Raw genomic sequence first — 110,840 nt, forward strand, 5'->3', positions numbered from 1 at the left:
TTTTTTTTTATTAAACCCTGCGTTTTTTTCTGCCCGGGGGGGGGGGGGGCGCCCCCCCCACGCTCCATACATCATATAGTACAAGTATAGCTTGCTTTGGCAAGCGAATAAAGAAAGATGTATCTAAATGAGGCCGGGGTTATACCGTGTTGGTTAAAACTTAAGCGCGCTCGCCCAGCAGCTGTTCGTTCTGTGCGATCAGCTTGGCGCGCTGGGCCGCATTATCCAGCGAACGGAACTCATCCCCCGGCGTGTTGAACGTGTAGTCGACCAGCCGGTCTACCGTCGTCGTGGCCACGTGGATGCGGGTATCGCTTGAAGCATAATAAATAAAGACCTCATTCTTCTCGTTGACGACGGCTCCGTTGCAGAAAATCACGTTCGAGACGTCCCCGACGCGTTCGTCATCGTACGGTGCGATGAAGTGGCCGCCTGGCTTAGCAATAACCTTGGCAGGATCGTCTAAGCTGGTCGCAAAGGTATACAGCACATAGCGGAGACCCGCCGCCGTGTTGCGGACGCCGTGGGCGATATGGATCCAGCCGCGGTCGGTTTTGATGGGAGCGGGCCCTTGGCCGTTCTTCACTTCGTACACCGTATGATACCGGCGCTCGTCGATCACCGTCTCCTGGTCAATGACCGGATTCAGGATGTTATCGCATAACCCGAAAGCAATGCCGCCGCCCGAACCGGTGGAGATGAAGCCGTCCTGTGGACGTGTGTAGAACGCATACTTGCCGTCCACGAATTCCGGATGAAGGACCACATTCCGCTGCTGCGGTGAACCGGTCTGAATGTTCGGCAGACGCTCCCAGGTTTTGAGGTCCCGGGTGCGGACAAGTCCCGCCTGCGCTACAGCGCTCGACGTATCGTAAGCCGGTGCATCCGGGTCCTTCTGCTCGGAGCAGTAGATCCCGTAAATCCAGCCGTCCTCATGCTTGACGAGGCGCATGTCGTACATATTCGTTTCGTTCGGGTCGATATCGTCCCAGACCAGCGGTTGATCCACGAAGCGGAAGTTATCGATTCCAGTCTCGCTCTCAGCCAGGGTGAATATCGATTTGCGGTCCAGGCCCTCGGTCCGTACGACCAGAATATATTTACCATCGTGATAAATAGCTCCCGGGTTCAGCGTGGCGTTAATGCCCAGCCGTTCCATAAAGAACGGATTGCGCTCGGCATCCAGGTCAAATCTCCAATGGATCGGCACGTGGTGGCGAGTGATCACAGGGTACTTGTATCGGTCATAGACTCCGTTGTAAAACTCCGTATTCCGCTCATTGGGCCGGGACAACAGTTCCTCCTGGCGGGAAGCCAGCTCGGCATATTTTTCATGGATCATGCTTCATTCATCCTTTCAATCATTTCGATACAAAATCGGCTGTTATGATAAGGGCACTTCCAAGGTCCGGCTATTTCGCGGCGGTCCGGCTGCCCGTCCGCCTGAACCGACCAATACCATTCGCCGCCGCCTCTAGGGTCAATGATATGGGTCTTCGTATACGTCCACATCCGGTCGATCAGATCCAGAAAACGGGTATCGCCCGTCCGCTGATAGGCGTTGTAGAAGCCGACCATGGACTCGGCCTGCACCCACCAAATGCGGGTATCGTCGATGCGGTCGCCGTGCTGCTCGTTCATCAGGGAGCCGTCTTCCGAGACTGCGGTATCGGCGATCTGATAAGCGATGTCTACCACCATCTTCGCGTAATCGGCATGGTCGGAACCGATGGCTTTCATCGCATCGTCAATGAGCCAGCTGGCCTCAATGTCATGGCCAAACGAGGTCAGGTCCAGCAGGGAGTTCCAGCTCCGGTCAAAAAACACATTCAGGCGCTTTTTCTCTGGATCGTAAATCCGGTTGTAGAGCATGGACAGCAAATTCTCCAGTGCGGAGCGGACCCGGGGATCCGGCCATACGCGATACAGCGTCGTATACGCCTCAAGCACATGAATGGTGGTGTTCATTGTGATGTCCGCGTTCAGCCCATTTTCGCTGAGCATTTCGTTCGGCTGCTCATGCCACTCGCGGTCAAACTCTTCCTTATAAGCCTGAATGCCGGTATCGTAGCCCTTCTCTTCAATCAGCCCGAAAAGCTCGCGTGCCAGCTCAAGCGCCTCCGCATCGCTGGTGGCCCGGCTGTATTCGCTAAGCGAGTAGACGGCGAAAGACTGGGCATACACATGCTTGCGCGTGTCCAGCGGCTGTCCCTCATGATCGACCATCCAGTACATGCCGCCGTACTCCCGGTCAATGAGCCGGTCCCTCAAAAACGAATAGGCATGCTTTGCATGGGATGCCCACACTTCTTCGCCCGTTACCCGGTAGGCTGCGGAAAAAGACCATAGCTGGCGAGCGGTGGCGATCCCTCCCTTGGGAGCCAGAGTGTCCGTTTGCAGGTTTACGCTCACTTCGCCGTAATATCCCCCATGCCGGTCATCCCGCAATCCCGCCCAAAAGGGGAGGATATGCTCGGTCCATTCCCTGCGGATTTCCTGTTCAATGGATTTCAACGCCCAACACACTTCCTTTTATTAAGTTATCGTTAACTTTACAAATTAATATTAATAATCCGGTAACGATATTGTCAATGAGAAAAGAGGAATAACGAAGTTATACAAGAAACCGCAGCAGATAGAGTGGGGATGCTCTCTTTTTTTGAATATAAGGTGATACAGAAAAAGGTGCCTGATATTTCGCTAAATAACTTAAACGTTTAGGTAATGTAAGACGGATTAAGTCGCACGGGAAAAGGTAAAAATTTCATGACGGCAAACGGGAAGAGAACCTGTTTAAAATTTTTTCATGCGGTTAAATACATGTCGTGAAAGAAATTCCCAAAAATTCAGAGGAGTGATTGATCATGGCAAATAACCAAAATGGCAAAATGAGTCCGGAAGAACGAGGCCGTATGGGTGGAGAAGCCACGGCGAAAAATCATGACAAAGAATTTTATCAGGAAATCGGCCGCAAAGGCGGAGAGGCTACAGCCGAGTCGCATGACAAGGACTTTTACCGTAAAATCGGTGAAAAAGGCGGCGAAGCCCGTGCGCGTCAGCGTGACAACGATTAATACGATGACCCCCTAAATTGGAATATGACATTAGGGTACGCGGCGCTTAAAGTCGGCTTTTCGAAAGAAAACTGGACCCGGCGATCCGTAGAACCCAAGCCTAAGAATAAAGCCCGAGAAATCTCGGGCCTTATTCTTTTTGTTTTGCAAAAAAACGATTGAACTTTGGAATCAGACTTGATACTATTGCCCTTAAATACATAAAGGGTGGATATATATGGAAAATATTGACGGAGATTTGGTGATCAGCACCGACAAGTCGAAACTGGACGTGGAAAAGGTTTGCGATTTTCTGTCGCGGAGCTATTGGGCGAATAAACGGCCCAGGGAAAGAATCCTGAAGTCGATCGAAAACTCGATTTGCTACGGGGCTTACATCGGAGACAGGCTGGTCGGTTTTGCGCGGGTCGTGACCGACGGGGCCACGATGTATTGGTTGTGCGACGTGTTTGTGGATGAGGAATACAGGGGGCACGGCATCGGGAAAAAGCTGGTCGGCACGATTACCAATGCCGATGAGTTCAAAGATTTGAACGGGCTGCTTGGCACCAAAGATGCGCACGGTTTATACGAACAATACCATTTTACAAGAATGGAAATGATGCGGCGTATGGCGGATTACATCAGAAATATGGATAAGGGCGGCTCCGTATAAAACGGTCCGTATCGATCAGAGAGGGTGAGGGGAATGGGGGAAAACGTCTATCAAGACCTCCCCGTGCTGGAAACCGCTAGAACCGTGCTTCGTAAAATATCAATCCGGGACGATCGTGATATATTTGCGTATTGTTCGGATGAAGAGGTGGCCAAATACACGACGTGGTACACGCATGCATCGCTCGAAGATTCCCTGGGGTATATTGTAAGGATTCTCCAGAGGTACAGCCAGCAGCAGGTGGCCCCATGGGGAATTCAGGACAAAGCATCGGGAAGGCTCGTTGGAACTTGCGGGTTTGTAGGCTGGGATGTGCATCATGCGAAGGCCGAGCTGGGGTATGCCATATCGAGGGACTTTTGGGGTCAAGGATACATGACCGAAGTCGTGAAACGCATCATTGATCTGGGGTTGAACCAGATGGATCTGGTGCGGATCGAAGCTCGCTGCCACCCGGACAATGTGGGCTCCTCGCGCGTCATGGAAAAGTCGGGCATGCAGTTCGAAGGCCTGTTAAGAAAAAGCATTTATACGAAAGGCGTCCATCAGGATTTGAAGATGTATGCCCTAGTTAGATAGAATAGAGAACCATCGCTAGAAGATTCAGGCGGAAAGGAGAACGAAGCGTGGAACGAAACTATCAATCTACCGTGATCGAATTAACCCAAGGAGACATTACTCGCGCTGAAGTGGATGGCATCGTGAATGCCGCGAATTCGAGCCTGCTGGGCGGAGGCGGCGTCGACGGGGCCATTCATCGTGCCGGCGGGAGCGAAATTCTTGAGGAATGCAAGAAAATCCGGGCTAGACAGGGAGGCTGCCCCGTAGGCGAAGCCGTGATCACGACGGCTGGCCGGCTGCCGGCCAAATATGTGATTCATACTGTGGGGCCCGTGTGGAACGGCGGACAGCATGAGGAAGAGGCCAAGCTGCACAGCTGCTATATCCAATCGCTTGCGCTGGCTGATCAGTACGAGCTGGAAAGCGTAGCTTTTCCAAACATTAGCACGGGAATCTATGGTTTTCCCAAGACGTTGGCGGCGCCGACCGCTATCCGTGCGGTGAAAGAGTTTCTATCGGCTCATCCGCAGACCTCTATCAAGAAGGTGCAGTTCGTTTGCTTTGACAAGGAAAATGAAGAGATTTACCGGAAACTGTTAGAACAGGATGCCGAACTGCTCATTCGCCATTATATCGAAGCTTATAACACATTTGACATCGAGGGGATGTTAAGTGTGCTTCATCCGGATGTCATTTTCAGAAATATCGTCGGTAACGAGGTTTCGGTGGAAACGAATGGACTGCAGTCATTTCGGGCTTTGGCGGAAAAGGCGACAGCCCTGTTTTCGACCCGGCATCAAACTATCTTGGAGCTTCGGGAGATAAACGGCCGGATTGAGGCGGACATTGATTACACAGGTGTGCTGGCGTCGGATCTTCCTGACGGTGTAAAGGCTGGAGATACCATTCGGTTACAAGGAAGGTCGGTCTTTACGGTCAAGGATGGAAAGCTGTCTCTTATCGAGGACTACAGCTAATCATAAAAGCAGAGCTCTAACGATTTACTATAGAAAGAGATGGCAAACATGAATTTTCAAACATCCAGAAAGGCACTGGTCATCATACTCCATGAAATCTATGGGCTTAACGAGCATATTCTTGCTTTTGGCGATAAGGTCTCCCAGGCGGGTTACAAGGTGCTGACCCCGAACCTGCTGAAACGGGAGCCTTTTCCGTATGAACAAGAGGAAGAAGCCTACTCCTATTTCGTGAGCCAGATCGGCTTTGACCGGGCCGTTGATGAAGTGAGGCAAATTGTACGAGATCACCGGGATCAATACGACTGCATCATGATCGTCGGCTTCAGCATTGGAGCAACCATTGCCTGGCTGTGCAGTGCATCCGAAATCGACGGGATCGTCGGATTTTACGGATCAAGAATTCGCAATTACGCCGAAACGGAGCCGAAGTGCCCGGCTTTATTGTTTTTTGCAAGGAACGAAAAATCCTTTAACGTATCAGAGCTCGTTGTAAAATTGGAGCATCGTCAGAACACGCACGTCCACGTCATCGAAGGGGAGCATGGGTTCATGAACCCTTACTCCAAAAGCTACCTTCCCCAAGCCTATCAGGCATGTCTGGAGAGGAGCTTTGACTTTTTGCAGTGGATAGCGAAGGGGGAAATGTAGTCGAGGCTTCGGCAGATGACAGCGATCCGAGTATGGGTCGGGACCACAGATTGATATCTAATATTTTCGCTTTACATGCGAACATACATTCTTGTAAAATGTATTTGGGTATAAATTCCAAATGGGGTTTCTGATATGGAATCTGGGCGAATTCTAGGGATTGCTTATAATGTTATGCCGGTGAAAGACGTGGAGAAATCGGCGGAATGGTTTGTGAAGCATTTCGGATTTAACATTCGCAATAAGCGCGACGGTTATCTGAGTTTGTTCAGAGAGAACCGGCCGATTCTTGATCTGATCCAAAGTGAGCACGATTCGAGAGCGGTGTTCGAAGTGAACGGTAGAAAGCGCTGGGTCATCACCTTTTTTTCGGACGATATCGTGTCGCTGCACAGCCGGTTACAGGCCGGGGACGTCAAGGTCGGCAGCCTAAGCGACGAAGGGAAGTACGGGAAGTTTTTCGTACTCGAGGATTTGGACGGCAACCTGTTTGACGTATGGGAGCATCGGGATTGCGAGCTGGTTTACTAGAGCCGGTCATGCGGCCATCTTAGAACGGGTCATAACGAAAACAAGCACGACCCCATAGTTAAGGAATCATGCTGCTAGAACACTGTCCATAATCTGTTCGTTATTTTTCACACGCGATGAAATCTTTGTCCCGGTCTTTGCTTTTGTTGGCGTCATAGAGCTCCTTAGAAACATAAGGCTTATATTTGGTCTTGCCGCCTTTGTTTTTGACTGAAGCCGAGCGGGCGACACCCCCCTTGTAATCTTTGTTTAATTCAGCGCAGTTCTGGTACTTCTTCACTTGACCTGCCGCTTGAGCATGACTGATGGTGCCCAGACTGATCCCGGTACATAGAATCACACTTAGAGAAAGTAAAATGCTTTTTTTCATTCTCCAAATCACCCCTGTTCGTCTATTATGGTTCATAGGACCATCGCTATCATAGCATGCGGTAACGGGAATTTGGAGGGGAAAATGAACATAAACGGAGAGATGGAATGAACTCAGAAGAAAACATCATTGTCGCCAGCGTTTCCGTTCTGCGGATCGGAGAGGTGTTCATGATCCAGGAGAAGAAGGCCTCCGCGTATGGTCTGTGGAACTTTCCTTCAGGGCGGCGGGAGACGGGGGAAGATTTGGCCGAGACCGCTGTTCGGGAAGTTAAGGAGGAGACTGGACTGGACGTACGGCTGAAGGCTGTTACTGGTGTGTACCCGTTTCGAAGCGCCAGTGGTCAGCAGGTGATCCTGTTTCATTTTGTCGGCGAAGCAGCGGGTGACGCTTTAAGAGTACGGAATGATGAAATTATGGATGGCCGGTGGGTTGCCATCGATACGCTGCTCCATCAGCCGGATGAACAGCTGCGGGAAGCGAAAGTCATCAAGCAGATCACCAGGCGGTTGTTACGGAAAAAATTCTACCCGCTTGACGTATTTCATGAAATGATTCGGTGAGTATTATGGAAATAGAGTAGCATAGTAGTAAAGAACGAAAGAGGCTGTCTTTTGGCAGAACCATCTTGTAACCGTTAGGAGAGCAGCATGAAGCTAATGCCTGAATACGCCCACAATATTATCGTTGGGGTAGTTTTTCGAAACCAGTGGAGCTGGTACATAACGGAGAGGGAATACTGGTTTTTGAATGTGGAAATGGAAGACCGCTTCGGTATTGAAGTTCTGGATGAAACCACGGCAGCTGAATTTTTTCGTCTTATCGCGGACTTTCGAGTGTCTTCAACGGAGCTCTCTCAAATGCTCGTGGATTTGCAGGACTCTTTTCAGCATCAAGACGAGGTTCTCGAGTTTGTTCCGGCCCTTTACGTCCATTTCGATGATCGCTTGCTGTATTCGCTGTTCCCGGAACCGATGTCCTTCGAGCATTATGTCCCCGAGGGATGGGTTGGGGAATATCGTGATTTTTTGGAACTGGTGCCGGAAGCGGAACGGTATTGGATGATCCAGGGGAAGAACTTTTTCAATACGATGCCGCAATGGTAAGCAGGGGAGGGAGCTTTTGATATACATTTTAGAGGAACCCCGCAGCAGAACTTATGAGGGTTTGATCTCGATGGCATTCCGTGTGTGCGATGAATTTATTCTAGTCAAAAAGGATCAACTAACGCTAACGCCTGCAACGGAGGCGCTGGCCGAACGATTAAAGCCTTACATCAAAACAGTCAAGAAGCAGGACGCTTGGCCGGGAACCCAACTGTTTGGTCATTATGCTGATGTATATTATTTTGATTGCCAGCCGCCATTGGAGAAGCTGATCTTGGAGTCCGCTGATGGCCTGTATGAATGGGTGTGGCCGAATTTGTTGGAGGATTTATGTTTTTTTAAAGGCGGTCAGCCTTGGCTTGTTAATATCGCCCATGAGCATGAAGCGTGGATCAAGACGGATGACCGGGAGGAAATTTTGCAATTTAGAGGGATCGAAGGATTGATAGTGTACTAGCTTTTAGGAATTCAGTTCAGTACACTACTTTAAACCATCATGACAGGATGAACGGTATGTCGACGATACGAGAAGAAATGATGATATATGCCCCGATCGACGTCTGCTTTGACGTCTCCCGAAATGTGGATGACCACTCCCGAACGGTCTGGCCGCACACCAACGAGCGGGTTGTTGCCGGAAGGATGAGTGGTTTACTTGAAGCCGGGGATATAGTGGTGTTCGAAGCAAGGCACTTTGGGATTCGGCAGCGGCTGACCTCGAAGGTGTCCGAGATGGATAAGCCCTATTCTTTTACCGACGAGATGCAAAAGGGGGCCTTTCGCCATCTGACTCACCGCCATGAATTTGAGGAGGTTGCCGTAGGAACGCTGGTCAGGGACATTCTCGATTTCAGCGCTCCGTTCGGATGGGTTGGGCGGATGTTTGATGCGCTCGTGTTGGAAAAATACATGAGGGCCTTTATCCGCTACCGTCAACGGACGCTCAAGGCACTCATTGAAAACGAAAACAGCCCCAAGTCGTCGACTTGAGGCTGCTTCTGTTTTGCCGTCCGTACATACGAGCGGCCGTTATGCACATGATTTATGGCAAAATGTTACCGGCTGCGCGGTAAATTTCGTACCATTCTTCGCGGGTCAAGGTCACATCGCTTGCTTTGATGCAGTCCTGAAGACGCTCAAGGTTCATCGTGCCGATGACCGGCTGCATGTTGGCCGGATGGCGGAGGAGCCACGCAATAGCGATGGTCGTATTGGTTACGCCGTATTTACCGGCAATTTCGTCGATCTTTTGGTTCAATTCCGGGAATTTGTCGTTTCCAAGGAACACGCCTTCGAAGAAGCCGTATTGGAAAGGCGACCAAGGCTGAACCGTAATGTCGTTCAGTCTGCAGAAATCCAGCACGCTGCCGTCACGATTCACGGCCGATTCATTTTCCATGTTCACGTTAATGCCGGCGGAAATCATGGTGGCGTTCGTGATGCTGAGCTGCAGCTGGTTGGCTACAATCGGCTGCTTCACGAATTTTTTCAGCAGTTGGATTTGCATCGGGTTCTGGTTGGATACGCCGAAATGGCGCACTTTGCCGGAGGATTCCAGCTGCTCGAACGCTTCAGCAACCTCTTCAGGTTCAACCAATGCATCCGGACGGTGCAGCAGCAGAACATCCAGGTAGTCGGTTTTCAGTCTTTTCAGAATCCCGTCTACCGAATTCAGGATATGCTCCTTGGAAAAGTCGAACATGCCCTGACGGATACCGCATTTGGATTGAAGAATGATTTGCTCACGGACGTCGCTGTTCATATGGATGGCGTCTGCGAAAATTTCCTCGCATGTACCGCCGCCATAGATATCGGCATGGTCAAAGAAATTGGCTCCTTGCTCCAGTGCCGTTTGTACGAAACGCTCCGCTTCGTTTTTGTCCAGGGAGTTGATGCGCATGCAGCCTACTGCAACTACAGGTACTTCCAAGCTGCTGCTGCCAAGCTTAATCGTTTTCATGAATCCTGTCCTCCGTATTCATATGGGTTTGGATGTTTCGACTCCAACACGAAAGTTCCGGCTTCCTGCTGAAGTTTCCTCTAGTAAGCGTGATCTAGTGATGAATAGTTTTGCAGACAGTCCCCTGTTTATAATGACACCGCGTGTGGCAGGATTCAAGTCTTTTTATGAGGATAATAGCAGATTATGAGTTTATGGCGGGAAACTGGAGGAAATAAAGAGATAAGAAACCCTTTCCAGTGACTAAAAAGCTGGGATCCGAAGTGTATTCATAGGCTAGAGAACAGATCGTCACTTAAACACGGTATCGTCATTAAGCTAACGGGCAGCATAAATCAGCAATCCATAATAAACAGCCTGGACTGAAATGTTGTAGAGTGAAGTTAATGGTAAGCATGCCACTTGAACAAAGGAGAATTGAAGATGAGAAAACTTGTTTTATTTTTGCATTCATCGCTTGACGGTTTTGTAGAAGGGCCAAACGGCGAAATGGACATTGGCTGGGTTTCCTACGATGCAGATTTGGAGAAACACGCGAAAGAAATTCTGAGTACTGCCGACACGGTCATTTGGGGACGTGGGACTTATCAGATGATGTACAACTACTGGCCAACTGTGCCTTCGAATCCAACAAGTACACAGCATGAACTGGATCATGCCGAGTGGATCGAAAAGACAGCCAAAGTCGTCTTTTCCACGACGCTGGAGAATGTCGAATGGAACAATTCCAGACTGGTGAAAGAAGATGTCGAGGAAGAGATCAAGAACCTCAAACAGCAGCCAGGCAGAGATATGGTCATCCTTGGTAGTCCTAGGTTCGCGCACTACCTTATGGGGCTTGATTTAATTGATGAGTATAAGATCACGGTTTCTCCTGTCCTGGTCGGCAGCGGGCTGCCGTTATTCCAAGGCATCAAAGAGAAGACCAACCTTAAACTTATCGAGAACAAAACTTTTGATTCTGGGGCGATTGGTCTCGTTTACCAGACGGTTAGATAACCTTGTTTCGTAGATTAGCATGCTTTTTTTAACAACCCCCTTCCATTTGGAAGGGGGTTGTTGTATTTAGGCTTGGGCTTCCTGCAATTCCACTGTATGCGCCGTTGGACAGGGCTGCTCGGCCCACTCCCGCATGGCGGCAAAGATCGGCTGAAGGCGCCGGCCTTTATCCGTAAGCTCATATTCCACATGCAGCGGCACTTCTGAAAAAATGGTCCGCGTGACGATGTGATTCTCCTCCAGGAGGCGCAGCCGGTCGGTCAGCGTTTTCGGGCTGATGGGATGCAGGGACCGTCGCAGCTCCCCGAAACGATTTAACCCGTTGAACAGGTCGCGCAGAATCAGGAGCGTCCATTTTCCCTCCAGCAATTCGATGACCGGGGTAATCGTATCCGGACATTTGGGATCGATCATGATGAAACCCTCCTAGTTCATTTTTTGAAACTAGTGCACTTAAATGTAACTACTTTTCAAATGTACCACAGTCGACTAATCTTAGGAAAGGGAACGGATTCCAGAAAATTCCGGTCCCGACCCATAATCGATTATCGGGCTTGCTGGATCCAAGTCTTGGAATATACCAATTGAGAAGATAGGAGAAATATCATGCAAAGACCCTTTGAGGTAGACGCTTCGGAATATCCGTTTCAGGATCATTGGCTGCCTTACCGGGACGGTGCGATTCATTATATCGATGAAGGCGAGGGGCCGGTTGTCGTGCTCCTGCATGGCAACCCCACATGGTCTTATTTGTACCGGAATGTGATCAAAGAGCTGAGCGGCCAGTGCCGGCTGATCGCGCCGGATTATCCCGGCTTCGGGATGTCGAAGGCTCCTATGGGCTATGGCTATACACCCCAGGAGCATGCGGAAGCAGTGACGGCACTGATCAAACAGCTGGATCTGCAAAATGTAGTCCTCGTCGTTCAGGATTGGGGCGGACCGGTTGGGCTCCATTATGCGGTGCATCACCCTGACAACGTATGCGGCATCGTCCTCATGAATACATGGGCGTGGCCGGCCAAGATCTTGCCGATGAAGCTGTTTTCGATGGCCATGGGAGGCTGGCCGCTCGGATACTGGCTTCAGACCCGGCGGAACTTTTTTGCCCATACGATTGTGCCCGGCGGCATTCACCATAAGGAGAAGGTCACGGCAGCCTTGAGGAAGGCGTATACCGATCCTTTTCCTACCCCGGCGCTTCGCAAACCGACCTGGGTGTTTCCCAGAAGCATTCGCAAAGCCGGGCCTTGGCTGGCTGAAATTGAATCCAGACTGCCTCTGCTGGCGGAGATTCCTGCGCAAATTTTGTGGGGACTGAAGGACAGTGCCGGTTTTCCGGTAGAGGAAATGCAGCGCTGGCAGGGCATTTTGCGAATGCACGAAACGGAAGCTTTGAGCGATGCATCCCATTATGTGCAGGAGGACCGCCCGGACCGGGTGGCGGCGTCCATCCGCAGAGTGCTGGAAAGAACAAATGGCGCAGGGAAGCGGCCGAATACGATTAAATATACAGAAACGAAATCGAGGAGGATATCCATATGAAAACGATTCTTTGGGCGGCGCTGTCCGCCAACGGAAACTATGCGCAGTCGGGGCCTGACAACCCGCCGAAGCCGGAAGCTCTGGCCGATTTTGCGGCCCATGCCGGACGATCGGGGAACTTTATCGTGGGGCGCAGAACCTTCGAGGGGATGCAGGCCGGCGGCGGTGGAGCAGCGTTTGAAGGGCTTGATATCGTGGTTGTGACCAAGCGTGTCAAGGAGATCGCAGGCGTGAAGGTCGTGAGCTCTCCTGAAGAAGCACTGCAGTATCTCGCGAGCCGGGGGCATTCCACCGCGCTTTTGGCGGGAGGGGCCGATTTGCATAATGCTTTTCTGGGAAGCGGGCTTGTCGACGAGCTGGTGTTCAATGTAGCTCCTGTGCTGGAAGGAAAAGGGCTGAACCTGGTCACGGACCAACATGAGTATCAATTTAAAGATGTGGAGCTGCTGGATTGCAAACCGCTGGGATCCGGTGTGGTGCAGCTGCATTATGCGGTCACGGGTTCGTTATAGATGCAGTGTAAGTGTAAAAATAAGCGGACGATAAGGAAAGCTTCTTCCTGATCCATCGGGAGGAAGCTTTCTTTTTTTGTAGTGACGATAGTGAGGTAGGGACATTTTACGTACTTGCCCCCATCATCCATTTCAATTATTCAACTTATACAAGCAGTTTTTGTTTAAAAATGGTGAGTCTGCGGCCTAAAATCCATGCTAAAATAGATCCACATCACAACGGACAGCGGAGAACGAAATATAAGTGTAAGCTCATATCCTTTTTTTAGAATCGGGGGAATCAGAGTGGAAGTCGTATTTGTCCGTCATGGGCACGGGGAGCATTTGCTGGATTATCCTAACCAACTGAACATGCTGCATCCCGGGTTAACGCTGTATGGAGAGTCACAGGTGAAAGAGCTGCGGGGGCGTTTATTGCTGAACGGTAATGAGCAGGTTGTCGTCAGCCCGACTAAACGTACCATCGAAACGGCGAGGATCTTACTGTCAGACGGTCCTTTTGTGATCTCTCCGCTGGCAGGGCCGCGCATGTTCCCGCAAGATCCTTCGTATTCGCCCTTCGTCTGCGATCAAATCTATTCGAAGGAGGAGATTCGCGAGACGGTTCCAGATGCCGTGATCGTGGATTTTGGCTTGGACCTTTGGGAAGAAGGGATCAACCGCATCGGACAGGAAGCATTCGAGACCTATGGGAGGCAGCTGCTGGATTGGTGCAAGGCACAGGCGGAACGTGTTATCATCGTTTCCCATGACGGGACGATTACGAATTATCGCATGCTCCTTGGCGAACAGGGGCTGACCCGGGAGGACTTTCTGGGAGAAGCGGGCGTATACCAGGCGAGGTATGAATAAGACATCGATCGTTTACAAATCAGGGCTCGTCGGAATCTGAACCGAAAAAATATATGGACGGACCAAGCGAGCTTTGACGCATGGGACTTCGAATACATCGGTTTGTAAAAGCCGTAGGGGGAGTTTTTAATGTACAACCTGAGCCAATTCGTTCTGCCGAACGGAACGCTGAGCGGAGAGGGGCTGTGGAAGCGAGAGACCTTGTACCAAGGCATGAACGGCAAATTCGTGGAACGGTTCTACCCGGATCGGCAGCACAGCTACATTTTCAAGCCGCTGACCAACGGGGAGAGCGTGGACCGGGAAGCCTGGATTTACCGGCATATGCTGTCCGGCTTTCCGGACATTTACCCGGCGCTGCTCGCCTCTTCGGAGGAAGGAGCCGGGGAGGAGGGATGGTCGATTTTTGAAGACCTTGGCCCCCTTCGCCATGAGTACGATGTAGAAACCGCCATGAAAGTGGTACAGCAGATCGCCTGGTGGCATGCGCTGCCGGAGGAGTGCCGGGAAGGTTTGAGCGGGTCGGGGCCTAAGCCGCAGATCGAGCAGATCGCCGCCGATCTCATGAACAGACGGGATGAGGCTGTGGCGGTTATGAACGAAATCGGCGAGCCCTGGGAGCTGGACGGCATGATACTCAGCTTTGCGGAGGGCCGGGCACTCCCGAAAATAAAGGTGGTATCCCACGGGGACTTGCATTTGGGCAATTATGCCGTTGCGGCTGACGGCCGCTTGTATATCATGGATTGGGAGCATGCCCACCTGAATACCCCGTTCTGGGACCTGTATCATCTCATCGACATGTCGCATCCCTTGTTTCCGAAACAGGTGACCGCTGAAGATCGGGAAAAACTCCTGACCTATTACGTAGCTCAGTCGGCGCTGTATGGCGCGGAGTGGGACCTTGGCGATTTTATCCGCGATTACTGCCGCTTCGCGACCGTGTTTTCCATTTGGATGCTGCTCCTGATTTCAGGTGACTTGAAACGGGGAGACAGCGTCTGGCCGCAGGAACGGCTGCTGGCACAAAAGGAAGAAGCGATCGCCGGCTTAAAAGGATGCCTGACGAGCCTGTCGCTCGAGCGGGACTCGGCTTAATCTGCTGCTCCAAGGCTTTCCTCCTGAGCACAACACAACTGCCGGTTCCGTTCATGCATCTTATTGAATCAACGTGAGAATGACCTCAACCGAATGATCGACAAAGGAACGCTCCGGGCGGGCTTTCATCATCACCGTCAGACCGATCAAGGAGACGACCAAGGTCTGTGCCAGGGACTTGGCGTCCACACCGGTGTGCAGTTCGCCTGAACGGAGCCCCCGTTCGATCGCCTCCTGAAAAATCGCCGCCAAATACATCTCATGCTCCCGTGTCAAAATCTCAAATTTTTCATCATGCGGAGCCATCTCCACCATCGTATTAATGCAGAAGCATCCGCGGTTCTGCGGATCGGCATACGACTCCTCGACAATCCCCTCAAAATAACGTTTGAACGCTTCCTTAACGGATTCGCCGTGCAGAAGAACGGATCTGGCCTGCGCCGCATGCGCGGCGGTATATTTCCGCAGAGCCGCTTCAAACAGCTCCTTCTTATCCCCGAACGCGGAGTAAATGCTTGGACGCTGAATGCCCATTCCCGCCGTCAGATCGCTTAAGGACGTTGCCTCATAGCCTTTACTCCAAAATATATGCATGGCGTCTTCTAGCGCCTGATCCACATCGAATTCACGCTGCCTAACCATTTTCGGCACCTCATTTCATATCGATCGGTATGTTTAGATTGTAGGATAATCCTCCCCTCCTGTCAATTCGGTCAGCCAAGATCCGTGATCGGACTAGCCTATAAATATTTTGCGTAATCCGTTAAATTCAGGCCCAATAACAAATTCGATCCATAAACCTCTTGACAGCACTTTGCTCGGGAAGGTAAGGTAAGCACAAATCATTATGTACCAATTGGTATGTTATGATAATTGAAGGATCGGGAGGGGTTCGTTGTGAACAACCTGCAGGAAACCGAATCGATGGTAACTGGAGAAAGGGCGGGTTCTGAAAAGGAAGAAGAGACGGTCTCAGCTCCAGTTGCACTGGCTGCAACCGTGCAGCCGATAACCCGCTGGACTGCGCTGCTGTTTGCCGCGGCGTGCGGTTTGGCGGTCGCCAACGTCTATTACGCCCAGCCGCTGCTGGATTCATTGGCGGCACAGTTCGGGATTTCGCATTCGTCGGTCGGGATGGTCATTACCGTTACGCAGATTTGCTATGCCATAGGTTTGATGCTGCTCGTTCCGCTGGGAGATTTGTTGAACCGCCGCAGGTTAATTCCGGGCATGATGCTGATATCCGTGGCTGCACTGGTCGTCGTAGGTACGGCGACTAACCGGGGCATTCTGCTTGGAGGGATGGCGATCGTCGGGCTTTTGGCCGTGGTCACGCAGGTGCTGGTTGCTTATGCCGCGACGCTGGCGGCCCCCGAAGCACGAGGGCGGATCGTCGGCGTGGTCACGAGTGGGGTGGTGATCGGGATTCTATTGGCCCGAACATTCGCCGGCCTGCTAACGGATGCCGCCGGCTGGCGCTCCGTCTACCTGGCGTCTGCGGGTCTGATGCTGATCGTGGCCTGCATTCTGCTTAAGGTGCTGCCGGGAAGGGACCCGGAAAAGGCTTCGCTGAACTATCCTCAGCTGCTTCGGTCGGTGCTGGGTCTGTACGTGCAGGAGCGGATCCTGCGTGTTCGCGCCGTGTTGGCGCTGCTTATTTTTATGGCGTTCAGCATATTGTGGACCTCGCTGGTGCTGCCGCTCAGCAGTCCGCCGCTCTCCCTGTCGCACACCGCGATTGGGGCGTTCGGACTTGCCGGGGCCGCCGGGGCCCTCGCGGCGGCAAGAGCCGGACGGCTGGCCGACCGGGGTCTGGGACAGTGTACCACAGGTGTCGCCTTGGTGCTGCTGCTCTTCTCATGGCTTCCGATCCGATATACGGAGCACTCGCTGCTGTCCTTGATCCTGGGCATCCTTTTGCTCGATATGGCGGTACAGGCCGTCCATGTGACGAACCAGAGCATGATTCTGAGCGTACGCCCGGAAGCCCGCAGCCGATTGACTGCGGCTTACATGACGTTTTACTCGATCGGCAGCGCCACGGGTTCCATCGCCTCGACGAGCATTTATGCCCGATTCGGCTGGGACGGGGTGTGCATGCTCGGGGCAGGCGTCAGTGCGTTTGCGCTTTTATTCTGGGCCTGGACCCGGCGAAGCGGGGAAAAGGAAGGGTGAGGTCCTACTAAAGTCCAAGCGGTCAGGCACAAACGACATTGCCGCAGTACTCGCATTCTTTTTCCCGCTCCGCGCCCAGAAATACCCTTGCTCCGCAGCCTGGGCATTCGACGGATTTCGGAGAGGAGGACTGACCGGAAACGGGGGACTGAAACCCCGAAGGCCGTCCATGTCCTTTTTCATCAGAGGCAGAGTCCTCTTCATCATACTCGTCATCGTACTCATCGTCGTACTCTTCATCATTTTCTTCATCATACTCATCATCGTATTCTTCTTCATACTCTCCGCTAAGGTAATCCTCAAGGGCCTGTTGTTGAATGTAGACGGTTCCGTTGATGATTCTGCCTTCCGGGAGGAGCCCTTCCTCAAACATAAACGTCAAATCCCGGGTGACATCGGCGGGGGATGTCTGTGAAAGGTTGCGAATCTGCTCAACAGAGGTCAGGCGCATGCTTACAACGGCTTCCTGATAGACCTGAAGCAGGGAGCCGAATTTTTTATCGAGCCTATGGCCGACCAGGAAAAAGATCAGGGTAGGAAGAAACCAATATATCGCCAGAACAATCCCTGAAGTCAAATAATCAATCTGTTCCTCTTCTCCAAACGTATCGTAGGTCAAATAGAGAATGATCATGATGGAGATATAGGAAAAGACCATAGCCCATCCCAATAGCCGTAAGTTTCTGCCTTTGGCTTTGTTATGATGGTGGGTCGATGCCAAGCGGATGAAGGCGAGCAGCCCGCCGACGGGAAATACGAGCAGGGTGAGGATTATAATCCACGTGTCAAATGTCGAAAATCTAACTTTATATGGAACCGGGATCTCCATATGATGGTCTCCTTTATGCATGATGTTATTTATGTATATAGAATGAACTAAAGAAATGGTTAAACTTTAGTTCATTCTATGTGGAACCGGCTTTTGCTTGAAGTAACTGTGAATTTCTTTCTAATGCTGTACGCTCGATGTCATGGATCAGGAGTAAAGCTTCATTGGCTAATTGTTCACGCTGGTCCGGCACAGCGGTAGCGATCAGGCTCACCTGATCCTCCAGCAGCGATATTTTCTGCAGAAGCAGCTGCTCCACTTCGTATAAGGCCGGAACCGAATTGGGGTCGCTGTACCGGAGCGTATCCTCCAGGCCGCGGATTTGCTCTTGAACACGATCGAGCCGGGTCTGCTCCGGCAGCGATTGAAGCTTCTGACGGATGGTTTCCAGCCGATTCGCAGTATCCCTCCCCTTGCTCCAGTTGCGGTGATCCCGCCGCTCCTGCTTGTTAGCATAGGCTCCGGATAGCTCCACCGTCCCCGTGAGGATGATGAATCCGAGCAGGGTGAGAATCAGGCTCCATACATAAGAGGTGACGGAGAGCGTGGTCCAAAGACTGAACAACAACATCTCCAGCAGCACCGCCCCGGCGTACAGTCCAGCTGCGATACCGGAGCCAATGTAAAAGGGAGCAGGCATGCCTGGACCCTGACGGCGGTTAAGCATGCGATATACAAACCGAAGAACAGCCGCTGCCGCGCATCCCGCGCCGGCACCGGATATCCAGGACCTGCTCTCGGCCCAGCCGCCGCTCCACCCAAACCCAAAGAAAACAATCAAGGGAATAAGGATGACAGCGGTAAAAAACCAGCTTTTATACATCAGTGTGGTTCCCCTTCCTTTCGCACCGTTTCAGGTTTGGGCATGGCCGCATTCCATGCAGAATTTCTGTCCTTGCTGTACCTCCGCCTGACAGTTCGAGCATTTCAGGATGCTGCTGGTTCCGCAGCCCGGGCAAAAGCGGGCCTTCGGGTCCATCCATTCCCCGCACTCGCGGCACAGCTTCGGCAGCAGGGTTCCGCAGCTGCTGCAGTTCACCGATCCGATCTTGAAGTCATAGCCGCACGCAGGGCAGGCGTTGTACGGATCGCCGCAGTTCAGACAAAACTTGGCGTTCGGCGGAAGCGGTTGTCCGCAATCGCTGCACACGATTTTTTTCGCGGGGATGCCGGCTGCTCCTAACGTCAAACTCTGGCCGCAGGCAGAGCAAAATTTCGAATCGGCGGCGTTCAGCTGCCCGCATGTCACACAGGCTTTTTGCTTAACGTCCATATCGCTAGTGGTTTGAACCTTCACATTTCCGGCCATTTGCTGGACGGCGTCGTACATCGATCCTGCCATGCCCAACCCCATGCCGAGTCCGCTGCCGACGATACCGGCGGTGCTGCCCGGATTTTTGGCGGCGCTTTCGAGCGTATCGTAGGAACGTTCTTGTTGATAGGTGAAGCCGATAATGTCCATTTCCGCTTTTTTGGCCAGTGCTTCCTTAATGCGCTGCGTAGACGGATCATTTTCCGGTAAATTAATCGAATCGATAAAGAAATTCACAAGGGATATGCCCATTTCCTCAAAAGACGGTGCGATCGTGTCCCGGACATGCTTGGAAATTTCGGCGGCGTAAGCGTTAATTTCAACCACGCTGATTTTTTTATGGATAATGTAAGAGGAAATCATTTCGTTAATGTTCGAGGTCAGAACCCCGCGGTAGTATTTAACGAGTGTATCTTGATCGAACGATGGAAGCGTGCCGACCAATTTCAGCAGAAACTTGCGTGCATCTTCAATCTCCACCCCAAATTGGCCGAAGGCTCTGAGCGATACAATAATGTTAAACTTCGGATCCTGCAGTTGGATGGGAGATGCGGTTCCCCACTTCACATCCAGGGACCGGAGCTTATTCACAAACCATACCTCTGCGGTAAACGGCGATTTGCCGCCGAACGGCAGATTAATGAGGTTGGAGAGGATCGGAATATTCGCCGTGCTCAAGGTGTGGCGTCCTGCCACAAAGGAATCGAGAGCCCTGCCGCCTTTAAATAATATGGCTTCCTGCGTTTCATGAACGATCAACTGGGTCCAGGTCCCGAGCTCCTGGTTCGGGTAGCGCCAGGCGAACACCCCTGGTGGTCCTTCGTATTCCACTACTTCAATGATAGCCATTTGCTGCACTCCTTTACTGACACGGTTCGCCTTCATCCCATAACATTCCATGGAAAAAGGTACTAATTGACTACTATTGTATACGATATTAGCCCTATTTGGGGGTCAAAATTTGGAAAAAACATGTTCGAACAAGGAAATTTTGCATAGAAACTCGAATTGTATTTTATATGAGGTAAACAAGTTGAGGAGGAATCCATTTGAAACTGGGTCTGCTGGTCATCGATATGCAGAAGCATCTGCTGAACGGGCACGTGGATCAACAAACGATTGACGGGGCCTGCGAGTATATCAATTATACCGCCGGTCTGCTGCGCTCGAAGGGCCACCCGGTCATCCATATAAAAGATGTGGAGGGCGCGGAGGACGTGAATGACGACGGAATCGGATTTATCCCGGGGATTCAGATTGAGCCTGGCGATACGGTGGTTCATAAAACCTTCTCCAATGCGTTCTGGAAAACGGAACTGGAATCTATCCTTGCGGAAAAGGGCGTCGATCTGCTGGTGGTGTCCGGTTTTGCCGCGGAATACTGCGTCCTGTTCACCTATAACGGTGCGCTGGAACGAGGGTTCAAGGCAGCCATCCTGCAAAGGGGGATTGTGAGCACGAAGCAGGGGGCGGTGCAGGACATTTACCGTGACCGGCATCTCATTTCGTATCCTGTCATCGAGGCACTGGTGGAACTGGGCTAGGTCGGAAAAAATAAAACGAAGACCCGCATAGAGGGAGGCGATCCCCGCTGCGGGTCTTTTGGTTTCCATTCAGGCTGTTTCCTATTCCGATAGATCCACCCTCTTTGCGGGAGGCGCTGCCTTGGAAGCGGCCCTTTTCTGTGCTTGAAAAGGAGCCACGAACCATTGAACGACGATGAGCGCCACCGTTACTCCCATCAAGCCGTAAATGGCAAACGAAAATGGACCTGCGGCATCATGGATGAGGCCGATGAGAAAAGGTCCGGCGGCCCCGATCAAATAACCGGCGGATTGCGTCATGGCGGCCCATGATGCGGCTTCATGGCTGGTTGCGGCTGCGTCCATCGGGAGGAGCAGGCCCAGCGCAAATAAAGTTCCGCTGGCCAGGCCGATCACGGCCGCGGCCAGCCAGGGCAGGGGCGAGAACAGCAGGATCAGACCGGCCAGCTGCGTAATCGATGATACCCATAGCCACAGCAGGCGGGAAGGGTAGCGCCTCAGCAGCCGCTGCAGGATCGTACCGGCCGGAATCTGCGCGATAGCAAAGATGGTGAGCATGACGGCTGCTTCCGACGAAGTGTACCCCAGGCTTTGCATCACGGGCGGCAGCCAGGCGAGGAGGGAATAGAAGCAGGCTGCCATAAGGCCGAAGTGCAGGGTGAGCAGCCATGCTTTGGGATTCCGCCAAGGCAGGCTGGCGGATGGGACTTCGCTAACCTTTCGCGGACCGGAACGGCTCCCCCGGTGCAGGGTCCACCAGACGGCAGCTCCGGCCGCCCCGAGTGCCGACCATACGGCTAAGGCGGCTTGCCACGATTGCGAGTCCGCCTGCAAGGGGAGGGACAAGCTCGAAGCGAGCGCAGCCCCGAGAGACAAGCCGGCTGAGTAGACGGCGATCATCGCAGGGACGCTGCTCGGAAAATGCTGCTTAATAAACCCGGACAGCAGGGGACCCATGGCTGCAATGCCAAGCCCGGCAATCAGGGCGGTCAGCAGCAATACGCCGGCCGAGTGTACGAACAGCCGCAGGATCGTTCCGAATCCGATAAGCACGAGTGACCAGCGAATCACGCGTTCAGTCCCCACCCGTCCGGCCAGCTTGGCCGAGACGGGGGATAACAATCCCATGCACAGCACAGGGATGGATGTCAGCAGGCTTGCCGCTGCGGACGACATGCCCAGGTCGTCCCGGATGAAGGCGAGCAGCGGGGATACCGAGCTGATGGCTGGACGCAAATTTAGGGCTGCCAGAAAGAGAGCGGCGGTCATGAGGCCGCCATGGGTTGGTTTTGGAGACCGATACATAGGCGTCACCTTCCTTCATTTCATTGCAAAATCCATCCTACCATGCTAGATTGGCTGTAATAAGCACCACTCTGGAGCGATTTTGAACATACCAATTTGCGAAGGAAGGGAGTGAGCCGTATTGGCACAGGACCCTACAGGCGTGCAGGCAGCAGACACCAAAACGAGACAAATCTACTCCTTGCTCAGGGAGCGGATCTTCCAGGGACAATATTTCGCGGGTATGCGCCTGCCGTCGAGCCGGGAGCTGGCGCAGGAACTCGGTGTGTCACGCACGCTGGTCGTCAGCGTATATGAGCAGCTGGTAGCGGAGGGGTATTTGGAAGGGCGGCTCGGATCGGGGACGTATGTGGTCGATTTGGAAAACAGGAAGCCTGCAAGATTCGAGAAGTCGGATCAGAGCTTTCATTTCTCCCGGAAACAGCCTGATGACGGTTATGGTTTCGACGGGGTCGATTTCCGGCCGAGCTTTCCGTCGATGGAGCATGTTCCGCGCAAAAAGTGGCGCGAGGTCGCCTATAAGGTATACGACCAGCTGGACGACCGGGAATACGGATATGCCGGTCCTGCGGGGCACTGGGGGCTGCGCCTGCAAATATGCGAAATGCTGCTGAATATGAAGGGCATTCTATGCGATCCCGAGCAGGTCGTCGTTACGGCCGGTGCGACGCAGGCGATCACGCTGGTGTGCAAGCTGCTGCTTCCGCCGGGAGAGACGGTCATCTCGGAGGACCCGACGTCCACGTTTATCCATGGGATTTTTCAGACGGCCGGCGCGGACATCGTACCGGTTCCGGTGGATGCCCATGGGCTGCGGGTTCAGGATATTCCCGGCCAGGCCCGCCCCCATCTTGTTTTTGTCACGCCGTCGCATCAGTTTCCATTCGGCAGTATCTTATCCATCGGGCGGCGGATGGAACTGCTGGAGTATGCGCGTAATACCGGTTGCTACATTATTGAGGATGATTATGACAGCGAGTTTCGTTATGCAGGCATGCCGGTCCATGCGTTAAGGGAGCTGGATGCAGAGCGGGTGATCTACATCGGCACCTTTAGCAAAAATCTGTTCCCGGCGCTTCGCATCGGCTATATGGTTCTGCCTCAGGACTTGGTTGCGCCCATGGAAGGGATCAAGCGGCTTATGGATATGCATACGCCTACGCTGGATCAGGCCATCCTGGCGCGGTTTATCGCGGATCACCATTTGCAGCGCCATGTCACTCGAATGAAGCGGGTATACAGCCGGAGAAGAAAGCTGCTGATCCGCAGTCTGAGCGAAACGTTCGGGAACCGGATTCAGGTGAGCGGCGACGCCGCGGGACTGCATTTGATTGCCGGTTTTCCGGGGCGTATTTTTGACGAGGAACGGGTCCAAACATTGGCGGAAAAGGGCGTCCGGATTTATCCGGCCGAAAAGTATGCCATCGTGAAGGGGAGGTTCGAGGACAAGCTGATTATGGGATTCGGCGACGTAGCCGAGCCGCAGATTCCAGAGGGAGTCCGGCGGATAGCAGAGGTGCTGAGGGAACTGGGAGAACAATGAAAAAGCCCGAGAATGACCCTATAGGTCATTCCGGGCTGTTTTTTGTACAGCGTGAGCGTCTCTAATCTCGCCGGAAAGGCTTCCGTTAGATGCTTTCCGCGAACTGCACCACTTCCTCCGGCTCAGCCCGCGTCCGGTAATCCGGGTCTACGCTGGCATAACGGATCACGCCCTGCGAATCGATGACGTAAGTGGCGGGCACGGGAAGCTCCCACGAATCGTCACCGTTGAATTGGTCCAGGGGAAAACCGAGGGAACGGTACACCTGCTGCACGTCTTCCGCCAGCCGGAAGGTCAGCCGGTATTTCTCCGCCACCTTGTTGTGCAGGTCGCTTAGAACATGATAACCGAGTCCGTTTTTTTCCTGCATGGACAAGGAGTGATCCGGTGTTTGGGGACTAATGGCCAGCAGCCGGGCTCCAGCCTCATGAATACGGTCCAGAAGCCGCTGGTAGGCCCTTAATTCCAAATTGCAAAACGGGCACCATGCTCCGCGGTAAAAGGTCAGAATGACCGGACCGTGCGCGAATTCTTCAGATAACGTAACGGGGTCACCTGTCTGATTGCTTAACGTAAAATCGGGTGCGTCATCTCCAACCATCAGGCCGCGTGCGGCACCGGATGTGCGTAAGTCCTCCACGGAGCGCTCGAACGCTTCGGTAACGGCTGCGGGCAGCACTTCCAGGCCGTGCCGGGTTGTGGTCGCCAGTTCGTCATTCAGCTTCAATTGGGGTGAATCAGACATATCTTCACTCTCCCTTGTCGGATATGCGCTCATCATATCGTGACCGGGGAATGAAGCACTACCAGTAGAAGGAGCCGGATGCTGGTTGGCGGGATTTTTTTGTGAGGCGTTACGGTTTCCTGATCAGCGTACCCGGGTTCATGCCGTACTTCCCGCGGAACGCCTCGGCAAAATAACTGGGATTGGAATAACCGACCGACACGGATACGTCGATGACGCTGGCATCAGGCTCCTGAAGCAGGCGGTATGCTGTTTCCAGCCGAGCCTCCCTCAAATAGCCGAACACGGTGCTGCCGTACCGGACCTTAAAGCCGGTCTTCAGCTTGAATTCGTTCAGGCCGATGAGGCGGGAGAGCTCCGATAAGGATGGCGGGTGGCTCATTCTATCCAGTATGATTTCTCTCGCCCGTTCCAGCTTGGACAGATCCGTTCTGGACAGGCCGGAGGGCCTCTGTTCCTTGCCCAAAAGCATCGAACGGAACGCATGGGACAGCAGCTCCAAAATTCGGCACTCCATTTCTATGCCCAGCGAGTCCGGCCGGACAGAGGCTTCCATCATCTGCTGCAGGAGGTAAGCCGAAGCAGGATCATAGGCTTCCTGGAATACCCGATATGGCAGCGTTCCGATAATCTGATGAAAATCCAAGGCCCGGGTGCCCTCGCCATTTTCCATGAAATGATGGAAGGCAGTGACGGGAATGGCGATGCTCACCATTTGAAACGGCTGATTTTTGGAAAAAGGCATGCGGGCTTCCGCCGGGTTGGCAAACTGGAGGCTCCAGCTGCCCGGCTTCATCTCGAACTCCCTGCCGGACACCTCAACTCTCCGGTAGCCTTGAACACAGCAGCTTAGCTCGACCATCGGCACCTGGGTATGCAGGGCTACAGTATAGTCATCGTTCAAACGAAAATCGACTGCCGCCATCCCTAAATCCTGCCGGGGAGCCAGGCGCTGCACCGTTCCTTCTCCCATCCATGAATGAAGGTTCATGCGTTCGTACCGGCGCCCTGATGAACCATGCATCTGCAATCCGTCAAAGAACTGCCTAAAATTGTGGTGAACGTCAGGCAATGCCATTTCCTTTGCACCCATTTCCTGTATATTTGTGATACCATTATACGGCTATAGCGTTGGGATCTCTATATGGTGGATGGTGCGGAGAAGAGGAGAACAACGTGATAACGGATGGACGGAGGGGGAGAGGGATGGAACCGATCGAGGAGCGGATTCGGAAGTTACTCGCCGAAATCAGGGAGCAAGTTGGGTATGACCGGGCTGAGCCGCTTGAGAAGGGATTTTCGGACGCGCGGAAATTTGTGTTGTATCAGGCGGATACCCCGGTGTACCTGCTGCGGATACATGAAGGAAGCACGTATGCCAGACAGCGGATGGAGTTCAAGCTGCTCCGAAAGCACGAAGCGAATCAGGTCCGCTGCTCCAAGCCACTGGTGGCGGGCCTGGCTGGGCATCTTGACCTCTGCTATTTGCTGCTGTCCTACATCCCTGGCGTTAGCGGGGATGTAGTTTTGCCCGGATTAGCGCCGGAAGCTCAACTTCAGCAGGGGGCGGCAGCCGGAAGAGAATTAAGAAAGATCCATCAGGTCATCCCAGATGTCCCCATAGACTGGGCGGCGCGGCGTGCAGAAAAATACAGGAAGAAAAAGGGGATTCTGCGGGAAATGGGCCTTCGCTTTCATCGGCAGAACGATTTGGAGAGCTACATCGACGATCACCTGGAGCTGCTTGAAAAGAGTCCGGTAACCTTCCAGCATGACGATTTTCACCCGTCCAACCTGATCTTTCAACATGGATGCCTTGCCGGTGTGATCGACTTTGGCCGGTTTGACTGGGGAGACCCGTGGGAGGAATTTTTCAAACTGCCGAAGTATACCTGCCAGGTCAGCCCGTATTTTGCCAAGGGCCAGGTCCACGGATATTTCCAAGATGGCATTCCGGATGACTTTTGGCCGAAATACAACCTGTTCGTGGCGCTGAACCAGCACGCGACCTTGATCGGGGGCATCCAACATGATAGAGTTCAGGAAACGCTGAAAAAGATCGAGCGGACGATCGACACGCATGACTTTCAAAACGGGGGACCGCCAGCGTGGTACCGCCTGCAATAAGGAGGAGGGGGCGGGCCTCTACGTCAAGGAAGTATTTAAACATATGATGTTCTGATGGAAAGGAGCAGATCGATTCATGCTGGATGCACGTTCTTTATATTTGCGGAGCGTGATGCTGAGGAGAGAGGAGGTGCCGTCCTTTCGTGCGTATCCCTTTAGCCTTCCGGCTGTCCATGACTTTCACAGCTTGTCGTTTCAGCAGCCGGTGACGTTTATCGTCGGCGAAAACGGATCGGGCAAGTCCACCCTGCTGGAAGGGATGGCGGTCGCCTGGGGATTTAATCCCGAAGGAGGCACGATTAATTTTTCCTTTGAGACGATGTCCTCCCACTCGGATTTGCACCGGTACATGCGGCTCGTGCGCGGCGTTGTCCGGCCGAAGGACGGCTTTTTCTTCCGGGCAGAAAGCTATTATAACGTGGCGACGAATATCGACCAGTTGGATGCGGAGATGAGCTATGGTCCTCCGATCCGGGATTCCTATGGAGGCAAGTCGCTGCATGAGCAGTCCCATGGGGAGAGCTTTTTTGCGACGTTTATGCATCGGTTTGGGGGAAGGGGCTTGTACCTGATGGACGAGCCGGAGGCCGCACTCTCCCCGTTGAAGCAGCTGTCCATGCTGTCGCGGATCCACCAGTTGGTGAAAAAGCGGTCGCAATTCATTATTGCCACGCATTCCCCCATCCTGATGTCGTATCCCCATGCTGAAATTTGGCTGCTGGACGATCAAGGCATGCGCCTGGTGAAGCTGGAGGACACGGACCATTACGTGATCACCCGAAAAATGATGGAGAGCCCGGGGCAGATGCTGGACATTTTGCTGGAGGAAGATCCGGAATAGAAGACAACAGAAGCAGCCGCCCCCGATTACCGGAAGCGGCTTTTCATATGACAAACCCAATCTTAGGCCCGCTTAACCCGCACAGGCAGGCTTACCAGCCCTTGGCCGGCGGCGGAAGGCGTCAAATTCTCTTCCAGCTGGAAGCCGGGAACCGGCTCGATCATCTCAAAGTAATCCATAAACAGCTCCAGCCCGATATTCGCCTCGAGGCGTGCCAGCGGCGCGCCCATGCAGAAATGCGGACCATTCCCGAAGGTCAGATGCCTTTTGGCGTTCGGACGGTGGATGTTCACGGTGAAGGGGTCTTCAAACACCTGTTCATCCATGTTGGCGGCGCTCATCCAGGCGACGACGACATCACCCTCTTTCAAATCGACGCCGAGCACGTTGTTATCCTGCTTGACGGTACGGTCCATTTTGGAAATATTGAAGCGGTAACGCAGCATTTCCTCTACGGTGTTTGGAACCAGCTCCCGGTTCGCCCGGACTTCCCCGTAGATCTGATCGTTATCGTACAGGAACGAATAGAACGAGTTGGCGAGCAGATGACTTGTCGTTTCTACGCCAGCGCCCAGCAGGAACATCGTGGTGCGGACGATCTCGTCATCCGTGAACCGTTCTCCTTCCACATCGGCCTGGATCAGATCGGAAATAATGTCATCGCCGAGCTGGGATCTTTTCTGAACAATATAAGGAAAAAGGTAAGTATAGTACTCAGTGGCAGCCTGGCGCTTCAATTCGCCGATTTCGGCTGCCTTGTCTTTGTTATACGGAAGAAACAAGGTGTCTACCCACTCTTTGAACAGCAGGTGGTCTTTGGAGGGCACCCCGAGCAGATCTGCCATCACAATGACGGGCAATGCGCCGGTAAAATCCTTGACCACGTCGATGACCGGTGCATCTCCCATCTCATCTAGCAGCTGGCGGACGACTTCGTGAATCCGCGGCTCCCACAGCTTCAGGCTTCGCGGCGTAAAAGCGGCGGACAGCAGGGAACGGCGTTTCCGGTGCTCCGGCGGATCGGCATTGATCGTGTTGATTTTGTCGTTTCCCCGGCCTTCGTCATTGTCGGCGCCGACGCTGATCGTCGTCCGCGTTCTCACACTGGAGAAATACTCATAATCGCTGAGCACCCGTTTAACATCGTCGTAGCGGAATACGTTCCAGGTATTCGTGGCTTCGTTGTAACTGATCGGCTCGTTCTGCAGCTTGTCCCGGTACCAATCGTACGGGTTGAATTCTTCGGATCGTGATCGGAACTGGGTGATATCGGCCAAAGCAATGATTTCTTGCATTCCATTCCCTCCCGTGTTGAAGAATAGTAGGTGACTTCATGCTTAAAATATCATATGTTAATTTAACATATTGGCCGAAGGGGAGCCACTGCCCAACGCCCCATGACTTTGGGTGCAGTAGGAAATGCGGAGTTTGTCGGAATTCGTTGAAGTACCATAACCGAATTGGTATGCTATTAAATACATAAACCCGGACAGCGGTCAAATCAGACGAGAGGGCAGGATCTATGTATATCGACTTACTCATTTTAATCCAGATTGAAAAATCCCCCAAACACGGGTACGAAATCAAAAAAGAGATCCAAAAAGACCTCGGCTATTTGATGGATGTGAATCATAACCTGCTGTACCCGGCGCTGCGCCGATTTACGTCGGAAGGGGCCATTATCCGAAAGCGTCATGAGCAGGAGGGTCGGCCCAGCCAGTACGTGTACGAAATCACCGATGTGGGCAGGGCAAAAATCGCCGAGCTGATCAACGCTTTTACCGAAAAGGACGCCAAGCATGAAATTGAGTTCATGATCCGGGTATCCCTGTTTGACCGTATTTCCCGTGAGAATCGGCTGAGGATTCTGGATATGCGCAAAAAGGACCTCGAGTCCCTCTTGGCCGGCATTCAGCAGCGTCAGGAAGGAAGCATGGCTCATGACATGTTCCTGAATGAGGTTCTTCAGCAAACGATATCGCGGGTTGTAGGGGAGATCCGCTGGATCGACGAGCTGATTCGTAAGACGATGAGTGATGAATGAAGAAATTATAGGACATACCTTCGGGAGGATCGGAGATCCCAATTAGGGATGGGCAGATATCCTGATATTTAGATTATTCGGTGAAAAAGGTGGCAGAACATGTGGATACCGAAACAATAGATGACATTCTCGGGTTGATTGCCTATATCTCGCCACAAGCAAGGGATTATGTGGAGCTGGCTGTTCGGAATGAAAAACTTGATGTTATCTATCATAAAGCAACAGAGCAGGAACATGGTGTTTTTTGTATCGTCGAGGATGATCAATGTGTTATTGCATATTTTTCATTCATACAGGAAACGGATTCTAATGCCCTCCTTGATCTCATTGCGAAAACCATGACTCCTTACCTTCAGCAGACTGGCACCAAGGAGCTGTGCTTCAATTTATACGGAGAGAACGTCCGGGCGATTCATTTCGTCCGCCAATTGGGCTTTCGAACGGATATGGAGGGCTATCATTTGTATTATGACGGGCCCCATGAACCCGATCTATCTAATACGGATCTCATCGTAAATACATATGAAGCGAGTATGCTGACTGCTTTGGCCGACTTATTTGACAGGGCATACGCCGCATTGAATGTAGAAAACGGCTGGCCACTGGACGAACACCGCATGAATATAAGTTTGTTTCATGAGAGGCTGGAGGATAAGGTCCGAAATGATGAGTTTCGTTCGTTTTGGAAAGAGGGAACTCTGATTTGAGCTTATATTATTTCTGGTGAGTATATCCAGGACATCGTTGTAGCACCGGATCAGCAAAACCGCGGATATGGCAGTGCCATCCTTACTCACTGCATCCGGCATATGATGGGTAAACAGATCCCTAAAATCTATTTGCGTATTGCGAAATCCAATCAGGGTGCCAAAAGGCTGTACGAGAGGCATCAATTTAAAGTAGTGTCTAGCTTTGCGGAACATACCTGGAGAGTAACAAAAAAGGATAGCGTATAAAAAACCAAAGGCAGCCCGGATTCACCGGCTGCCTTTTTTTAGAGATCAGAAAGTATAAGTTTCCGAGGCAAAACATCCTGATCTCGCAAGAAAAACTTCCCCTTAACGCGGTGAAGGTACGTCGATAGACGTTTTTCTTATAATATCAGAAAGTATAAACTCCAGAGCCATAGCTTCCTGATATTGCAAGAAAAATTACCTTTAAACGCGGTCTGTCTTCTTTGAAGGTACGTCGATAGACGTTTTTCTTACCTTACGTTTAAAAGGGATACGTCCGGATTCGTGTCCTTGCTGTAGTCGATGCCGTCCGTCTCAAATCCGAACAGCTGGAAAAACTCGCCGCGGTACTCTTTCAGATCCGTCAGCTCATATACATTATTCGTTGTGACCTGATCCCAGATCCGGGCCACTTCCTGCTGGACATCCGGACGCAGTTCCCAATCGTCGATGCGGATTCGGCCTGCCTCGTCTACAGGCGTTCCGCCCTCGTGGTACAGCTTGTCGGCAAACAGGCGGTACGACTGCTGGATCGTATTTTCGTGAATGCCCTTTTCCTTCATTACTTTGTAAAGTGCGGCAATGTACAGAGGGAAGACCGGAACGGCAGTAGCGGACTGGGTGACCAGGGCTTTGCTGACGACGACGAAAGCTTTTCCGCCTAAAGCGGACAGCTCACGGGTCAGCCGCTGCGCGGTTGCCTCCAGATCCTCCTTGGCTTTGCCGATGGTGCCTTCCCGGTAGATGGCCCGGGTAAGCTCCGAGCCGATATAGGAGTAGGCGATGGTCACCGCTCCGTCGGCCAGGAGGTTCGCCTGCCGAAGCTGGTCGATCCAGCGCTGCCAATCGGCTCCACCCATGACGGCGATCGTTTGGTCGATGTCATCGCCTTCCGCCGGTTCGGTCGTGACTTGGTCTGTCACTTCGCCGGTATGAAAGTTCACGGCCTTGCCGGTGAAGGGAGCCCTGATCGGCTTCAGTACCGAGTTGTACGTCTTGCCGCTGTCTGGGTCGGTACGCCGGGACGAAGCTACGCTGTACACGACGAGGTCCACTTGGCCGAACTGCTTGGCAATCGTGTCCATGACGCGGTCTTTCGTCTCATCCGCAAAGGCATCGCCTGTAATGCTGACGGATGTCAAGCCGGCTTCGGCGGCCCGCCGCTCAAAAGCCGCCGAATTGTACCAGCCCGCCGATGCGGTCCGTTTGTCCCGCACTGAGCTGGGCCGGAAGACGCCGATGGTGGCGGCGCCCGCTCCAAAAGCGGCGGTGATCCGGGCCGACAGGCCGTACCCTGTGGAGGCTCCGATAACCAAGACCCGTTTCGGGCCGTTCAATTTAGGCTGCTGCTGTATGTAATCGATCTGCTCCTGCACCTGCTTGGCACAGCCCTCCGGATGCGCCGTCGTGCAGATGAAACCGCGTGTTCTGGGTGTAATGATCATAGGGAGTGCGTCCTTTCTTTGCGAAGATAAGTCTAGAAATATTGTACCTCTCTTGTTTTGAAAAGAAAAACGGGTGTCATCCGGTAAGCATGGAAGCGTATGAACAGTCATCGTAGACGTGTAGGCTCGAGCCAGGGATTGCAAAGGGAATGTCCAAAAGCAATTTCCCACGCCTAGGGAGGTAATTGGCTGGAGAGAGCGAAGCAATATACGAAGAAACATGGATAAGTTCGTCCGAATTCTATACTTTTTAAAACGCAGATTTGGAGGTTGAATAACCATGATGGATGAAATGACGCAGCGAATGAAGGTATTGACCGAGTGCGACGGGGTGCCCGGACACGAAGGCGCCGTCCGCGCCCAAATGAAAAGCTATCTTGAACCGCTCAGCGAGGAGCTCGTTATGGACCGGCTCGGCAGCGTGTTTGGGGTGAAAACCGGCCTTGCCGGGGGACCTAGAGTCATGCTTGCCGGCCATCTGGATGAGATCGGGTTTATGGTCACCCAGATTACGCCGAAGGGATTTCTGCGTTTTAACCAGCTGGGCGGCTGGTGGGCGCATAACGTTCTGTCCCACCGGGTGAAAGTAAAGACGCGCAAAGGCGAATACATCGGCATCATCGGATCCAAGCCGCCCCATGTGTTGGAGGCCGAGGAGCGGACCAAAGTCATGAAGCTGAAGGATTTGTACATCGATATCGGGGCCAGAGATGAAGCGGACGCCAAAGAAATGGGGGTTCGTCCGGGCGACTGGGTCGTACCGGTGAGCGATTTCTTTACGATGCGCGATGGCGAGCTGTGGGCGGGCAAAGCGCTCGACAACCGCTCCGGCTGCTCGCTGGCGGTCGAAATCCTGTCCCGTCTGCAGAACGAACAGCATCCGAACGTCATTTATGCAGGAGCGACGGTGCAGGAGGAAGTAGGTCTCCGCGGTGCGGGAACGGCCGCCAACCTCATCCAGCCGGACGTGGCCTTTGCGCTGGACGTCGGTATCGCGCATGACACACCGGGCAGCGAGTCGAACCCGATGAAATGCAATATGGGCGACGGACCGCTGGTGCTCATTTTTGACGCTTCGATGATTCCGAATGCCGCCCTGCGGGACCTTGTAATCGACACGGCGGAGGAGCTGGGCATTTCCGTGCAATTTGACGCCATCACCGGCGGCACGACCGACGGCGGCCGGATTCATACGAGCGGCATCGGCTGCCCGACGCTGTCCGTGGGATTTGCCACGCGTTACATCCACAGCCATAACTCCGTGATGTCCAAATCCGATTTCAGCCAGGCAGCCGACCTGCTGACGGCGGTGATCAAGAAGCTGGATCGCGAAACGGTGGATAAGCTGATCGGGTAGGGCGGTGGAACGCGTTATATACTATTATTTTCATGGGTGGCTGAAAAGAGCCCTTTTAATGAGCACAGAAAGAAAACGGACAATAGTGATCATTGCGGTGATCATCGTCATTGTGGGCGGCTACCGGATCTATTCATTGAACTATTCGGATGAAGGCATTATGGATCATGTCATCGCCCATAAGGGGTATGACGTGAATCTCGTAAAGGAGCAGGTACCCGTCAAAATTTTTGTCAAACCGGAATGGATCGCATTCGGGCAGGACGAACGGAAAGATTTAAAAGTCGAAGTCCTTGAGATGAATCATACGCGTATCCTGCTTAACGATGTGTTGAACCGGGGAAATGACATTTATTTCAGTTTCGAGGCATTTCCCGGATGGGAACATCGATCGGGTGAGTTTGTGTATAACGGTAAGCTTAATCCGGACGGTTCCGTCATGACCCAGGGCCCGAATCTTCGGTTAACGGACAAGAGCGGACAAGAAATTCCCTTCGGGCAGTCGGGCCAAGGTCCGCGGATATCCTTTTCCTTTGGGATAAATCCGGAATACCACCATTTGATCCGTGATGGATTTTATGTGCAGTACAGCGATTTTAATGTGTATCGTTATGCGATGAAAATCAACGAGGAGTGGCTGGGCTATGATTCAATTTTCCAATGACCGGATCACCGTGTTTCAAAGCGCCTTGTTTCAGACCACCTCTACCGTCATTCAGTTGAACGAGGCCGTTCTGATCGTGGATCCGAATTGGCTTCCCGTCGAGATCGAGGAAATCAAGGAACACGTCGGCAAGGTCCGTGGGGATCGGCCTTGCTATCTGCTGTTCACCCATGGCGACTTCGACCACATTATCGGTTATCGCGCTTTTCCAGGGGCGATCACGATCGGAAGCGAGGGCCTGAAACATCATCCGAAGAAGGAGCATAAGCTGCGTCTGATTCGCGATTTTGACGCGACTTACTATGTTACCAGGGACTACCCAGTGGAGTTTCCTGAGCTGGATATCGTGATTACCAGGGATGGCCAGCAGGTGCCGATCGGCAGTGATACGTTGACTTTCTATTTAGCGCCCGGACACACGGCGGACGGTCTGTTTACTGTTATCGATCCGCTCGGTGTATTTGTGGCCGGAGACTATTTATCCGATTTCGAACTGCCTTTTATTGAAGATAGTGCACGATCCTATGAGCAGACCCTGCATAAGGCCGGCCGGATTCTGAAGGAGCATGCGGTGCAGTGGCTGATTCCCGGTCACGGCCAATACACGGCTGATCGTCCGGAGATGGAGCGCAGAGTGAGCGTGGCGCTTGATCATATCGAGCGGCTGAAACAGGCGGTGCTTGCGGATGATCGGGAAGCGCTGGAACGGCTGCAGCGGGAGCACGGATTTGTGTCCGAATCGACCATCGCGAGTCATGAGGAGAATGTCAGAATCATTCGACGTGAATATGCGGGGGCAGAGTCCGAAGGATAAGATATAAGTTTTGGAACGGTGCAAAATGCAGGGGATTCGCAAAAGGGGCATAGGAAATGTGCCCCAAGGCCGTGTAGAGGAATGATGAAAACTACAGTTTTCATTGAGAAGGCCGTTCCTTTTGACTAAAATGGAATAAAACGTAAAGCGTTAGACATCATCGGTATGTTCTGACGCTTTATTTTTTGAGTGGGGCTAAGTGTAACCAAGCTGCCGAAAGGGGCGATGGCCATGACGCTGGTGTTGTATCACTACTATGAAGCAGGACGGGGTCCTTTTCGAAACCTGTCGTGTCTGCCGCAGGAAGAAGCCCGTGTGATTTTAGGGCAGATCGTGCAGGAAGGGAAGACGTTTGCCAGTAAAAGGGCAGGCGATTATATGGATATCAGGCTCAAACTGGAGGGCCGGGCCAGAGAGGCGTTTATAGCCAAAGGCGGCCAGCCCGCAAATCCGTATCCGCATTATATGACCCTCGGACCTTGCGATTGGCTGTGTTCCTGGTATACGGAACCAAACGTGGTTCAAATCGATTGGGACGAATTCGATGATCGTTCGATCAGTTTTACGTACGGCGATTTGTTTCCGACAATGCGCTACGAAGATGGCAAGCCCTATCGCAAGCAGGTATATACGAAGGATGAAATCCGGGAAGTCATTGCCAGGTACGGGCTCCCGCAGGAATGGAACAAGCTCGGGGACCAGGGGCCAGAGCGATACATTGAGGCACAGATTTGGGATGAAAACGTGATTGGAAGGTATTACCCATCTATTTATGGAGGTTTATAAGCCATGCCAAAGGATAAGCAGGATCTGACGGAAAGCGGTTTGCCCAAGCTGGCCCAGCCGGCGGTAAGCGCGCTCCGGAATGCGGGTATTACCCGGCTAGAAGAGGTCGCGAGACTCACCAAACCGGAGCTGAAGCAGCTTCACGGCATCGGCCCCACAGCGGTAGAACAGCTTCGGCAGGCACTGGCCGACAAGGGACTGGATTTTTCCAAATAAGGAGCCTGTCCAAAAAAGGAGCAATGATCGGATCGGAGGAACTGATGGGTATTGATGAAATCATTGAGCTGTCATCTTATCAGGATGAATGGAAGGACATCTACGATCAAGAGAAGAAGAAGCTGGAGCCTGTGTTCGCGAAACAAGCGGTGGAGTTTGCCCATATCGGTAGCACGTCTGTCGAGGGGATGACAGCCAAACCGATTGTCGATATCCTGATCGGTCTCAAGGAGCTTCATATTGACGAGCAGACAGACCGGCAGCTGGTTGCTTTACAGTATGAGAGCATGGGTGAGGCGGGAGTGCCGGGGCGGATTCATTATCGCAAACGCATCGGGCAGAAGATCAATCTGCAAATTACCGTGTGGGACTCCGCCATTTGGCGGGATAACCTGCTGTTCAGGGATTATTTGCGTACCCATCCGGAACAAGCGAATGCCTATGCACAGGCCAAACGGAACACGTTGGCCAGCGGCATCAACACGCTGCTGAAATACTCGGATGAAAAGTCCGGAACGATTGCTGAGCTGTTAAAGCAAGCGCGGGAGTGGGCAAAGCTCTGATTTCGCAACAGGAGGTAGGAAGCAGCATGCGAATTATCGTGACAGGCGGCGCTGTCATTCAGGATCAAGAGGGCCGCATCCTTATGCAGCGCAGGTCTGACTATGGGGATTGGGGATTGCCTGGCGGTGCGATGGAGCCCGGAGAAACGATTGAGGAGACGATGCGGCGGGAAGTGCTGGAAGAGACCGGACTGGTCGTCCTGAAACATGAACTGATGGGTGTCTATAGCGGGCCGAGAATGCAGTACACCTATCCTGACGGGAACGAGGTTGTGTTTGTCATGTTCATCTTCAAGGCGGAAGCAAACTTGCAGGGAAGCCTTTCCGATAACGGAAGGGCACTTCTTTTTCAGGACCTTCATCAGGAGTCGCTTCAGCTTGAATTCAAGTCCATGGATGAAATCGAACAGCTGCCGATCAGTTCCGTTCAGCGGCCTGTGTTTGAGGATTTAATGCAAATGAAGATTTCCATATTAAGGAGCTAATATTATGAGTCCAATCACTGTACGGACGTACCAAGAGAAAAATATCCCCTCCGCTCAATTGAAACAGCTGTATGATCACCTGGGCTGGTGGCCGGAAAGAACGTTGGCCGATATCGAATCCATGCTCGGCTCATCCATTGCTGTCGGCGCCTGGGACGAGGACAGGCTGGTCGGGTTTGCGAGAGCGGTCTCGGACGGCTTGTTCCGTGCCTATATTGAGGATATGGGCGTGCAGGAGGATTACAGAAAACGCGGCTTGGGGCGGGAGATCGTCGACCGCATCACTGCCGAACTGGAAAATATCCACGTGGTCAGCTTATTTTGCGAGAGCGGCCTGGTAGATTTTTATCAACAGACCGGCTACAAGCCGACCCGGCAGGTCGTCATGCACAAGAGTCACGAGGCAGAAGGTGACAGAAGGGGAAAAGAACGATGACCACGCCTGATACGCTGCGTTTTCCGATAGGTTCTTTTGAGCCCGTGATCGCCCCCTCCTCTCAGCAGCGCGAAGATTGGATTGGGCAAATTCCGGAATTGAGCGGCAAGCTGCAAAGCGTTCTAAACCATTTTCAGCAGGAGCAGCTCGATGTTCCTTACCGCCCTGAAGGCTGGACGGTCCGGCAGATTGTTCATCATTTGGCGGATAATGATATGAATGCGTATATTCGTTTTAAAAGAGCCCTGACCGAACAGGAGCCTCTGGCAAGTTCATACCGGGAAGACCTGTGGGCCGAGCTGCCGGATTATATGGATCTGACCATCGGAAATTCAGTGTCGCTGATTGAGCTTTTGCATCAACGCTTTTATAGACTGCTGCTAAACCTGACTCCGATGGACTTTCGCAGAACGATGCGAACCGAAGTGCTCGGAACGATCACACTGGACACGGCCCTGCAAAGGTTCATCTGGCATCATCGTCATCATACCTCCCAGGTTGCCGCTTTTGCCGCGAGAATAAATAGGGATCAATCAACGACGATCAAGCCCGAAAGGACGTCATAATATGTACATAAGCAAAGAACTGGCCGATCTGATGGAGCAATCCGAAATCGATTACATGATCGACCGAATGAAGGCGATTCAGGAGCGGCCCGGCAATCCGATGGGGATCGACATTCAAACTTTTGGCGGTGCTGCCGCGTTCTATAGTCAAGCGATGCCATGGCCGCAGTTTAATACGGTGAAGGGAATTGGAGAGCAAGAGGCTGAGCGTCTGGATGAAATTCTGGAATTTTATCGGAAGCGGCAGGGCCGATGCCAATTTGAGGTGGTCCCTTCCAAATCTCATCCCAAGCTGATGAAGGCTCTTTTTGATCAGGGCTATTACCAGACCGGGTATCATGCGACTTTATACGGCGAACCTCGCTCTTGTGAGACAGTAAGAGAGCATATTACGATCCGGGAACTCGCCGCAGACGAAATGGACTTGTATGCCGAAATTCACTGCTTGGGCACCGGTCTGCCGATATCCGGCAAACACCACATCGCCGACAACAACATCGTTCTTTATGACAGGGATGGATGGAAGTTCTATGCGGGATGGGTCAACGGCAGACCGGCTGGCGTAGGCGTGATGTATATCCAGGATGACACGGCTTCGCTGACGTTTGCCACTACACTTGCGGAATACCGTAACCAAGGGGTTCAGCAGGCGCTGTTGGAAAAAAGGATCACCGAAGCGCATCAAAGCGGCTGCCAGATCGTGGTCGGCCAGGCGGCCTACGCCTCGACCAGCCACCGCAACATGGAGCGGGCAGGTCTGAAGCTGGGCTATACCCGGGGGACATGGGTTCAGGCATAAGCTGGCGGCTGACGGGTGTTGTGTAAAAAGTTACGGATTAGCGTTTTTGCTGATGGCTATTTTTTTCGGAGGAGGAATGTCATTTGAAAAGAGTGCTGCCTCTATTCCTTAGTTTCATCCTTCTTTTTCCGCTATCTATTGCCTCGGCAAGCTGGGCTTATCCATTTGTCGTATACTCCGGCCATATCTACCAGGTCACGGAACAAGCAGTTCAGCCCGAGGACGTCGGCCAAAAAATTGGCATAGTCACGAAGTACTCGGACTGGGAAGGGACGTACAGGGGGAATTTCTCCAATATGTATCCCAAAGGAACAGGTTACTACGCCATTGAGGGGCGGAGCCGCCAAGAGGCTATCGCAGTTCGAACAGGCGAAGATACGTACATTTTGGCGATTCAGCAGGGAGCTTATTCTGGAGGGCCGGAGATGCGAACGATTTGGTGGTTGTACGCGGGGATCGGCATCGTCTCAGTCGCTTGCTTAACGGCGGCGGTCAGAGTTATGCAGAAGCGTAGAGCTCGGGAGGGGAGTAAGTGAAGCGAAAATATGCCGACCGGCAGGATTGGCGGCGGGTGCTGGAAAGAGATTTTGCCTGCAGGCGGCTCCGATCCGACGAATTTAATGGGCATGTGACACTCATCTCGATTCATCAAATCAGCGAGCCTCTTGTGGTACAGATGCAGAACCGGGACTTGTGCCTGGCTGATCAGGGATACGTTTGGATGCAGCACTTTCCGGAAGGGGAGCACTACGCGGTCACCACCATGTTTAATGCGGAGCGAGAGATCATCCAGTGGTACGTAGATATGACGAAACGGAACGGCCTGAGCGGGGAGGGCATTCCTTACTGGGATGACTTGTATCTGGACTTGGTTGTCTTTCCTGACGGCAGCTATGTGATCAAAGATGAAGACGATTTGAGCGAAGCGCTTCGCAGTTCGGCTATTACGGAGGAGGACTTCGTGCTCGCGCACCGAACCCTGAATGGGCTGCTGCACCAGATCGAGACGGGGGCCCATTGGATATGGAACCATAGTAAGAAACACCTGGATTGGATGCTGGAAAGGAATTAGTGAAGCGGAGCAGATTCCGAGGGAGGTGATTAAGCGTGAAAAAGGGCATACCCTATTTCCTGATGATTCTGGCCGCGCTGATCTTTTTGGTGCAAAATCATCAGGATGTATCCGTGGGGGACATGATTTTTTCAAGCTTAGGTTTGGATCCGTGGACAGGGGGTTCAACCGGGTATCATCTGCCGGTCATCGCCGGTTTGGCATTGCTCGTGGCGGGCATATTTGGTACCGTGAGACTGTACCGTGCCAAGTATCCGCGGATTCTCAGCTGGATTTTGCTGGCCTGCATGGTGGTCATTTATGCGTTTCCTCTGGTCACCCGGCTAATCGGCTCGTTATGAAGATCGTACCAGTTATAAATAGATAAGGCAGGGGATGTTATTGACGGAGTTACAGAAGCAAATGGAAAAATATGCGGAGCTGCTCGTCCAAGTGGGCGTGAATGTGCAGCCGGATCAAGTGCTTTATGTGGAGTCACCAATAGAGTCTGCTGATTTTGCGCGGCTGGTTACGGCCAAAGCCTATCAGGCAGGGGCCAAATATGTTCAGTTGAACTGGCGTGACGAGACCGTGGTGCGCATGCGCTATGACCTGGCGGGGCCGGAGTCGTTTGCGTTCTATCCCCCTTGGACGGCGCACATGATGGAGAGCATCGCGGAGTCCGGGGGAGCGGTTCTCCTGCTGGACGGGGAGAATCCGAATTTGTATGAGGGCGTGAATCCGGCGAAAATATCGGCTTCCCGGAAAGCCGCCGCCGCCGCCCGCCGGAACTATCTCGGATACGTGCGCACCAATCGGATCAGCTGGTGCATCGTCAACGTGCCGAGCCAGGCGTGGGCGGATCAAGTGTTTGCCGACCGCCCGCAGGAAGAGCGGGTGAACGCATTATGGGAATCGATTTTCCGTATGAACCATATCGATGAAGAGGATCCGGTGGCTGCCTGGCAGAGGCATACGCAGCATTTACGAGCCGTCACCGATAAGCTGAACGCGAAGCAGTACCGCAGGCTGCATTACAAGGCACCCGGCACTGATCTGACGGTCGAACTCGCTCCAGGCCACATCTGGCTTGGCGGCGGCCAGGTTAATCAGAGCGGGATTCCGTTCGTGGCGAATATGCCGACCGAGGAAGTGTATACGATGCCGCACCGAGCCGGGACAAACGGAACGGTGTCGAGCACCCGGCCGTTTGTGCTGAACGGGCAGCTGGTGGACCGCTTCACTCTGACGTTTCGTGAGGGACGTGTGGTGGATTTTACGGCGGAGACCGGATATGAGGCGTTGAAGCAGTTTTTGGATGCCGATGAGGGGACGCGATATTTGGGGGAGATTGCGATCGTACCGCATGATTCGCCGATCTCCCGTCTGAACCGGATCTACTATAACGTGGGCATTGATGAGAACGCGTCCTGCCATTTTGCGCTCGGGAACGCATATCCGACCAATTTGCAGGGCGGGGCGGGACTCAGCGATGAGGAGCTGCTTGCCCGCGGAGCCAACGTCAGCATGCAGCATGAAGATTTTATGGTCGGGTCGGCGGAACTGGGCATCGATGCGGAGCATGAGGACGGTACGATCGAGCCGCTGCTGCGGAACGGAAGCTGGGTGATCCGGTGATTACCTTTACAGAAGGGCAGAACAAATTTAACTTTCGGGTTGCGGGAATCGCCGTTCACCGCGACCGGATATTGCTGCACACGACGCTGCAGGATGATTTCTGGAACCTGCCTGGCGGGCGGGTGGAGTTTCAGGAATCGACGGACCAGGCTCTCATCCGGGAGATCCGGGAGGAGCTGGGTATCGATATACAGATAGACAAGCTGTTGTATGTCAACGAGGATTTTTTCGAATACGACCGAATGAAATACCATGAAATCGGATTTTATTTTACATTTTCTTTTCCCGAAGGCCATGAAATTCTGGATCGGGAGGGCGAGTTCCCAGGCATTGAGGATGGCGGCAGACTTATCTTCAAATGGTTTACAATTGAGGAATTACAGGGCTTGTCGGTATATCCGGTTGAGCTGAAAACAGACATCTTGTCAGTGATTGACGGCAACGCAATCTTGAAGCATCGGATTCATCATCCGTAGGGGGTTACATACAGACAGCGGGCAGGGACTCATCCCTGCCCGCTGTTTTGCTAATTACTTAACTGATCTCGACTCGCTCTGCTGGATGTCTGCGGTATGCTGGATGATCGCATCCAGAATGGCATCCCAATCGTCCTCATGCAGCTCATGGCCGGTTCCTTCCAGGGTCAGCAGCCGGGCTTCTGGAATTTCCCGTGCCAATGCTTCACCATGGACATAAGGGATGATCGGATCCTCCGTGCCATGGATGACAAGGGCCGGCACCCGGATTCCCGGTACCCGGGCAATCAATTCCTCTCCGCCGGTCAGCAGGCCATGATTAAACATGCTCGCCGTCCAATTTCGGGTCCGCTGCAGCTCCCGTGCGGCCAGCCGGCGGACTTTATCCTCGTCCGGAGCGTGCTTTGACCCGCGGAGCAGGTTCCATTTTTGAACGCTAAAGTCCAGGATCGCCTGTTCATTCTCCCAATTGACCTGATCGGCGGAAGCAAAAAAGGCAGCTACCTTTTCTTCCATTTCCGGCAGACTCGGGTCACGGAACGAAGAGGTCATGATCAGCGTATCGCTCAGCACCCGCTCGGGATACTTGACCGTAGCCATCAGCGTCAGCAGGCCGCCGAGCGACATGCCTGCCACATGGGCCAGGCTAATTCCGTAGGCGTCCAGAACGCGGATGGCGTCATCGGCCATGTCCTCTAAGCCGTACTGCGGGTTGCCGGGCTCATCATTCATCGATTGGCCGACGTCGCGGTTATCGTAACGGATGACAAACCGTCCCGCGTCAGCAAGGCGCTGGCAAAATTCGTCCTCCCACCAGATCATCGAGGCGGTGGCGCCCATAATGAGCAGGAGTGCCGGATCTTCCTTTCGTCCAAAGCTCTCGCTGCACAGTTCAATACCATCCACTTTAATGAGTTGTTCTGTCATTTATGTTTCCTCCTTAGATTTCAATTCACGCCTACCTGGCGCTCTTTTTCTTCGTTGGTGCTTTCGGCCATCGATAAGAGGGAACCTTTTCCCGCATCGTATCAAATACGGCTGCCCAATCCCGCTCGCGCACCAAGCATACCGGCGTATTCCGTTCTATCCGGATTTGCTGCAGCAGGTGCCTGATTTGCACTGGTGTAAAAATCCCCGCGAGTGCCTCGCACACCGGCAGTGCCGGATCGTTCAGCGCGTATTCGGCCAATCCGCCGAACGCATGATGATGCTGCGTCTGCAGCCAAGGTGTTTTCCGTCTCCGAATGCGGAGTACGGCTGCGTCCACCTGAGGTGGGGGTGAAAAATGCCGCCGGGGCACGACCTTCACCAGCTCGAAGTCAAACCACATCCGCCACTTGAGCAGACGCGGGCTGCGAATCTGCCTTGCCGTAAATCCCTTGGCCGCTCCGTGCTGCACAATCAGCACCGCCCCCTGGAACGCAGAACCCGGCGGGTCGAGCAGCTTCTCGAGAATGAATGTCGTCATGAAAAATGGAATGTTGGCTACAACATGAAACGGCTCCTTCGGAAGATAAGCCTCGCGAATGTCCCTTTCAATAACGGCTACATTAGAGCCGGGAACCGCCTTTTGCCGAAGGGCGGCGGCGAATGCGGCATCGTTCTCAATGGCCAGCACTCTGCCAGCCTTCTTCGCAAGCGGGAACGTGATGGCTCCCCGCCCGGCGCCCAGATCGAGCACCGTGTCGGCGGTTGTGACGCCGGCCATTCCGATCATGTCGTGAATGACCGGCTCGTGGTGCAGCAGGTGCTGTCCTTTGGCTGCGGGTTTCTCTATGTTCAAGTGCGTCTTAATATGACGTTGTCGATGTTTATGCATCCATGAATCCCTCCGTTATCCAGCGATGGTTTCTTGCCCATCGGCTGTGCTGTGAAGTGGAGAGACTCAGGATAACGCCGCGGGATCCGGCGGATCTCACCGAATGAAAGGCACCCGCGCGGGCCGGACGCACTGCATGAAAGAGCAGTTCATCGGCATATAAGCCAGGCATTGAAGCGGCGGGTGGCGGCACATGATGCATCGACCAAGCGATATTTTTTCCTGAGTAAAAAGGAGGTTACCTGGCAAAAAGGGCAGACCTATCCTGAGTTTCTCTGTACACAGCAAAGCCAACGGCTTTTTTTCTTAGCAGCTGTACACCATGCGAACCCGGATAAACTGATCTACCACACGTAACCCTCCTTGCCAGAATTATCGTTAATCTAAAAATAAGCACAAAAAAACACAGGCTGTCTGCCTGTGTCAGCGTTTCGCGATAGGACCGCCCGGTCCAAGGAACAACCGTTCCTTCGGCCGCAGGATATAAGGTCTTACATGAACACCAGAAAAGGCGCGAAGGGCAGGGAGATACTATCCTTCCTATCCATTGAGGGTACGATCCCGCAATGCGTTCATGTGAGATGAATTTTTAAAGGCAGGCTGGACATGATCATGCGTGTTCCTGCAGACGATGCTTCAGCCATAGTCGTTATAAAACCTGGGTTACCTTTAAAAAAGGGCAGACCAATCCTGAGTCCTCCGCGTACAAGCAGAGAATTTTGCAATATGTTAGTTGCAAAACGTGCGAACCCGGATAAACTGATCTACCACACGTAACCCTCCGTTCTTCGTAAATTACTAACAGGCTACCATATCGATCCATTTTTAGCAAGTACCCGGCGAAGAAAGGGTATGGCGTTTTCCCGTCGAATAGGTAAATTAACATCGCTTGCGGCAGTTTTACTTGGAATTTATGACACGTTACGGAAAGGAGGGCGTCAGCATCAAACAAATTATCGCTATGGGTGGCGGAGGGAATCCCGAATACCGATAAGGAGGATGCCGCTTGGGCACGAAAGCCGTTTTGTTCGATTTGTTCGAGACCTTGATCACCGAATATGCGGATGGTCGGCGGATATCGGGGCGTCGCTACGATTACCCGGGTCTGCTTGGTCTGAGCCAGGAAGCGTTCAAGCTGGAATGGAGAAGCCGGGTGGAGCGGCGGATGCGCGGGGAGCTGGCAAGTTTTCCGGATGTCATCCGGGATATTTGCCGAAGCAGGGGCCTGGATGCGGACGAACAGTCCGTTCAGACGCTCTACCAGGCAAGGATCCAGGAGAAGCGGATTCCTTTTGAAGCCGTTCGCCCTGACATTTTGGAAATGCTCGAAAATCTCCGTACCCATGGCTGGAAGCTGGGACTGATCAGCAACTGTTCGGAGGAGGAAGTCCGGGGCTGGGAAGATTCCCCGCTGGCCGGGTATTTTGACAATGTTATTTTTTCATACGAGGTACAATGCTGTAAGCCCGACCCTGCTATCTATGAACTCGCATGCCGGCGGCTGCAAATACTCCCGGAGGATTGCGTGTTTGTAGGTGACGGAGGCTCCGGAGAGCTGGATGGGGCGCATCAGGCAGGGATGAAGGTCATCCATGCGGTCTGGTTCAATTTCTATGTGGAGAGCCGGTACGCTCAACTGTCGGCACCTATGCAGCTTGCCGCCGCATTGCCTATACGATAGCCGGGCCGGGCATAAGTTTGGATTAACTTTTAGAGGAGGATAAGTGATGAAGAAGATAACACCGATCTTTCGGATTTTCGATGAGGATAAGGCCAAGGAGTTTTACGTGGATTTCCTGGAATTCCGGATTGACTGGGAGCATCGCTATGAAGACGATCTTCCCTTATACATGCAGGTGTCCAGCGGGGACTGCGAGATCCATTTGAGCGGGCATCACGGCGACTGTACCCCCGGCTCGGCGATCCGTGTGGAAGTCGAAGACATCCAGAGCCTTCATGCCAAACTGATAGCGAAGAAGTACAAGCATGCGCGTCCTGGGCTTGAGGATATGGAGGTGAGCGTGATCGATCCTTTCGGTAACAGGATCACGTTTTTTGAGAGGAAGGATGCATGAACCCGGCGAACAAGCTGACGCTGGCCAGAATCATGCTGATCCCCGTGTTTATCGTTTTTTTCGCAGAGTACCCCGTACGGCTGGCGGATTCCAACGCGTTCATTCAATTTCTGAATCAGTACGGAACCTATATGGCGGTGGGCGTATTCATTCTTGCTTCCGCTACGGACAAGCTGGACGGGTATATTGCCCGCAAATACCACCTGGTTACCAATCTGGGTAAGCTATTGGACCCGCTTGCGGATAAGCTGCTTGTTTCGGTGGCGTTGATCATGATGGTCGAAGCCGGGATGATTCCGGCCTGGATGGCCTTCGTGATGATTGGTCGTGAATTCATTATTACCGCTCTGCGAATGGCGGCGTCGGCCCAGGGGATCGCTCTGGCGGCAGACCGGTACGGCAAGTGGAAAATGGTGTCCCAGGTCGTCGCCATTACGGCCGTGCTGCTGAATAACTATCCTTTTCAATGGTTGACTAGCCTTCGCGTCGATTCCTTCTTGATGGTGATCGCTGTGATGATGACCGTCATGTCAGGGTACCACTACGTGGTCAAAAACGTTAAGCTTTTTATATAAAAAGGCTCAAACGCTTCGTGCTTGAGTTATGAGGGAGGAGGCGTAATTTTGATTCTTTGGAGCAAGCAGGGGGTCAGCGTAAGGAAATTGGAGGCGGGCGATGCGGACCATTTGGTCCGTTGGCTCAGCGATCCACGCGTCCTCGAATATTATGAAGGCCGGGACCGTCCGCATGATATGGCCATGGTGCAGGAGCACTTTTACCGAGATGATCAAATCGAAGCCTGCATCATTCAACTGGACGACCGCGATATCGGATATATTCAATATTATCCGGTCGATCCGGAGGAACGCGAGGTATATGGCTATGGCGAAGGGGACGGACGAATTTTCGGCATGGATCAGTTTATAGGGGAGCCCGACTGCTGGAACCGGGGAATCGGCACAAGGCTGATTCAAGGCATGGTTTCTTATCTAACCAACACGCTTCAAGCCGATAAAATTGTCATGGACCCGCAAACCTGGAACGCCAGGGCCCTGCGTGTATACGAAAAATGCGGCTTCCGCAAGATCAAACTGCTGGAAAAACGCGAATGGCATGAAGGAGAGTACCGCGATTGCTGGCTGATCGAATACAGTGCAGCCAATGGAGAGGAGAAGCGGGATGAATCATAGTTATAGTCAAACCTTGAACCGTTTAGTCGGTTATTTTGAGAGCGAACTGAAAGCTGTGCCCGAAGAGGTGTTCAGACACAAGCCAGGACCCGCCAAGTGGTCGAAGCAGGAGATCGTAGGCCACTTATGCGATTCGGCGGCGAACAACCATCTTCGTTTTGTCCAAATAAAACTGTCGGCGCATCCGGTATCCCTTGAGGGATACGATCAGGACACGTGGGTGGACCTGCACGGGTATCAGGAGCAATACAACCAGACGGATATCATTACGCTGTGGGTTATGCTGAACAGGCAAATTGTCCATGTTATCGAGAGTTTGACCGCGGAGGATTACGGCAAAACCTGCATTCTTCCCGGCGGCGGTGAAGCGACGCTGGATTGGCTGGTGAACGATTACCTGGAGCATATGCGGCACCACTTTAGGCAGATTCTCGGTCCGGAGTCGGTAGAGCGGGCGAGGCCGGGACATAGACAGACTGGAGGAAACTAACATCATGGAAACACTGCGAGAGCTGTTGATTGAGGATTACGAACAATGCATGGAGCTGTGGGGCAATACGGAAGGGATGGCGCTGAGCGACGCCGATTCGAAAGAATCGATACACCGGTACCTGCTTCGGAACCCGGGCATGAGCTTTGTCGCCACCGAGGGTGATCGGGTGATCGGCACCATTCTGTGCGGCCATGACGGCCGAAGGGGGTATATCTACCACGTTGCGGTCGATCCGGCCTGCAGGGGCCGCGCCATCGGGCAAAAACTGGCGAAAGCCGGGCTGGATAAGCTCCGGGAAGAGGGCATCGCCAAGTGCCATATCATGGTGATCGAGGAGAATGAGATCGGCAATTATTTTTGGGCCAAATCGGGCTGGAGCCGGAGGGACGGCATTCTGCTGTATTCCACCAATACATAGGAGCATAACGCGGGAGTACCGTCCTTTTTTTGGTCCCAGGATGTGAAACTTACAATTATCGGCTGATCACCGGATCAGGCTTGTTATGATGAGGCTGCCTCCGGCTCGGAAATAACGGGGAGCGTCACGGTAAACGTAGTGCCCTCCTGGAGAGCGCTCTGGACCGATATGTTCCCGCCGTGATTATGGATGATGTTGTGTGTGATCATAAACCCAAGACCGGTGCCTGATTCCTTGGTCGTGAAAAAGGGCTTGCCCAGCGCCTGGATCTGCTCCGCTGTCATGCCGCAGCCTTCGTCCTGAACGCTGATGAAGGCCTCGTTGTTCCGGGAGAGAGCGTGGATCCGGATGATGCCGCCTTCCGGCATGGCTTCCATCGCATTTTTGAGCAGGTTGATGAAGACCTGTTTCAGCTGGTTGGCCTCGCCGGCAATCCAGATGGAAGGTTCGGAGAAGGCGGAAACGATCTCGATATTTTTTAATGCGGCCTGGCCGTTCATCAGTGTAACCACCTGGTCCAGCAGCGGCAGAATGTCCATTGGCTTGCTCGCATGCGAAACTTGGGGTTTGGACAGCACCAGCAGCTCATTGACGATAAATTCGATCCGCTTCAGCTCGGATTCCATGATCGCAAAGTACTGGTCGTTGTTTTGGCTTGAGGTGCGGAGGAGCTTCAAAAAGCCGAAAATGGCGGTCAGCGGATTACGGATTTCGTGAGCGATGCCTGCGGCAAGCTGCCCTGCCGTCGATAGCTTCTCGGACTGCATGAGCCGGTCTTCCTCAAGCTTCTGGTCGGAGATATCTTTAAAGATCCCGATGACGCACCGCTTTTTTTGATAGGTAATCTTCAGTGAGAATCCTTCCACATGCCTCAGCTGTCCATTGAGACAGCGGATGCGGTAGCGTACTGAGCCGATGGGCCTGTTGTTGTAGTGCCGCTGCTTGCGCTCGGCCAGAATTTCGTGGTCGGCGGTGTCGACCAAATCGTCCGTTGACATGCCGATTACGGCTTCAAGGCTGTCTGCATGAATGAGCCTGAGTCCAGCAGGATTGGCATACTGAATCTGGCCGTGGTTCGTAATCAGCACGGACAGGGGGAGGCCATCCAGCAGCTGCATGAAGGAATCCTCCCGCTCGTGCAGATGGGTTTCGGTATAATGCAGCCGGGTTTCCATTTGCATCATCTGGGTCCTGTTTTCGAATTGGGTGAAGTAAATCTCAGGTTTCCCGGCCTCATTTCGAATCAAGGAGATGCGGATATCAAGGGATAACCGTTGTCCTGAAGGATGATAGTAATGCTGGTCGATCCGGTGCTGATCCCGTTTCATGGATTGCAGCCACTCCCCGCACTTAACGATGTCGCGGGACAGTTCCTGAATCGCAGGAAGAAGATCCGGCAAAGTGAAATGGTTAGGTGTATAACCGAGGAGGGTGCATAAAGCGGGGTTGACCTTTAGGAAGGCTCCGTCAGGCGCGATAAGGGCCATGCCGATCGCGGCCTGCCTAAAGGCAAAGTCGTAATTATGGACTTCAGCGGATCGCATGGCAGTTCCCCTCTCTACTATCAAGCCGTGGTATATTTATACATATTATAATCGCGAATCTCTTTAATCATCAATGCTAAAGTAAGTGAACATTAACTTTTAAAAGAGAGCCGCCGAACGTGGGAACAAAAATATAATCGATATGGAGGTGCTGTAAATGAAAATCACGCTGACTTTGCTCACTTCAGAGGAATTAAAGCAGCAGTGGAAGCAGGCTTTTACCGAACAGGACATCTTCCGCCCCGATGAGTACTACGACAAATGTCTCGCTGAAAACGCAGCGGGTGTCCGTGAAACGATCATCGCCTATGCAGATGACCAGGTCGCCGGGGTATGTCACCTGAAATACGAATCGGACTACCCCCCTTTCCAAGAGCAGGGCATTCCGGAAGTGAACGATCTAAACGTATTCCCCGTCTTCCAGCGCCAAGGAATCGGCAACCGGATCCTGGAGGAGTTTGAATCGATCGTAAGCCGTAAGGGCAAACGGATCGGCATCGGTGTGGGCTTATTCAAGGACTACGGCAAGGCACAGCGCATTTACTGCCGCAGAGGTTACATTCCCGATGGCAACGGCATCGTGTATAAGAACCAGCCGGTCGTGCCGGGCGAGATGGTCCGGGTGGACGATGATCTGAATCTCTTTTTTATTAAGGAACTTCAATAAAAGGGAATGTTGGAGGTGTTCGATTGGGAGTGGAACTGGAAACCGCACAGCCGGAAAGCCACGGCCTATCGTCCGGCGATGTACTTCGGTTCTTGGAACGGATCGAGGAACTGGAGCTTCAGGTCAACCGTTTGATGCTGCTTCAGAATGGAAAAGTTACGGCCCGTTTCAACCGTCAGCCGTATCGGGAAGAGGCACCCACGTTATTATTTTCGCTCAGCAAGAGCTTCACTTCCATTGCGGCGGGAATTGCCAGGGACGAAGGATATATTCGGCTGACGGATCCGGTCGTTTCGTATTTTCCCGATAAGCTGGCTGGTAACGTTCCCCCCTACTTATCACAGATGACCATTCACCATCTGCTCTCGATGAATACAGGACATCATGACAACATTTACGGCCGGGTGATGGAATCCGGGCCCGACTGGGCCCAAACGTTCTTATCCTTGGTGCCGGAGCATCCGCCGGGAAGCCATTACGTCTACAACACCCATGCGACTTATATGGTTGCCGCCATTCTGGAAAGGGCGACCGGCATGAGCCTCGTCGAATATGTAAAACCGAGATTGTTCGAGCCGCTTGGAATTGGCTTGGTGGATTGGGAAACCTGCCCGATGGGAGTGACCGCAGGCGGCATGGGGCTGAGCATTCCCATCGACGGCGTGGCGAAGTTCGGTCAGATGCTGCTGAACGAGGGCGTGTATGGCGGCCGGCGAATCATATCTGCGGAGTACATCCGGTTAGCCACCGCGGAGCAGAGCGATAACCGCCGCAATGAGACGAGAGCCGATTTTTCGGAAGGGTATGGCTACCAATTTTTCCTGTGCCGGCAGGGGTGTTATATGGGAAACGGCGGGTTCGGGCAGCTCTGCTTTGTTGCTCCGAAGCACGGCATTGTCATTGCGGCCGCTTCCGGCATGAGCCGTATGAAAAAGCAGCTGCCGCAGCTGCTGGACCTCATCTATGAGCATATCGTGGACCGGGTAGACCGATCGCAACAAGTCAGCTCCGAAGCGTACCCGCTGCTTCTGCGGCGGATCGCGCGAATGCAGGAAGACGCTGAGCACCTGGTACCTTCTGCTTCGTCCGCCATACCGGATGATTGGGCAGGGCAATACCGTGTTCAGGCTCCAGAGACAGGCTGCGTTGCTGAGATTACGGTGTGCAGCCTGGATGAGCGGTCCGAGCTTCGGCTCCGTTATGCCGATGGCAGCCGGCGCGAACTTCCCTTTGATTTGACGAAGAGGGTAAGCACCAAAGACATCTTCCGGAAGGATCTGGCCATACATCGGCAGGAAGCCGTCATTTCGGCCCGATTGACCGAGGATCTGCAGCTCGAGCTAACCGTGGTGTACATCGAGACACCCTATAGGGTCACGCTCACCCTAACGTTTGCAGACGGGCAGGTCGAGCTTGTGGAGGAGGTCAACGTCTCTTTTGACAAGAAGACGACCCGGGTCACGGCTGTAAAGCAGGAACAGCTGGCGGAAAGGAGCGGGGCATGATCAAGGGCGTGCTGTTTGACCTGGACGGCACACTGCTGGACCGGGATACCTCGCTGCTGCGCTTTACGGAGGATCAATATGAACGGTTTCCGGAGCTTCAACGCGTGGACCGGGATCAATATATCCGCCGTTTTGTAGAGCTGGACGCGCGGGGGTACGTCTGGAAGGACAAAGTTTATGAACAGCTTGTGCGGGAAATGGACTTGGAGTTATCCTGGGAGCGCCTTTTGGAGGACTATATCGCCGGTTTTCGCCTTCACTGCATAGGTTATCCGCATCTTCGGAAAATGCTGACTGCTCTCAAGCGCCAAAGAATGAAACTAGGGATCATATCCAACGGCTTCGGCGAGTTTCAATGGGGCAGCATTCAAGGGCTCGGCATTGCTGATGATTTTGACGCCATTCTCATTTCCGAGCTGGAAGGGCTCCGCAAGCCGGACCCGGTTATTTTCCGTAGGGCTTTGGACAGGCTGGAGCTCCAGCCGGAGGAGGCTGTGTTTGTCGGGGATCATCCCGTTAACGATGTCGAGGCCAGCCGGAAGGTCGGGATGAAGGCGGTATGGATGAAGGCGGCTGCCGAAAACACGAGCTGTGAGACGGATTATTCGATCACCGACTTAATGGAACTGAAGGACATTTTGAGTAATTAAGCCATATGCAATATTTGGACAATGGGACCATGTGTTCCATTGTCCTTTTTTCGTGAGATAAGACGGAGAAAAGGGAAAAAACTCTTTACAATGAAATTGAGAATCATTATCATAATAAGTGTGTATACATACACATAAATTGCACTTTTCCACGCATAATGTGTCAACAAAGGCAATCATGCGTTAGACGATACGGCATTTCGACAACGTTGAACATAGCATAAGGCACCCTGCATGCGGAGCGGCGAGCCCGCCACGAAATACAATCCCTAAAAAAGGATGATACGGTATGGTACAAAACACATTGGCTTGGCCGGAGCAAGAGATCGCCACGGAGGATAAACCGCAGCTCCAGTCGAGGCTCGGCACCGAGCAGCTGAACATCGGATACGCCGATACGCTCATTGTCAACAATTTGAACCTGAGCATTCCGGCGGGTAAAATTACGGCTTTGGTCGGCTCCAACGGCTCCGGCAAATCGACGATTCTCAAAACGATGGCCCGCTTGATGAAGCCATCCTCCGGAGCGGTGCTGCTCGACGGCAAATCGATCCACAGCCAGCCGACCAAGGATGTGGCGAAGCAGCTCGCGATCCTGCCGCAAACCCCCACGGCCCCGGATGGGCTGACCGTAACCGAGCTGATCGGCTTCGGCCGTTCGCCGCATCAGCGGGGATTTGGCAGCATCAGCGCGCAGGACCGTGAGGTTATCGAGTGGGCCATTAACGTTACGGGGCTTGGGGACTTTAGGGACCGGGCGATCGACCAGCTGTCCGGCGGCCAGCGTCAGCGTGCATGGATCGCCATGGCGCTGGCTCAGCAGACGGATATTCTGTTCCTCGACGAGCCTACGACCTTCCTGGATATGGCGCATCAGCTGGAAGTGCTGCAGCTGCTGCAGAAGCTGAATGAGGAAGAGGGCCGCACGATCGTCATGGTCGTTCACGACCTGAACCATGCCACACGGTATGCACAGCATATGGTGGCGATCAAATCAGGCACGGTCGTGGCAGAAGGAACACCCGGCGAAGTCATGACCCGGGAAGTGCTGCGGGAGGTCTTCGCTATTGAAGCCGACATCCTCGTCGACCCCCGGACCGGAGTCCCGCTGTGTCTGCCTTACGAGCTGGCGAGAAGAGCTTAAACTGTTATTATCTTCATATAAGCACCCGTGAAACTTTCAGATATGTCAGCAGCAGAATCGCTGGTATGATGAAGTTGAAGCGGGTGCTTTTCTTTTTTAACCCAATAAAATGGAAAGGTTGCTGGTTCATGACTGCAAATTCAGTACACCACCTGAAGCGGAGCACGATTCTTTATTTTGTCCGGCATGCCGAATCGCCTTATGAGGAAGGCAGGGAACGAACACGGGGACTGTCCCGTCAGGGGCTGGCAGACGCGCTTGCGGTCAAGGATAGACTGCTAGGTGAAGGCATTGACCTGTACATTTCCAGTCCCTATGAGCGAGCCGTGCGAACGATTCGGGATGCGGCCGACTCCGCGGGCAAGGAAATCATCATAGAAGAGGATTTGAGGGAACGGGAAATCGGGCAGATCGGGCACTTATCGTTTCAAGAAGCGAAGCAAAAGGTATACGGCGATGCCGCTTTTGCTTTTCCGGGGGGAGAGTCGAGCCTGGAGGCGCGGCATAGAGCAGCCCAGGTGATCCGGAGACTTCTGGATGAGCATGCCGGAAAGCGGATTGTCATTGGGACTCACGGCGATATTATGACGTTGATGCTGGGCGAATTTGACCCGCGGTTCGATTACGCCTTCTGGGAATCCACTTCCATGCCGGATATTTACAAGACGGAGTGGGAGGGAGAGACCCTGCGCCAGGTGACGAGGATGTGGAAAGAGTAGGAAATCATATGTATCATTGTTAAAATTTGTGATAGACTGAAAGCGCTGTATCTGCCAGTTTCATAGGGCAACCCTTCGAGCTCATCCATTGGCCTTGCAGCCAATCCAGGAAGAGGTTGAGCGCACGAAGGAGAATCGACCATTCGGAGGATGATGTTCATTTGAGTAAAGTTCACTTTTCGGTTCAGGTTCGATTGGTTTCGGATTTAGAGAGGTCCAAGCGCTATTATGCGGATGTGCTCGGCTGTGACGTGTCGGATGTTTGGGCGGTAAGGGATGATTTTGCCCTCGGCTTCAAATTGATTCAGGCGGCAAAGGCAGAAGATGTCCGTCCCAACCCCTCCGGGGACAACAAGATGGTTCCATGGGACACTTACGCATATGTCGAAACGCATGAAGAACTGGATCAATTGTATGAGCATTTCAAAGCCAGGGGAGCGCAATTCATTCAGGAGCCTGTGCTGGAACATCAGGGATGGGGGGACTGGAAAGACTTCGTGCTGGTCGATCCGGATCGGTATGCGATTGCTTTCGGATCAGGAAAAAAGGGGTCATAGTGCCGAAATGACAGCTGTTCCCGGCAAGGGGACAGCCATTTTTCTATATTGGAGGAAAGTTATGAATACGCAGCAGGTGCTGGACCGTTTGACACAGCTTTTTATTACCGAGCTCGGAGCACCGTTGACCGGGTTATATCTGCACGGCTCGCTGGCGATGGGGTGTTACCGTGAAGACCGGAGCGATATCGATCTCCTGGCGGTCATTGAAGAGAAGCTCGACCCCGAGGTTTGGACTCGGCTCGCCCGAGGCCTTCTTGAGCTTTACAGGCTGATGCCGGGGCACCGCGGGATGGAAGTCAGCGTCATCCTCAGGCAGTACGCCGGGGAGCCGCTGCACCCAACACCGTTTGAATTCCATTATTCGGAGGCGCACCGGGAGCGGTATGAATCTGATGCGCAATATGTATGCGGCGGTTATGAAGACCCTGATCTTGCGGCCCATATGATGGTCATTTACCACCGTGGGATAACGCTGTATGGGGAGCCCGCACAGTCCGTGTTCAGGCCGGAGAAAGAGATGTACATCCGGTCGATCTGGTCCGATGTGGAGCATGCCGTGGAGCAGATCGCCGAGGCGCCGGTATATTACACGCTTAATCTGTGCAGAATTTTGCGATTTTTGCGGGAAGGCGAAGTTTCCTCCAAAAAGGAAGGCGGCGAATGGGGGCTCGCGGCCCTTCCGCCTGCGTATGAGCTGCTCCTGCGCCAGTGTCTTCTTCATTATGGAGGACAGACGGATGAAGTGAGCTTGGAACCTCGGATGTTTCAGGCTTTTGCTCGGGATATGCTGAACGAGATTAAGCAGCGGATGACGGAGGAGGGGATTCGTCCCTGATTATCCGATCGTGGGCACATGTTGCGCACTTGCTCCCATCATCCATTTCAATTCGTTATTGATAGATTCATAGGCTTTCTTGCAGGCCGGGTTCAATGAATACTGGACGGAACGTGGAAGTAATGGTTAAATTTTCATATGAATAGTTCACACCCCGCTGCCGGAGGAATGACGATGAAGCGATTTTTGATCGGGCAATACGGCTCGTTTGACGAGCAAAAGATGGAGCGCGATTACAGAGACAGCTTTTACGGAATCGAGGCCTGTCTGTTTGAAAATGAAGCGGACACGCAGAAACTCTTGAGCGCCTCCAGAGTGCGGGACTTCCGGATCGGCGTACATTTTCCCCTTCGTGCGGGGAAGTCGCTGTTTCGGGACGCCCTGTTTCTGGATGCGGACAAACATGTCCGTGATGAAGCGCTCCGGCTGATCCGGAACGAGCTCGACTATTTAAGGAACGTACGGCCGGATTACGTGTTGTTCCATTATCCTAAGCCCGTCATCCTGGATGACCGGGTGAACTGGGACAAATGGCATTTTTCCGACAGAACGGAGTATGTCTATGATAGCGATTATTCGCTTGAAATGTTTGCAGAGCGCAGCGATCAGCTTTTTGACTGGCTTAGCGCCGCTTCCCGAGATTACGGCTTCACGCCGGTTTTGGAATTCGATGCGCTGAATTCTTATATTTATGAGCATGATGTGCTGGAAACACTGCTGAAGAAGTACCCGGACATCCGGCTGTGCCTGGATACGGGAAGGCTGTTTTTGCAGCAGAACGTAGACCCTTCCTTTCAGGCCCTGCCGGTCATCCGCAAATATGCGAAGTATGCGGAGGTTATCCACCTGTGGAATCTTCAGTACACGAAATCGTCCGTCAAGCTGCGCTACCCGGTGCTGCCGGAACAGCGTCCGGAGGACGGATGGGCCCCGATAGGAGATTATTTAACCGTTATCCGCGAGGAAAACCCGCAGGTCAAAATTCAGTTCGAGCACCGCTCCGACCTGGTCAGCCGTGAGGATCTGCAGCGCTGTTATGAATGGGTAGACGAATGTTTGCGCAGCACCCATCCCAGCTGATGATGACTGGAAACTTGGAAGGGGAGGAGCCGATGAACAGACCCCAGCTTATTTTGGATGTCGCCGGTGTCATTGCAACGAACCTCTCGCCTGGATTTTGGGAAGAGGCTGCTGCCATGGCCGGAAGCACGACCTATCGTCAGTTAAAAGACAGCTTCAGCCGGGAAATTCGCGAGTCGTTCTGGACAGGCGGCATCACCATTGAGCAGTTTAGGGACTGGCTCGCCGGGCATGGACCAGATCTGAGCATGGAACGGCTTAGCGCGCTGGCGATGAGGTATTTGCAACCCCTCCCCGCTTTGGGGCGTATTGCCACATGGAGCAGGGACGCGGATATCCACCTGCTGAGCAACCACCGGGAGGAATGGCTGAGCGGGCTGCTGGCACCCGTCAAGGAGCAGGTGAAGAGCCTTACCATATCCAGCAGAGCAGGGTATTGCAAGCCGGATCCCCGCATTTATCAGCTCGTATGCGAGCAGCTCGGCGATGGGGGAGGACCCTGCATTTATGTGGACGATCAGGAGAAAAATTTGATCCCTGCCAGGGCATTGGGCTGGCATACGGTTATTGCGGATCCCGAAGGCCGCTGGATGGAGGAAGTTTCGCAGCTGCTGAAGCAGCAGCGATAAGGAAAGGGTGAGGGGCGTGTCGAACGATTTTTATTGCGACGAGGTGCTAAACGGCAAAACGCAGGTCAACCGCGTGTATGAGACGGATCGGGTGCTCGCTTATCATCATACGCGCCCTTATTATGAGCATCATGTTGTGGTGATCCCGAAGCTCCATGTAGGATCGCTGATATCCGGAGAAGAGGAGAATACCGAACAGCTGCTGCTCGAGGTTTTAAGGGTAATTAAGAAGGTCGCCTCGGACATGGTGCGGCAGACGGGAGCAGCCAAGGTCGTCACTAACTTAGGAGACTACCAGGAATCCAAACATATGCATTGGCATGTCGTGAGCGGCCAAACGATACGATGAAAGGAAGCGTAAAATGATGGAACAATGGTCTTACAAGACGGTGAAGTATAAAACAGGAGGCTTTTTGGGCGGCAAGGTGGACGAGGAGGAATTTGAGGATTTGCTGAACAGCTACGGCTACGAGGGCTGGGAGCTGGTATCGTGCTTTGACACGAGCGTATCCCAGGGACAGTCGCGGGACGTCATCGCCATTTTCAAACGGAAAGTATAATGATTGACATTAAACCCTGACGCGCAGGGTTTTTTCTTTCTTGAAGGAGCGAAGGCGGGCGCAGCAATAGGAACACTAGGCAAAAGGAGTGGATAGTACATATGGATCAACGGATCATTGAAGAGGCGAAGCAGCTGGCAATAGCCGCAGCCAAGGAAGCGGGATCCATCGCGAAGGCGTATTTTGACAAGCTGGAAAAGGTTGACCAAAAAGGGGATAACGGCGATCTCGTCACGGTGGTGGACCATTTGGCCGAGGAGCGGATCCTTGAGCATATCCGCAGCAAATTTCCAGATCACCGGATCCGGGCCGAGGAATCGGGAGATCATGGTCAGCGCAGCGACTGGCTGTGGCTGGTGGACCCTTTGGACGGAACGAACAACTATGCGATCGGCCTGCCTGCGTTCTCCTGCTCGATTACGCTGATATACCAAGGGCAGCCGGTCGTGGCGGTGGTTTACGAACCGATGATTGACCGGCTGTTCGTGTCCACCCGTAACGGTGGAACAACCTGCAATGGGCAGCCCGTAACGAACGGGCCTGCACCGGCGTTCAATAAAGCAACGGTCGCCTGGATACAGGGGCATGTGGTAGGCAGCGATGACCGCGCCACCCGGCTTAGAAACCATATCGACCTGCATACGAAGCGAATGATGCGGCTGTGGGCGCCGACCTTGCAGTGGTGCATGCTGGCGAGAGGGAATATCGATGCCATCATTCTGTATAACTCCGAAGGGGAGGACCTCTATTCCGGCGTTCTGATCGCGAAGGAAGCGGGGATGCTGGTCATGGACTTTGAAGGCAAACCATTTGACGCCATGACGGAAGAGCCTTACCTGATCGCTTGTCATCCGGAGAACCGGGATTACTTTTTGAATATGGTATTGGAAGGATTTGGCGCCCGATAGAGGCTTGCCGCAGCGGCAGTTAGCAGCCCCAAGGTGACGCATACTGAACCGGCGGCAGAAGGGAAGTGGGCAATGGTTTATTTTATCATGGGAATCGTCGTGTTTCTTGCCGGGGGGCTGATCGCAACCTGGGTGTTTGGCACCTGGGGGACCGTTCTGGCCCTTCTGGTTATGGTCGGCCTGCTGAGCTACTTGTACGGCATGGTGGAAGACTTGAGGGCAAGGGTGAGCTCTTTGGAAAGGAAGCTGGGCGTGTCGGAAGAGGATGATTACCAGATGAGCGACGAGGACATTGAAGCGGAGCTCGAACGGGAGCTGGATGCGGAACCCGGCAGTGCGGAAGAAGCGGAAAAGGGGCGCAATCCTACCCAGAGGGAGGAATAACGGGCATGCGATTGATGGGAATAATGCTTCTCGGAGCAGGATTGCTGCTTGTCGGACTCGGCGGTTTTGAAAAAGTATTGATTTATGCAGCGCGGACCCAAAATATTAACGATGTGTATACACTAAAGGATTTAACGCCGGATTATATTTGGAATATCACCAATATTACGCTGGTTGGCGGTATCGTGATTGCCGTCCTGGGCTTATTCCTGTTTTTGTATAAACGAATTGCCTCAGACATTCAGCAGCAAAATCGGGAATTTGAAGATAGAATAAGCCGAGACCAACCATAAAAAGGAGTTGAACGGATGGATCAACCGGTTACAATCAACATCGACGACGTAACATTTCAATTGAAAAAGCCGCATTCGCTGGAGTGGCTGTCCGCCTGGGGCAAGGCGTTTGCGGTGTTTGACAAGCAGGACTCCGGCAACCTTTCGTTTGGTGTGGAAAAGGACGGGGTCAGACGGTTCATCAAGTACGCCGGAGCGGCTACCACGGAGTTTGAGGGCGAACCGGCGGAGGCCATCGCGCGTCTGAAGCAGGCTGTTCAAGTTTACGAAGATTTAGATCATCCCAGCTTGGTGCGGCTGCTGAGCCATTTTGAAGCCGGACCCGGCTACGCCGCCGTATTCGAATGGTTTGACGGGGAGTCGCTGCATCCCCATTGGGCATTTCCGCCTCCGGCCAAATATGAAGACCCGAGGTCTCCTTTTTATCGTTACCGCAGGCTGCCGCTGGAGAAGCGGCTGGCGTCCTACAGGGCTATTCTTGATTTTCATGTCCACGTCGAGGAAAAAGGGTACATAGCAGTTGATTTCTATGACGGAAGCGTTCTTTACGATTTTGCCACTGACACGACGAAAATCTGCGATATCGACCTGTATCAGAAAGACCCTTTTGAGAACCGGATGGGCAGGCTGTGGGGATCGTCCCGCTTTATGTCCCCCGAGGAGTTTGAATACGGCGCTGCGATTGACGGCGTGACTAATGTGTATAATATGGGGGCGACAGCCTTTTTCATCTTTGGCGGGGAGTTGGACCGCTCCTATGACCAATGGGATGACGGCAGGTCCCTGTATGACATTGCGCTGAAGGCGGTACATGCCGATCGGGCCGGGCGGTACGCCTCTGTGGCCGACTTCGCGTCTGCCTGGGGGAAGGCTCTCCAAGAGCCAGATGGCAGATGAGTCCCGGGGCGAATCACCCATTCGTTTTGGTTTGGGCCACGGACACGGACGCAAGCAGGCGTTTTTGGCGGCATGGTACAATAGAAACGCACAAACCATCCGGATGATGCCTTTGCATGACTTTGATTGAGGCACGCTGACGCCGTTTATATCACTTTACTGAAAGAAGGGTACATCTTGTCGTACGAATGGATTTTGTTTGATGCGGATGAAACGCTGTTCGATTTTAAAATGTCGGAGAGCCACGCGCTGAACCAGCTGCTTACCAGCTGCAGCCTGGACGTGAATGACACGGAAATAACGGGCTGCTATAAAAGGATCAATGAGGAGCTCTGGCGCGAATTTGAGCAGGGTCTGATCAGCTCGGCGGAGCTGCGGGTCGAGCGCTTTCGCCGATTCGGCCGCGAGCAGGGGCTGAACGACGACGCCGAGGAATTGAGCAGACGTTACCTGGGATCGCTCGCCGAAGGCGCGTTTATTTTGGCGGGTGCGCTGGATATCTGTCTCTATCTTAAGGAGCACGGTTACAAAATGGCCATCATCACGAACGGCATTAAAGAGGTGCAGTTCGGACGGATCGGCCGCTCCGACCTGAAGGACTTTTTCGAGGCGGTCATCGTCTCCGAGGATACGGGATTCCAGAAGCCGCAGGCGGGCATTTTCGAGCATGCCTTCCGGGTGATTCAGGAGGACCGCAAGGATAAAATGCTGATGGTCGGCGATTCCCTCACCTCGGACATTCAGGGCGGCAACAATATCGGCATCGACACGTGCTGGTACAACCCGAACCGCCTGCCCAACGAAACCGCCATCGTCCCGACTTATGAGATCCACGATCTGGCGGAGATCAAGGACATTTTGGAGAAGAAGGGCTGACCGGGCTTGTCGGCTCCTTCATTCACGAAAGCGCTTGAAGAATTTACAACAATTTGACTCGGCTGTAACGAATTTGTGACGATTTGGGTCCCGGCTGTGGCTTACAATAAAGTTACATCACAGAGCCCTCTCGCAGCGTTTGAAAACAATCCCGCAGGGTAATGGTTGATATGGATAGAAATCATGATTCCATAAAGGAGATATTTTCAAATGAAAAAAAAGATGACCGTATTCGCTTCCCTGATGATCGTTTTTCTGCTGGGGCTGGTTGTGACGTCAACGAGTGCAGTCGGGTCTGACAACGAATATAAGCCGGTTCCGCAAACCGAGGACACGGTGACGGCGATGCTGTCGACCATCGGGGACAAGAACGGCCACCTCTACGTGACGGTGGATCCGATCGAATGGTACGAGGGCGCGGCGGCAGACAAGAAGTTCCTTGAACGGGAGCCGGATGCCGAAGAGCTGGGCGGCGCTCCTGACGGTTATTACATCGTCAACGACGATGAGACGCTGGAGACTTACGAAATCGCTCCGGATGCTGAAGTGCTGATGCAGCTGTATGATCATGACGGAACCTATGAAGGAATGAACATTCAGTGGAACGAACCGGTCAGCTTGAACAAATTTTTGGCGATTTACCATAACGACAAGCTGCTGGACATCCGCTCTTTTCCGTTTCATTTGACGGTGAAGGACGGCAAAGTCGTCAAAGTGGTGCAGCAGTATATTCCATAAATCTCGGGTGAAAGAAAATCCAGTGCCGCCGAGGGCACTGGATTTTCTGCTTGTAATGGCAGTCTGCATGGCAGCCGGGCGCGAGGCGCGGCAAGCCCCGTTACAGATGCGTTCCGCCGCTGGCGTCCAATAGCTGGCCCGTGATCCAGCGGCTGTCGTCCGAAGCCAGAAAGGCGGCGATATCGGCGACATCTTCCGGCTGTCCCCACCGCTTGAAGATCGAGAAGTTCGCGCCAAACTCGCGGCCTTCCGGCGTCTGCAGCGTCTCGGCATTCATCTCGGTCTCCACGAATCCCGGCATGATCGCGTTGATCGTAATGCCGCGGGAGCCAAGCTGAGTCGAGAGGTTCAGCGTCAGCGTATTGATGGCCCCTTTGGACATGCTGTAGGCGGGAATCACCGGCAGGGAGATCCGGGTCGTCGCGGAGGAGATGTTGATGATCCGCCCGCCGTCCCGCAGCCGCGGCAGTGCTTGCTGAATGACGAAAAACGGTGCTTTGACGTTCACGTTCATCACCTCATCGAAGGATTCCTCCGTCGTTGCTTCGATGGGGAGAGAAAGGCCGATGCCCGCATTGTTCACAAGAATGTCCAGGCCGGGGCCGCCTGTTCGATTCTGCAGAAGGCCATCCAGGGCTTCATACATCTCCGGGATGCCGCGAACGGATCTGAAGTCCGCCCCGAGGAGCAGCGCCGTTCCGCCCTGCTGCTCGATCTCGCGGGCGACCGCCTCGGCGGCGGAGCGGTTTTGTCCATAATGGAGAACCACCAGCGCCCCTTCGGCGGCCAGGCGCAGCGCGATGGCCCGGCCGATGCCGCGGCTCGCTCCGGTAATCAGTGCTGTTTTTCCAGTCAATCTATTCATGTATTGTCAACTCCTCATCGGTTTAACAGGCAGTGGCCTGCTTGAGTCATTTATAGCATGAGAGGGATTTTGAGATGTTGCTCTCCCATTCGGGCATATGCCCGTCTCAACCGATGAACACAAAAAAGGCATCAGCCGGGTATACAAACCGGTTGATGCCATTCGATGATTTGCGCACGACTAAAAAATACCCATGCTCAGATACCGTTCTCCGGTATCCGGCGCAATGCACAGTACCCGTTTGCCGGGTCCCAGACGCCGGGCTATCTGCAGCGCGGTCCAGACGGAAGCGCCTGAGGAGGGGCCGACCAGGATGCCTTCTTCGGCGGCAAGCCTGCGCGTCGTTCCGATGGCGTCTTCGTCGCTGACCTGAAAAATTTCGTCGTAGACGTCCGTGTTCAGGATCGGCGGGATGAAACCGGGGCTGGTGCCCACCAGCTTATGCGCTCCCGGCTGGCCGCCGGATAGCACGGGCGAGCCTTTCGGCTCGGCGACATAGATGCCGATGCCGGGGAGTCTCTCCCTCAGCACTTCGCCCGTGCCGGTAATGGTCCCGCCGGTGCCAGCAGTAGCGACGAAGGCATCCAGCCGCCCTTCCATCTGCTCTATAATTTCCAGCGCCGTCGTGCGGCGGTGGATATCCGGGTTGGCCCGGTTCTCGAACTGCTGTGGAATGAAGCTGCCTTCAATTTCCCGGTGCAGCTCCTGCGCCTTGCGAATGGCACCTGGCATCCGCTCCGCTGCCGGCGTCAGCACCACTCCGACTCCATACGCCTTCAGCAGATTGATCCGCTCCTTGGTCATGTTGTCGGGCATCACCATAATAGCGCGGTATCCTTTGGCCGCCGCGTTCATCGCCAGCCCGATGCCGGTGTTGCCGCTCGTCGGCTCGATAATAGTTGAGCCCGGCTTCAGCAGGCCGTCCTGCTCCGCCTGCGCGATCAAATTATAAGCGGCCCGGTCCTTGACGCTTCCGCTAGGGTTGAAGTATTCGAGCTTCACGTACACGTCGGCATCCTGTTCTCCCGCCAAACGGCGGAGCTTGACCGCCGGGGTATCGCCGATGAGCTCGGTAATATTTTGCACAACTTTCGGTCCAGTCATGGGGTCCATCTCCTTGTTAGTTCATCAGCCGGTTCACAGCTTCTAAGCTTTCCGTTCATTATAGAACTTCGGCAGGGAGATCACAACGTAGAGGCAGAGGAAGGAGATACCGGCGAGGGCAGCGTGAAAGGCTTTATGGCCGGCTTAAAGAACGCTTTTGTCCCTGGCTTTGGCTGCCGCTGACGCTTTGGATATTTTCGCGGGCAGGACAAAGAACAGCAGCTGCATCAATGCGAAAATCAGCAGGGCGATTCCTTCCTCCGCCAGCAAATATAAGGGGTGCGGACCGAGAAGGTCCAGAATCGAAGCGGTCGGCGGCTTGTGCATCAGAAACATGTAGTTGGACCCCAGCATCCAGTTGATGACGCCAACTCCAAGTGCAAGAACGTTCAGAAAGATCATTGTCCAGCCGATAGATCTCCAGGTGGGCTGAAGCTTTTCGACCCAGGTCATGTACAGGGATGCCAGAATGATAAGCATATGGGCCGCGAAGAATTGAAAGAACCGGAAATGAGGGTAGGCAAAATCCAGGCTTGGGGTGATGAGGGCCTGAAGGGCGCCGCCGATCCCGGCGAAGAACAGGATTTGATAGAGGAAGCGGCTGCGGACGGCCAGCATGACGACCGAGAGCAGCAGCGTAATGCTGCACAGCTCGAGCGGCAGCGTGGACTTGATGTTCCAGTAGCCTTCTGTTATGTTCCATATGTCGAGTGCGATTTCGGAGGCGATCAGACAGGCGATGATCAAGTAACGGACCGTCTGCCTGGCCGGCATGCTGTCCTGCAGGCGGATTCTGCCCAGGAACAGCAGGATGCAGGCGAGCACGAAGACCGTCAGCGCAGCAAGGTGCGGGCCGGAAAACATGACGAACGAATGGCTCATACATTCATGCTCCTTTGCTACTAAAGATCGTAAAGCTGACGCATATCTCTTATCATATCCACTTTCTGGAATATCGCAAGATCTGAAGGACACCTCGTTCAATCGGGTATAGGTATGGTAAGCGGATTTATACTTGGAAAATTATTGTTGGTCAATACTATGGATGGAGTCGATGGCTATGGATGAGACGATAACCCCCGCCGAGCGGGTTCGAATCGGACTTTCCGGCTGGGGGGATCATGACGACATTTACGAAAAGGGAACCAAGGCGGGAGATAAGCTGGGGATGTACGGGAACGTGTTCCCCATCGTGGAGATGGACAACTCCTTTTATGCGACTCCCTCGCCGGAACGTATGGAGAAATGGGCTGCCCAAACGCCGGATTCCTTCGGTTTTGTGGTGAAAGCCTATCAGGGAATGACCGGACACGCCCGTGGTAAAAGCCCTTATCCTGATTCCAAGACGATGTTTCAAGCGTTTCGGGAGTCTGCAGAGGTGCTGCGCCAGGCCGGCAAACTGAGCGCCGTGCTGTTTCAGTATCCGCCGTGGTTTGACTGTGAGCGCAAGCATGTGGACATTCTGCGCCGGACCCGCGAGTGGATGGACGGATTTCCGCTGGCGTTGGAATTCCGTCATCAGAGCTGGTTTGCCGGGGAGATGAGGGAGAAGACGCTGGCCTTTATGAAAGAAGAAGGATGGATTCATACCGTCTGCGACGAGCCTCAGGCCGGAGAGGGATCGGTGCCGCTCATTCTGGAAGCGACCCGTGAAGACGTGTCGCTTGTACGGCTGCATGGCCGCAATGCATCGGGATGGCATTCCAGCGGTCAGCCCAATTGGCGGGAGGTCCGGTATTTGTACAGGTACAGCGACGAGGAGCTTGAGGAATGGAAGGAGCATATCGGGAAGCTGCTGGAGAAAACCCGGGAATGCTGGGTTATTTTTAACAACAATTCGGGCGGGGATGCGGCGGACAATGCAATTCAGCTGATGGACAAGCTCGGCATGAAGACCCCGGAGAAGCCTCCGGGACAGCTGTCGCTTTTTGGCGAAGGGGAGCTGTAAATATTGTCATATACGAGAATGGGTGACAAACTTAATCCATCTGTTTTTTAGATGATAACTATATTAAATGGTTATTTCAGGTCTGGCTCCGATTTGTTTATAATAGAAATTGAGCCGCTTACATTATCGTGAAATGGCTTACATTGCATTGATTGTTCAGATTTCCGTCCAAATATAGATTGAACAATGAAGCGGTTTATTCATTCTATATGACTATTAAAAAATCAAGGCGGAGGTATCACGTTAACGATGATAACCAATAAGAGAGACGAGCAAGCGCAGGGGGCTTGGGAATCGTATTACGGGCCCAATCTGGGGTACGTCCAGGAACAGTACGAACGTTATGTAAATGATCCGGAATCGGTGGACGAAACGTACCGTAAAGTGTTCCAGCTGTGGGGAGCGCCGCCGATGGCGTCTGCCGAGCTGGAGCCGGCTGCGGCACCGAAATCCGTCGCTTTGGATGGCAACCTGCTGAAGAAGGGCGTTGACGCAGGCAAGCTGGTGTGGAACATCCGCACTTATGGACACCTGGCGGCAGACATTGATCCGCTGGGCATTCTCACCAAAGCCGACACACGGGTGCTTGAGCCAGAGCAGTACGGGCTGAGCCAATCCGACCTGGAAGCATTTCCGGCTTCATTGATCTGGGACGGAGCTCCCGATAACGTGAGAACTGGCTGGGAAGCCATCCAGAAACTGCGTCAAACATATACAGGCACGATTGCTTATGAATTCAGCCACGTCCATGAAGTGGAGGAGCGCGTATGGCTTAACCGCCAGGTCGAGAACCAGTCTGTGGTTCCTTTGAACGCAGAGCAGAAAAAGGCTCTGCTCGAAAGACTGGTGGAAGTAGATCAATTCGAGGAGTTCCTTCACAAAACTTTTGTCGGGCAGAAGCGCTTCTCCATCGAAGGAACCGACACGATGGTTCCGATGTTGGATGAGCTTGTCCGCCACATGGTGGACGAAGGCGCGGAGCATATTTTGATGGGCATGGCCCACAGGGGCCGTCTGAACGTGCTGGCCCACGTGCTCGGCAAGCCTTACGATAAAATTTTCGCGGAATTCCATCACTCCCCGAACAAGAAGATGTTCCCTTCAGAAGGATCGATGGGCATCAATTTCGGCTGGACCGGAGACGTGAAATACCATCTGGGTGCGAACCGCACCGTTGAAGGCGGCGACGTCAAAGCCAAGATCACGCTCGCGAACAACCCGAGCCATCTGGAGTACGTTAATCCGGTGGTCGAGGGCTTTGCCCGCGCCGCCCAGGAGGACCGCACCGAGCCAGGATATCCGCAGCAGGACGTAAACAAAGCCGCGACGGTGCTGATTCACGGGGATTCCGCATTCCCGGGCGAAGGCATCGTGGCCGAGACCTTGAACTTCAACAAGCTGCCGGGCTTCCAGAACGGCGGAACGATTCATATTATTGCGAACAACAACATCGGCTTTACGACGGAGAGTAAAGACTCCCGTTCGACGCATTACGCAAGTGACCTGGCGAAAGGTTATGAAATTCCGATCGTTCACGTGAACGCCGACGATCCCGAAGCGTGCATCAACGCGATGCGCCTGGCCAGCGAATACCGCAACAAGTTCAAGAAGGACTTCCTGATTGACTTGGTCGGCTACCGCCGCTACGGCCACAACGAAACGGACGATCCGGATACGACCCAGCCGCTCGTATACCAGAAAGTGAAGACTCATCCGCGGGTTGCCGCCATTTATGCGGATATCCTGATCAAGGAAGGCGTGATCAGCAAGGAAGAATCCGCGCAGATCATCCAGCAGGTTCAGGAGCGTCTGAAGGCGGCATACGACCGGATTAAGGACAAGGAACAGGATCCGGCCAACTCGTATCACCAGACGCCAGCCGAAGAGCGGATCGCCAAGATCAAGACGGCCGTGCCGATTGGCAAGCTGCGCAAGATCAATAAGGATCTGCTGAGCCGTCCGGGTGACTTCAACGTCTATCCTAAGCTGCAGCGTATTCTGGAGCGCCGGGAAACCGCGCTGAACGAAGGGGAAAAGGTGGATTGGGGTCTTGCAGAGACGCTGGCTTTCGCCTCGATCGTTGCGGACGGCAAGCCGATCCGGCTGACCGGTCAGGACGCCGAGCGGGCCACTTTTGCGCACCGCAACTTGGTGCTGCATGATACGAAGAACGGCTCGACTTACTGCCCGATTCATCATCTGCCGGACGCCAAGGCATCCTTTGCAATTTACAACAGCCCGCTGTCCGAAGCAGCGGTGCTCGGATTCGAATACGGCTACAACGTATACTCGCCGGAGACCTTGGTCATTTGGGAAGCCCAGTACGGTGACTTCTCCAACGTGGCTCAGGTGATCACCGACCAGTTCATTTCGGCCGGCCGCTCTAAATGGGGACAGAAATCGAGCCTCGTGATGCTCCTGCCTCACGGCTACGAAGGCGCCGGACCAGAGCACTCCAGTGCCCGTCTGGAACGGTTCCTGCAGCTCGGCGGGGAAGAGAACTTTACGGTAGCGAACGTTACGACGGCAGCCCAGTACTTCCACTTGCTGCGCCGTCAAGCGGCACTGACCGAAAGCGAAGATGCGCGTCCGCTGATCTTGATGTCGCCGAAGAGCCTGATCCGGAATGCCCGCGTGGCTTCCAGCCCGGCCGAATTCGCCGAAGGCTCCTTCAAGCCTGTGCTGGAACAGCCGGGTCTGGGCGGACGTCCGGAGCGCGTTGAGCGCATCGTCCTGTGCAGCGGCAAGATTGCCGTTGAGCTGGAGGAGGCGCTGGAGAAGAGCGGCGAGGCGAACGAATGGCTGCACATCCTCCGTGTGGAGCAGCTGTATCCGTTCCCTGAGAAGGAAGTCGCCGGCATTCTGGCCCGCTTTACGAACGTGAAGGAAATTTTGTGGGTACAGGAAGAGCCTGAGAACATGGGAGCATGGCGCTACATCGAGTCCAAGCTCCGCAAGGTGGCGCCGAAGGATACGCCGGTGAACTACAACGGCCGTCCGGAACGCTCCAGTACGGCGAGCGGCTTCCAACAAGTACACGCCTTCGAGCAGCAGCAAATCGTTGCGGCAGCATTGAATCAAAAATCCATTAAGCATAACATCACTCTGGGGAGGTAGCGGCAGTGAGCGATATTACAGTACCGGCAATGGGAGAATCCATCACGGAAGGAACGATTTTTAAATGGCATGTGGAGGAAGGCCAGGCAGTCAGCCAGGGCGACGTCCTCCTCGAACTTGAAACGGATAAGGTCAATTTGGAAATCAGTGCCGAAGAAGACGGCGTGGTGGAGAAGATTCTGAGAAAAGACGGGGATACGGTTCAAATCGGTGAAGTGATCGGACGCATGGGCACCGGCGGCGACGCCAAACCGGCATCCGCACCGGCAGCGAAGGAAGAGGCGCCGCAGGCTCAGCAGCCTTCTGCACCGGCAACGGCACCAGCCCAACCGGCAGCGCCGGCAGCAGCCGAGCCTGCACGTTCCGGCGAGGGCGAAGGTTACCTCGCCGCGTCGCCGGCGGCACGCAAGCTGGCCCGCGAACAGGGCATCGACCTGGATCAGGTATCGAGCCGGGATCCGAAAGGTCGCATTTATCCGGACAACGTGAAGAACCATGCGGAAGCTCCGGTAGCGCCACAGGCTGCTGCACCGGCGCCGCAGGCAGCCGCTCCAGCAGCGGTTTCCCAGCCGGGCAAACCGGCGGAACGCACACGCATGTCCCGCCGCCGCGCGACGATCGCCAAACGCCTGGTGGAAGCGCAAAGAACGGCCGCCATGCTGACGACCTTCAACGAGGTGGACATGACGGCGATCATGGACATTCGCAAGCGCCGCAAAGATGCTTTCAAAGAGAAGCATGACATCGGCCTCGGCTTCATGTCCTTCTTCACCAAAGCGGTAGTGGGTGCGCTGAAGAAGTTCCCTCACCTGAACGCGGAGATCGACGGGGAAGACATTATCGTGAAGAAATACTACGATATCGGTATCGCCGTATCGGCTAAAGAAGGCCTCGTCGTACCTGTCGTACGTGATGCCGACCGCCTCAGCTTTGCCGACATCGAAAGAGAGATCGCCACGCTGGCCGGCAAGGCGCGCAGCAATACGCTGGCGCTGTCCGAACTCCAAGGCGGAACGTTCACGATCACGAACGGCGGAACCTTCGGTTCCCTGCTGTCCACGCCGATCCTGAACGCACCGCAGGTTGGTATCCTGGGCATGCACAACATCCAGCTTCGCCCTGTGGCCATCGACGCCGAGCGGATGGAGAACCGTCCAATGATGTATATCGCCCTGTCCTATGACCACCGGATCGTCGACGGCGCTGATGCCGTACGCTTCCTGGTGACGATCAAAGAGATGCTGGAAGATCCGGAATCTCTGCTGCTCGAAGGTTAATATCATATTTTACCAGAACGTATACAACGAAACGGACTGCCTGCAGGCAGTCCGTTTTTTCGTGCGTGTGAGGAGAGGCACGCCTGTCCATGACCCGCCGGTGGGAAAATTGGCTGAAGACGCAGCGTGACCAACACAAATAAAGCAGAAGCACCCTCTGGGGCACCCCTGCTGTAATATCAAATACGCTCAAGGTATACTTTTGGAAAATATGTTCAGATTCCCCCAAAGGCATGGTACTATCAAAATACGCGCCCCGCGGTCTTCTATGTTAACAGGACAATGGATGGATCGATGTATTGTTGAGGCGTTCGAGCTTGCGGATAATTTCCTTCTGCCACCGGGTGTCTTGCAGCTGCTTCGCCAGGTTTAAAAGGTCAAGATAATCGTCAACCCGCAAGGAAGCGTATTTTTGATCAGGGGCTTTCACCATGGTCGTCGACTCCTTATGATATGTTAATGAATGATAACTTGAGATCATTGTATCACACATTCATTCTCAATGATAATCTTTCTCACTAATTTTTGTGAAAAAAATGTTGAATTCGATTCAGAGGAGGAGACCTGCCGATGAACAAACCGTTGAAATGGCTGGAGTGGGCTAAACAGATTCAAGCCGTTGCCCAGACAGGATTGGCATACTCGAGGGACGTATATGACCTGGGACGCTTTGAACAGCTTCGGGCACTGAGCGTAGAGATTATGCGCGAGTACACCAATGTTGAGACCGAACTGTTGACGGCACTTTTTGCCGGGGAAGACGGATACGCCACACCGAAGGTGGATGTGCGAGGGGTGATTTTTCAAGAAAATCAAATTTTGCTTGTCCGCGAAAAGGCCGAAGGGGAATGGTCGCTCCCAGGCGGTTGGGCGGATATCGGGCTGTCGCCTTCCGAAATTGCCGTGAAGGAAGTACGGGAGGAGTCCGGATTTGTGGTTACACCGACCCGGCTCCTGGCCGTGCTCGACAACCTGAAGCATAATCCGCCGGGCCCGTATCATGTGTATAAAATATTCATCGCCTGCGAAATCACCGGCGGCGAAGCGGCTGAGGGGGTAGAGACGAGCGGCGTTCAGTTTTTTGCAGAGGACGACCTTCCCGCCCTGTCGCAAATCCGTAATACGGATGAGCAGATCAGGCTGATGTTTGAATTGAAGCGGCATCCGGAGAAGGCCCCCGTCTGGGATTAAACTTAGCACAAAGACAGGAAAGGATTACATATGCTGCAGACGTTTGTGACTACAGTGTACCAGGTGTTCCTCCCGATATCGCTGCCGGTGATCGGAGGGGCGCTGATCAAGCATTTTAAGCCGATCGATACCAAGCCGATCTCCACGCTGTCCCTGTACCTGCTGAGTCCGGCTCTTATTTTCGAAACGCTGATTGGGGCCGACATCAGCTACGGTGAGATTACGGATACGGTTCTGTTCACGGTCTTTAATATGCTGCTGCTGTGGGGGATTGCCGTAGGGATTGGAAAAGCGTGGTCGCTCCCGGCCGCCGAACGGTCAGGCCTCACGCTGACGGCGCTGTTTACGAACTGCGTCAATTATGGTCTGCCGCTAGTGCTGCTGGCCTTTGGGCAAGCGGGGCTGGATAAGGCATCAGTGTACGTTATTCTACAGATCATCATCGTCAATACGCTGGGCGTGTATTTTGCCGCACGTTCGCAGTTTTCCGTAAAGCAGTCGGCGCTGTCGATCTTCAAATTGCCGTCGATCTACGCGGCTGTGCTTGCCGTGATTTGCCGGACAGCGCATGTGGAGCTGCCGCAGGAGCTGAATCAAGGAATATCGATGATTTCGGGCGCGTATTCCTCGGTGGCTCTGTTTATTTTGGGGGCGCAGATGGTCAGTGTCAGGAGCGGGAAGACAGCTTATACGGCAGCGATGAACAAAGCCTTCTACGCCGGTTTGGCGATGCGCGTGGTGATCTCGCCGGTGGCGTCCGCGCTGCTATTATACCTGCTCGGCATTCAGGGCGTATTGTTTAACGTTATGCTGGTGCTCAGTTCCATGCCGGCCGCAGTTAACGCGGTCATATTGGCCGAGCAGTTTGATGCGGCACCCAAAGTTGTGACCCGGTGCATATTATGGACGACGCTCGCTTCCTTTGTATTGCTGCCGCTGATGATCGGATGGCTGGGTTGATGGGGCAGAAAGTATGCGTTAGTGTTGCGCTACGGCCGCTTGCGGTATTTTAAAATGCAGCCGATCATAATCAGCATCAGTACCAGCGACAGCGTATTGGTGATCAGGAACGGAATGCCGACACCGCCCTGCGCGATATGAATCGCATAGACCTCCATCAGGCCGATGCCGGCTACGAGCGAACCAAACGTTTTTAGGCTCAGATCCGCGACCGACTTGGTCCGGATGACCTGAATAATTTGCGGAATCCAGCCGAACGCCAAAATAAATCCGCCGATAAGCTGCATGACTGCATAAATCATGGCTAACGCCTCCCTTTATGAGGCTATTATATGCCCGGCGGGCTCGTGTCCGTGAATGGACCGGGACAGGTCTGGTACAATAAAGAATAGGATGGATGAATGAAAGGATGACAACATGCTGACGATAACCGAATACGAAGCGGAGAAGGTCAAGGACCCGTTCCGCATTTTGCAGGGAACCCGCTATGAATTCAAGCTCGACATCGAGGTGCCTGATGACGATGAGCTTTATACGGAGAATGGGCTATATGTCCGGGTCATTTACAAGGTCGACGAAGACCAATCCGCGATCGTGAAATACGAAATTTATGAAAAAACGACGGGGCAGTACCTCGATTTTGACCTGGAGGAGGACGAAGTGGAGCTGCTCGAAAACTTCTGCCGGGACCACCTGGACGAGGTCGACGAATAGCTCTTCGAACCTCCGCAAACTGGAGTGGAGTGATCACGTCATCCGCTGCCGGGTACATTACATATAGGATGAATCTGGGGAGTGATGAGGATGAAGCATACGGTACAGACTGTTCCCTACGGGTACGAGCCTCCGGTGCAGAAGCGTAAGGGGACGCTCATTTATTACGATACGTTTGAAGAGACTGATGAAGAAGGTCTGAATGAAGCGGAGTCGTTGGCCGGCGTGCTGTCCTTTTCCAAGCTGGTGCTGTATCCGCTGCATGAGGAGACGGTGCGGAGAATGACCAAGGAACCGGTCAGCCCGTATTACAAACGGGAAAAACGGCTGGAAGCCTGGAGGTCTGAAGGACACGGGAAGACGGTCATCGAGAACTGGGAGGGACGCCGGAAAAAATACACGCCGGTGGAAGCCGCCCTTCGCCATCTGACGGAGAAATATCCTGCGCCGCATTTTCTGCTGTTGACGCCGGATATGGCGAATCGGTTTGCCAGCTACAGTACCTTTGGGGAGTGGATCGTCAAGCTGAGGCTGCTGCTGACGGAGGAGCCGGAGGCGGTGCATCCGAAGCTTGAGCAGTACAGCCACCGCTGGGATACCGCTCAAGGAGCAGTCTCGAAGCAGCGCTGACCTGATAAGCTGTGCCGGATCGGTTCGATGTTTAACGAACTTTTCACGAGGCGCAGCTCCACAAAAGCTGAATACCGCCGCTAAGCGGCAGTCCGCCGGTGCATATGGACCCATCGATCATGGGAGGCGCCTGGCGGGCTGCCGACTTTTTTCGGCCATGAACAAGCGTCCCTTAGTCATAACCGCCTTCAGCTGCCGGCAAGGCCTGATAGGCCTCTTTGGCGTTTACGATGGATTGAATGAAATTTCTTAATTCCAACAACGCGATTGCATCGTCAGACAGTTCGCAATTCCGGTCCGTCCACGAGAATGACTCCGTTTTACCATCGACGGTTACCGTCCACTCATCTTCATTGCTTGGCGACATGGAGCAGTTTTGGCTTTTCGTGAATTTCTTTGGTGCCATGATGTGGATTTCTCTCATTTTGCCGTAAATCTCCCGCATTTCATTGGGGGTAAACTTGAGATGAGCTGTTGCCGTACCTTTCGTAATTAAATCTTTCGTTACGGTCCCTTGAAAGGTGTTTATCTCATTTTTAGTGACATCGCCATAACCAAAACGGACAACGAAATTAAAATCATCCGGCATGTCTGCAGGCATACCAGCCTCCTGATTTGCCATCTCTGATGACGGTGCAGCGCTACCTTTATCCAAATCAGAATCCTGAGAGCACCCGGCCAGGAACGTCATAGCGATAAGCAGAGATAACCATCCTCTTTTCATTGCACTCCCTCCCCATGTATCTTTTATGACGAGAACCGGTCGGCAAGAGTTGCATCCCATGTTCCGCTTAAGCTGCAACCATCGCTGGCACATTCTGTTTTACCAACAAGAAGTGCACTCCCTGCACGGGCAGAATCCCTTCACCACGGTTGCTCATTCCCGGAAACCCCGGTAAACTTATAATTGGACTGAATCAAGTCATTCTCGAAAGTCATCAAGTATCTATTCCCTAAAATCAAAGGTTGAGTTTAAAAATGTGGCGCAGCCTTGAAAGCTGCATGGGCCGCCACTGAATTTGCATCGTTAGGAGTTCTTATTTATGAGTGTGGAGACCCCTTCTTTGGAACGGGCACAGGAAATGCTGCAAAAATATTACGGCTATCCCGACTTCCGGGAGGGCCAGAAACATATCGTATCCAGCCTCCTGAAGCATCAGGATACGCTGGGCATTATGCCGACGGGCGGGGGCAAGTCGATCTGTTACCAGATTCCGGCGCTGTTGCTGCCGGGCCTGACCTTGGTCGTATCGCCGCTGATCTCCCTGATGAAGGATCAGGTCGATGCGCTGACGGCGATGGGCATCGCCGCTGCATACATCAACAGTACGCTCACCGGCAAGGAAGTGAACGAGCGGATCCGCGCGGCCAAGCGGGGGGAGCTGAAGCTCCTGTACGTGGCGCCGGAGCGGCTTGAGCTCGACTGGTTCCGCGACGAAATGGCCCAGCTGGAAATTTCCTGCGTGGCCGTCGACGAGGCCCACTGCGTGTCGCAGTGGGGGCATGACTTCCGGACGAGCTACCTGTCGGTAGCTCCGTTCGTGGAAGGGCTGCCTGAGCGGCCTATCCTGGCAGCGTTCACCGCGACGGCTACCCCGGAAGTGACCGAAGACATGGTCCGTCTGCTGAGGCTCCAGGAGCCGGAAGTGTTCGTCACCGGGCTTGGCCGGGACAATCTGGCCATGTCGGTGCTGCGCGGGGAGAACAAGCGCGATTTTGTCATGAGCTACGCCGAGGCGCATAACAGCCAGCCGGGAATTATTTACGCGGCGACGCGCAAGGACGTAGACGATTTGTACCAGCGTCTGAGCAGTGTAGGCTTGGCCGCAGGCCGCTATCATGCGGGGATGAGCGATGAAGAGCGGGCCGCCAGCCAGGAGGCATTTCTGTACGACGACATCCGGGTGATGGTTGCCACCAACGCGTTCGGAATGGGCATTGACAAGTCCAACGTCCGGTACGTCATTCACTACAACATGCCGAAAAACATGGAGGCTTACGTCCAGGAGGCCGGACGCGCCGGCCGGGACGGCGAGCCGAGCCAATGTATTCTGCTGTTCAGCCCGCAGGATATTATTACGCAGAAGTTTCTGATCGAGCAGAACCCGCAGGAAACGGACCGCAAATCGAACGAATACCGTAAGCTTCAGCAAATGGTCGATTACTGTTATACGACCCGCTGCCTGCGCAGCGCGATGTTGGACTATTTCGGCGAGTCTCATGAAGACAAGCCCTGCGGGATCTGCAGCTCCTGTACGGATGATCGCGAGCTGGTCGATATGACGGTCGATGCGCAGAAAATTTTCTCCTGCGTCCACCGGATGCGCGAACGCTTTGGCGTATCGCTGGTGGCGGCGGTGCTGAAGGGATCGAAGAATAAAAAGGTGCTGCAGTACGGCTTTGACAGCCTGTCCACTTACGGGACGATGGCGAACCGGACGGAGAAGGAAATTTCCGAGATCATTAACGTGCTCGCCTCGGAAGGGTACCTGGCGCTTTCGGAAGGCCAGTACCCCGTGCTGCGGCTGCAGCCGCTGGCGGCCGAAGTGCTGAAGGGCCAGCGGCAGGTGCTGCAGCGCACCGCGCGCCCGGCAGCGGCGCAAACGGGCGGCCGAAGCTCCCGCAGCCGCGACGTCTCGCCGTCGGCGGTCAACGAGACCGTGTTCGAGCAGCTGCGCCTGATCCGCCGCGAGCTTGCGGGCAAGGAGCATGTGCCGTCGTATATTATTTTCAACGATGCGACGCTGCGCGAGATGAGCGTGGTATGCCCGCAGACCGAAGATGAAATGCTGAATATTAAAGGCGTCGGCGAGGTGAAGTTCCGGAAGTACGGCAGACCGTTTCTTGATTTTTTCCAAAATCAGAGCGATGATGCCTACGCCGGCGGATATGATGAATAAGAAGAAGGTCGTGAACCGATGAAAGTCCTGTTATCCACCCTGAATGCCAAATACATCCATACCTGCCTGGCCATCCGCCTGCTCAAGGCATACAGCCAGCATGAATTTGATATCGAGCTGGCCGAGTATACGATCAAAGACCCGGTCATGAACATCGTGTCCGACCTGTTTCAACGGAAACCCGACGTCATCGGGTTCTCCTGCTATATTTGGAATATCGAAGAGACGCTGAAAGTGATCGAGATCGTGAAGAAGGTCATGCCGGAAGTCACGATCGTGCTCGGCGGACCGGAAGTTTCCTATGACACCCAGTATTGGATGGAGCGGATGCCAGCGGTCGATTTTATCGTCATGGGCGACGGCGAAGAGACCTTCCACCATTTGCTGCAAGTGATCGAAGGAGACCGCAAGTTCCATTTTGTCTATGGCGTTGCTTACCGGAAGGGCGATGAAGTGATCATCAACCCGCCGCGGCCGAAGAGCGACCTCAATACGCTGCCCACGCCGCACCGTTTTCCCGAGGATATCCCGAATTTGGGGAAGCGAATCGTCTACTTCGAGACGAGCCGCGGTTGTCCGTTCCAATGCCAGTTCTGCCTTTCCAGCATCGAGAACGGCGTCCGGTATTACGACATCGAACGGGTGAAGTCCGATATTACGTATTTGATCGACCACGGCGCGAAGATCATCAAGTTTCTGGACCGCACGTTTAACATTAACCATCAGTATGCGCTGGAGATGTTTGATTTTCTCATTAAAAATAACCGCGGTTGCGTGTTCCAGTTCGAAATTACGGCGGACATCATGCGTCCCGAAGTGCTGCAATATCTTGCCGACAACGCGCCGCCGGGGATTTTTCGGTTCGAAATCGGCGTACAGTCAACGAACGATCCGACCAACGTTATCGTCAAGCGGCGGCAAAATTTCGAGAAGCTGTCCCGGACCGTCAGCATTATTAAAAACAGCGGCAAAATCGACCAGCATTTGGATCTGATCGCCGGGCTGCCGGAAGAGGATTATGAAACGTTCCGCAAGACGTTTAACGACGTGTTCGCCCTGGGACCGGAAGAGCTGCAGCTTGGTTTTCTGAAAATGCTGCGGGGCACCGGCCTGCGCCGCGATGCCGGCAAGTACGATTATACGTACATGGATCAGGCGCCTTACGAAATTCTTGGCAGCCATAAGCTGCCATTTGCCGACATCGTCCGGCTTAAGCGGCTGGAGGATGTGCTTGAGAAATACTGGAACGCGCACCGGATGGATCATACGCTGAACTATCTCATGACCCATGAATTTCCGTCACCGTTCGACTTCTTCCAGGAATTCGGCGACTATTGGGAAGGGCAGGGCTGGCAGAAGATCGGCCATCAGCTTGAGGACCTGTTCACGCGTCTGGCCGCTTTCCTGAAGCAGCGGGAGACGAAGCGCATGGATGTGATTCTGGGGCTGATGAAGCTGGATTACTTCCTGAACCATAAGTACAAGCCGCGTAAAATATGGTGGGAGCAGCCGCTCGCCAAGGACGATTGGAGCAGCCTGATGCGAAAGGTTACGGAGCATCCGGAGCTCGTCTCGGGGAACTTCGCTTCCCTGGGCTTGTCCGAACGGGAGCTGCAAAAGCATGCAGTGCTTGAAGTGCTGCCGTTTGCGCTGGATAAGCTGCTGGACGGCAGAGACGACGGAGCGGAAGCTTCCGGGGGGATGGTGCTGATCGTGCTGTACCAGCAGGACGAGAGCGAGCTGCCTGTGTTCTACACGATGAAGCTGCAGCCGGCGGAGTTGCTGTAATTGAACGCGTTAAGATCGGCAAATTTTGAGCGTCGATAATATGCAAGAAAAAGCCGCTACACGGGGTTATGACCACCGTGCAGCGGCTTTTGTTCATCAGGCCTGAACCTGCGGGTATTTCTTCGAAGTAGAGGAAGGGCACTACACATGCCGCTCCAGCCAATCGAGCAGCTCGGTCATGACCTCGTCCCGGTTCATCTCGTTCAGCATTTCATGGCGTCCGTTCGGGTACAGCCTGCATTCCACGTCCTTGATGCTGATGCTGCGATAAATGTCCTCCAGCCGCCTGACGCCCTTGCCTTGTTCCCCGACCGGATCGAGTTCCCCGCTGAAGAGGTACACCGGCTTATCCCGGGGAATGCCGTCATAGCTGCCGGGATTTTGAATATCCTGCAGCAGGCTGAAGAAGTCGTAGAAGAATGAAGTCGTGCAAATGGCTCCGCAGTACGGATCTTCAATGTATTTATCGACTTCCTTCGGATCCCGGGAGAGCCAGTCAAACCGCGTCCGGGTCGGGGCAAAGCTGCGGTTGTAGCTGCCGAAGACCATTGCGTTCAGCAGGATGCTGCGGTGCGACTCCCCCTGGAGTGCTCCCTGCAGCCTGGCGACCGCTTTGCCGGCGTTCAGCATGCTCCGCGGCCCGTTCGTGCCGGACAGAATAAAGCCGGTATACGGTCCGCCGTCCGTCTCCATCACCCGCTGCACGAGGAACGACCCCATGCTGTGCCCCATCAAAAAATGGGGAATATCCGGGTGCCGGTCACGAACGATGCCGCCGAGCTGCTGAATGTCCTGGAGCATATGCCGGAAGCCGTCCTTGCCGGTATGGCCGAGCCGCTCCACACTGCCGGCGGTCAGGCCGTGCCCGCGCTGGTCGTGGGCGTATACGGCATAGCGGAACCGCGTCAGCAGCGCGGCGAGCCGTTTGTAGCGTTCGGCCGTTTCGCACATGCCGTGGGTGATCTGCAGGACGGCCTTCACTCCAGCCGGCTCGTCGGGAAGCCAGGCATAGACATGGATCTGCGTGCCCAGCGGATCCGTCATCGTAAACGTTTGTTCCCGCAATGGAGGTCACTCCTTCATTCTTTCGTGAATGACAGATGAATCAGAAGAAATCCCCCGTGCCTCATATCAGGCTTAAGGCAGGTAGGAACGGAGAACGGTAGCATTTCCTTTTAGCTCATATTGACCGAGATTAGCCGGTAGCAGGAAGCATTGGCCGGCTTTGTAGTCCTGCGAGCCACCGTCCCAGGCGATGGAGCCGCTGCCGTCGCATACGACCAAGATGGTGAAGCTGTCCGGCGTGGTGGAGAGGCTCCAGGATCCGTCCACAATTCCCTTTTCCACGATGAAATAAGGGGACTTCGCCAGCTGCAGCCATTCGCCCGCAGCGCTGCCGGCGGTCTTCATCGTTGTGGCTCCGGATCCATCGTAGGCGATGACGTTCAGCGAATCTTCAATGTGCAGCTCGCGCGGCTTGCCGTCCAATCCCGGACGGTTGTAGTCGTAGAGGCGGTATGTCGTATCGGAGTTCTGCTGGATTTCAGCTACGACAACACCGGCGCACAGCGCATGCACCGTGCCGGCAGGGATGTAGAACGTGTCTCCGGCTTCGACGGAAACTTCCTGCAGGCTGTCCATGACGGTTCCGTTCTCGAGCGCTTCCTTCATCGCCTCGCGTGTAACGCCTTCCTTAAGGCCGTAGATGATTTTGGCGTCCGGCTTGGCGTCCAGCACGTACCACATTTCCGTCTTGCCGAGCTCGCCTTTCGGCAGCCCCTCATAGTCGTCGGTCGGATGCACTTGGACCGACAGGTCGTCATTGCAGTCCAGCAGCTTGATCAGGAGCGGGAAGCGGCCGTTTTTCTCGGAAAATCCCTTGGTGCCGAACCACTCCTTGCCGAATTGTTCGCGGACCTGGTCCAGGCCTTGGCCTTTCAGCTCCCCGTTAATCACGGAAGTCGTGCCGTTCGGATGATCGGCGATCATCCAGCCCTCGCCGATATGTCCTTCTGGAATCTGCAGCCCGAACTGTTCGAGCGCCCGGCCTCCCCATACGCGTTCTTTAAACTCCGGCTGAAATAATAATGGATAAGGTTGTGTCATGTCTTCATCGTTCCTTTCTTGGGTTCGTGTGATCGCTTGGGATAAACCGCTACTATGTAAAACAATACCTTGGGCCGGGCTGATCTACTTGGACCGGAATCAATCCGGATGAAGAGGGCGGCCGGGCCCCGGGCACAACGGTTTCAAAGTGTTTCAGTATGCCGCGCCTCCCAGTGAGGCGGAAGCTCGCGGCACGAGCCGCATCAGCGGCCAGCGCGCTATTTTTTCTCCAGCGCAATGACATAAGGGGCATCCGTGCGCTGCAGCTGCCTGTATATGACGGCTTGGGCCGACGACTGCGGCAGGGCGGTGGCCCAAGCCGTTACCGTCTGAGCCTCCAGATCGCCGCCGGCATGGCCCGGATACAGCACGGCCGTCATAATGCCCCGCCGTCTCAGCAGGGACAAGCCGGCTTCCAGCGCTTCAATCGTGCTGTCCGGCGTGGTGATGACGGCTTTGTCCGCCTCCTCGGCAGGCAGGTAGCCGAGGTTGAACATCACCGCCCCGACCCGGCCGTGCACGCCTTCCGGCAGCGCCTCCCGCATCGCGGCATGGCTCTGCAGGTACAGCGTCACCGGAGCGATCCGCTCCGGTGCTTCCTGCGCCAGCCGCTGCCGGGTCAGGGTCAGCGCCTGCTCCTGCACGTCAAAGCCGTAGACGTGCCCCTTGGGACCGACCGTCTTGGCCAGAAAGAGCGTATCGGCCCCTGTACCGATCGTGGCATCCACGGCAATATCCCCGGGACTCAGACGCTCGGCGATTTGTTTGTGGGCAAAGCTAAGAACGGAAAGAAACCCCATGCTATACTTTCCTCCAATACTTACCCTGCCAACTGTCCCGTGCCTCAAGCTCGGCGTCGATGCCGTTCAGCACTTCCCATTTCTCCTGAGACCACATTGGGCCGATCAGCAGTTTCCGCGGGGCGTCGCCCGTCAGGCGGTGAACGATCATTTCGGGCGGCAGAAATTCAAGCGTGTCCGCGACCAGCTTAATATATTCATCCTGTTCCAGGAAGCGGAGCAGATCCGCTTCATACTGCCTGACCATCGGCGTACCCTTCATCAGGTGAAGCAGATGGATTTTGATGCCTTGAACGTCCATGTTCGCCACGGCGCGCCCGGTCTCCAGCATCATTTCGTGGGTTTCCTGCGGGAGGCCGTAAATGATATGCGCGCATACCCGGATGCCATGCCTCCGCAGCTTCTCCACGGCGTCGATGAAGCACTGGGTGTCATGCGCACGGTTGATCAGATCGGATGTCTCCTGGTGAATGGTCTGCAGCCCCATTTCGACCCACAGATAGGTCCGCTCGTTCAGCTCGGCCAAATACTCGATCACATCGTCCGGCAGGCAGTCCGGCCGCGTGGCGATCGATAAGCCAACAACGCCCGGCTGTTCTAAAATGACTTCATAGTACTCGCGCAGCACATCGACGGGGGCGTACGTGTTGGTATAGGCCTGGAAATAACCGATATATCGGGCGCTCGGCCACTTCTCATGCTGTTTATCCCGGATGCTGTTAAACTGGGTGATCAGGTCGTCGCGCCGGCTGCCGGCAAAATCGCCCGAGCCCCGGGCGCTGCAGAAGGTGCAGCCGCCCCTTGCGATTGAACCGTCGCGGTTGGGGCAGGTGAATCCGGCATCCAGCATGACCTTGAACACTTTATCGTTAAACTGTTCCCGCATCTCGTAATTCCACGTATGGAATCTTTTATCGCCCCACAGCAGGGGAGAAGAAAGGGTTGGGCTGTTCATGGATGGTACTCCTTTATTGTGCATTGCGGCTTACGCTTGCTCTATTGTAACAAAAATCAGGCCTAAAGGGTATGAGCAGGCCCGGGGGAAACGCTGAGACTTACGGGCTTTTCTCCCCTTGGATTTTGAGCCGTTATTTAATATAAAGGTTCTCCATGAATCGGGGCGAAATACCCGGATATTTCAAGTTCATAGACTGCAAAAAAATGTTTCAAAAACAGCGCCGCTATGCCGCTAATCAGGCGAATATTCCATTGATAAAACTTACATGAAGTGTTATATTTTAATTAGCGTCAGCACCCCGTTTTCGGGGTAAATATTTTATAGAATTCATAAAAGCGTGACGTCATGGCCAACATATTAACCGTGAGGTGATAATGATGAATTCTTCAACTGCTGAGACACAAGGTAAAGGCAAGATTTCTGTAGAGCTGACTCCTGATGAGGCGCTTGCCCTGACAGGCGTAGAGTTTAACGGCAATCCGGAAGTGAAAGCGGCTGCCCGTCGCAAAATTCGCAACGCCTTCGAAAAGACATTTGATTTTCAGCATCAAGATGCGGTAGACTATCAACAATGAAACCGTTGGACCCCAATTCCAAATAGATAATGGAAAAGAATTCCGAATTCCTCGTGTTCGCATGAGAGAGACCGGGATTCTTTTTCTTTTGGGGCGAGTCAAGCTTTCCCTCTTTACATTTCGGATTAAGTTCGGCACAATATTGCAGTAGCCGCAAGTGCCGCGGCAGGACGGAAGTATAACTAGCGGAGGTATGAGATGCGTTTACGCGGAAGAAAAGGAATCCGAGAAAGTCTGGAAGAACAGCAGGGCTTCGTCGTTCTGGACCCCCGGTCGTATAAAGGAAAATGGTCATCGCTCTTTGGCAACGACCGGCCGATCTACGTGGAGTTTGGCATGGGCAAAGGACAGTTTATCAGCCAGATGAGCTATCGCAACCCGGACATTAATTTTATAGGCATCGATATGTATGATGAACTCATTCGCCGGGCCAGCGAGAAAGCCAAGCTCGCCTGGGCCGAACGGGAGGTCGAATATCCGCCGAATCTGCGGCTGGCGCTGGCCAATGTCGAATATGCGGAGGAAGTGTTTGCGCCGGGAGAACTCGAGCGGATTTTCCTGAATTTCAGCGATCCTTGGCCGAAGGCCAGACATGCCCGCCGCCGTTTGACACATCCCCGTTTCCTCGACAAATACTGCGGTCTGCTCAACGATAACGGTGAAATTCATCTGAAGACCGACTCGCAGACGCTGTTTGAATTTTCGCTGAATTCCTTTGCGGATTACGGTCTGCAGATGACGAATATCTCGCTGAATCTGCACCGCGAGGGACCAAACGAAGAGCATGTCATGACCGAGTATGAGACTAAATTTGTGGGCCAGGGCATCAACATTCACCGCTGTGAGGTGATTGTGGGCAAGGAAGCGCTTAGCCGGTATCAGAAACAGCGGCTGGACAAATACGGGCTGCGGCCGGACAAGCCGGGGCAGCCGGAAGAGGTCTCCATCGAGCGACCATAGATACGAAATAAGGTGCCTTCCCTCAGGAAGGCACCTTATTTGATTCCAGCATGTCGATGATGCTCTGGGCGCTTTGCATCGGCCGGTAGCGGTCAATGCTCTTCAGCTGCTCTTCGCGGCGCTGCTGGATCGAATCGTATTCGTGAATCAATTTGTTCATCCACTTCGTGATGACCTCCAGAGAGGATATCGGCTCTCCAAGGCCCTGGGCGGTGAAGTACTGGCAGTTCTCTTCTTCCTGTCCGGGGAGCGGGTGATGGAAGAGCATTGGGATGCCCTTGGCCAAACCTTCCGTACAGGTCATGCCGCCAGGCTTCGTCACGAGCAGATCAGAAACTTCCATCAGCTTATCGACCTCGGGGGTAAACCCGATCAGCCGGATGTTGGGATGGTTGTAGCTCGGATCCTGTTCGAGCTTGCGTAGGACCTTCTCGTTGTTGCCGAGGCAGAACACGATTTGAATCTGGTCCCTCCAGCGGGTCAGGTAATTGTTGATGACTTCGTCATTCATAATGCCCCAGCCGCCGCCCATGACCATCACCGTGGGCATGTTCTTCAGCCCGAACTTCTCCCGGATCTCTTCCTTGACCGGATGCTCCCAGAAGTTCGGATGCACCGGAATACCGGTGACCTCGATTTTGGATGCGGCAACGCCCTGCTCCAGCATTTTCGATTTCACTTCCTGGGTGGAGACCAGGTAGCGGTCCACTTCCGGGCTGATCCAGGTGCCGTGGGCATCGTAATCCGTAATAACCGTGCACAGCGGAATGTTCGAACCGAGCCGTTTCAAGCGGGAAATGACCGCGCTTGGAATCGGATGCGTGCAGACGACGATGTCGGGCCGCAGCTGATTGACGATATTTTTGGTATGTGTATAAAAAATGCGGTGAAGCGCTAATGTCGTAAACCGGTTCAGTGACTTTTTATACTGGTGCCTGTACATCATTCCAACCAGCCTCGGCTGCGAAAGAACGGTTTTCTTGTAGGCGGTAATAATGAGCGGTGCGACCTTGGGATTCAGGAAGCTTCCGAGCTCAAGCACTTTGGTTTGCACACTCGGCGACAGCTTGCGCAGACTGCTTGAGAGTGCGTAAGCAGCTCGAGTATGTCCCGCACCGAAGCCTTCAGATAATAACAATACTCTTTTTTTCATCACTCTCAATTCACCTGTTCCTGCATGTTTTTCCTTATACCCACCATATCGACTTTAGGGCCACAATGCAACTGTTGCTGTAGCTACGGAAGTACCAATTACAGCTCCCGCAAGCACATCGGATGGGTAATGAAGTCCCAAATACATCCGGGAAAATCCGACCACGAGGCTTAAAGCCAAAAAAAGCGCGGTCCACTCAGGATGCCCGATCATCATAGGAACTGCCAAGGAAAATGCTGCCGTCGTATGCCCGGATGGAAACGAATGGTCCACCAGCGGCTTGCGAAAGGTGCGGGTTCCCGGCAGGGCGAGATGCGGCCTGACACGGGGATACATTTTCTTGGCTGCCGCCACCGGAATGTGGCTGATGGCCAGAGCGACGGCGGCCTGGGCGCCTTGGGTGCTCCATGACGGCGGGGCCAGGCCCCAGCACAGGAGGCAGGCGCAGATCGTAAACGTAGCCCCTCCGAGATGCGTCAAATAATACAGCCAAAAATTGAAAAAACGATTATGAAGACGTCCGTTGATCCATTGGAAAAGACGCCGGTCCCATAATTGAAGTTTCTTGAACAAACGTCTCATTCCATCCCTCCGTGTACAGCCAATCTTCTATGAAATAATGGCAGATCATGGACAACTCATGCGATGTTTTTCTAAATTTTATCATATTTCCGAAGGGAGCAGAAACTATAACTTCGTAAGTCCCCTTCTTATAATATATAACCCAATACCGGGTCGTTATTTGACACCACCCGTGAACTTTGTCGGGAATCGGCCGATCTTGTCCAAAGCCATTTTTCGCGGAATAATGGGGCCCGGCAAGGAATTGGCCAACTTTGACTTCCCCCGGAGGAACCTTTACAATGATTCAAACGGGTGCAATCCGTTTATTAAGAATTGATGTTTAAAGTATAACTTTTCTTGGCTTTATCTCGTTTATTTATAAAGTATGCCGATAATCATGGAAACTGATGACTAAAAAAAGGGGGGACCTGAGAAATAAAAACCCGGAAAAGAGATGAAAATAAGAACTAACAGTCATGAATAGGAGCCCGTAAGGGGCTGAACCGTCAGGAAACCGCCTCATTACCGTTTTTTTAGACGATTACGAGGTTTTACGGTTTTGACAAATGACTGAAAAGTGTGGAAAATCGATAGGGTCATCCGAAGCGTTAACAAAACGTAAAAGAATGTAAAAGGTCAAAAGGGTCATAAAGAATTAGAAAAGGGTAACGGCTTTACCGTAATCTATATAGAATGAACTAAAGAAGTGAACATTACAGGGCCGTATTGGACCGTTATAACAGGAAGTTCAACAAACTTTAGTTCAATCTATCTACAGAGAGAAACATGATTATGAGGGGTAAAAAAGGGGGGTTCTGAGAGTCATGTTAGACGCCATTTTTATCGCGCTCCAGGTTTTGCTGGCCGCGATCGGTGTGTACCAGTTTGTATTTTCCGTTTTGGGACTGTACAGGAAAAAGAGGAAGCAGCATTTTGAACCGACCAAGTCCTTCGCCGTGCTCGTTGCAGCGCACAATGAAGAGCAGGTCGTCGGGGCTCTGATGGAGAACTTGAAGCAGCTGAATTATCCGAAGGAGCTGTACGACGTGTTTGTCATCTGTGACAACTGCACGGACGGTACGGCACGTATCGTGCGCGAGCATGGCATGAATGCCTGCGTACGCACCAACAACAACCTTCGCGGCAAGGGCTACGCCATCGAGTGGATGCTGAAGGAATTGTGGGCCATGCCCCGCCAGTATGATGCGGTCGTCATGTTTGACGCCGACAACCTGGCAGATACAAATTTCTTGAGAGAAATGAACGACGATTTGTGCTCCGGCGCACGCGTCATTCAAGGATACATCGACACCAAGAATCCCGAGGATTCCTGGATTACGGCTGCTTACGGGATTTCGTATTGGTACATCAACCGTCTGTGGCAGCTGTCGCGCCATAACATGAACATGGCCAACTTCCTCGGCGGTACAGGGATGTGTTTTGAAACCAACCTGCTGAAGGAAATGGGCTGGGGGGCCACCAGCTTGGTTGAAGACTTGGAGTTTACGATGCGCAGCGTGAAGCGCGGCGTCTATCCAAAATTCAACTACGACGCCAAGGTGTTCGACGAGAAGCCGCTGACGTTCAAGGCTTCCGCAAGACAGCGCCTGCGCTGGATGCAGGGACACTTTACGGTGGCACGCCGCTATTTCTTCCCGCTGATCTGGCAAAGTATCAAGGAACGCAGCATCGTCAAGCTGGATTTGGCGCTGTACGGGGCGAACGTATACATCGTTCTCTTGACATTCCTGATGACGGCCACGATCTGGGTGGACAATACGTTCTTCGATGGTCCGAACATCGCCAACCTCTACGGCTATCTGCCGTTATGGCTGAGCTTTGTGGCGATCGGTGCCAACGTATTTACGTTCCTGGCTGCGATGATTTTGGAGAAGGTCACCTTCAAAAAGGTCTATTTGTACCTGGTGCTCTTCCCGATCTATCTGATCTCCTGGTATCCAATCACGTTCTATGCGTTCTTCACGCAGAACAACAAGCAGTGGAGCCATACCCAGCATACCCGCGTGGTAAGACTGGAAGAGGTGCAGAGCAAGCAGGGGTAAACGCATGGAAGCGGGTTGACATTGCCCGGGCCCTGTGTTAAATTATTTGAGTGCTTTAAATACGAAATGGATTCAAAGCAGAAGCTCCAGCTTCTCACCTGACCGACGAAGGTTGGCGGGTTACTGATCCAATGATTTGTGAATGCGATATTTCATGAAGAGTTGATCATAGGGATGCTGGGTGCTGATACCCGCATCCCTTTTTATTTTGCTTCTGCACACAGAAATACCTATTAGATCTGGAGGTGGACGGTTATCAGTAAGGAACATATGATCAATGAGGAGATCCGGGCGAAGGAAGTTCGCTTGGTAGGCGCTGAAGGCGAACAGATTGGCATCAAGCCCCTTCGTGAGGCTCTGCAGATGGCAGCGGATTTGAATCTGGATTTGGTGAATGTGGCGCCGCAGGCGAAGCCGCCGGTGTGCCGCATCATGGATTACGGCAAGTTCCGCTACGAGCAGCAGAAGAAAGAGAAGGAAGCCCGGAAGAATCAGAAAATCGTTGATATTAAAGAAGTATGGTTCCGAGCAAACATTGATGAGCACGACTACCAGACTAAGCTCCGCAATGTCGTCAAGTTCCTGAAGGAAGGCGACAAGGTCAAATGCTCTGTTCGTTTCCGCGGACGCGAAATCGCGCATGCGAGCATCGGCCAGAAGATTCTGGAGCGTGTAAGGGAAGAAGTTGCCGAGCACTCCAGCGTTGAGCGTCAGCCGAAGCTGGAAGGACGCAGCATGATTATGATTTTGGCTCCAAAAGCCCAATGATCCTGAGGAGGAAGTACAATGCCTAAAATGAAAACACACAGCAGCCTTAAAGGCCGCTTCAAAGTTACCGGTTCCGGTAAAGTGACTCGCTACAAAGCTTACAGAAACCATTTGCTTTCCCACAAGTCCAAGCGCGCTAAACGCGTATTGGCAGGCAACCCAGAAATGGCGCCGGGGGACGTAAGACGCTTGAAACAAGGCTTGGCGAACTTGAAATAGTTAATCACACATTTTTGGGAGGTTTATATTATGGCAAGAGTAAAAGGCGGATTCGTCGTTCGTCGTAGACATAAAAAAGTATTGAAACTTGCAAAGGGTTATTTCGGTTCCAAACACCGCATTTTTAAAACAGCTAACGAGCAGGTTATGAAATCCCTCGTGTACGCATACCGTGACCGTCGTCAGACGAAACGGAACTTCCGCAGATTGTGGATCGTGCGTATCAACGCTGCAGCCCGCATGAACGGACTGTCTTACAACAAACTGATGCATGGTCTGAAACTGGCTGGCGTGGACATCAACCGCAAAATGCTGGCTGACCTGGCCGTTAACGACATCAACGCGTTCAACTCGATCGCATCGGTTGCCAAAGAGAAAGTCAACGCGTAATATATTTGTAATGCATATTAAAACCGCCCTAACCGGCGGTTTTTTTAAGATATAAGAAAGAAAATACATCAGAGACTAAACTACCTTATATCGCAAGAAAGACCTCCGCTAAAAGCGGTCTGGCTTCATAGAACGTACACCGATAGACGTGTTTCTTTAGATATAAGAGTAATATCCCCCAACAAGAAAAAGCCCCGCTTGCTAACATAAATCAGAACCTAGAGTCGCTGGTGCCGGGTGCCGCACTCATGAATGGGTATGAATGTTAATTTCACGCATCTTTTTCATTCGAGAATCGACATCAGGTGAGCTTATGGACAGCTACTCTTCCATGGAAATAACAGGCTGTGTGATTTATGGCAAAATAAAGCGTTTTCCCTTGATTTTTCACTAAAAAAGTTTTATTTTCTGACGTAAATTTGCTGGATTTTGGCGTAGGTAAAATGTATAATCTGTTCTGTGGAATGTCCGACATTTGAACAAGCCTTCACAAGCAATTAATTGACCATAGATCAATTGCTGAAGGGCGAAGACAGGTGAAAGGATATAATTCATTCTAGGGGGACTATAAGTTAATGAAGAAAATGTTCAAATTGTCGCTGATTATGCTGCTTGCATTTTCAGTTGTACTGGCCGGCTGCGGTAAAAAGAACGAAGATACGAGCAGCTCGTCCGGCGGCAGCGAAGAAGGCGGCGCAGCAAAATCTAGCGTGAAGGTCGGTCTCGTGACTGACGTGGGCGGGGTTAACGACAAATCTTTTAACCAATCCGCTTGGGAAGCATTGGAAGCATTGAAGAAGGACAAAGGGATCGAAGCCCAGTATCTGCAAAGTAAGTCCAAAGAAGATTATGTTCCGAACCTGAACAAATATGTCAAAGGCAAATACGACCTCACTTGGGGGATCGGTTTTGACCTTGGCGTTGATATGAAAACGGTAGCCGATCAAAATCCGGATGCCAAAATGGCCATTATCGATGCTGAAGTCGATGCGCCTAACGTTCATTCCGTTACGTTTGCGGAGAACGAAGGGGCATTCCTCGTGGGTGTAGTAGCAGGCTCCATGACAAAAACGAACAAAATCGGTTTTGTCGGCGGTTCCGAAATTCCGGTTATCAAACGCTTTGAAGCCGGCTTTAAAGCTGGCGTTGCCGCAGCGAATCCGGATGCGAAAGTGATCATCAACTACACCGGCGCATTTGACAAGCCTGACCAAGGTAAAGCGGCTGCAGCCACGATGTACAACGATGGCGTGGACATTATTTTCCATGCTTCCGGTGCAACAGGTACAGGCGTGTTTAACGAAGCCATTGCCCGCAACAAAGCAGGCCAAAAAGTATGGGTTATCGGGGTAGATAAAGACCAATCCCTGGAATTTGGCGACGAAGTAACGCTGACATCTATGGTTAAAGGCGTAACGACAGCTGTAGACAAAGTAACAAGAGAAGTCATCGACGGCACCTTCAAAGGCGGTCATGAGACACTTGGCCTGAAAGAAAACGGCGTAGGTCTGGCCGACACTTCAAGCAAAAACGTTCCTGAAGACGTTCTGAAAAAAGTGGATGAATTCAAGAAAAAAATTATCGACGGCGAGATCAAAGTTCCTGAAGAATAATTCCATAACGATAGTTTGAACTGATATAATTCATGTGTACCAAACGGCAAGGCTGGTTATTATGACTAGCCTTGTCTTACGTTATGGCCCAAACAGAGGCCGCAAAATATGTGATAAGGGTGATCTCATGGATGCAGCGACCCCTGTCGTTGAGTTGAAGCAAATTACCAAACGCTTTCCCGGCATCGTTGCCAACGACTCCATCAGCTTGAAGCTGCACAAGGGCGAAATTCATGCACTGCTCGGTGAGAATGGTGCGGGGAAGTCGACCTTGATGAATATTGTGTTTGGCTTGTACCAGCCTGATGAAGGCAGTATCGAAGTGAACGGCAAGCCCGTCATTATTGACAGCCCTAATAAAGCGATTGAGCTGGGCATCGGCATGGTGCATCAGCATTTTAAATTGGTTCAGCCGTTTACGGTAACCGAAAATATCGTACTGGGGATGGAGCCCAAAATTGCCGGGGTGCATCTGAACTACAGAGCATCGGTTGCCAAGATCAAGGCCCTCTCCGACCAGTATGGTTTGAGGGTTAATCCGCATGCCAAAATTCACGACATTTCGGTTGGCATGCAGCAGCGCGTCGAGATCTTGAAGACGCTTTACCGCGGCGCTGACATTCTTATTTTCGATGAGCCGACAGCCGTGCTTACACCGCAGGAAATCGGCGAGCTCATGGGAATTATGAAGCGGCTGGTCGCCGAAGGCAAATCGATTATTTTGATTACGCACAAGCTCAAGGAAATTATGCAAATTTCCGACACGGTGACGATCATCCGGCGGGGGAAAGTCATCGACACCTTGAAGACGTCCCTGACGAATCCGAACGAGCTTGCCGAGAAAATGGTGGGCCGCAGCGTCTCCTTTAAGGTGGACAAGCAGCCGTCTGTACCGAAGCAAACCGTGCTTAATGTAAAAAATCTGGTGTCCAAAAACAAAGAGGGGATTCCCGTTCTGAACGGGCTTGATCTTGAGGTACGTGCAGGGGAAATTCTCGGCATCGCCGGCGTTGACGGGAACGGGCAGAGCGAGCTGATCGAAGCGCTGACGGGCCTGAGCAAGGTTGACAGCGGCCTGATCGAAATCAACGGCAAAGATATTACCAACAAACCACCGCGATTCATTTCGGAAAGCGGAGTGTCGCATATTCCGGAGGACCGTCATAAACACGGTCTTGTCCTTGATTTTTCCATGAGTGAAAATATGGTGCTGGAAACGTATTATAAAGCCCCTTACAACAAAGGCGGCTTCTTGAACAAAAGCGCCATTGACGACCAGGCGAAACGCCTGATCGAGCAATTTGACGTCAGAACGCCGAGCATTGAGACGAAGGCTCGTGCTTTATCCGGCGGTAATCAGCAGAAGGCGATTATAGCCCGGGAAATAGATAAAGATCCGGATCTGCTCATCGCAGCGCAGCCGACGCGGGGACTTGACGTCGGTGCGATCGAGTTTGTGCAGAAGCAGCTTGTTGCGCAGCGGGACAAGGGGAAAGCCGTGCTGCTGATCTCCTTCGAGCTGGACGAGATCATTAACGTGTCCGACCGGATTGCGGTTATTTACGAAGGACAGATCGTCGGCGAAGTGCGGCCGGAAGACACGAATGACCAGGAGCTGGGTCTGATGATGGCGGGCAGCAAGGTTGCGGGAGGTAAGGCCTAATGAATAAATTATTTAAAATTTTCACCGTCAACAGCCTGTTGACGCCTCTCGTATCGATTGTGCTTGGACTCATCGTAGGGGCCATCATTATGCTGATCGGGGGGTACGATCCGATTCTGGCGTACAGTTCCCTGTTCAGCACCGTATTTGGAAACCTGTACGATTTCGGGGAAACGATCCGCGAAATTACGCCGCTAATTATGACCGGTCTTGCTGTCGCATTTGCGTTCCGGGCAGGCCTGTTCAACATCGGGGCGGAAGGGCAGTACATCGTCGGCATGACCGCCGCGACAGCGGTCGGGATCAAGCTGACCGGGCTGCCGATCGTTCTGCATGCCATCGTCGCGATCATCGCCGGCGGATTGGCCGGCGGGATCTGGGCGGGCATTACCGGCTATCTCAAGGCCAAACGGGGCGTGAACGAAGTTATTATTTCGATTATGCTGAACTGGACCGGCCTTTATTTGAGTAACTATATCGTGAGAAACTTCCTGCTTCTCAAGGGCCAGCAGCGCTCTGAGGACATCCAGGATACGGCGTCGATTTCGATCGGCTGGTTGTCCGACATGTTCAGCGATGCGCGTATGCACTGGGGAACCGTCATTGCGATTCTAGCAGCTGTGTTTTTCTATGTGTTCATGTGGAAGAGCAAGCAGGGGTATGAGCTGCGGGCCGTAGGACATAACGGGGATGCCGCGAAATATGCGGGCATGAACGTGAAGAGCAATATCGTGAAAGCCATGTTCATCAGCGGTATTTTCGCCGGATTGGGCGGTGCCTTTCAGGTGCTTGGCGTATTCCATTACCAGGCGATCTTCACGGGGTCTCCTGGCGTCGGCTTTGATGGAATCGCGGTGGCGCTGATCGGCATGAACCATCCGTTCGGCATTCTGCTGTCCGCCGCTTTGTTCGGTACGCTGACTTACGGCTCCGCGGGCATGAGCTTTGGCGCGGACGTTCCGCCGGAAATCATCCGGATCGTTATCGGATCCATCATATTCTTTATTGCTGCACAAGGCATTGTGCGCTGGGTTCTGAAGCCCTTCTATCTGAAGCGCAAGAAAGAGAAGGTGTTGTAAATGGATTGGATCACAACAATTGGCCAGCTGCTGAATACGACGCTCGTTTTTTCGACAGCGCTCATCTTTGCTGCCATGGGCGGCATCTTCTCTGAACGCTCCGGAGTAACGAACATCGGGATTGAGGGCTTGATGACCTTTGGTGCGTTTGCGGCCGGCGTCGCTTCCTATTACGCGGAAGATGCAGGCATGGGGGCGGCTTCCCCTTATATCGGCATGCTCGCTGCGATCGTGATCGGGCTAGTCGCTTCGCTGATACACGCCGTCGCCTCGATCACCTTTAAGGCGGATCAGGTGATCAGCGGCGTCGTGATCAACTTCCTGGCAACTGGAAGCACGCTGTATATGGTCAAGCTGATGTTTGAAGGCGCGGGAGAAACTCCACTGCTGATGGAGAGTCTCCAGAAGTGGAAGATTCCTTTCCTTTCCAAAATTCCGATTGTCGGGGAAGGCATATTCAGCAATTACCCGACAACATATCTGGCTATTATTGTCGTTATCGTTGCTTCGTATATCCTGTACAAAACCTCCTTTGGCCTTCGTCTGCGCGCGGTCGGAGAGCATCCAAGCGCCGCCGACACGGTCGGCGTCAAAGTGCGCCGGATGCGGTATATCGGGGTGATGATCAGCGGTGCTTTGGCTGCGCTCGGCGGAGCCACGGTTACGCTCACGACGACGAGCACGTTTTCGCATAATACGATTTCAGGCCAAGGTTTTATCGCGATCGCTGCGATGATTTTCGGGAAATGGAATCCGCTCGGTGCGTTCGGGGCAGCTGTATTTTTCGGCTTCTCCCAGGCCATCGGAAACTACTTCCAGCTCTTTGATTGGGCGCATGACATTCCACAGGAATTTATTTACATGCTCCCGTACGTACTGACTGTTATCGTTCTGGTGGCGGCCGTGGGACGCTCGTCTGCGCCGGCTGCGCTGGGGGAACCGTACGATCCGGGAAAAAGATAATGATCGAACCGCAAAAGGCTGCATTCCATTCAACTGGAGTGCAGCTTTTTTGATTAAGCAGCGAGCTTGGCAGGGCGGCATGACATGTTATACAGCAGCGGATTCCTCCCGACAGGAGTACATGCTTCCATTGCTTGCGCCAGCGATGCCTGCTTCACCTATCTTCCCGGGAACCGGGCTATGGAACAAGCGCCGTGCGGGGCATTCGAATAGATTGATGTGAAGACTATTGGAGGAGGGATTATATGCAACAGTCTGTGACTCGTAAACACGCCCAGAAGTTTGTTGGTAAACATATTGTGGCTGCCAAAAAAGACGGAAGCCTGGTGACCGGAAAATTGCTGCGCATCTCGGGCAACCGTCTGATTCTGCAGCGGAATAAAGGGAAAAAGGTTCACACCAAAGCGATCATTCCGCTTGTCTTGTTTGATCTGCTGGCGATTGGAACCGCCCCTTACGCCTACGGCCCTTATGGCGGATTCGGCGGAGTTCCTTATGGCGGCTTCGGCCCTGGATACGGCCCTGGTTTCGGCCCGGCCGGATATCCGAAACCTTACGGCGGTGGATTCTGGTAAACCGTTATAATCGGCACGCATGTTAAAAGGGTTGTAGGATATTTCCACCGCGATGCTAGGAAAGCCGCTTTTCCAATTCGTGGCACTGGTTTTTGGCGTGGTACTTGATATTGAAATATCCTAACTTTTGGTAGAATATCATCCCATTTGCATTCCCGGAATCAACCATGACTTTCGACCGTTTGCACCCGCGTGACAACGCAAATCTTTCCGCATGGGCCATCAAGAGGTTGCCCCATCTTTTGCGCTGTGATTCGGGTGCGACGGCTAACATATCGATATAGAGCAGATCGCCGTGAAGCATAAAGTGGACAAATCCTACCGGATCCCCTTCGTAGTAGGGGGAAGCGATGAGGGTCACGCCGCGGTTCATGCGCCCGGGAAGATCCTTTCGCACCTGCTCCAATTGGCTTTTGGTCATATGGGACAGCGGGACAAGCTGGGTCTCGATTAAATGCATGATGACAGCATCGTCCTGCTTGGGTCTGCGGTATCTAATCATAGAGTCTGTCCTCCGTTCTGCTGCCCAATTCATCCATGAGCGACATACGTCATCATATGAAAATAGGGGTGGGCGGTGTGCCGAAAGTTCCCGGGAAAATGGAGGACAAAAGCAGACATGTATTTTTTTATCCGAATCTGGGTATTGACTATAGAATCGATGGGTCATATAATGTGTCTAAACATTTTATCGAGTATACAGTCATCGGCAATGAAGAGGACGAAGTTTAAAGGGCTCTTTTGAACAGAGAGTGAGAGGATCTGCTGCAACCTCCGCCAAAACCCCTTTTATACGAGCTCACCTCGGAGCTGTTCTCCTGAAAAGCGCTAAAGCCTATTAGGGAGAATCGTCAGGTCCACGTTACGGACTCAAGGTATGGAAACGGATGAGCCATCGATGATGAGCACCGTTCCTGATTTTCTATACCTGCTGAGGCTGTGCACTGTGAAGTGCGGAGCAAATATGGGTGGTACCACGGAAGAACAACCTTTCGTCCCTCACACAAGAGCATTGTGTGATGAGGGATGGAAGGTTTTTTTGTTTACCATCACAAAAAAATGAACGTATTCTTGAGAGGAGGATGACTGATGAGCGCGCAAATTCCTGAAGTGCGGTCTACAGAACAATTACGTGAGAAATGGATGAAGCCGGAAGTCATTTCCGGCTCGGAAATACTGCTTCGCAGCCTTCTGCTGGAAGGTGTCGAGTGTGTTTTCGGGTATCCGGGCGGGGCAGTGCTTTACATTTACGATGCGATGTATGGATTTAAGGATTTCAAACATGTGCTGACTCGTCACGAGCAGGGAGCGATCCATGCGGCAGACGGTTACGCACGGGCAAGCGGCAAAGTCGGCGTGTGTATAGCAACATCGGGACCGGGGGCGACCAACCTGGTCACAGGAATTGCCACCGCTTATATGGATTCCGTCCCTCTGGTTGTTATCACGGGTAACGTCGCAACGAGCCTGATCGGAACGGATGCTTTTCAGGAGGCCGACATTACCGGCATCACGATGCCGATTACGAAGCACAGCTATCTCGTCAGAGATGTCAAAGATCTACCGAGAATTATTCACGAAGCCTTCCACATCGCTTCGACCGGCCGCAAAGGTCCGGTGCTGATCGACATTCCGAAGGACGTATCGGCGGCACTTACGCTGTTCGAACCGGGAAACAGCATTAACCTTCGCGGATACAACCCGCGCCTGGTGCCTAACAAGCTTCAGCTCGACAAGCTGGTTGCAGCGATCGAAGAGAGCGAGCGGCCGATGATCATTGCCGGCGGCGGCGTGATCTACTCCGGCGGACATGAAGCGCTGTACGAATTCGTGAAGCGGACCGAAATTCCGATCACGACCACGCTTCTCGGTCTGGGCGCATTCCCGAGCGGGCATGAGCTCTGGACGGGCATGCCGGGGATGCACGGAACTTACGCCTCCAACATGGCGATTCAGGAGTCGGACCTGCTGATCAACATCGGCGCGCGGTTCGATGACCGGGTAACAGGCAAACTGAACGGATTTGCCCCGAAAGCGAAAATCGTGCACATCGACATCGATCCGGCGGAAATCGGCAAAAACGTGCCGACGGACATTCCGATCGTAGGCGACTGCAAGACGGTGCTGGAAATGCTGAACAACGATGTGAAGCGGGCCGGCAAGGCTGAAGCCTGGAGAACCCGGGTTCAGCAGTGGAAGCTGGAACATCCGCTCCGCTACGCTGATTCGGATACAGAGCTCAAGCCGCAATGGGTTATCGAGCTGCTGAACGATACGACGAAGGGCGAAGCGATCGTCACGACCGACGTAGGCCAGCATCAAATGTGGGCTGCACAGTACTATAAGTTCAATCAGCCGCGCTCCTGGGTGACCTCAGGCGGCCTCGGAACGATGGGATTTGGACTTCCTTCCGCCATCGGTGCCCAAATGGCCAATCCGGAAAGGCTCGTCATTTCGGTGAATGGTGACGGCGGCATGCAGATGTGCTCTCAGGAGCTTGCCATCTGTGCCATCAACAACATACCGGTGAAGGTTGTCATCATCAACAACCAAGTGCTTGGTATGGTTCGTCAGTGGCAGGAACTGATTTACGATAACCGTTACAGCCATATCGACCTGGAAGGAAGCCCGGATTTCGTCAAACTGGCCGAGGCTTACGGAGTGAAGGGACTTCGGGCGACGAACAAGGAAGAGGCCAGAACGGCCTGGAAAGAAGCGCTCGAAACACCGGGACCTGTCGTTGTGGAATTTGTGGTCAGCAAGGGTGAGAACGTGTATCCGATGGTAACTCAAGGCTCGACCATTGATCAAATGTTGATGGGGGATGCATAATTATGAGCATGAGACATACCATTGCCGTTCTAGTGAATGACCAGCCGGGCGTGCTGCAGCGGGTATCCGGACTGTTTGGACGCCGCGGCTTCAACATTGAGAGCATTACGGTCGGGCAGTCGGAAGAAGCGGGGCTCTCCCGCATGGTCATCGTCACGATCGGTGACGACATGACGCTGGAGCAAATCGAGAAGCAGCTGTACAAATTGATCGATGTCATCAAGGTGATCAACCTTAGCTCCAAGCCAATGGTAGCGCGGGAGCTGGCGCTGATCAAAGTCAGCGCGGAGCCGGCGGAACGTCCGGAAATCCTCGGCGTCGTGGAAACGTTCCGCGCTTCGGTCGTCGACATCGGAAGCGGCAGCATTATGGTTCAGGTTGTCGGGGATTCCTCGAAAATCGACGCCATGATCGAGCTCTTGAAGCCATACGGAATCCGGGAGCTGTCTCGCACCGGAGTCACCGCCATGATTCGCGGAAATGCATAATCATACACAACAACATATTCATTAAATTCCCGCTAAAGAGCGGGGGTTTGAGAGGATCGTATCCCAAAAGCGGGACAAACCGGGTGCAGGGTCCTTTGAAACACCCGCTCTTTATGAAGGGTTCTTTTTAAAAACAAAGGAGGATTTATTCACATGCCAGTTACAACTTATTACGAGCAAGACGCAGAACTCAGCGCTTTAAAAGGAAAAACCGTTGCCGTTATCGGGTACGGAAGCCAAGGCCACGCACAGGCGCAAAACCTGCGTGACAGCGGTGTCAAGGTCGTTATCGGTCTTCGCGAAGGCAAATCTTTCGATAAAGCCAAAAACGACGGTTTCGAAGTTCTGTCCGTTGCCGAAGCAACAAGCCAAGCGGACGTAGTACAAATCCTGATGCCGGACGAAACTCAAGCATCCGTGTACAAAAACGAAATCGAGCCTAACCTGAAAAAAGGCGCTGCGCTCATGTTCTCCCACGGCTTCAACGTTCATTTTGGACAAATCGTCGCTCCTAAAGATTCCGACGTGCTCCTGGTTGCTCCAAAATCCCCAGGTCACATGGTTCGCCGTACGTATGTCGAAGGCTTCGGGGTTCCTGGCCTGATCGCCATCGAGCAGGACGCTACTGGCAATGCGAAGCAAATCGGACTGGCCTATGCAAAAGGTATCGGCTGTACCCGCGCAGGGGTTATCGAAACCTCCTTCCGCGAAGAAACCGAAACCGATTTGTTCGGTGAGCAAGCCGTACTTTGCGGCGGCGTAACTGCGCTGATCAAAGCCGGATTCGAAACGCTGGTTGAAGCTGGATACGCTCCGGAAATGGCTTACTTCGAGTGCCTTCACGAAATGAAGCTGATCGTTGACCTGATCTATGAAGGAGGCATGGCTAACATGCGTGACTCCATCTCCAATACGGCTGAGTACGGTGACTATGTAACTGGACCTCGCATCGTAACGGAAGAAACGAAGAAAGCGATGAAGGAAGTGCTGTCCGACATCCAACAAGGTAAATTCGCCCGCGACTTTATCCTTGAGAACCAATCCAACCGTGCATTCCTGAATGCAACGCGTCGTAACGAAGCTAACCATCCGATCGAAGTTGTCGGCGGTCAGCTGCGCGAAATGATGCATTGGATCAAGAAATAACATACGGCACTCATCCATCAAAAAAAAGGCGGATCCCCGGATATAGAGGGGATCCGCCTTTTGCATTTCGGGAGCAGCGATGTAAGCCGTTATGCCCGCTTACCAGGCATACGCCTCAGGGGCGGCGCCGCCCGGTCCCGGGAAGATTTCGTCCAGCCGCTTCAGCACGGCCTCATCCAGCTCGATTTCGAGCGCGCCGAGGGAGCTTTCGAACTGCTCCAATGTACGCGGCCCGATGATCGGCGCCGTCACCGCCGGATTGCTCAGCAGCCAGGCAAGCGCGACGTTGTCCTGCGGCTCGCCGAGCTCATTGCACAGTTCGGCAAACGCCTCGAGCTTGGCGCGATGCTTCTCAATGCGCTCCGCGCTTCCGCCGCTGCGTGTGCCCTCCAGCTTCTTCAGCGCGTTGCGTCCGAGCAATCCGCCGTCGAGCGGGCTCCACGGGATCACGCCGAGGCCGAGGCTTTGCGCAGCCGGCAGCACTTCCAGCTCCGGAAGGCGGCAATTCAGGCTGTATTTATGCTGCTCAGACACCAGGCCGAGGAAATGGCGGTTCTTCGCTTCGCTTTGGGCGATGGCCAGCTGCCAGGCAGCAAAGTTGCTGGAGCCGACGTAGCCGATTTTGCCCTGGTTCGCCGCGATTTCAAAAGCGCCCCACAGCTCGTCCCAAGTGACGTTCGGGTCGACATGGTGCATTTGGTACAGCTCGATATGGTCGGTCTGCAGGCGCCGGAGCGATCCTTCCAGGTGTCTGCGGATTTTGTACGAGGACAGGCCCCGCGCCCCGTTCGGACCGTCCGCCGGGTCGCTCATGTCGCCATGAACCTTGGTGGCGAGGACCACCTTTTCGCGGCGGCCGCCGCCCTGGGCGAACCAGCGGCCGATAATGGTTTCGGTCAAGCCGGAATTTTCGCCCCAGCCGTAAATGTTAGCGGTATCAAAAAACTGAACGCCGGCGTCAAGCGCCGCGTCCATGATGCGGAACGCTTCCTTCTCGTCCGTCGCCGGACCGAAGTTCATCGTTCCCAGGCACAAGCGGCTCACTTTTAAACCCGATTTTCCCAAATACGTATATTGCATGAATCCGTTCAACTCCTTTGCGATTGAAGGGTATAAGTCCAAACAATACCATTGTACCCGGATTAATCAGGAAAAGAAATGTGCCTTGTTAAGGCAGGTATAGAATAATTTAATCCATTCGGTCAGCTTATAGGAAAATACTATTAAGGTCATAGATTCTATATCTTGGTCAATACTCTCCTTCATGTGTTACAACAGTATATAGAGAATTAGGACAGTGAAAACGAGGTACCTGTACCTGAAGGAGTGACTGATATTATGGCAGAGGTTAAAAAAATTGCAGTAATCGCAGGGGACGGCATCGGGCCGGAGGTTGTCGCAGAAGCGGAGAAAGTGCTCAAGCGCACGGAGGAACTGTTCGGCTATTCGTTTGAAACGGAGCATGCGCTGTTCGGGGGAATCGCAATCGACGAGAAGGGGACCCCGCTTCCGGAAGAGACGCTGGCGGTATGTAAAAATGCAGACGCAGTGCTGCTTGGCGCAGTAGGCGGACCAAAATGGGACAATAATCCGAAGGAACTCCGTCCGGAGACTGGACTGCTCGGTATCCGCAAGGCGCTCGGATTGTTCTCCAACCTGCGTCCAGCCGTGGTGTTCGACTGCTTGAAGGACGCATCGACGCTGAAGCCTGAGGTGCTGGAAGGCACGGACCTGATGGTCGTACGGGAGCTGACCGGCGGCATTTACTTCGGTGACAAGCTGAGACTCCAAGGCGAGCATGGCGAAGAAGCGGTAGACACTTGCGTGTACAATGTGGCGGAAGTGGAACGGATCGTGCGCCAAGCCTTTGAAATCGCCCAGAAGCGCCGCAAGAAGCTCGCTTCCGTCGATAAGGCGAACGTGCTCGAAACTTCCCGCCTGTGGCGTGAAGTGGTGAACCGGGTCGCTCCGGATTATCCGGACGTGGAGCTGGAGCATGTGCTTGTCGACAACTGTGCCATGCAGCTGCTGCGCCGGCCAGCCAGCTTCGACGTCATCGTGACGGAGAACATGTTTGGCGATATTTTGAGCGACGAAGCCGCCATGCTGACCGGGTCAATCGGTATGCTGTCGTCCGCTTCGATGGGAGAAGGCGCGTTCGGCTTGTATGAGCCGGTTCACGGCTCCGCACCGGATATCGCGGGTCAGAACCTGGCGAATCCGATCGCCACGATTCTGTCACTGGCGCTGATGTTCCGCCTCACGTTTGGATACGGCGATGCGGCAGACGCGATTGAAGCAGCTGTGGCTGACGTGCTGAATTCCGGACACCGCACAGGCGACATCGCTGTGGATAAGAGCAAGGCGATCGGCACCCGGGAGATGGGCGACCTGATCGTGGCTGCGATGAAGAAGTAATTTTCAACGTAATATTGAGGTCGTTTTAACGCTATATAAATGAAGGGATTTTTTTGGAAGGGTGCTGCCGGGTGATTGGTGGCCCCTTTTTTTCACATCCGTCTGCTGAAGATTCGTTGAAAAGTTCATGATTTTTTCTTATTTATAATTATTATAAATAAATAACCTATATAATCTTGACTTTGATTTCGTCGAATGATACCATTTGAAATGTAGATTCCACTTGGGATGCAATACGATACTCAATCTAGAACAGAGCAGTTGTTCTTTATATTAAAGGAGGAATTTTTGACATGGCAGAACGTTTAGTAGGTAAACCAGCTCCTGAATTTACGATGGAAACTGTAACAGGTGACGGCACGGATTTCAGCAAAGCAAGCCTGACTGACTATCGCGGTAAATGGCTCGTATTTTTCTTCTATCCACTCGATTTCACTTTCGTATGCCCTACGGAAATCACTGCGCTGAGCGATGCTTACGAGCAGTTCAAAGCGCTTGACGCTGAAATTCTGGGTGTGAGCACGGACTCCATCCACAGCCACAAGGCTTGGATCAACACACCGCGCGACTCGAACGGTCTTGGAAAAATCAACTTCCCGCTGGCTTCCGACATCACGAGATCCGTTGCAAAAGACTACGGCGTGTACATCGAAGAAGAGGGCGTTGCTCTTCGCGGTCTGTTCATCATCAACCCTGAAGGTGAGCTGAAATATCAAGTGGTTAACCACAACGATATCGGCCGCAGCGTTGAAGAAACCCTTCGCGTCCTCCAAGCGCTGCAATCCGGCGGATTGTGCGCAATGAACTGGAAACCAGGCGACAAAAATCTGGTAACCAACTAATTTTTAAATATTCGGACAAGCCCCCTTTGCCTTGCTTGATGCAGGCCAAGGGGGTTTTTCATCAACTGTGGTTTTGGGTTTAGAATGCCCCGGAGAAGTTGAAATATGGCTAGGAGCGGCATAACGTATTGTTTTGGCATTAATATAGAATGAACTGATCTATTTAGCAGGATTTGAACAGGGCGATATAGAAAACCAATGAGCAGGCATACATGATAAAACTTGGGTCCCGTCAGGGTCGAAAAAAAGGAATTGTCGAGCTTGGAATCGAATACATTATGAAGAAATACGGTGGAATCCAGAGGAGGGTGAACTGGAATGAGTTATTGCTGCGGAGCAAGTATGGTTGGAACGAAAGGTACACTTAAACATTATCGCACTCAAGTCCATAATGTTCCCCTGTTGTTCTGTCCCGTGTGCCACCGGGTTGAGGTTCATTACAAGGTTGAGAATGAATACGAAATTTTGGCCGAATATGCGCATGGTGACGGGGCGGCAGAAATTGACTTTCAGGATTATGTGATTGAGGACGAAGAGACCATTTTTGAAAATGTGGTAAACTGTGAGAAGGAAGATCCGAAAGACATCATTCAGAGCCAGATTGACATGGCCCTTGATTTGTTGACGGTCGCCAAGCAAATTCAAGACGAGAAATGGCAGAGCGAGCTGAAGAAAAGACTCGCGGTCATGAGCCAGCGCCGGCTGCGTCTTCAGCATAAATCATAAAATTTCATCGGATACCCGGGCCTGCCGTCGAATCGGCGAAAATCGTCCCGGCTGAGCGCCCGGTCATGACATAGCATCAGGTACAAAAATAAATTTTTTGTGTCTGATGCTTTTGTTTTAAGATTCGCTTTCGCAAGAGACGACATCCTTATTTTTACAGAAGAAACTTCTACATAAGCGGGGACTTTCGGCTAAGAAGGAGCACCGATTGACGGCCATCATTTTCAGGCTGGGACCATTTTTTCTTTTTTCGACAGTATCTCTTGTTGAGTTTTCCGGCGAGCTTGTCTATGATTAAACTAATCTTTATTACTGGCCAAAAGATGGAATATCTGCCTGCTAACGATTTGCCAATTCCGTCATTTCCTTATAAAGGGGGGGCATCGTGTGAGCGAAATCCAAGAGACGTTGTTGCAGTCCCTGGAGGCGTTTCAATCTACGCAGCTTGTGAAGAACAAGTACGAGAACATTTTGGAGCACTTGGACAGTGGGGTAATTCTTTTCGACAGTGAGGGCGTTTTGACCTTTATTAATGTGCAAATGGCGAGGTTGTTGGAAATTTCCCGTAAGTCGTTGACTGGCCTAACCTTGCTTCAAATTTTGCGTCATCCCCAGTTAAGCAGGTATAAGAAGAAGAAAATATTGCGTATTTACCGCGAAACCATTTTTCACCGAAAAAGATACCATGAGCTGAGTGATGAAACCGGACGCCAGTGGCTTCTTACGGTCACCTACGGCGATCAAATGGACGGTGATTTTTTATTTAGTGTCAAGGATGTATCCGATTTCAAGCAGATCGAACAAACCGCCTACCGAAACGACAAGCTGGCGATGCTCGGCAAAATTTCAGCATCGATCGCCCACGAAATCCGCAACCCGCTCACGGCCATCCGTGGATTCATTCAGCTGCTGAGACCTCATTTGACCAAGCTCGGAAAAGACGAGTATGCCCGCATTATATTGACCGAGATCGACCGGGCGAACGACATTATTTATGAATTTCTGAATTCGTCCAAGCCATCTGCACCGCAAACGACCGTTATCCCGGTTTCGTCTTTGCTGAAGGAAGTCGTTCTCCTTACGGAGAGCGAAGCGTTGATGAATGGCTGCGAGGTTGTTTTGCTCGATGAGTCTACGCCCCTTCATATTTCCGTCGATGTGAAGCAGATTAAGCAGGTCATTCTCAACATCATTAAAAACGCCATGGATGCGATTGCTGATCAGGGACATGAGCATACTGGGAGGATTGAAATCCGCACGCGCAAGGACCAGAAAAACGTGAATATATGTATTTCGGATAACGGAAAGGGTATGGATCATATCACGCTGAGCCATTTATTTGATCCCTTCTTTACGACCAAGGAAAGCGGGACAGGCCTTGGTCTGTCCGTCAGTTACCGGATCATCAAGAATCACCGGGGATATATTTCTGTGGACAGCAAAGTAGGGAAGGGAACAGAGTTTGTGATATCGCTTCCGATCGTTGAAATGTCCTGATTCGGCACAGCAGGAACATTTTGTCTTTGGAGTTGCTTTGGACAACGGTGGAATAATATATATGACTATCGTCCGAAAACTTGAAGACAAAGGAAGATGACGCCGATGAATGGACATCCGTTTTCCGAAGGACAAGATATTACGGTCACATGGAAGGATCATACGGAAGCTACTCAGCTCAGTATGGATGCGCTTGTTGTTATGGTTTCCCAAAAGGACTTTGAGGATAACGCACTTTCTCCCAGTCTTGCACCCATTGTGCAGCAGCTCAGGGACAGCCGCCTGTTCGGTGCTGCCTTCAATCAAATCCACGCACTGCCTGTGCCTGATTCAAGCGGCCATCGCGCCGTTATTCTAGTCGGGATCGGCGAACGTCCGCTGACCTCCGAAGAACTCAGGCTTGCTGCCGCCCAGGCGGCTAAAACCGCGCTCAAAATCCAAGCCCACAGCCTGGCATGGGAAGTGCCGATGACCATGATGCGATTTACTGCGGAACAGAACACGATAACTGCGGCCCAGGCCCTGACCGAAGGGTTCATTCTAGGCGCATACCGGATCAAGCAGTACAAACGAAACCATCCGACGTACCATGGAATTAAAGAGCTAGTGCTTTTTCGAAAAGGAAACGCGGATCCCCGGGAAGCTGAAGAATGGCGTCAAGGCATTGTCCGTGGGAAAGCGGCAGCCGAAGCTACCTGTTTGGCGCGGGATTTAACGAACCTCCCTGGAAATATGCTGGTTCCAGAAGATCTGGCGAAGCATGCGCAGCGGATTGCCCGGAAGCATGGCATGGAATCACACACGCTGGATGTCGAAGAGCAAAAGGCACTCGGCATGGGTGGATTGCTCTCGGTTGGCCAGGGGAGCATTCAACCTCCGCGGATGATCGTGATGAAGTATCAAGGAAGGGACAGCTGGGATGACGTTATAGGGCTTGTCGGCAAAGGCATTACGTTCGATACCGGGGGCATCTCTCTAAAGAAGCGGCTCGGCATGGAAGAGATGATCAGCGATATGGCCGGAGCCGCTGCGGTGCTGGGTGTCATGAACGCACTTGGAACGCTGAAGCCGAAGGTGAACGTCGTGGCTGTCATTCCGAGTGCCGAGAACATGCCTGGAGGCGGTGCCTTTAAGCCGGGGGACGTGATCCGGTCGTTCAGCGGGCGGACGATCGAGGTGCTGAACACCGATGCGGAAGGCAGAGTGGTGCTCGCCGATGGCATGACTTATGCCAGACAGCTCGGAGCGGTCCGTCTCATCGATGTGGCGACGCTCACAGGCGCCGTGGTGACGGCTTTAGGGGACGTGGCGACTGGAGCGGTAACGAACGATGATACTTTTCTCCAGGAGTTGATCCTCGCTTCGAAAAGATCCGGTGAAAAAGTATGGCCGCTTCCTGCTTACAAGGAATTTTGGGATATGCTCAAAAGCGACGTGGCGGACATTCGCAACAGCACCGGAGGCAGGGGGGCTGCGATTACGGCAGGCCTGTTTATCGGAACCTTTGCCGAAGGGCTGCCGTGGGTTCATCTCGATATCGCCGGAACGGCCTACGCCCAAAAAGAGCGGGGTGTGAATCCCAAGGGAGGCACCGGGGTGATGGTCCGGACCCTGCTGGAGTGGATTTTGTCGCAAGCGGCATCCTCATAAGACCATGAACGTAAAGCGGAATCCTGAGCGGGATAGCCGCTTTATTTCGTATGCCGTCATTTCGGAGTCATAACCGTCCGGACAATTAACCTTTACTTTTCTGGTCACCTTCAAGTATGATGAAGGAATAAATTTTATGCCGGAAGGAGAAGCTTGTTGGATGAAAACGAACCCTTGTAAAATTGTCGATTGCACGATTCGCGATGGGGGACTGGTTAATAACTGGGACTTCAGCGTCGAGTTTGTACAAACTTTATACGCCGGACTGAATGAGGCCGGTGTTGACTATATGGAAATCGGCTACAAAAATTCACCCAAACTGCTGAAGGGCGCCGAATCTGCCGGACCTTGGCGCTTTTTGGACGATTCCTTCCTGCGTGAAGTGATCCCCCAGAAGGGCAAAACCAAGCTGTCCGCCCTCGTGGATATCGGCCGTGTCGATGAGAATGATATTTTGCCGCGCGAAGAGAGCATGCTGGATTTGATCCGTGTTGCTTGCTACATCAAGGACGTGGATAAAGCGCTGGAGCTGGTGCAGACGTTCCATGAACGCGGTTACGAAACGACGCTGAATATTATGGCCTTGTCCAACGTCATGGAGAACGAGCTGCTGGAAGCCTTCGAAATGATCCGGGAGAGCGTGGTCGATGTCGTCTACATCGTCGACTCCTATGGCAGCCTTGACCACAAGGACATGGAGTACTTGGTCGAGAAGTTCAAGAAGCACCTGCCGAACAAGCGCCTTGGCGTTCATACGCATAACAATATGCAGCTGGCCTTCTCCAACACGCTGACCGCCGCGGAGCTGGGCGTAGAGCTGCTGGATGCGTCCGTATACGGAATGGGCCGCGCGGCTGGCAACTGCCCGACCGAGCTGCTCGTCACCCATCTGAAAAATACCCATTACAACCTTCGTCCGGTGCTGGATTTGATCGAACGCCTGATGATTCCGCTTCGTGAGAAGGAGGAATGGGGCTACCTGATTCCTTACATGGTTACGGGAACGCTGGGGGAGCATCCACGTTCCGCCATGGCGCTCCGGGCATCGGAGGATAAGGACAAGTACGTGGATTTCTACGACAAGCTGACGACTCCGGAAGTCAACTTTGACTCGAAACACAAGTAAACCGCTTCATTTGATTCATTGGAAAAAGGGCTGCCCGTCACAAGTACGGGCAGCCCTTTTTTTGCTTCAATCGAGTCTGATATATTCGCGTTCACCGGTCCGGTGATTATAATAGACCTGGTATTTATGACCGTCTTTCGGGTCAATAAATACTTCCGAAGTCGGCGTAAACGATCCGTTCATGATGTCCCTGCTGCCCCCGCTGTCGTCCCGGCGGCGGTATCTTTTGTCAAAGAAGCGCCAGCTTACCCATAACAGCAGCAGAAAAGCGACCAGCTCCAAGGCGTATATGAGCAGAATAATGACCATACCTCCCATCAGCTAACAGGACGGGTTCTAACGACCGTGCCGTAGGCAACAATTTCGCTCATGTTATTGCCGATATCCCCGCTGTCAAAGCGCATCATCACGATGGCGTCACCGCCCATGGCATGCGCGTTCTGCACCATCCGGTCCACCGCCTGCCGCCGCGCATCCTCAATCATCTGGGTGTACTGCTTCACCTCGCCGCCGACAAGGCCCTTGAGGGAAGCCATAATGTCCCCGCCGATGCCTCTGGCTCTAACGACGACTCCAAACGTGGTGCCGAGTACCTCGATAATTTCATGATTGGCTACATTTTCGGTTGTTGTAATGATCATACAATGCCACACCCCTTAGGTATTATAATCTACAATACGGATGAAGGAGGATAAGGATTCATTTTTTTGCAAAACGACTCATGTCGAACGATGGCCCCAATGCAAAATTATTGTCTAATGTTAGCAGGAATGTCGGCATAAACGTGGAATTATTTAGCATGAAATTCATATATAAATATTTCAGAAAAAGCCCGGGGGTCAGAAGACTGCATGCATACCAGAGTAGAGAAAAGACGAACAATCAGGACGGCCTTGGTGGGAATCTTGTTTTTTGTTGCGGTTCAGATCGCTCAAACTGCATTTTTATACAGTATTGATGGCGCCGGCTGGTTCAAGACGGTTTATGTCCTTGCCGGCTGGAGCAGTGTGGCTGTCAGCTTTGCCGTGTTCGCCCAGGGATGGCTGTTATTTTCGCACAAACTGTCGCGGCATAGGCTGTATACGGCTGCGCTGTTTTTGTCTCTGGCTGTGTTTGACTTTTTGCAGACGGTCAGCTTGCTCGGAATTCCTCTATTCGGTTATGCATTAAACCAGGACGATGCCATGTGGCTGCTTATCATCTCCAAGGGGGCGTGCGCCCTCGGGCTTCTGTCGATTTATAATCTGAAAGACACGATGGTGTCGATTACCCATAAACGCTTCGCATTTATGATCACGTCGGTCGTGATCGTATTTGGTGTGCTTGCCTTTTTCCTGTGGCATCAGAAACTTCCTTTGCTGATGAACCATGGCAGCATTAATTGGCTGAAGAAATATTTGGACCTGGTGATCATTGCGGTATGCCTGATTGGCATCGGATCGATCATGTACCGGGGCAGAAAGGACCGGGCCCCATCGCTGCTTATTATTATCCGGGCACTGATTTACTCCGCTCTCGGACAGGGGCTGATGATGACGGCGAATCATACATACCAGTGGAATTACCTGCTTGGCACCCTTTCCGGAGGTGTGGCTTACTATCTGATGCTCAAAGGGGTTTACCGCCTGACGATCGAGGATCCATTCCGGGAACAACAGCGGGTGGAGGCGCGGATGAACTATCTGGCGTTCCATGATGACCTGACGGGACTTCCGAACAAACGCCGGTTGACTCAGCGCATTTCCAGTAAGATCAAAACTGCGGGACATGAAATGACAGGGGTCGTCGTTTTTAACGTCAACCGCTTCAAAAATATCAATGACTCTCTTGGGCATCAGGCGGGGGACCGGATTCTGCAGCTTGTCGGCGACCGCCTCAAACGGAATACCCGCTCCAGGGAGGAAGTGTTCAGTATGGGCGCCGATGAGTTCGCTATCATTTTGCCTGCGCTTGCCGGCGTGGAAGAGGGGATGGAGCGGATCCGCTATTTGCTGAAACTCTTTGAAAAGCCCGTCGTCATCGAGGAAAACGATTATCATATCACGCTCTGCGCAGGGATGGCGGTCTTTCCGCAGGACGGAGACACGGCCGAGGAGCTGATTCAGCATGCGGACACCGCCGTTCATCATGCCAAAGACTATGGAGTCGACGTCCGTCACTTTGTCCCATCCATGCAGATGAAGGCGAAGGAGCGGCTCCGCTTGGAGAACGACCTGCGTAAAGCGATCGAGCGGGAAGAGTTTTACCTGGAGTACCAGCCGCTCGTTCATTTGGAGAGCAGTGAGATCGTCGGCATGGAGGCGCTGCTGCGCTGGCGGCATCCGAAACGGGGATTCGTTTCGCCGGCCGAATTCATTCCACTGGCAGAGGAAAGCGGTCTGATTGTTCCTCTTGGCGAATGGGTTCTCCGCACGGCGTGCATGCAGAATAAAAAATGGCAGCAGGCGGGGTATAAGCCGATCTGCGTATCGATCAATCTATCCATGCGCCAGTTTCTCCAGCCCCAGCTGGCTGAACGCATCGGGTCCATCCTGGAGGAAATCGGCTTGGATCCGAAGTACGTCGAGCTGGAAATTACGGAAAGCATGACGTTTGACAAGGAAACGGCCTTTGACCAGCTTCGGCGCTTGAAGCAGCTCGGCGTCTTCATCAGTATCGATGACTTCGGGACGGGGTACAGCTCGCTGCATTACTTGAAGAACATGCCGATCGACCGGCTGAAAATCGACCGTTCCTTCGTCCACGAAGTGATGAGCGACCATAACGATGCGGCGATCGTCTCCACGATCGCATCGATGGCGCATCATCTGCAGCTCAAGGTAACGGCCGAAGGCGTAGAGAATGAGGAGCAGCTCCATTTCTTGAAAGAGCAGCGCTGTCACGAGGGACAAGGCTACTATTTCAGCAAGCCGATTTCGCCTGAGGATTTCGAACGGACCTTTCTGCTGAATTAAAAAAGTATTGCAATCCCGCGGCATCCGTGGTATATTATTTCTTGTCTTCACAAGATGATATATCTTGAATGCAACGGGATGTAGCTCAGCTTGGTAGAGCACCTGGTTTGGGACCAGGGGGTCGCATGTTCGAATCGTGTCATCCCGATACGCATGCACAGCTTCGTGCAAGTCATGATTGTTTCAAGGCTTGCACGGAGAATTTGCGGGTGTAGTTCAATGGTAGAACTTCAGCCTTCCAAGCTGATAGCGTGGGTTCGATTCCCATCACCCGCTCCATATTAATTAAAACAAACAACGCCGATGGCGTTTTTTTTATTTTGGAGTGGTTGTGTGGGAGAGAACCCACGAGCGTGGGTGCGACCGTCCGTGCGGGCTTCCATGAAGGGACTGATCAGGACGCGCGTCAACATCTACCTTAGTGGCGAGCCGAAGGCTCGCTGTTGGATCGGGATGTTGAGTATTCCCATCACCCGCTCCATATTAATAATTAAAACAAACAACGCCGATGGCGTTTTTTTATTTTGGAGTGGTTGTGTGGGAGAGAACCCACGCGCGTGGGTGCGACCGTCCGTGCAGGCTTCCATGAAGGGACTGATCAGGACGCGCGTCAACATCTACCTTAGTGG

125 protein-coding genes, 2 tRNA genes and 1 pseudogene are annotated in these 110,840 nt (G+C 53.2%); 95 read left to right on the forward strand and 33 right to left on the reverse strand.

All coding sequences use genetic code 11. The features are described from left to right. Positions 1-160: 160 nt before the first annotated feature. The gene (locus IAE55_RS28865) at positions 161-1,342 is read right to left on the reverse strand and encodes a glycoside hydrolase family 130 protein (protein ID WP_145160483.1); all 1,182 of its coding nucleotides are present in this window, start codon (positions 1,340-1,342) and stop codon (positions 161-163) included. Further along, complete coding sequence (locus tag IAE55_RS28870) at positions 1,339-2,514, reverse strand: AGE family epimerase/isomerase (protein ID WP_145160481.1); 1,176 nt, start codon at positions 2,512-2,514, stop codon at positions 1,339-1,341. The genes IAE55_RS28865 and IAE55_RS28870 overlap by 4 nt, the downstream gene beginning before the upstream one ends. Before the next feature lie 350 nt (positions 2,515-2,864). Between IAE55_RS28870 and IAE55_RS28875 the strand changes: the two genes are divergently transcribed. From IAE55_RS28875 to IAE55_RS28900, 7 genes and pseudogenes are all read left to right on the forward strand, one after another. Beyond that, positions 2,865-3,074 (forward strand): KGG domain-containing protein, encoded by a 210-nt coding sequence (locus IAE55_RS28875; RefSeq protein WP_076173330.1) that lies wholly within the window; start codon positions 2,865-2,867, stop codon positions 3,072-3,074. Between the two features lie 217 nt (positions 3,075-3,291). Further along, on the forward strand, positions 3,292-3,729 hold the full coding sequence (locus IAE55_RS28880) for a GNAT family N-acetyltransferase (protein ID WP_145160479.1): 438 nt from the start codon (positions 3,292-3,294) through the stop codon (positions 3,727-3,729). 33 nt (positions 3,730-3,762) lie between these two features. Then, positions 3,763-4,308, forward strand: a complete 546-nt coding sequence (locus IAE55_RS28885) for a GNAT family N-acetyltransferase (RefSeq protein ID WP_200634564.1) — start codon at positions 3,763-3,765, stop codon at positions 4,306-4,308. Positions 4,309-4,355: 47 nt separating this feature from the next. Continuing rightward, a pseudogene (locus tag IAE55_RS33985) lies at positions 4,356-4,898 on the forward strand (O-acetyl-ADP-ribose deacetylase); the annotation flags it as partial. 24 nt (positions 4,899-4,922) lie between these two features. After that, positions 4,923-5,267 (forward strand): nuclear transport factor 2 family protein, encoded by a 345-nt coding sequence (locus tag IAE55_RS33990; protein ID WP_325168701.1) that lies wholly within the window; start codon positions 4,923-4,925, stop codon positions 5,265-5,267. 48 nt (positions 5,268-5,315) lie between these two features. After that, positions 5,316-5,918 carry a dienelactone hydrolase family protein gene (locus IAE55_RS28895; RefSeq protein ID WP_200634566.1) on the forward strand — a complete coding sequence of 201 codons (603 nt, stop codon included), beginning with the start codon at positions 5,316-5,318 and terminating at the stop codon, positions 5,916-5,918. Between the two features lie 135 nt (positions 5,919-6,053). Next, positions 6,054-6,449: a VOC family protein gene (locus IAE55_RS28900; protein WP_145160472.1), complete on the forward strand. Its 396-nt coding sequence runs from the start codon at positions 6,054-6,056 to the stop codon at positions 6,447-6,449. Positions 6,450-6,549: 100 nt separating this feature from the next. On the opposite strand, the gene IAE55_RS28905 is transcribed toward IAE55_RS28900, so the two are convergent. Continuing rightward, entirely contained in the window at positions 6,550-6,819 is a 270-nt protein-coding gene (locus IAE55_RS28905; RefSeq protein ID WP_145160470.1) for an excalibur calcium-binding domain-containing protein, read from the reverse strand. A gap of 107 nt (positions 6,820-6,926) precedes the next feature. Here IAE55_RS28905 and IAE55_RS28910 point away from each other — a divergent pair, with 107 nt between their 5' ends. The 4 genes from IAE55_RS28910 (at position 6,927) to IAE55_RS28925 (ending at position 8,915) form a co-directional block, all read left to right on the forward strand. Further along, positions 6,927-7,382, forward strand: a complete 456-nt coding sequence (locus IAE55_RS28910; RefSeq protein WP_186381981.1) for an NUDIX hydrolase — start codon at positions 6,927-6,929, stop codon at positions 7,380-7,382. Between the two features lie 87 nt (positions 7,383-7,469). Next, entirely contained in the window at positions 7,470-7,925 is a 456-nt protein-coding gene (locus tag IAE55_RS28915) for a hypothetical protein (RefSeq protein WP_200634567.1), read from the forward strand. 16 nt (positions 7,926-7,941) lie between these two features. Next, positions 7,942-8,382: a hypothetical protein gene (locus IAE55_RS28920; protein WP_200634568.1), complete on the forward strand. Its 441-nt coding sequence runs from the start codon at positions 7,942-7,944 to the stop codon at positions 8,380-8,382. Positions 8,383-8,438: 56 nt separating this feature from the next. Further along, on the forward strand, positions 8,439-8,915 hold the full coding sequence (locus IAE55_RS28925; protein WP_200634569.1) for an SRPBCC family protein: 477 nt from the start codon (positions 8,439-8,441) through the stop codon (positions 8,913-8,915). Positions 8,916-8,967: 52 nt separating this feature from the next. On the opposite strand, the gene IAE55_RS28930 is transcribed toward IAE55_RS28925, so the two are convergent. Next, on the reverse strand, positions 8,968-9,885 hold the full coding sequence (locus tag IAE55_RS28930; protein WP_116232067.1) for an aldo/keto reductase: 918 nt from the start codon (positions 9,883-9,885) through the stop codon (positions 8,968-8,970). A 423-nt stretch (positions 9,886-10,308) separates the two neighbouring features. On the opposite strand from IAE55_RS28930, the gene IAE55_RS28935 reads away from it, so the two are divergent. Continuing rightward, positions 10,309-10,884 (forward strand): dihydrofolate reductase family protein, encoded by a 576-nt coding sequence (locus IAE55_RS28935; RefSeq protein ID WP_200634570.1) that lies wholly within the window; start codon positions 10,309-10,311, stop codon positions 10,882-10,884. A gap of 66 nt (positions 10,885-10,950) precedes the next feature. Here the strand turns inward: IAE55_RS28935 and IAE55_RS28940 are convergent, their stop codons facing one another. Next, the gene (locus IAE55_RS28940) at positions 10,951-11,298 is read right to left on the reverse strand and encodes a winged helix-turn-helix transcriptional regulator (RefSeq protein WP_145160456.1); all 348 of its coding nucleotides are present in this window, start codon (positions 11,296-11,298) and stop codon (positions 10,951-10,953) included. A gap of 192 nt (positions 11,299-11,490) precedes the next feature. Between IAE55_RS28940 and IAE55_RS28945 the strand changes: the two genes are divergently transcribed. The 4 genes from IAE55_RS28945 (at position 11,491) to IAE55_RS28960 (ending at position 14,891) form a co-directional block, all read left to right on the forward strand. Continuing rightward, on the forward strand, positions 11,491-12,429 hold the full coding sequence (locus IAE55_RS28945) for an alpha/beta fold hydrolase (protein WP_200634571.1): 939 nt from the start codon (positions 11,491-11,493) through the stop codon (positions 12,427-12,429). Beyond that, a complete protein-coding gene (locus tag IAE55_RS28950; RefSeq protein ID WP_200634572.1) occupies positions 12,426-12,941 on the forward strand; it encodes a dihydrofolate reductase family protein in 516 nt (171 codons plus the stop codon). The genes IAE55_RS28945 and IAE55_RS28950 overlap by 4 nt, the downstream gene beginning before the upstream one ends. Before the next feature lie 285 nt (positions 12,942-13,226). Beyond that, positions 13,227-13,793, forward strand: coding sequence for a histidine phosphatase family protein (locus IAE55_RS28955; protein ID WP_105445915.1), 567 nt, complete (start codon positions 13,227-13,229; stop codon positions 13,791-13,793). A gap of 129 nt (positions 13,794-13,922) precedes the next feature. Continuing rightward, on the forward strand, positions 13,923-14,891 hold the full coding sequence (locus tag IAE55_RS28960) for a phosphotransferase family protein (RefSeq protein ID WP_145160451.1): 969 nt from the start codon (positions 13,923-13,925) through the stop codon (positions 14,889-14,891). Between the two features lie 60 nt (positions 14,892-14,951). On the opposite strand, the gene IAE55_RS28965 is transcribed toward IAE55_RS28960, so the two are convergent. After that, the gene (locus tag IAE55_RS28965; protein WP_145160449.1) at positions 14,952-15,533 is read right to left on the reverse strand and encodes a TetR/AcrR family transcriptional regulator; all 582 of its coding nucleotides are present in this window, start codon (positions 15,531-15,533) and stop codon (positions 14,952-14,954) included. Positions 15,534-15,815: 282 nt separating this feature from the next. On the opposite strand from IAE55_RS28965, the gene IAE55_RS28970 reads away from it, so the two are divergent. Next, positions 15,816-17,066: an MFS transporter gene (locus IAE55_RS28970; protein ID WP_200634618.1), complete on the forward strand. Its 1,251-nt coding sequence runs from the start codon at positions 15,816-15,818 to the stop codon at positions 17,064-17,066. A gap of 22 nt (positions 17,067-17,088) precedes the next feature. Here the strand turns inward: IAE55_RS28970 and IAE55_RS28975 are convergent, their stop codons facing one another. From IAE55_RS28975 to IAE55_RS28985, 3 genes are all read right to left on the reverse strand, one after another. Then, the gene (locus IAE55_RS28975) at positions 17,089-17,895 is read right to left on the reverse strand and encodes a hypothetical protein (RefSeq protein WP_145160447.1); all 807 of its coding nucleotides are present in this window, start codon (positions 17,893-17,895) and stop codon (positions 17,089-17,091) included. A gap of 76 nt (positions 17,896-17,971) precedes the next feature. Continuing rightward, positions 17,972-18,718 (reverse strand): DUF2730 family protein, encoded by a 747-nt coding sequence (locus IAE55_RS28980; RefSeq protein WP_145160445.1) that lies wholly within the window; start codon positions 18,716-18,718, stop codon positions 17,972-17,974. 30 nt (positions 18,719-18,748) lie between these two features. Continuing rightward, positions 18,749-20,056, reverse strand: coding sequence for an SPFH domain-containing protein (locus IAE55_RS28985; RefSeq protein WP_200634573.1), 1,308 nt, complete (start codon positions 20,054-20,056; stop codon positions 18,749-18,751). A 200-nt stretch (positions 20,057-20,256) separates the two neighbouring features. Here IAE55_RS28985 and IAE55_RS28990 point away from each other — a divergent pair, with 200 nt between their 5' ends. Beyond that, a complete protein-coding gene (locus IAE55_RS28990; protein ID WP_186381980.1) occupies positions 20,257-20,751 on the forward strand; it encodes a cysteine hydrolase family protein in 495 nt (164 codons plus the stop codon). Between the two features lie 81 nt (positions 20,752-20,832). Here IAE55_RS28990 and IAE55_RS28995 read toward each other — a convergent pair whose 3' ends face one another. Further along, on the reverse strand, positions 20,833-22,056 hold the full coding sequence (locus IAE55_RS28995; protein ID WP_105445923.1) for an MFS transporter: 1,224 nt from the start codon (positions 22,054-22,056) through the stop codon (positions 20,833-20,835). A gap of 121 nt (positions 22,057-22,177) precedes the next feature. Here IAE55_RS28995 and pdxR point away from each other — a divergent pair, with 121 nt between their 5' ends. Beyond that, on the forward strand, positions 22,178-23,599 hold the full coding sequence (gene pdxR / locus IAE55_RS29000) for a MocR-like pyridoxine biosynthesis transcription factor PdxR (RefSeq protein ID WP_200634574.1): 1,422 nt from the start codon (positions 22,178-22,180) through the stop codon (positions 23,597-23,599). An 85-nt stretch (positions 23,600-23,684) separates the two neighbouring features. Here the strand turns inward: pdxR and IAE55_RS29005 are convergent, their stop codons facing one another. Both IAE55_RS29005 and IAE55_RS29010 read right to left on the reverse strand, forming a co-directional pair. Next, positions 23,685-24,344, reverse strand: a complete 660-nt coding sequence (locus tag IAE55_RS29005; RefSeq protein ID WP_200634575.1) for a peroxiredoxin-like family protein — start codon at positions 24,342-24,344, stop codon at positions 23,685-23,687. A gap of 109 nt (positions 24,345-24,453) precedes the next feature. Continuing rightward, positions 24,454-25,422 (reverse strand): helix-turn-helix transcriptional regulator, encoded by a 969-nt coding sequence (locus IAE55_RS29010; RefSeq protein WP_200634576.1) that lies wholly within the window; start codon positions 25,420-25,422, stop codon positions 24,454-24,456. A gap of 128 nt (positions 25,423-25,550) precedes the next feature. Here IAE55_RS29010 and IAE55_RS29015 point away from each other — a divergent pair, with 128 nt between their 5' ends. Together IAE55_RS29015 and IAE55_RS29020 are read left to right on the forward strand one after the other, a co-directional pair. Then, on the forward strand, positions 25,551-26,471 hold the full coding sequence (locus IAE55_RS29015) for an aminoglycoside phosphotransferase family protein (protein WP_200634577.1): 921 nt from the start codon (positions 25,551-25,553) through the stop codon (positions 26,469-26,471). Positions 26,472-26,547: 76 nt separating this feature from the next. Beyond that, positions 26,548-27,312 (forward strand): AAA family ATPase, encoded by a 765-nt coding sequence (locus IAE55_RS29020; protein ID WP_200634578.1) that lies wholly within the window; start codon positions 26,548-26,550, stop codon positions 27,310-27,312. A 62-nt stretch (positions 27,313-27,374) separates the two neighbouring features. On the opposite strand, the gene IAE55_RS29025 is transcribed toward IAE55_RS29020, so the two are convergent. After that, positions 27,375-28,607, reverse strand: a complete 1,233-nt coding sequence (locus IAE55_RS29025) for a cytochrome P450 (RefSeq protein WP_200634579.1) — start codon at positions 28,605-28,607, stop codon at positions 27,375-27,377. Positions 28,608-28,834: 227 nt separating this feature from the next. Between IAE55_RS29025 and IAE55_RS29030 the strand changes: the two genes are divergently transcribed. The 3 genes from IAE55_RS29030 to IAE55_RS34420 all read left to right on the forward strand — a co-directional run bounded on the left by IAE55_RS29030 (position 28,835) and on the right by IAE55_RS34420 (position 30,312). Continuing rightward, positions 28,835-29,356 carry a PadR family transcriptional regulator gene (locus IAE55_RS29030; protein WP_200634580.1) on the forward strand — a complete coding sequence of 174 codons (522 nt, stop codon included), beginning with the start codon at positions 28,835-28,837 and terminating at the stop codon, positions 29,354-29,356. A gap of 101 nt (positions 29,357-29,457) precedes the next feature. Next, positions 29,458-30,063, forward strand: a complete 606-nt coding sequence (locus tag IAE55_RS29035; RefSeq protein WP_200634581.1) for a hypothetical protein — start codon at positions 29,458-29,460, stop codon at positions 30,061-30,063. Positions 30,064-30,087: 24 nt separating this feature from the next. Beyond that, the gene (locus IAE55_RS34420) at positions 30,088-30,312 is read left to right on the forward strand and encodes a GNAT family N-acetyltransferase (protein ID WP_442793362.1); all 225 of its coding nucleotides are present in this window, start codon (positions 30,088-30,090) and stop codon (positions 30,310-30,312) included. A gap of 248 nt (positions 30,313-30,560) precedes the next feature. On the opposite strand, the gene fabV is transcribed toward IAE55_RS34420, so the two are convergent. Continuing rightward, a complete protein-coding gene (gene fabV / locus IAE55_RS29045) occupies positions 30,561-31,754 on the reverse strand; it encodes an enoyl-ACP reductase FabV (RefSeq protein WP_200634582.1) in 1,194 nt (397 codons plus the stop codon). 280 nt (positions 31,755-32,034) lie between these two features. Between fabV and IAE55_RS29050 the strand changes: the two genes are divergently transcribed. From IAE55_RS29050 to IAE55_RS29120, 15 genes are all read left to right on the forward strand, one after another. Continuing rightward, on the forward strand, positions 32,035-33,111 hold the full coding sequence (locus IAE55_RS29050; protein ID WP_442793361.1) for a M42 family metallopeptidase: 1,077 nt from the start codon (positions 32,035-32,037) through the stop codon (positions 33,109-33,111). Between the two features lie 58 nt (positions 33,112-33,169). Next, on the forward strand, positions 33,170-33,775 hold the full coding sequence (locus tag IAE55_RS29055) for a hypothetical protein (protein ID WP_145025631.1): 606 nt from the start codon (positions 33,170-33,172) through the stop codon (positions 33,773-33,775). After that, complete coding sequence (locus IAE55_RS29060; protein WP_200634583.1) at positions 33,756-34,589, forward strand: MBL fold metallo-hydrolase; 834 nt, start codon at positions 33,756-33,758, stop codon at positions 34,587-34,589. Before IAE55_RS29055 ends, IAE55_RS29060 begins: the two co-directional genes overlap by 20 nt. Positions 34,590-34,820: 231 nt before the next feature. Then, on the forward strand, positions 34,821-35,375 hold the full coding sequence (locus IAE55_RS29065) for a hypothetical protein (RefSeq protein ID WP_200634584.1): 555 nt from the start codon (positions 34,821-34,823) through the stop codon (positions 35,373-35,375). 3 nt (positions 35,376-35,378) lie between these two features. Beyond that, positions 35,379-35,591: a DNA-binding protein gene (locus tag IAE55_RS29070; RefSeq protein WP_200634585.1), complete on the forward strand. Its 213-nt coding sequence runs from the start codon at positions 35,379-35,381 to the stop codon at positions 35,589-35,591. A gap of 44 nt (positions 35,592-35,635) precedes the next feature. Beyond that, entirely contained in the window at positions 35,636-36,154 is a 519-nt protein-coding gene (locus tag IAE55_RS29075; RefSeq protein ID WP_200634586.1) for a GrpB family protein, read from the forward strand. Positions 36,155-36,180: 26 nt separating this feature from the next. Further along, positions 36,181-36,639, forward strand: coding sequence for an NUDIX domain-containing protein (locus tag IAE55_RS29080; RefSeq protein WP_145025623.1), 459 nt, complete (start codon positions 36,181-36,183; stop codon positions 36,637-36,639). Between the two features lie 4 nt (positions 36,640-36,643). Further along, positions 36,644-37,075, forward strand: coding sequence for a GNAT family N-acetyltransferase (locus IAE55_RS29085; protein ID WP_145025621.1), 432 nt, complete (start codon positions 36,644-36,646; stop codon positions 37,073-37,075). After that, complete coding sequence (locus IAE55_RS29090; RefSeq protein ID WP_145025619.1) at positions 37,072-37,641, forward strand: YfiT family bacillithiol transferase; 570 nt, start codon at positions 37,072-37,074, stop codon at positions 37,639-37,641. Before IAE55_RS29085 ends, IAE55_RS29090 begins: the two co-directional genes overlap by 4 nt. A gap of 1 nt (position 37,642) precedes the next feature. Beyond that, complete coding sequence (locus IAE55_RS29095) at positions 37,643-38,440, forward strand: GNAT family N-acetyltransferase (protein WP_145025617.1); 798 nt, start codon at positions 37,643-37,645, stop codon at positions 38,438-38,440. An 83-nt stretch (positions 38,441-38,523) separates the two neighbouring features. After that, a complete protein-coding gene (locus IAE55_RS29100; RefSeq protein WP_145025615.1) occupies positions 38,524-38,976 on the forward strand; it encodes a hypothetical protein in 453 nt (150 codons plus the stop codon). Then, complete coding sequence (locus tag IAE55_RS29105) at positions 38,973-39,512, forward strand: DUF402 domain-containing protein (protein WP_145025613.1); 540 nt, start codon at positions 38,973-38,975, stop codon at positions 39,510-39,512. The genes IAE55_RS29100 and IAE55_RS29105 overlap by 4 nt, the downstream gene beginning before the upstream one ends. A gap of 35 nt (positions 39,513-39,547) precedes the next feature. Further along, entirely contained in the window at positions 39,548-39,853 is a 306-nt protein-coding gene (locus IAE55_RS29110) for a hypothetical protein (RefSeq protein WP_145025611.1), read from the forward strand. 40 nt (positions 39,854-39,893) lie between these two features. Further along, positions 39,894-41,129 carry an aminopeptidase gene (locus IAE55_RS29115; RefSeq protein WP_200634587.1) on the forward strand — a complete coding sequence of 412 codons (1,236 nt, stop codon included), beginning with the start codon at positions 39,894-39,896 and terminating at the stop codon, positions 41,127-41,129. Then, entirely contained in the window at positions 41,126-41,605 is a 480-nt protein-coding gene (locus tag IAE55_RS29120) for an NUDIX hydrolase (RefSeq protein WP_200634588.1), read from the forward strand. Before IAE55_RS29115 ends, IAE55_RS29120 begins: the two co-directional genes overlap by 4 nt. 54 nt (positions 41,606-41,659) lie before the next feature. Here the strand turns inward: IAE55_RS29120 and IAE55_RS29125 are convergent, their stop codons facing one another. Then, complete coding sequence (locus IAE55_RS29125) at positions 41,660-42,532, reverse strand: alpha/beta fold hydrolase (RefSeq protein ID WP_145160411.1); 873 nt, start codon at positions 42,530-42,532, stop codon at positions 41,660-41,662. Positions 42,533-42,563: 31 nt separating this feature from the next. Next, complete coding sequence (erm, locus tag IAE55_RS29130; protein WP_200634589.1) at positions 42,564-43,424, reverse strand: 23S ribosomal RNA methyltransferase Erm; 861 nt, start codon at positions 43,422-43,424, stop codon at positions 42,564-42,566. A gap of 1,006 nt (positions 43,425-44,430) precedes the next feature. Here erm and IAE55_RS29135 point away from each other — a divergent pair. Genes IAE55_RS29135 through IAE55_RS29160 form a run of 6 tightly spaced genes read left to right on the forward strand, consistent with a single transcriptional unit; the run spans position 44,431 to position 47,600 of the window. Then, a complete protein-coding gene (locus IAE55_RS29135; RefSeq protein WP_200634590.1) occupies positions 44,431-45,105 on the forward strand; it encodes an HAD family hydrolase in 675 nt (224 codons plus the stop codon). 46 nt (positions 45,106-45,151) lie between these two features. Continuing rightward, positions 45,152-45,499 carry a glyoxalase superfamily protein gene (locus IAE55_RS29140; RefSeq protein WP_181909099.1) on the forward strand — a complete coding sequence of 116 codons (348 nt, stop codon included), beginning with the start codon at positions 45,152-45,154 and terminating at the stop codon, positions 45,497-45,499. After that, positions 45,496-46,074, forward strand: a complete 579-nt coding sequence (gene pgsA, locus IAE55_RS29145; protein ID WP_145025597.1) for a CDP-diacylglycerol--glycerol-3-phosphate 3-phosphatidyltransferase — start codon at positions 45,496-45,498, stop codon at positions 46,072-46,074. The genes IAE55_RS29140 and pgsA overlap by 4 nt, the downstream gene beginning before the upstream one ends. Positions 46,075-46,122: 48 nt before the next feature. Next, positions 46,123-46,689, forward strand: a complete 567-nt coding sequence (locus IAE55_RS29150) for a GNAT family N-acetyltransferase (protein ID WP_200634591.1) — start codon at positions 46,123-46,125, stop codon at positions 46,687-46,689. Then, positions 46,679-47,179, forward strand: coding sequence for a DinB family protein (locus tag IAE55_RS29155; protein WP_200634592.1), 501 nt, complete (start codon positions 46,679-46,681; stop codon positions 47,177-47,179). The genes IAE55_RS29150 and IAE55_RS29155 overlap by 11 nt, the downstream gene beginning before the upstream one ends. Positions 47,180-47,183: 4 nt before the next feature. After that, on the forward strand, positions 47,184-47,600 hold the full coding sequence (locus IAE55_RS29160) for a GNAT family N-acetyltransferase (RefSeq protein ID WP_200634593.1): 417 nt from the start codon (positions 47,184-47,186) through the stop codon (positions 47,598-47,600). Positions 47,601-47,683: 83 nt separating this feature from the next. Here IAE55_RS29160 and IAE55_RS29165 read toward each other — a convergent pair whose 3' ends face one another. After that, positions 47,684-49,144 (reverse strand): PAS domain-containing sensor histidine kinase, encoded by a 1,461-nt coding sequence (locus IAE55_RS29165; RefSeq protein WP_200634594.1) that lies wholly within the window; start codon positions 49,142-49,144, stop codon positions 47,684-47,686. Between the two features lie 157 nt (positions 49,145-49,301). Here IAE55_RS29165 and IAE55_RS29170 point away from each other — a divergent pair, with 157 nt between their 5' ends. The 17 genes from IAE55_RS29170 (at position 49,302) to IAE55_RS29250 (ending at position 61,589) form a co-directional block, all read left to right on the forward strand. Beyond that, on the forward strand, positions 49,302-49,811 hold the full coding sequence (locus tag IAE55_RS29170) for a GNAT family N-acetyltransferase (protein ID WP_105445886.1): 510 nt from the start codon (positions 49,302-49,304) through the stop codon (positions 49,809-49,811). 29 nt (positions 49,812-49,840) lie between these two features. Further along, positions 49,841-51,316, forward strand: coding sequence for a serine hydrolase domain-containing protein (locus IAE55_RS29175; RefSeq protein ID WP_325168702.1), 1,476 nt, complete (start codon positions 49,841-49,843; stop codon positions 51,314-51,316). Beyond that, a complete protein-coding gene (locus IAE55_RS29180) occupies positions 51,313-51,966 on the forward strand; it encodes an HAD family hydrolase (protein ID WP_200634596.1) in 654 nt (217 codons plus the stop codon). Before IAE55_RS29175 ends, IAE55_RS29180 begins: the two co-directional genes overlap by 4 nt. A 289-nt stretch (positions 51,967-52,255) precedes the next feature. Beyond that, positions 52,256-53,110, forward strand: a complete 855-nt coding sequence (locus IAE55_RS29185) for an ABC transporter ATP-binding protein (protein ID WP_105445884.1) — start codon at positions 52,256-52,258, stop codon at positions 53,108-53,110. 128 nt (positions 53,111-53,238) lie between these two features. Further along, a complete protein-coding gene (locus tag IAE55_RS29190) occupies positions 53,239-53,829 on the forward strand; it encodes a histidine phosphatase family protein (protein ID WP_145160396.1) in 591 nt (196 codons plus the stop codon). A 161-nt stretch (positions 53,830-53,990) separates the two neighbouring features. Beyond that, the gene (locus tag IAE55_RS29195; RefSeq protein WP_145160394.1) at positions 53,991-54,386 is read left to right on the forward strand and encodes a VOC family protein; all 396 of its coding nucleotides are present in this window, start codon (positions 53,991-53,993) and stop codon (positions 54,384-54,386) included. A gap of 61 nt (positions 54,387-54,447) precedes the next feature. Next, positions 54,448-55,224, forward strand: coding sequence for an aminoglycoside adenylyltransferase domain-containing protein (locus tag IAE55_RS29200; protein WP_200634597.1), 777 nt, complete (start codon positions 54,448-54,450; stop codon positions 55,222-55,224). Positions 55,225-55,398: 174 nt separating this feature from the next. After that, positions 55,399-56,304, forward strand: a complete 906-nt coding sequence (locus IAE55_RS29205; RefSeq protein ID WP_145160390.1) for a TIM barrel protein — start codon at positions 55,399-55,401, stop codon at positions 56,302-56,304. Between the two features lie 32 nt (positions 56,305-56,336). Next, positions 56,337-56,933 (forward strand): HAD family hydrolase, encoded by a 597-nt coding sequence (locus IAE55_RS29210; RefSeq protein ID WP_186381977.1) that lies wholly within the window; start codon positions 56,337-56,339, stop codon positions 56,931-56,933. A gap of 16 nt (positions 56,934-56,949) precedes the next feature. Next, the gene (locus IAE55_RS29215) at positions 56,950-57,282 is read left to right on the forward strand and encodes an HIT family protein (RefSeq protein ID WP_145160386.1); all 333 of its coding nucleotides are present in this window, start codon (positions 56,950-56,952) and stop codon (positions 57,280-57,282) included. Between the two features lie 16 nt (positions 57,283-57,298). Next, positions 57,299-57,493, forward strand: a complete 195-nt coding sequence (locus IAE55_RS29220) for a DUF4177 domain-containing protein (RefSeq protein ID WP_076173494.1) — start codon at positions 57,299-57,301, stop codon at positions 57,491-57,493. 101 nt (positions 57,494-57,594) lie between these two features. Beyond that, complete coding sequence (locus IAE55_RS29225; protein WP_145946862.1) at positions 57,595-58,401, forward strand: inositol monophosphatase family protein; 807 nt, start codon at positions 57,595-57,597, stop codon at positions 58,399-58,401. Positions 58,402-58,434: 33 nt separating this feature from the next. After that, entirely contained in the window at positions 58,435-58,785 is a 351-nt protein-coding gene (locus IAE55_RS29230) for a hypothetical protein (RefSeq protein WP_200634598.1), read from the forward strand. A 5-nt stretch (positions 58,786-58,790) separates the two neighbouring features. Next, complete coding sequence (locus IAE55_RS29235; protein WP_152400723.1) at positions 58,791-59,078, forward strand: hypothetical protein; 288 nt, start codon at positions 58,791-58,793, stop codon at positions 59,076-59,078. Positions 59,079-59,093: 15 nt separating this feature from the next. Then, the gene (locus IAE55_RS29240) at positions 59,094-59,975 is read left to right on the forward strand and encodes a serine/threonine protein kinase (RefSeq protein WP_200634599.1); all 882 of its coding nucleotides are present in this window, start codon (positions 59,094-59,096) and stop codon (positions 59,973-59,975) included. A 177-nt stretch (positions 59,976-60,152) separates the two neighbouring features. After that, positions 60,153-60,851, forward strand: coding sequence for a YjjG family noncanonical pyrimidine nucleotidase (locus tag IAE55_RS29245; RefSeq protein ID WP_200634600.1), 699 nt, complete (start codon positions 60,153-60,155; stop codon positions 60,849-60,851). A 210-nt stretch (positions 60,852-61,061) separates the two neighbouring features. Continuing rightward, complete coding sequence (locus tag IAE55_RS29250; protein WP_116232116.1) at positions 61,062-61,589, forward strand: hypothetical protein; 528 nt, start codon at positions 61,062-61,064, stop codon at positions 61,587-61,589. A 100-nt stretch (positions 61,590-61,689) separates the two neighbouring features. Here IAE55_RS29250 and IAE55_RS29255 read toward each other — a convergent pair whose 3' ends face one another. From IAE55_RS29255 to IAE55_RS29265, 3 genes are all read right to left on the reverse strand, one after another. Next, complete coding sequence (locus IAE55_RS29255) at positions 61,690-62,454, reverse strand: SDR family oxidoreductase (protein ID WP_200634601.1); 765 nt, start codon at positions 62,452-62,454, stop codon at positions 61,690-61,692. A 180-nt stretch (positions 62,455-62,634) separates the two neighbouring features. Then, positions 62,635-63,558, reverse strand: a complete 924-nt coding sequence (cysK, locus tag IAE55_RS29260) for a cysteine synthase A (RefSeq protein ID WP_200634602.1) — start codon at positions 63,556-63,558, stop codon at positions 62,635-62,637. Positions 63,559-63,702: 144 nt separating this feature from the next. Beyond that, positions 63,703-64,440 carry a YwaF family protein gene (locus tag IAE55_RS29265; RefSeq protein ID WP_200634603.1) on the reverse strand — a complete coding sequence of 246 codons (738 nt, stop codon included), beginning with the start codon at positions 64,438-64,440 and terminating at the stop codon, positions 63,703-63,705. Between the two features lie 178 nt (positions 64,441-64,618). Between IAE55_RS29265 and IAE55_RS29270 the strand changes: the two genes are divergently transcribed. The 3 genes from IAE55_RS29270 (at position 64,619) to odhB (ending at position 69,900) form a co-directional block, all read left to right on the forward strand. Further along, a complete protein-coding gene (locus tag IAE55_RS29270) occupies positions 64,619-65,506 on the forward strand; it encodes a DUF72 domain-containing protein (protein ID WP_200634604.1) in 888 nt (295 codons plus the stop codon). Positions 65,507-65,755: 249 nt separating this feature from the next. Then, positions 65,756-68,623, forward strand: coding sequence for a 2-oxoglutarate dehydrogenase E1 component (locus tag IAE55_RS29275; protein WP_145160364.1), 2,868 nt, complete (start codon positions 65,756-65,758; stop codon positions 68,621-68,623). A 5-nt stretch (positions 68,624-68,628) separates the two neighbouring features. Next, positions 68,629-69,900 (forward strand): 2-oxoglutarate dehydrogenase complex dihydrolipoyllysine-residue succinyltransferase, encoded by a 1,272-nt coding sequence (odhB, locus tag IAE55_RS29280; protein ID WP_200634605.1) that lies wholly within the window; start codon positions 68,629-68,631, stop codon positions 69,898-69,900. A gap of 271 nt (positions 69,901-70,171) precedes the next feature. Here odhB and IAE55_RS29285 read toward each other — a convergent pair whose 3' ends face one another. Beyond that, positions 70,172-70,333: a hypothetical protein gene (locus IAE55_RS29285; protein ID WP_163878816.1), complete on the reverse strand. Its 162-nt coding sequence runs from the start codon at positions 70,331-70,333 to the stop codon at positions 70,172-70,174. A 137-nt stretch (positions 70,334-70,470) separates the two neighbouring features. Here IAE55_RS29285 and IAE55_RS29290 point away from each other — a divergent pair, with 137 nt between their 5' ends. Then, on the forward strand, positions 70,471-71,091 hold the full coding sequence (locus IAE55_RS29290) for an NUDIX hydrolase (RefSeq protein WP_200634606.1): 621 nt from the start codon (positions 70,471-70,473) through the stop codon (positions 71,089-71,091). A 30-nt stretch (positions 71,092-71,121) separates the two neighbouring features. Beyond that, positions 71,122-72,051, forward strand: coding sequence for an AEC family transporter (locus IAE55_RS29295; protein ID WP_200634607.1), 930 nt, complete (start codon positions 71,122-71,124; stop codon positions 72,049-72,051). A 29-nt stretch (positions 72,052-72,080) separates the two neighbouring features. Here IAE55_RS29295 and IAE55_RS29300 read toward each other — a convergent pair whose 3' ends face one another. Next, on the reverse strand, positions 72,081-72,353 hold the full coding sequence (locus IAE55_RS29300) for a SemiSWEET family sugar transporter (protein ID WP_145160358.1): 273 nt from the start codon (positions 72,351-72,353) through the stop codon (positions 72,081-72,083). Positions 72,354-72,468: 115 nt separating this feature from the next. Here IAE55_RS29300 and IAE55_RS29305 point away from each other — a divergent pair, with 115 nt between their 5' ends. Next, the gene (locus tag IAE55_RS29305; RefSeq protein ID WP_105445864.1) at positions 72,469-72,765 is read left to right on the forward strand and encodes a DUF6509 family protein; all 297 of its coding nucleotides are present in this window, start codon (positions 72,469-72,471) and stop codon (positions 72,763-72,765) included. A 90-nt stretch (positions 72,766-72,855) separates the two neighbouring features. Continuing rightward, positions 72,856-73,395, forward strand: coding sequence for a hypothetical protein (locus IAE55_RS29310; RefSeq protein ID WP_145160355.1), 540 nt, complete (start codon positions 72,856-72,858; stop codon positions 73,393-73,395). Positions 73,396-73,567: 172 nt separating this feature from the next. Here the strand turns inward: IAE55_RS29310 and IAE55_RS29315 are convergent, their stop codons facing one another. Next, positions 73,568-74,119 (reverse strand): hypothetical protein, encoded by a 552-nt coding sequence (locus IAE55_RS29315; RefSeq protein WP_200634608.1) that lies wholly within the window; start codon positions 74,117-74,119, stop codon positions 73,568-73,570. A gap of 319 nt (positions 74,120-74,438) precedes the next feature. On the opposite strand from IAE55_RS29315, the gene recQ reads away from it, so the two are divergent. Both recQ and IAE55_RS29325 read left to right on the forward strand, forming a co-directional pair. Further along, on the forward strand, positions 74,439-76,295 hold the full coding sequence (gene recQ / locus IAE55_RS29320; protein WP_145160351.1) for a DNA helicase RecQ: 1,857 nt from the start codon (positions 74,439-74,441) through the stop codon (positions 76,293-76,295). Positions 76,296-76,313: 18 nt separating this feature from the next. Beyond that, a complete protein-coding gene (locus tag IAE55_RS29325; RefSeq protein ID WP_200634609.1) occupies positions 76,314-78,083 on the forward strand; it encodes a B12-binding domain-containing radical SAM protein in 1,770 nt (589 codons plus the stop codon). A 141-nt stretch (positions 78,084-78,224) separates the two neighbouring features. Here the strand turns inward: IAE55_RS29325 and IAE55_RS29330 are convergent, their stop codons facing one another. From IAE55_RS29330 to IAE55_RS29345, 4 genes are all read right to left on the reverse strand, one after another. Then, positions 78,225-79,148, reverse strand: coding sequence for an alpha/beta fold hydrolase (locus IAE55_RS29330; RefSeq protein ID WP_200634610.1), 924 nt, complete (start codon positions 79,146-79,148; stop codon positions 78,225-78,227). Between the two features lie 72 nt (positions 79,149-79,220). Next, positions 79,221-80,189, reverse strand: a complete 969-nt coding sequence (locus tag IAE55_RS29335; protein ID WP_200634611.1) for a type I phosphomannose isomerase catalytic subunit — start codon at positions 80,187-80,189, stop codon at positions 79,221-79,223. Positions 80,190-80,407: 218 nt separating this feature from the next. Further along, positions 80,408-80,989 (reverse strand): tRNA (mnm(5)s(2)U34)-methyltransferase, encoded by a 582-nt coding sequence (locus tag IAE55_RS29340; protein WP_192716455.1) that lies wholly within the window; start codon positions 80,987-80,989, stop codon positions 80,408-80,410. Position 80,990: 1 nt separating this feature from the next. Continuing rightward, positions 80,991-81,944, reverse strand: a complete 954-nt coding sequence (locus tag IAE55_RS29345; protein ID WP_200634612.1) for a TIGR01212 family radical SAM protein — start codon at positions 81,942-81,944, stop codon at positions 80,991-80,993. A 380-nt stretch (positions 81,945-82,324) separates the two neighbouring features. Between IAE55_RS29345 and IAE55_RS29350 the strand changes: the two genes are divergently transcribed. Beyond that, positions 82,325-82,522 carry a hypothetical protein gene (locus IAE55_RS29350; RefSeq protein ID WP_076173251.1) on the forward strand — a complete coding sequence of 66 codons (198 nt, stop codon included), beginning with the start codon at positions 82,325-82,327 and terminating at the stop codon, positions 82,520-82,522. A gap of 198 nt (positions 82,523-82,720) precedes the next feature. Further along, complete coding sequence (gene trmB / locus IAE55_RS29355; protein ID WP_145025527.1) at positions 82,721-83,482, forward strand: tRNA (guanosine(46)-N7)-methyltransferase TrmB; 762 nt, start codon at positions 82,721-82,723, stop codon at positions 83,480-83,482. A gap of 22 nt (positions 83,483-83,504) precedes the next feature. Here trmB and IAE55_RS29360 read toward each other — a convergent pair whose 3' ends face one another. Together IAE55_RS29360 and IAE55_RS29365 are read right to left on the reverse strand one after the other, a co-directional pair. Continuing rightward, positions 83,505-84,638, reverse strand: coding sequence for an MGDG synthase family glycosyltransferase (locus IAE55_RS29360; RefSeq protein WP_116232134.1), 1,134 nt, complete (start codon positions 84,636-84,638; stop codon positions 83,505-83,507). A 51-nt stretch (positions 84,639-84,689) separates the two neighbouring features. After that, positions 84,690-85,217, reverse strand: coding sequence for a phosphatase PAP2 family protein (locus tag IAE55_RS29365; protein WP_200634613.1), 528 nt, complete (start codon positions 85,215-85,217; stop codon positions 84,690-84,692). Between the two features lie 806 nt (positions 85,218-86,023). Between IAE55_RS29365 and IAE55_RS29370 the strand changes: the two genes are divergently transcribed. From IAE55_RS29370 to IAE55_RS29410, 9 genes are all read left to right on the forward strand, one after another. Next, positions 86,024-87,262 (forward strand): glycosyltransferase family 2 protein, encoded by a 1,239-nt coding sequence (locus IAE55_RS29370; RefSeq protein ID WP_105445856.1) that lies wholly within the window; start codon positions 86,024-86,026, stop codon positions 87,260-87,262. 270 nt (positions 87,263-87,532) lie between these two features. Further along, positions 87,533-88,030, forward strand: a complete 498-nt coding sequence (gene infC / locus IAE55_RS29375) for a translation initiation factor IF-3 (protein WP_076173246.1) — start codon at positions 87,533-87,535, stop codon at positions 88,028-88,030. An 18-nt stretch (positions 88,031-88,048) separates the two neighbouring features. Continuing rightward, on the forward strand, positions 88,049-88,249 hold the full coding sequence (gene rpmI, locus IAE55_RS29380; protein WP_076173245.1) for a 50S ribosomal protein L35: 201 nt from the start codon (positions 88,049-88,051) through the stop codon (positions 88,247-88,249). 30 nt (positions 88,250-88,279) lie between these two features. Continuing rightward, positions 88,280-88,639 (forward strand): 50S ribosomal protein L20, encoded by a 360-nt coding sequence (rplT, locus tag IAE55_RS29385; RefSeq protein WP_094595540.1) that lies wholly within the window; start codon positions 88,280-88,282, stop codon positions 88,637-88,639. 575 nt (positions 88,640-89,214) lie between these two features. Further along, on the forward strand, positions 89,215-90,252 hold the full coding sequence (locus IAE55_RS29390) for a BMP family ABC transporter substrate-binding protein (protein ID WP_105445855.1): 1,038 nt from the start codon (positions 89,215-89,217) through the stop codon (positions 90,250-90,252). 127 nt (positions 90,253-90,379) lie between these two features. Further along, positions 90,380-91,915, forward strand: a complete 1,536-nt coding sequence (locus tag IAE55_RS29395) for an ABC transporter ATP-binding protein (RefSeq protein ID WP_152400760.1) — start codon at positions 90,380-90,382, stop codon at positions 91,913-91,915. Then, complete coding sequence (locus IAE55_RS29400) at positions 91,915-92,994, forward strand: ABC transporter permease (protein ID WP_076173241.1); 1,080 nt, start codon at positions 91,915-91,917, stop codon at positions 92,992-92,994. Before IAE55_RS29395 ends, IAE55_RS29400 begins: the two co-directional genes overlap by 1 nt. Then, positions 92,995-93,957 carry an ABC transporter permease gene (locus IAE55_RS29405; RefSeq protein WP_145160338.1) on the forward strand — a complete coding sequence of 321 codons (963 nt, stop codon included), beginning with the start codon at positions 92,995-92,997 and terminating at the stop codon, positions 93,955-93,957. 245 nt (positions 93,958-94,202) lie between these two features. Further along, positions 94,203-94,532: a hypothetical protein gene (locus IAE55_RS29410; RefSeq protein ID WP_105445853.1), complete on the forward strand. Its 330-nt coding sequence runs from the start codon at positions 94,203-94,205 to the stop codon at positions 94,530-94,532. 55 nt (positions 94,533-94,587) lie between these two features. Here IAE55_RS29410 and IAE55_RS29415 read toward each other — a convergent pair whose 3' ends face one another. Continuing rightward, complete coding sequence (locus IAE55_RS29415) at positions 94,588-95,034, reverse strand: GNAT family N-acetyltransferase (RefSeq protein ID WP_105445852.1); 447 nt, start codon at positions 95,032-95,034, stop codon at positions 94,588-94,590. 587 nt (positions 95,035-95,621) lie between these two features. On the opposite strand from IAE55_RS29415, the gene ilvB reads away from it, so the two are divergent. The 3 genes from ilvB to ilvC all read left to right on the forward strand — a co-directional run bounded on the left by ilvB (position 95,622) and on the right by ilvC (position 98,998). Further along, positions 95,622-97,364 (forward strand): biosynthetic-type acetolactate synthase large subunit, encoded by a 1,743-nt coding sequence (gene ilvB, locus IAE55_RS29420; protein ID WP_076173237.1) that lies wholly within the window; start codon positions 95,622-95,624, stop codon positions 97,362-97,364. Between the two features lie 2 nt (positions 97,365-97,366). Then, positions 97,367-97,852 (forward strand): acetolactate synthase small subunit, encoded by a 486-nt coding sequence (gene ilvN / locus IAE55_RS29425; RefSeq protein WP_076173236.1) that lies wholly within the window; start codon positions 97,367-97,369, stop codon positions 97,850-97,852. Positions 97,853-98,005: 153 nt separating this feature from the next. After that, positions 98,006-98,998 carry a ketol-acid reductoisomerase gene (gene ilvC, locus IAE55_RS29430; protein WP_076173235.1) on the forward strand — a complete coding sequence of 331 codons (993 nt, stop codon included), beginning with the start codon at positions 98,006-98,008 and terminating at the stop codon, positions 98,996-98,998. Between the two features lie 99 nt (positions 98,999-99,097). Here ilvC and IAE55_RS29435 read toward each other — a convergent pair whose 3' ends face one another. After that, on the reverse strand, positions 99,098-100,078 hold the full coding sequence (locus tag IAE55_RS29435) for an aldo/keto reductase (protein ID WP_145160336.1): 981 nt from the start codon (positions 100,076-100,078) through the stop codon (positions 99,098-99,100). 258 nt (positions 100,079-100,336) lie between these two features. On the opposite strand from IAE55_RS29435, the gene leuB reads away from it, so the two are divergent. The 6 genes from leuB to IAE55_RS29465 all read left to right on the forward strand — a co-directional run bounded on the left by leuB (position 100,337) and on the right by IAE55_RS29465 (position 107,257). After that, on the forward strand, positions 100,337-101,416 hold the full coding sequence (gene leuB, locus IAE55_RS29440) for a 3-isopropylmalate dehydrogenase (RefSeq protein WP_200634614.1): 1,080 nt from the start codon (positions 100,337-100,339) through the stop codon (positions 101,414-101,416). Between the two features lie 293 nt (positions 101,417-101,709). Further along, positions 101,710-102,258 (forward strand): peroxiredoxin, encoded by a 549-nt coding sequence (locus IAE55_RS29445; protein ID WP_076173232.1) that lies wholly within the window; start codon positions 101,710-101,712, stop codon positions 102,256-102,258. Positions 102,259-102,576: 318 nt separating this feature from the next. Next, positions 102,577-102,984, forward strand: a complete 408-nt coding sequence (locus IAE55_RS29450; protein WP_076173231.1) for a hypothetical protein — start codon at positions 102,577-102,579, stop codon at positions 102,982-102,984. A 387-nt stretch (positions 102,985-103,371) separates the two neighbouring features. Beyond that, positions 103,372-104,481, forward strand: a complete 1,110-nt coding sequence (locus tag IAE55_RS29455) for an ATP-binding protein (RefSeq protein WP_076173230.1) — start codon at positions 103,372-103,374, stop codon at positions 104,479-104,481. A gap of 105 nt (positions 104,482-104,586) precedes the next feature. After that, complete coding sequence (locus IAE55_RS29460) at positions 104,587-106,131, forward strand: leucyl aminopeptidase (protein ID WP_200634615.1); 1,545 nt, start codon at positions 104,587-104,589, stop codon at positions 106,129-106,131. Between the two features lie 160 nt (positions 106,132-106,291). Continuing rightward, positions 106,292-107,257 (forward strand): aldolase catalytic domain-containing protein, encoded by a 966-nt coding sequence (locus IAE55_RS29465; RefSeq protein ID WP_200634616.1) that lies wholly within the window; start codon positions 106,292-106,294, stop codon positions 107,255-107,257. Between the two features lie 66 nt (positions 107,258-107,323). Here the strand turns inward: IAE55_RS29465 and IAE55_RS29470 are convergent, their stop codons facing one another. Both IAE55_RS29470 and IAE55_RS29475 read right to left on the reverse strand, forming a co-directional pair. After that, positions 107,324-107,566: a hypothetical protein gene (locus IAE55_RS29470; protein WP_076173228.1), complete on the reverse strand. Its 243-nt coding sequence runs from the start codon at positions 107,564-107,566 to the stop codon at positions 107,324-107,326. A gap of 8 nt (positions 107,567-107,574) precedes the next feature. After that, positions 107,575-107,898 (reverse strand): YbjQ family protein, encoded by a 324-nt coding sequence (locus IAE55_RS29475; protein WP_105445850.1) that lies wholly within the window; start codon positions 107,896-107,898, stop codon positions 107,575-107,577. Between the two features lie 255 nt (positions 107,899-108,153). On the opposite strand from IAE55_RS29475, the gene IAE55_RS29480 reads away from it, so the two are divergent. The 4 genes from IAE55_RS29480 to IAE55_RS33995 form a co-directional block, all read left to right on the forward strand. Beyond that, a complete protein-coding gene (locus IAE55_RS29480; RefSeq protein ID WP_325168700.1) occupies positions 108,154-110,211 on the forward strand; it encodes a putative bifunctional diguanylate cyclase/phosphodiesterase in 2,058 nt (685 codons plus the stop codon). 74 nt (positions 110,212-110,285) lie between these two features. Beyond that, positions 110,286-110,359 (forward strand) — tRNA-Pro (locus IAE55_RS29485). Between the two features lie 57 nt (positions 110,360-110,416). Continuing rightward, positions 110,417-110,490, forward strand: a tRNA-Gly gene (locus IAE55_RS29490). 102 nt (positions 110,491-110,592) lie between these two features. After that, on the forward strand, positions 110,593-110,840 hold a 248-nt coding region (locus IAE55_RS33995; protein ID WP_234489956.1), incomplete at its 3' end, for a hypothetical protein.

This window comes from Paenibacillus sp. S28, from assembly GCF_016624415.1.
In the GTDB taxonomy this organism is placed as follows: Bacteria; Bacillota; Bacilli; order Paenibacillales; family Paenibacillaceae; genus Paenibacillus_AQ; species Paenibacillus_AQ favisporus.

Bases quoted from the DNA above. Each gene is read 5' to 3' on its own strand.
- IAE55_RS28865 (WP_145160483.1), bottom strand. From the start codon at position 1,342: ATGATCCATGAAAAATATGCCGAGCTGGCTTCCCGCCAGGAGGAACTG.
- IAE55_RS28875 (WP_076173330.1), top strand. From the start codon at position 2,865: ATGGCAAATAACCAAAATGGCAAAATGAGTCCGGAAGAACGAGGCCGT.
- IAE55_RS28880 (WP_145160479.1), top strand. From the start codon at position 3,292: ATGGAAAATATTGACGGAGATTTGGTGATCAGCACCGACAAGTCGAAA.
- IAE55_RS28885 (WP_200634564.1), top strand. From the start codon at position 3,763: ATGGGGGAAAACGTCTATCAAGACCTCCCCGTGCTGGAAACCGCTAGA.
- IAE55_RS28895 (WP_200634566.1), top strand. From the start codon at position 5,316: ATGAATTTTCAAACATCCAGAAAGGCACTGGTCATCATACTCCATGAA.
- IAE55_RS28900 (WP_145160472.1), top strand. From the start codon at position 6,054: ATGGAATCTGGGCGAATTCTAGGGATTGCTTATAATGTTATGCCGGTG.
- IAE55_RS28905 (WP_145160470.1), bottom strand. From the start codon at position 6,819: ATGAAAAAAAGCATTTTACTTTCTCTAAGTGTGATTCTATGTACCGGG.
- IAE55_RS28910 (WP_186381981.1), top strand. From the start codon at position 6,927: ATGAACTCAGAAGAAAACATCATTGTCGCCAGCGTTTCCGTTCTGCGG.
- IAE55_RS28915 (WP_200634567.1), top strand. From the start codon at position 7,470: ATGAAGCTAATGCCTGAATACGCCCACAATATTATCGTTGGGGTAGTT.
- IAE55_RS28925 (WP_200634569.1), top strand. From the start codon at position 8,439: ATGTCGACGATACGAGAAGAAATGATGATATATGCCCCGATCGACGTC.
- IAE55_RS28930 (WP_116232067.1), bottom strand. From the start codon at position 9,885: ATGAAAACGATTAAGCTTGGCAGCAGCAGCTTGGAAGTACCTGTAGTT.
- IAE55_RS28935 (WP_200634570.1), top strand. From the start codon at position 10,309: ATGAGAAAACTTGTTTTATTTTTGCATTCATCGCTTGACGGTTTTGTA.
- IAE55_RS28940 (WP_145160456.1), bottom strand. From the start codon at position 11,298: ATGATCGATCCCAAATGTCCGGATACGATTACCCCGGTCATCGAATTG.
- IAE55_RS28945 (WP_200634571.1), top strand. From the start codon at position 11,491: ATGCAAAGACCCTTTGAGGTAGACGCTTCGGAATATCCGTTTCAGGAT.
- IAE55_RS28950 (WP_200634572.1), top strand. From the start codon at position 12,426: ATGAAAACGATTCTTTGGGCGGCGCTGTCCGCCAACGGAAACTATGCG.
- IAE55_RS28960 (WP_145160451.1), top strand. From the start codon at position 13,923: ATGTACAACCTGAGCCAATTCGTTCTGCCGAACGGAACGCTGAGCGGA.
- IAE55_RS28965 (WP_145160449.1), bottom strand. From the start codon at position 15,533: ATGGTTAGGCAGCGTGAATTCGATGTGGATCAGGCGCTAGAAGACGCC.
- IAE55_RS28970 (WP_200634618.1), top strand. From the start codon at position 15,816: ATGGTAACTGGAGAAAGGGCGGGTTCTGAAAAGGAAGAAGAGACGGTC.
- IAE55_RS28975 (WP_145160447.1), bottom strand. From the start codon at position 17,895: ATGGAGATCCCGGTTCCATATAAAGTTAGATTTTCGACATTTGACACG.
- IAE55_RS28980 (WP_145160445.1), bottom strand. From the start codon at position 18,718: ATGTATAAAAGCTGGTTTTTTACCGCTGTCATCCTTATTCCCTTGATT.
- IAE55_RS28985 (WP_200634573.1), bottom strand. From the start codon at position 20,056: ATGGCTATCATTGAAGTAGTGGAATACGAAGGACCACCAGGGGTGTTC.
- IAE55_RS28995 (WP_105445923.1), bottom strand. From the start codon at position 22,056: ATGTATCGGTCTCCAAAACCAACCCATGGCGGCCTCATGACCGCCGCT.
- IAE55_RS29005 (WP_200634575.1), bottom strand. From the start codon at position 24,344: ATGTCTGATTCACCCCAATTGAAGCTGAATGACGAACTGGCGACCACA.
- IAE55_RS29010 (WP_200634576.1), bottom strand. From the start codon at position 25,422: ATGGCATTGCCTGACGTTCACCACAATTTTAGGCAGTTCTTTGACGGA.
- IAE55_RS29015 (WP_200634577.1), top strand. From the start codon at position 25,551: ATGGAACCGATCGAGGAGCGGATTCGGAAGTTACTCGCCGAAATCAGG.
- IAE55_RS29020 (WP_200634578.1), top strand. From the start codon at position 26,548: ATGCTGGATGCACGTTCTTTATATTTGCGGAGCGTGATGCTGAGGAGA.
- IAE55_RS29025 (WP_200634579.1), bottom strand. From the start codon at position 28,607: ATGCAAGAAATCATTGCTTTGGCCGATATCACCCAGTTCCGATCACGA.
- IAE55_RS29030 (WP_200634580.1), top strand. From the start codon at position 28,835: ATGTATATCGACTTACTCATTTTAATCCAGATTGAAAAATCCCCCAAA.
- fabV (WP_200634582.1), bottom strand. From the start codon at position 31,754: ATGATCATTACACCCAGAACACGCGGTTTCATCTGCACGACGGCGCAT.
- IAE55_RS29050 (WP_442793361.1), top strand. From the start codon at position 32,035: ATGATGGATGAAATGACGCAGCGAATGAAGGTATTGACCGAGTGCGAC.
- IAE55_RS29055 (WP_145025631.1), top strand. From the start codon at position 33,170: ATGAGCACAGAAAGAAAACGGACAATAGTGATCATTGCGGTGATCATC.
- IAE55_RS29060 (WP_200634583.1), top strand. From the start codon at position 33,756: ATGATTCAATTTTCCAATGACCGGATCACCGTGTTTCAAAGCGCCTTG.
- IAE55_RS29065 (WP_200634584.1), top strand. From the start codon at position 34,821: ATGACGCTGGTGTTGTATCACTACTATGAAGCAGGACGGGGTCCTTTT.
- IAE55_RS29070 (WP_200634585.1), top strand. From the start codon at position 35,379: ATGCCAAAGGATAAGCAGGATCTGACGGAAAGCGGTTTGCCCAAGCTG.
- IAE55_RS29075 (WP_200634586.1), top strand. From the start codon at position 35,636: ATGGGTATTGATGAAATCATTGAGCTGTCATCTTATCAGGATGAATGG.
- IAE55_RS29080 (WP_145025623.1), top strand. From the start codon at position 36,181: ATGCGAATTATCGTGACAGGCGGCGCTGTCATTCAGGATCAAGAGGGC.
- IAE55_RS29085 (WP_145025621.1), top strand. From the start codon at position 36,644: ATGAGTCCAATCACTGTACGGACGTACCAAGAGAAAAATATCCCCTCC.
- IAE55_RS29090 (WP_145025619.1), top strand. From the start codon at position 37,072: ATGACCACGCCTGATACGCTGCGTTTTCCGATAGGTTCTTTTGAGCCC.
- IAE55_RS29095 (WP_145025617.1), top strand. From the start codon at position 37,643: ATGTACATAAGCAAAGAACTGGCCGATCTGATGGAGCAATCCGAAATC.
- IAE55_RS29125 (WP_145160411.1), bottom strand. From the start codon at position 42,532: ATGACAGAACAACTCATTAAAGTGGATGGTATTGAACTGTGCAGCGAG.
- erm (WP_200634589.1), bottom strand. From the start codon at position 43,424: ATGCATAAACATCGACAACGTCATATTAAGACGCACTTGAACATAGAG.
- IAE55_RS29140 (WP_181909099.1), top strand. From the start codon at position 45,152: ATGAAGAAGATAACACCGATCTTTCGGATTTTCGATGAGGATAAGGCC.
- pgsA (WP_145025597.1), top strand. From the start codon at position 45,496: ATGAACCCGGCGAACAAGCTGACGCTGGCCAGAATCATGCTGATCCCC.
- IAE55_RS29155 (WP_200634592.1), top strand. From the start codon at position 46,679: ATGAATCATAGTTATAGTCAAACCTTGAACCGTTTAGTCGGTTATTTT.
- IAE55_RS29160 (WP_200634593.1), top strand. From the start codon at position 47,184: ATGGAAACACTGCGAGAGCTGTTGATTGAGGATTACGAACAATGCATG.
- IAE55_RS29165 (WP_200634594.1), bottom strand. From the start codon at position 49,144: ATGCGATCCGCTGAAGTCCATAATTACGACTTTGCCTTTAGGCAGGCC.
- IAE55_RS29170 (WP_105445886.1), top strand. From the start codon at position 49,302: ATGAAAATCACGCTGACTTTGCTCACTTCAGAGGAATTAAAGCAGCAG.
- IAE55_RS29180 (WP_200634596.1), top strand. From the start codon at position 51,313: ATGATCAAGGGCGTGCTGTTTGACCTGGACGGCACACTGCTGGACCGG.
- IAE55_RS29185 (WP_105445884.1), top strand. From the start codon at position 52,256: ATGGTACAAAACACATTGGCTTGGCCGGAGCAAGAGATCGCCACGGAG.
- IAE55_RS29190 (WP_145160396.1), top strand. From the start codon at position 53,239: ATGACTGCAAATTCAGTACACCACCTGAAGCGGAGCACGATTCTTTAT.
- IAE55_RS29200 (WP_200634597.1), top strand. From the start codon at position 54,448: ATGAATACGCAGCAGGTGCTGGACCGTTTGACACAGCTTTTTATTACC.
- IAE55_RS29205 (WP_145160390.1), top strand. From the start codon at position 55,399: ATGAAGCGATTTTTGATCGGGCAATACGGCTCGTTTGACGAGCAAAAG.
- IAE55_RS29210 (WP_186381977.1), top strand. From the start codon at position 56,337: ATGAACAGACCCCAGCTTATTTTGGATGTCGCCGGTGTCATTGCAACG.
- IAE55_RS29220 (WP_076173494.1), top strand. From the start codon at position 57,299: ATGGAACAATGGTCTTACAAGACGGTGAAGTATAAAACAGGAGGCTTT.
- IAE55_RS29225 (WP_145946862.1), top strand. From the start codon at position 57,595: ATGGATCAACGGATCATTGAAGAGGCGAAGCAGCTGGCAATAGCCGCA.
- IAE55_RS29235 (WP_152400723.1), top strand. From the start codon at position 58,791: ATGCGATTGATGGGAATAATGCTTCTCGGAGCAGGATTGCTGCTTGTC.
- IAE55_RS29240 (WP_200634599.1), top strand. From the start codon at position 59,094: ATGGATCAACCGGTTACAATCAACATCGACGACGTAACATTTCAATTG.
- IAE55_RS29250 (WP_116232116.1), top strand. From the start codon at position 61,062: ATGAAAAAAAAGATGACCGTATTCGCTTCCCTGATGATCGTTTTTCTG.
- IAE55_RS29255 (WP_200634601.1), bottom strand. From the start codon at position 62,454: ATGAATAGATTGACTGGAAAAACAGCACTGATTACCGGAGCGAGCCGC.
- cysK (WP_200634602.1), bottom strand. From the start codon at position 63,558: ATGACTGGACCGAAAGTTGTGCAAAATATTACCGAGCTCATCGGCGAT.
- IAE55_RS29265 (WP_200634603.1), bottom strand. From the start codon at position 64,440: ATGAGCCATTCGTTCGTCATGTTTTCCGGCCCGCACCTTGCTGCGCTG.
- IAE55_RS29270 (WP_200634604.1), top strand. From the start codon at position 64,619: ATGGATGAGACGATAACCCCCGCCGAGCGGGTTCGAATCGGACTTTCC.
- IAE55_RS29275 (WP_145160364.1), top strand. From the start codon at position 65,756: ATGATAACCAATAAGAGAGACGAGCAAGCGCAGGGGGCTTGGGAATCG.
- IAE55_RS29285 (WP_163878816.1), bottom strand. From the start codon at position 70,333: ATGGTGAAAGCCCCTGATCAAAAATACGCTTCCTTGCGGGTTGACGAT.
- IAE55_RS29290 (WP_200634606.1), top strand. From the start codon at position 70,471: ATGAACAAACCGTTGAAATGGCTGGAGTGGGCTAAACAGATTCAAGCC.
- IAE55_RS29295 (WP_200634607.1), top strand. From the start codon at position 71,122: ATGCTGCAGACGTTTGTGACTACAGTGTACCAGGTGTTCCTCCCGATA.
- IAE55_RS29300 (WP_145160358.1), bottom strand. From the start codon at position 72,353: ATGATTTATGCAGTCATGCAGCTTATCGGCGGATTTATTTTGGCGTTC.
- IAE55_RS29305 (WP_105445864.1), top strand. From the start codon at position 72,469: ATGCTGACGATAACCGAATACGAAGCGGAGAAGGTCAAGGACCCGTTC.
- IAE55_RS29310 (WP_145160355.1), top strand. From the start codon at position 72,856: ATGAAGCATACGGTACAGACTGTTCCCTACGGGTACGAGCCTCCGGTG.
- IAE55_RS29315 (WP_200634608.1), bottom strand. From the start codon at position 74,119: ATGAAAAGAGGATGGTTATCTCTGCTTATCGCTATGACGTTCCTGGCC.
- recQ (WP_145160351.1), top strand. From the start codon at position 74,439: ATGAGTGTGGAGACCCCTTCTTTGGAACGGGCACAGGAAATGCTGCAA.
- IAE55_RS29325 (WP_200634609.1), top strand. From the start codon at position 76,314: ATGAAAGTCCTGTTATCCACCCTGAATGCCAAATACATCCATACCTGC.
- IAE55_RS29335 (WP_200634611.1), bottom strand. From the start codon at position 80,189: ATGACACAACCTTATCCATTATTATTTCAGCCGGAGTTTAAAGAACGC.
- IAE55_RS29340 (WP_192716455.1), bottom strand. From the start codon at position 80,989: ATGGGGTTTCTTTCCGTTCTTAGCTTTGCCCACAAACAAATCGCCGAG.
- IAE55_RS29345 (WP_200634612.1), bottom strand. From the start codon at position 81,944: ATGAACAGCCCAACCCTTTCTTCTCCCCTGCTGTGGGGCGATAAAAGA.
- IAE55_RS29350 (WP_076173251.1), top strand. From the start codon at position 82,325: ATGAATTCTTCAACTGCTGAGACACAAGGTAAAGGCAAGATTTCTGTA.
- trmB (WP_145025527.1), top strand. From the start codon at position 82,721: ATGCGTTTACGCGGAAGAAAAGGAATCCGAGAAAGTCTGGAAGAACAG.
- IAE55_RS29365 (WP_200634613.1), bottom strand. From the start codon at position 85,217: ATGAGACGTTTGTTCAAGAAACTTCAATTATGGGACCGGCGTCTTTTC.
- IAE55_RS29370 (WP_105445856.1), top strand. From the start codon at position 86,024: ATGTTAGACGCCATTTTTATCGCGCTCCAGGTTTTGCTGGCCGCGATC.
- infC (WP_076173246.1), top strand. From the start codon at position 87,533: ATGATCAATGAGGAGATCCGGGCGAAGGAAGTTCGCTTGGTAGGCGCT.
- rpmI (WP_076173245.1), top strand. From the start codon at position 88,049: ATGCCTAAAATGAAAACACACAGCAGCCTTAAAGGCCGCTTCAAAGTT.
- rplT (WP_094595540.1), top strand. From the start codon at position 88,280: ATGGCAAGAGTAAAAGGCGGATTCGTCGTTCGTCGTAGACATAAAAAA.
- IAE55_RS29390 (WP_105445855.1), top strand. From the start codon at position 89,215: ATGAAGAAAATGTTCAAATTGTCGCTGATTATGCTGCTTGCATTTTCA.
- IAE55_RS29395 (WP_152400760.1), top strand. From the start codon at position 90,380: ATGGATGCAGCGACCCCTGTCGTTGAGTTGAAGCAAATTACCAAACGC.
- IAE55_RS29400 (WP_076173241.1), top strand. From the start codon at position 91,915: ATGAATAAATTATTTAAAATTTTCACCGTCAACAGCCTGTTGACGCCT.
- IAE55_RS29405 (WP_145160338.1), top strand. From the start codon at position 92,995: ATGGATTGGATCACAACAATTGGCCAGCTGCTGAATACGACGCTCGTT.
- IAE55_RS29410 (WP_105445853.1), top strand. From the start codon at position 94,203: ATGCAACAGTCTGTGACTCGTAAACACGCCCAGAAGTTTGTTGGTAAA.
- IAE55_RS29415 (WP_105445852.1), bottom strand. From the start codon at position 95,034: ATGATTAGATACCGCAGACCCAAGCAGGACGATGCTGTCATCATGCAT.
- ilvB (WP_076173237.1), top strand. From the start codon at position 95,622: ATGAGCGCGCAAATTCCTGAAGTGCGGTCTACAGAACAATTACGTGAG.
- ilvN (WP_076173236.1), top strand. From the start codon at position 97,367: ATGAGCATGAGACATACCATTGCCGTTCTAGTGAATGACCAGCCGGGC.
- ilvC (WP_076173235.1), top strand. From the start codon at position 98,006: ATGCCAGTTACAACTTATTACGAGCAAGACGCAGAACTCAGCGCTTTA.
- IAE55_RS29435 (WP_145160336.1), bottom strand. From the start codon at position 100,078: ATGCAATATACGTATTTGGGAAAATCGGGTTTAAAAGTGAGCCGCTTG.
- leuB (WP_200634614.1), top strand. From the start codon at position 100,337: ATGGCAGAGGTTAAAAAAATTGCAGTAATCGCAGGGGACGGCATCGGG.
- IAE55_RS29445 (WP_076173232.1), top strand. From the start codon at position 101,710: ATGGCAGAACGTTTAGTAGGTAAACCAGCTCCTGAATTTACGATGGAA.
- IAE55_RS29450 (WP_076173231.1), top strand. From the start codon at position 102,577: ATGAGTTATTGCTGCGGAGCAAGTATGGTTGGAACGAAAGGTACACTT.
- IAE55_RS29460 (WP_200634615.1), top strand. From the start codon at position 104,587: ATGAATGGACATCCGTTTTCCGAAGGACAAGATATTACGGTCACATGG.
- IAE55_RS29465 (WP_200634616.1), top strand. From the start codon at position 106,292: ATGAAAACGAACCCTTGTAAAATTGTCGATTGCACGATTCGCGATGGG.
- IAE55_RS29470 (WP_076173228.1), bottom strand. From the start codon at position 107,566: ATGGTCATTATTCTGCTCATATACGCCTTGGAGCTGGTCGCTTTTCTG.
- IAE55_RS29475 (WP_105445850.1), bottom strand. From the start codon at position 107,898: ATGATCATTACAACAACCGAAAATGTAGCCAATCATGAAATTATCGAG.